This window comes from Enterobacter sp. 241F3 (assembly GCF_034106785.1).
GTDB classification, from domain to species: Bacteria; Pseudomonadota; Gammaproteobacteria; order Enterobacterales; family Enterobacteriaceae; genus Enterobacter; species Enterobacter vonholyi.
Genome location: NZ_JAWNDD010000003.1, coordinates 344036 through 458687 on the forward strand (window position 1 = coordinate 344036; position 114652 = coordinate 458687).

At 52.5% G+C, this 114652-nt stretch carries 113 protein-coding genes, 2 tRNA genes, 1 other RNA gene and 1 other annotated feature (2 of these 117 cut by a window edge); of the genes, 67 read left to right on the top strand and 49 right to left on the bottom strand.

Annotated elements, in window-relative coordinates; all coding sequences use genetic code 11:
- The 3 genes in view from narH to narI are tightly spaced (each overlapping or abutting the next) and all read left to right on the top strand, a layout consistent with a single transcriptional unit that may run on beyond the window.
- A protein-coding gene (narH, locus tag UR504_RS12020; RefSeq protein ID WP_115875464.1) for a nitrate reductase subunit beta crosses the window boundary here: on the top strand, positions 1-1211 show its 3' portion. The gene continues 325 nt to the left of window position 1, outside the view; the window shows 1211 of its 1536 coding nt (coding positions 326-1536); its start codon lies beyond the left edge, outside the window; its stop codon occupies positions 1209-1211.
- The gene (gene narJ, locus UR504_RS12025; protein ID WP_047741766.1) at positions 1208-1918 is read left to right on the top strand and encodes a nitrate reductase molybdenum cofactor assembly chaperone; all 711 of its coding nucleotides are present in this window, start codon (positions 1208-1210) and stop codon (positions 1916-1918) included. Before narH ends, narJ begins: the two co-directional genes overlap by 4 nt.
- Positions 1918-2595, top strand: a complete 678-nt coding sequence (gene narI / locus UR504_RS12030) for a respiratory nitrate reductase subunit gamma (RefSeq protein ID WP_302235321.1) — start codon at positions 1918-1920, stop codon at positions 2593-2595. The genes narJ and narI overlap by 1 nt, the downstream gene beginning before the upstream one ends.
- Here narI and UR504_RS12035 read toward each other — a convergent pair.
- Positions 2592-3488: a DMT family transporter gene (locus UR504_RS12035; protein ID WP_302235322.1), complete on the bottom strand. Its 897-nt coding sequence runs from the start codon at positions 3486-3488 to the stop codon at positions 2592-2594. The two genes, narI and UR504_RS12035, sit on opposite strands and share 4 nt — an antisense overlap.
- Before the next feature lie 107 nt (positions 3489-3595).
- On the opposite strand from UR504_RS12035, the gene UR504_RS12040 reads away from it, so the two are divergent.
- Positions 3596-4039, top strand: coding sequence for an Lrp/AsnC family transcriptional regulator (locus UR504_RS12040; RefSeq protein WP_127731317.1), 444 nt, complete (start codon positions 3596-3598; stop codon positions 4037-4039).
- Positions 4040-4138: 99 nt separating this feature from the next.
- Here the strand turns inward: UR504_RS12040 and UR504_RS12045 are convergent.
- From UR504_RS12045 to UR504_RS12065, 5 genes are all read right to left on the bottom strand, one after another.
- Positions 4139-4269, bottom strand: a non-coding RNA gene (locus tag UR504_RS12045) — RtT sRNA.
- Positions 4270-4313: 44 nt separating this feature from the next.
- A tRNA-Tyr gene (locus UR504_RS12050) sits at positions 4314-4398 on the bottom strand.
- A gap of 35 nt (positions 4399-4433) precedes the next feature.
- Positions 4434-4518, bottom strand: a tRNA-Tyr gene (locus UR504_RS12055).
- A gap of 158 nt (positions 4519-4676) precedes the next feature.
- Positions 4677-5519 (bottom strand): formyltetrahydrofolate deformylase, encoded by an 843-nt coding sequence (purU, locus tag UR504_RS12060; protein WP_023312104.1) that lies wholly within the window; start codon positions 5517-5519, stop codon positions 4677-4679.
- A 46-nt stretch (positions 5520-5565) separates the two neighbouring features.
- Complete coding sequence (locus tag UR504_RS12065; RefSeq protein WP_127731315.1) at positions 5566-6024, bottom strand: YchJ family protein; 459 nt, start codon at positions 6022-6024, stop codon at positions 5566-5568.
- 114 nt (positions 6025-6138) lie between these two features.
- Between UR504_RS12065 and rssA the strand changes: the two genes are divergently transcribed.
- The 3 genes from rssA (at position 6139) to galU (ending at position 9255) form a co-directional block, all read left to right on the top strand.
- Positions 6139-7041 carry a patatin-like phospholipase RssA gene (rssA, locus tag UR504_RS12070; RefSeq protein WP_274239850.1) on the top strand — a complete coding sequence of 301 codons (903 nt, stop codon included), beginning with the start codon at positions 6139-6141 and terminating at the stop codon, positions 7039-7041.
- Positions 7042-7132: 91 nt separating this feature from the next.
- Entirely contained in the window at positions 7133-8146 is a 1014-nt protein-coding gene (gene rssB, locus UR504_RS12075) for a two-component system response regulator RssB (protein WP_223579115.1), read from the top strand.
- Positions 8147-8346: 200 nt separating this feature from the next.
- Positions 8347-9255: a UTP--glucose-1-phosphate uridylyltransferase GalU gene (gene galU / locus UR504_RS12080; protein WP_008502780.1), complete on the top strand. Its 909-nt coding sequence runs from the start codon at positions 8347-8349 to the stop codon at positions 9253-9255.
- Between the two features lie 202 nt (positions 9256-9457).
- Here galU and hns read toward each other — a convergent pair whose 3' ends face one another.
- The gene (gene hns / locus UR504_RS12085) at positions 9458-9871 is read right to left on the bottom strand and encodes a histone-like nucleoid-structuring protein H-NS (RefSeq protein ID WP_320739724.1); all 414 of its coding nucleotides are present in this window, start codon (positions 9869-9871) and stop codon (positions 9458-9460) included.
- Positions 9872-10420: 549 nt separating this feature from the next.
- On the opposite strand from hns, the gene tdk reads away from it, so the two are divergent.
- Positions 10421-11035, top strand: coding sequence for a thymidine kinase (gene tdk / locus UR504_RS12090; protein ID WP_111965933.1), 615 nt, complete (start codon positions 10421-10423; stop codon positions 11033-11035).
- Positions 11036-11103: 68 nt separating this feature from the next.
- Here tdk and adhE read toward each other — a convergent pair whose 3' ends face one another.
- A complete protein-coding gene (gene adhE, locus UR504_RS12095; RefSeq protein WP_059446810.1) occupies positions 11104-13782 on the bottom strand; it encodes a bifunctional acetaldehyde-CoA/alcohol dehydrogenase in 2679 nt (892 codons plus the stop codon).
- Positions 13783-14260: 478 nt separating this feature from the next.
- Between adhE and UR504_RS12100 the strand changes: the two genes are divergently transcribed.
- The 7 genes from UR504_RS12100 (at position 14261) to UR504_RS12130 (ending at position 22145) form a co-directional block, all read left to right on the top strand.
- Positions 14261-14908 carry a YchE family NAAT transporter gene (locus UR504_RS12100; protein WP_008502784.1) on the top strand — a complete coding sequence of 216 codons (648 nt, stop codon included), beginning with the start codon at positions 14261-14263 and terminating at the stop codon, positions 14906-14908.
- A 770-nt stretch (positions 14909-15678) separates the two neighbouring features.
- Positions 15679-17310 (top strand): oligopeptide ABC transporter substrate-binding protein OppA, encoded by a 1632-nt coding sequence (gene oppA / locus UR504_RS12105; RefSeq protein WP_271368167.1) that lies wholly within the window; start codon positions 15679-15681, stop codon positions 17308-17310.
- A gap of 84 nt (positions 17311-17394) precedes the next feature.
- Complete coding sequence (gene oppB / locus UR504_RS12110; RefSeq protein WP_008502786.1) at positions 17395-18315, top strand: oligopeptide ABC transporter permease OppB; 921 nt, start codon at positions 17395-17397, stop codon at positions 18313-18315.
- A gap of 12 nt (positions 18316-18327) precedes the next feature.
- On the top strand, positions 18328-19236 hold the full coding sequence (gene oppC, locus UR504_RS12115; protein ID WP_302235323.1) for an oligopeptide ABC transporter permease OppC: 909 nt from the start codon (positions 18328-18330) through the stop codon (positions 19234-19236).
- 11 nt (positions 19237-19247) lie between these two features.
- Positions 19248-20261, top strand: a complete 1014-nt coding sequence (locus UR504_RS12120; protein WP_045404931.1) for an ABC transporter ATP-binding protein — start codon at positions 19248-19250, stop codon at positions 20259-20261.
- Positions 20258-21262 (top strand): murein tripeptide/oligopeptide ABC transporter ATP-binding protein OppF, encoded by a 1005-nt coding sequence (gene oppF, locus UR504_RS12125; protein ID WP_045404928.1) that lies wholly within the window; start codon positions 20258-20260, stop codon positions 21260-21262. The genes UR504_RS12120 and oppF overlap by 4 nt, the downstream gene beginning before the upstream one ends.
- A 46-nt stretch (positions 21263-21308) precedes the next feature.
- Positions 21309-22145, top strand: a complete 837-nt coding sequence (locus UR504_RS12130; protein WP_111965962.1) for an ion transporter — start codon at positions 21309-21311, stop codon at positions 22143-22145.
- Positions 22146-22175: 30 nt separating this feature from the next.
- Here the strand turns inward: UR504_RS12130 and UR504_RS12135 are convergent, their stop codons facing one another.
- Both UR504_RS12135 and cls read right to left on the bottom strand, forming a co-directional pair.
- Entirely contained in the window at positions 22176-22505 is a 330-nt protein-coding gene (locus UR504_RS12135; protein ID WP_006810881.1) for an HI1450 family dsDNA-mimic protein, read from the bottom strand.
- 33 nt (positions 22506-22538) lie between these two features.
- Positions 22539-23999 (bottom strand): cardiolipin synthase, encoded by a 1461-nt coding sequence (gene cls, locus UR504_RS12140; protein WP_008502791.1) that lies wholly within the window; start codon positions 23997-23999, stop codon positions 22539-22541.
- Positions 24000-24143: 144 nt separating this feature from the next.
- Between cls and UR504_RS12145 the strand changes: the two genes are divergently transcribed.
- A complete protein-coding gene (locus UR504_RS12145) occupies positions 24144-24317 on the top strand; it encodes a YciY family protein (RefSeq protein WP_086379783.1) in 174 nt (57 codons plus the stop codon).
- A 110-nt stretch (positions 24318-24427) separates the two neighbouring features.
- Positions 24428-25063, top strand: coding sequence for a leucine efflux protein LeuE (gene leuE / locus UR504_RS12150; RefSeq protein WP_045404924.1), 636 nt, complete (start codon positions 24428-24430; stop codon positions 25061-25063).
- 45 nt (positions 25064-25108) lie between these two features.
- On the opposite strand, the gene UR504_RS12155 is transcribed toward leuE, so the two are convergent.
- Together UR504_RS12155 and UR504_RS12160 are read right to left on the bottom strand one after the other, a co-directional pair.
- Entirely contained in the window at positions 25109-27325 is a 2217-nt protein-coding gene (locus tag UR504_RS12155; protein ID WP_302235348.1) for a phosphoglycerol transferase I, read from the bottom strand.
- A 108-nt stretch (positions 27326-27433) separates the two neighbouring features.
- Complete coding sequence (locus UR504_RS12160) at positions 27434-27730, bottom strand: YciI family protein (protein WP_023327637.1); 297 nt, start codon at positions 27728-27730, stop codon at positions 27434-27436.
- Positions 27731-27950: 220 nt separating this feature from the next.
- On the opposite strand from UR504_RS12160, the gene tonB reads away from it, so the two are divergent.
- Positions 27951-28673, top strand: a complete 723-nt coding sequence (tonB, locus tag UR504_RS12165; RefSeq protein ID WP_115875451.1) for a TonB system transport protein TonB — start codon at positions 27951-27953, stop codon at positions 28671-28673.
- A 38-nt stretch (positions 28674-28711) separates the two neighbouring features.
- Here the strand turns inward: tonB and yciA are convergent, their stop codons facing one another.
- From yciA to UR504_RS12185, 4 genes are all read right to left on the bottom strand, one after another.
- Positions 28712-29107: an acyl-CoA thioester hydrolase YciA gene (yciA, locus tag UR504_RS12170; protein WP_008502796.1), complete on the bottom strand. Its 396-nt coding sequence runs from the start codon at positions 29105-29107 to the stop codon at positions 28712-28714.
- 104 nt (positions 29108-29211) lie between these two features.
- Positions 29212-29751, bottom strand: a complete 540-nt coding sequence (locus UR504_RS12175; protein WP_025756566.1) for a septation protein A — start codon at positions 29749-29751, stop codon at positions 29212-29214.
- A gap of 56 nt (positions 29752-29807) precedes the next feature.
- Positions 29808-30551, bottom strand: a complete 744-nt coding sequence (locus tag UR504_RS12180; protein WP_033145752.1) for a YciC family protein — start codon at positions 30549-30551, stop codon at positions 29808-29810.
- 25 nt (positions 30552-30576) lie between these two features.
- Complete coding sequence (locus UR504_RS12185; RefSeq protein WP_021240310.1) at positions 30577-30981, bottom strand: YkgJ family cysteine cluster protein; 405 nt, start codon at positions 30979-30981, stop codon at positions 30577-30579.
- On the opposite strand from UR504_RS12185, the gene UR504_RS12190 reads away from it, so the two are divergent.
- From UR504_RS12190 to UR504_RS12200, 3 genes are all read left to right on the top strand, one after another.
- On the top strand, positions 30874-31149 hold the full coding sequence (locus UR504_RS12190; RefSeq protein WP_320739762.1) for a hypothetical protein: 276 nt from the start codon (positions 30874-30876) through the stop codon (positions 31147-31149). The two genes, UR504_RS12185 and UR504_RS12190, sit on opposite strands and share 108 nt — an antisense overlap.
- Positions 31150-31263: 114 nt before the next feature.
- Positions 31264-31896, top strand: coding sequence for an outer membrane protein OmpW (ompW, locus tag UR504_RS12195; protein ID WP_115875450.1), 633 nt, complete (start codon positions 31264-31266; stop codon positions 31894-31896).
- A gap of 145 nt (positions 31897-32041) precedes the next feature.
- On the top strand, positions 32042-32251 hold the full coding sequence (locus UR504_RS12200; protein WP_158285465.1) for a hypothetical protein: 210 nt from the start codon (positions 32042-32044) through the stop codon (positions 32249-32251).
- 156 nt (positions 32252-32407) lie between these two features.
- On the opposite strand, the gene yedF is transcribed toward UR504_RS12200, so the two are convergent.
- The 8 genes from yedF to trpL all read right to left on the bottom strand — a co-directional run bounded on the left by yedF (position 32408) and on the right by trpL (position 40702).
- Positions 32408-32641, bottom strand: coding sequence for a sulfurtransferase-like selenium metabolism protein YedF (gene yedF, locus UR504_RS12205; protein ID WP_003856774.1), 234 nt, complete (start codon positions 32639-32641; stop codon positions 32408-32410).
- Positions 32638-33849, bottom strand: a complete 1212-nt coding sequence (gene yedE, locus UR504_RS12210; RefSeq protein ID WP_115875447.1) for a selenium metabolism membrane protein YedE/FdhT — start codon at positions 33847-33849, stop codon at positions 32638-32640. The genes yedF and yedE overlap by 4 nt, the downstream gene beginning before the upstream one ends.
- A 181-nt stretch (positions 33850-34030) precedes the next feature.
- Positions 34031-34840 carry a tryptophan synthase subunit alpha gene (trpA, locus tag UR504_RS12215; RefSeq protein WP_252093087.1) on the bottom strand — a complete coding sequence of 270 codons (810 nt, stop codon included), beginning with the start codon at positions 34838-34840 and terminating at the stop codon, positions 34031-34033.
- Entirely contained in the window at positions 34840-36033 is a 1194-nt protein-coding gene (gene trpB / locus UR504_RS12220; RefSeq protein ID WP_045908896.1) for a tryptophan synthase subunit beta, read from the bottom strand. Before trpB ends, trpA begins: the two co-directional genes overlap by 1 nt.
- Positions 36034-36043: 10 nt before the next feature.
- Positions 36044-37402, bottom strand: a complete 1359-nt coding sequence (trpCF, locus tag UR504_RS12225) for a bifunctional indole-3-glycerol-phosphate synthase TrpC/phosphoribosylanthranilate isomerase TrpF (protein WP_302235351.1) — start codon at positions 37400-37402, stop codon at positions 36044-36046.
- A 3-nt stretch (positions 37403-37405) separates the two neighbouring features.
- Positions 37406-39001 (bottom strand): bifunctional anthranilate synthase glutamate amidotransferase component TrpG/anthranilate phosphoribosyltransferase TrpD, encoded by a 1596-nt coding sequence (gene trpD, locus UR504_RS12230; RefSeq protein ID WP_302235352.1) that lies wholly within the window; start codon positions 38999-39001, stop codon positions 37406-37408.
- Entirely contained in the window at positions 39001-40563 is a 1563-nt protein-coding gene (locus UR504_RS12235; RefSeq protein WP_302235353.1) for an anthranilate synthase component 1, read from the bottom strand. Before UR504_RS12235 ends, trpD begins: the two co-directional genes overlap by 1 nt.
- Before the next feature lie 23 nt (positions 40564-40586).
- Positions 40587-40681 (bottom strand) — a sequence feature (Trp leader region).
- Entirely contained in the window at positions 40658-40702 is a 45-nt protein-coding gene (gene trpL, locus UR504_RS21560) for a trp operon leader peptide (RefSeq protein ID WP_106993556.1), read from the bottom strand. Its footprint overlaps the feature before it by 24 nt.
- 139 nt (positions 40703-40841) lie before the next feature.
- On the opposite strand from trpL, the gene rnm reads away from it, so the two are divergent.
- Positions 40842-41723: an RNase RNM gene (rnm, locus tag UR504_RS12240; protein WP_115875441.1), complete on the top strand. Its 882-nt coding sequence runs from the start codon at positions 40842-40844 to the stop codon at positions 41721-41723.
- Positions 41720-42340, top strand: a complete 621-nt coding sequence (locus tag UR504_RS12245; protein WP_003856793.1) for an L-threonylcarbamoyladenylate synthase — start codon at positions 41720-41722, stop codon at positions 42338-42340. The genes rnm and UR504_RS12245 overlap by 4 nt, the downstream gene beginning before the upstream one ends.
- A 323-nt stretch (positions 42341-42663) precedes the next feature.
- On the opposite strand, the gene UR504_RS12250 is transcribed toward UR504_RS12245, so the two are convergent.
- Positions 42664-43800 carry a PAAR domain-containing protein gene (locus tag UR504_RS12250; protein WP_248174409.1) on the bottom strand — a complete coding sequence of 379 codons (1137 nt, stop codon included), beginning with the start codon at positions 43798-43800 and terminating at the stop codon, positions 42664-42666.
- Between the two features lie 10 nt (positions 43801-43810).
- Positions 43811-44272 (bottom strand): hypothetical protein, encoded by a 462-nt coding sequence (locus UR504_RS12255; RefSeq protein ID WP_248174407.1) that lies wholly within the window; start codon positions 44270-44272, stop codon positions 43811-43813.
- 339 nt (positions 44273-44611) lie between these two features.
- On the opposite strand from UR504_RS12255, the gene rluB reads away from it, so the two are divergent.
- Entirely contained in the window at positions 44612-45487 is an 876-nt protein-coding gene (gene rluB / locus UR504_RS12260) for a 23S rRNA pseudouridine(2605) synthase RluB (protein WP_023312076.1), read from the top strand.
- A 35-nt stretch (positions 45488-45522) separates the two neighbouring features.
- Here rluB and cobO read toward each other — a convergent pair whose 3' ends face one another.
- Both cobO and UR504_RS12270 read right to left on the bottom strand, forming a co-directional pair.
- The gene (cobO, locus tag UR504_RS12265; RefSeq protein WP_045908891.1) at positions 45523-46113 is read right to left on the bottom strand and encodes a cob(I)yrinic acid a,c-diamide adenosyltransferase; all 591 of its coding nucleotides are present in this window, start codon (positions 46111-46113) and stop codon (positions 45523-45525) included.
- A complete protein-coding gene (locus UR504_RS12270) occupies positions 46110-46871 on the bottom strand; it encodes a YciK family oxidoreductase (RefSeq protein WP_127731299.1) in 762 nt (253 codons plus the stop codon). The genes cobO and UR504_RS12270 overlap by 4 nt, the downstream gene beginning before the upstream one ends.
- Positions 46872-47122: 251 nt before the next feature.
- Between UR504_RS12270 and sohB the strand changes: the two genes are divergently transcribed.
- Positions 47123-48169, top strand: coding sequence for a protease SohB (sohB, locus tag UR504_RS12275; protein ID WP_302235354.1), 1047 nt, complete (start codon positions 47123-47125; stop codon positions 48167-48169).
- 34 nt (positions 48170-48203) lie between these two features.
- Here sohB and UR504_RS12280 read toward each other — a convergent pair whose 3' ends face one another.
- Positions 48204-48455 (bottom strand): YciN family protein, encoded by a 252-nt coding sequence (locus UR504_RS12280; RefSeq protein WP_003856804.1) that lies wholly within the window; start codon positions 48453-48455, stop codon positions 48204-48206.
- A 399-nt stretch (positions 48456-48854) separates the two neighbouring features.
- Between UR504_RS12280 and topA the strand changes: the two genes are divergently transcribed.
- The 5 genes from topA (at position 48855) to acnA (ending at position 56340) form a co-directional block, all read left to right on the top strand.
- Positions 48855-51452 carry a type I DNA topoisomerase gene (topA, locus tag UR504_RS12285; RefSeq protein ID WP_302235355.1) on the top strand — a complete coding sequence of 866 codons (2598 nt, stop codon included), beginning with the start codon at positions 48855-48857 and terminating at the stop codon, positions 51450-51452.
- 187 nt (positions 51453-51639) lie between these two features.
- Positions 51640-52614 carry an HTH-type transcriptional regulator CysB gene (gene cysB, locus UR504_RS12290; protein ID WP_008502814.1) on the top strand — a complete coding sequence of 325 codons (975 nt, stop codon included), beginning with the start codon at positions 51640-51642 and terminating at the stop codon, positions 52612-52614.
- 338 nt (positions 52615-52952) lie between these two features.
- Entirely contained in the window at positions 52953-53093 is a 141-nt protein-coding gene (locus tag UR504_RS12295) for a YmiA family putative membrane protein (RefSeq protein ID WP_213327741.1), read from the top strand.
- A gap of 311 nt (positions 53094-53404) precedes the next feature.
- Positions 53405-53503, top strand: a complete 99-nt coding sequence (gene ymiC / locus UR504_RS12305; RefSeq protein ID WP_032623144.1) for a small membrane protein YmiC — start codon at positions 53405-53407, stop codon at positions 53501-53503.
- Positions 53504-53664: 161 nt separating this feature from the next.
- Positions 53665-56340 carry an aconitate hydratase AcnA gene (gene acnA / locus UR504_RS12310; RefSeq protein ID WP_302235356.1) on the top strand — a complete coding sequence of 892 codons (2676 nt, stop codon included), beginning with the start codon at positions 53665-53667 and terminating at the stop codon, positions 56338-56340.
- Between the two features lie 37 nt (positions 56341-56377).
- Here the strand turns inward: acnA and ribA are convergent, their stop codons facing one another.
- A complete protein-coding gene (ribA, locus tag UR504_RS12315) occupies positions 56378-56968 on the bottom strand; it encodes a GTP cyclohydrolase II (protein WP_008501210.1) in 591 nt (196 codons plus the stop codon).
- 197 nt (positions 56969-57165) lie between these two features.
- Here ribA and pgpB point away from each other — a divergent pair, with 197 nt between their 5' ends.
- The 5 genes from pgpB (at position 57166) to yciH (ending at position 60815) form a co-directional block, all read left to right on the top strand.
- A complete protein-coding gene (pgpB, locus tag UR504_RS12320; RefSeq protein WP_115876076.1) occupies positions 57166-57933 on the top strand; it encodes a phosphatidylglycerophosphatase B in 768 nt (255 codons plus the stop codon).
- 148 nt (positions 57934-58081) lie between these two features.
- Positions 58082-58390 carry a LapA family protein gene (locus UR504_RS12325; RefSeq protein WP_302235357.1) on the top strand — a complete coding sequence of 103 codons (309 nt, stop codon included), beginning with the start codon at positions 58082-58084 and terminating at the stop codon, positions 58388-58390.
- A gap of 6 nt (positions 58391-58396) precedes the next feature.
- Positions 58397-59566, top strand: coding sequence for a lipopolysaccharide assembly protein LapB (lapB, locus tag UR504_RS12330; RefSeq protein ID WP_111965952.1), 1170 nt, complete (start codon positions 58397-58399; stop codon positions 59564-59566).
- Positions 59567-59751: 185 nt separating this feature from the next.
- Positions 59752-60489 (top strand): orotidine-5'-phosphate decarboxylase, encoded by a 738-nt coding sequence (pyrF, locus tag UR504_RS12335; RefSeq protein WP_302235358.1) that lies wholly within the window; start codon positions 59752-59754, stop codon positions 60487-60489.
- Complete coding sequence (yciH, locus tag UR504_RS12340) at positions 60489-60815, top strand: stress response translation initiation inhibitor YciH (RefSeq protein ID WP_115875427.1); 327 nt, start codon at positions 60489-60491, stop codon at positions 60813-60815. Before pyrF ends, yciH begins: the two co-directional genes overlap by 1 nt.
- Before the next feature lie 105 nt (positions 60816-60920).
- Here the strand turns inward: yciH and osmB are convergent, their stop codons facing one another.
- The 3 genes from osmB to UR504_RS12355 all read right to left on the bottom strand — a co-directional run bounded on the left by osmB (position 60921) and on the right by UR504_RS12355 (position 62381).
- Positions 60921-61139, bottom strand: a complete 219-nt coding sequence (gene osmB / locus UR504_RS12345) for an osmotically-inducible lipoprotein OsmB (protein ID WP_008501216.1) — start codon at positions 61137-61139, stop codon at positions 60921-60923.
- A 263-nt stretch (positions 61140-61402) separates the two neighbouring features.
- The gene (locus tag UR504_RS12350; RefSeq protein WP_115875425.1) at positions 61403-62155 is read right to left on the bottom strand and encodes a DNA-binding transcriptional regulator YciT; all 753 of its coding nucleotides are present in this window, start codon (positions 62153-62155) and stop codon (positions 61403-61405) included.
- Between the two features lie 43 nt (positions 62156-62198).
- On the bottom strand, positions 62199-62381 hold the full coding sequence (locus UR504_RS12355) for a hypothetical protein (RefSeq protein WP_111965955.1): 183 nt from the start codon (positions 62379-62381) through the stop codon (positions 62199-62201).
- A 193-nt stretch (positions 62382-62574) separates the two neighbouring features.
- Here UR504_RS12355 and UR504_RS12360 point away from each other — a divergent pair, with 193 nt between their 5' ends.
- Positions 62575-63444: a crotonase/enoyl-CoA hydratase family protein gene (locus tag UR504_RS12360; protein WP_302235359.1), complete on the top strand. Its 870-nt coding sequence runs from the start codon at positions 62575-62577 to the stop codon at positions 63442-63444.
- Here the strand turns inward: UR504_RS12360 and pdeR are convergent.
- From pdeR to fabI, 4 genes are all read right to left on the bottom strand, one after another.
- Complete coding sequence (gene pdeR, locus UR504_RS12365) at positions 63441-65432, bottom strand: cyclic di-GMP phosphodiesterase (RefSeq protein WP_115875422.1); 1992 nt, start codon at positions 65430-65432, stop codon at positions 63441-63443. The two genes, UR504_RS12360 and pdeR, sit on opposite strands and share 4 nt — an antisense overlap.
- 322 nt (positions 65433-65754) lie before the next feature.
- The gene (locus UR504_RS12370) at positions 65755-67689 is read right to left on the bottom strand and encodes an exoribonuclease II (RefSeq protein ID WP_302235360.1); all 1935 of its coding nucleotides are present in this window, start codon (positions 67687-67689) and stop codon (positions 65755-65757) included.
- A gap of 88 nt (positions 67690-67777) precedes the next feature.
- Positions 67778-68764, bottom strand: a complete 987-nt coding sequence (locus tag UR504_RS12375) for a CMD domain-containing protein (protein ID WP_127731289.1) — start codon at positions 68762-68764, stop codon at positions 67778-67780.
- A gap of 153 nt (positions 68765-68917) precedes the next feature.
- Complete coding sequence (gene fabI, locus UR504_RS12380) at positions 68918-69706, bottom strand: enoyl-ACP reductase FabI (RefSeq protein WP_003856831.1); 789 nt, start codon at positions 69704-69706, stop codon at positions 68918-68920.
- An 887-nt stretch (positions 69707-70593) separates the two neighbouring features.
- On the opposite strand from fabI, the gene UR504_RS12385 reads away from it, so the two are divergent.
- Positions 70594-71124, top strand: a complete 531-nt coding sequence (locus tag UR504_RS12385) for a helix-turn-helix transcriptional regulator (RefSeq protein ID WP_302235361.1) — start codon at positions 70594-70596, stop codon at positions 71122-71124.
- Between the two features lie 259 nt (positions 71125-71383).
- Positions 71384-73042, top strand: a complete 1659-nt coding sequence (locus UR504_RS12390; protein ID WP_302235362.1) for a PglL family O-oligosaccharyltransferase — start codon at positions 71384-71386, stop codon at positions 73040-73042.
- 31 nt (positions 73043-73073) lie between these two features.
- Here UR504_RS12390 and UR504_RS12395 read toward each other — a convergent pair whose 3' ends face one another.
- Positions 73074-73811 carry a helix-turn-helix domain-containing protein gene (locus UR504_RS12395; protein ID WP_274239746.1) on the bottom strand — a complete coding sequence of 246 codons (738 nt, stop codon included), beginning with the start codon at positions 73809-73811 and terminating at the stop codon, positions 73074-73076.
- Between the two features lie 410 nt (positions 73812-74221).
- Here UR504_RS12395 and UR504_RS12400 point away from each other — a divergent pair, with 410 nt between their 5' ends.
- The 9 genes from UR504_RS12400 (at position 74222) to UR504_RS12440 (ending at position 81749) form a co-directional block, all read left to right on the top strand.
- Positions 74222-74761 (top strand): fimbrial protein, encoded by a 540-nt coding sequence (locus tag UR504_RS12400; protein WP_274239745.1) that lies wholly within the window; start codon positions 74222-74224, stop codon positions 74759-74761.
- Positions 74762-74816: 55 nt separating this feature from the next.
- Positions 74817-75335, top strand: a complete 519-nt coding sequence (locus UR504_RS12405) for a fimbrial protein (RefSeq protein ID WP_274239744.1) — start codon at positions 74817-74819, stop codon at positions 75333-75335.
- Positions 75336-75348: 13 nt separating this feature from the next.
- Positions 75349-77874 carry an outer membrane usher protein gene (locus UR504_RS12410; RefSeq protein WP_414464879.1) on the top strand — a complete coding sequence of 842 codons (2526 nt, stop codon included), beginning with the start codon at positions 75349-75351 and terminating at the stop codon, positions 77872-77874.
- A gap of 26 nt (positions 77875-77900) precedes the next feature.
- Complete coding sequence (locus tag UR504_RS12415) at positions 77901-78653, top strand: fimbria/pilus periplasmic chaperone (protein ID WP_271368232.1); 753 nt, start codon at positions 77901-77903, stop codon at positions 78651-78653.
- Between the two features lie 4 nt (positions 78654-78657).
- On the top strand, positions 78658-79227 hold the full coding sequence (locus UR504_RS12420; protein WP_302235365.1) for a fimbrial protein: 570 nt from the start codon (positions 78658-78660) through the stop codon (positions 79225-79227).
- Positions 79227-79751 carry a fimbrial protein gene (locus tag UR504_RS12425; RefSeq protein WP_271368073.1) on the top strand — a complete coding sequence of 175 codons (525 nt, stop codon included), beginning with the start codon at positions 79227-79229 and terminating at the stop codon, positions 79749-79751. The genes UR504_RS12420 and UR504_RS12425 overlap by 1 nt, the downstream gene beginning before the upstream one ends.
- Before the next feature lie 11 nt (positions 79752-79762).
- A complete protein-coding gene (locus tag UR504_RS12430; protein WP_302235366.1) occupies positions 79763-80305 on the top strand; it encodes a fimbrial protein in 543 nt (180 codons plus the stop codon).
- A gap of 89 nt (positions 80306-80394) precedes the next feature.
- The gene (locus UR504_RS12435) at positions 80395-80811 is read left to right on the top strand and encodes a fimbrial protein (protein ID WP_302235367.1); all 417 of its coding nucleotides are present in this window, start codon (positions 80395-80397) and stop codon (positions 80809-80811) included.
- 11 nt (positions 80812-80822) lie between these two features.
- Complete coding sequence (locus UR504_RS12440) at positions 80823-81749, top strand: fimbrial protein (protein ID WP_302235368.1); 927 nt, start codon at positions 80823-80825, stop codon at positions 81747-81749.
- 31 nt (positions 81750-81780) lie between these two features.
- On the opposite strand, the gene UR504_RS12445 is transcribed toward UR504_RS12440, so the two are convergent.
- The 3 genes from UR504_RS12445 to UR504_RS12455 all read right to left on the bottom strand — a co-directional run bounded on the left by UR504_RS12445 (position 81781) and on the right by UR504_RS12455 (position 86304).
- A complete protein-coding gene (locus UR504_RS12445) occupies positions 81781-84876 on the bottom strand; it encodes a multidrug efflux RND transporter permease subunit (RefSeq protein WP_302235369.1) in 3096 nt (1031 codons plus the stop codon).
- A gap of 4 nt (positions 84877-84880) precedes the next feature.
- Complete coding sequence (locus UR504_RS12450; protein WP_164850629.1) at positions 84881-85792, bottom strand: ABC transporter six-transmembrane domain-containing protein; 912 nt, start codon at positions 85790-85792, stop codon at positions 84881-84883.
- A gap of 125 nt (positions 85793-85917) precedes the next feature.
- Positions 85918-86304: a transporter gene (locus UR504_RS12455; protein WP_164850628.1), complete on the bottom strand. Its 387-nt coding sequence runs from the start codon at positions 86302-86304 to the stop codon at positions 85918-85920.
- 271 nt (positions 86305-86575) lie between these two features.
- On the opposite strand from UR504_RS12455, the gene UR504_RS12460 reads away from it, so the two are divergent.
- Together UR504_RS12460 and UR504_RS12465 are read left to right on the top strand one after the other, a co-directional pair.
- Positions 86576-87280 (top strand): response regulator, encoded by a 705-nt coding sequence (locus tag UR504_RS12460; protein WP_133294565.1) that lies wholly within the window; start codon positions 86576-86578, stop codon positions 87278-87280.
- A complete protein-coding gene (locus UR504_RS12465) occupies positions 87277-88341 on the top strand; it encodes an ATP-binding protein (protein WP_302235370.1) in 1065 nt (354 codons plus the stop codon). The genes UR504_RS12460 and UR504_RS12465 overlap by 4 nt, the downstream gene beginning before the upstream one ends.
- Here UR504_RS12465 and UR504_RS12470 read toward each other — a convergent pair.
- The 7 genes from UR504_RS12470 to pspF all read right to left on the bottom strand — a co-directional run bounded on the left by UR504_RS12470 (position 88322) and on the right by pspF (position 95769).
- Positions 88322-89263: an ATP-grasp fold amidoligase family protein gene (locus UR504_RS12470; protein ID WP_302235371.1), complete on the bottom strand. Its 942-nt coding sequence runs from the start codon at positions 89261-89263 to the stop codon at positions 88322-88324. The genes UR504_RS12465 and UR504_RS12470 overlap by 20 nt on opposite strands.
- A 161-nt stretch (positions 89264-89424) precedes the next feature.
- On the bottom strand, positions 89425-90231 hold the full coding sequence (sapF, locus tag UR504_RS12475) for a putrescine export ABC transporter ATP-binding protein SapF (protein WP_302235372.1): 807 nt from the start codon (positions 90229-90231) through the stop codon (positions 89425-89427).
- A 1-nt stretch (position 90232) separates the two neighbouring features.
- Positions 90233-91225: a putrescine export ABC transporter ATP-binding protein SapD gene (gene sapD, locus UR504_RS12480; protein ID WP_248174393.1), complete on the bottom strand. Its 993-nt coding sequence runs from the start codon at positions 91223-91225 to the stop codon at positions 90233-90235.
- Entirely contained in the window at positions 91225-92115 is an 891-nt protein-coding gene (gene sapC / locus UR504_RS12485) for a putrescine export ABC transporter permease SapC (protein ID WP_045415694.1), read from the bottom strand. Before sapC ends, sapD begins: the two co-directional genes overlap by 1 nt.
- Positions 92102-93067 (bottom strand): putrescine export ABC transporter permease SapB, encoded by a 966-nt coding sequence (gene sapB / locus UR504_RS12490; protein WP_069719064.1) that lies wholly within the window; start codon positions 93065-93067, stop codon positions 92102-92104. Before sapB ends, sapC begins: the two co-directional genes overlap by 14 nt.
- Positions 93064-94704 (bottom strand): ABC transporter substrate-binding protein SapA, encoded by a 1641-nt coding sequence (gene sapA, locus UR504_RS12495; protein ID WP_115875366.1) that lies wholly within the window; start codon positions 94702-94704, stop codon positions 93064-93066. The genes sapB and sapA overlap by 4 nt, the downstream gene beginning before the upstream one ends.
- A gap of 87 nt (positions 94705-94791) precedes the next feature.
- The gene (gene pspF / locus UR504_RS12500) at positions 94792-95769 is read right to left on the bottom strand and encodes a phage shock protein operon transcriptional activator (protein ID WP_302235373.1); all 978 of its coding nucleotides are present in this window, start codon (positions 95767-95769) and stop codon (positions 94792-94794) included.
- A 166-nt stretch (positions 95770-95935) separates the two neighbouring features.
- Here pspF and pspA point away from each other — a divergent pair, with 166 nt between their 5' ends.
- From pspA to UR504_RS12575, 15 genes are all read left to right on the top strand, one after another.
- On the top strand, positions 95936-96604 hold the full coding sequence (gene pspA / locus UR504_RS12505; RefSeq protein WP_136194969.1) for a phage shock protein PspA: 669 nt from the start codon (positions 95936-95938) through the stop codon (positions 96602-96604).
- A 49-nt stretch (positions 96605-96653) separates the two neighbouring features.
- On the top strand, positions 96654-96878 hold the full coding sequence (gene pspB / locus UR504_RS12510) for an envelope stress response membrane protein PspB (RefSeq protein WP_023312045.1): 225 nt from the start codon (positions 96654-96656) through the stop codon (positions 96876-96878).
- Complete coding sequence (gene pspC / locus UR504_RS12515) at positions 96878-97237, top strand: envelope stress response membrane protein PspC (RefSeq protein ID WP_008501237.1); 360 nt, start codon at positions 96878-96880, stop codon at positions 97235-97237. The genes pspB and pspC overlap by 1 nt, the downstream gene beginning before the upstream one ends.
- 12 nt (positions 97238-97249) lie before the next feature.
- A complete protein-coding gene (gene pspD, locus UR504_RS12520) occupies positions 97250-97474 on the top strand; it encodes a phage shock protein PspD (RefSeq protein WP_111965095.1) in 225 nt (74 codons plus the stop codon).
- A gap of 196 nt (positions 97475-97670) precedes the next feature.
- Entirely contained in the window at positions 97671-99368 is a 1698-nt protein-coding gene (locus UR504_RS12525; RefSeq protein ID WP_302235374.1) for a sugar phosphorylase, read from the top strand.
- A gap of 14 nt (positions 99369-99382) precedes the next feature.
- On the top strand, positions 99383-100675 hold the full coding sequence (locus UR504_RS12530; RefSeq protein ID WP_320718027.1) for an ABC transporter substrate-binding protein: 1293 nt from the start codon (positions 99383-99385) through the stop codon (positions 100673-100675).
- A gap of 22 nt (positions 100676-100697) precedes the next feature.
- Complete coding sequence (locus tag UR504_RS12535; RefSeq protein ID WP_114977065.1) at positions 100698-101579, top strand: carbohydrate ABC transporter permease; 882 nt, start codon at positions 100698-100700, stop codon at positions 101577-101579.
- Positions 101566-102408, top strand: coding sequence for a carbohydrate ABC transporter permease (locus UR504_RS12540; protein WP_302235376.1), 843 nt, complete (start codon positions 101566-101568; stop codon positions 102406-102408). The genes UR504_RS12535 and UR504_RS12540 overlap by 14 nt, the downstream gene beginning before the upstream one ends.
- A gap of 28 nt (positions 102409-102436) precedes the next feature.
- Positions 102437-103489: a zinc-dependent alcohol dehydrogenase gene (locus UR504_RS12545; RefSeq protein WP_302235377.1), complete on the top strand. Its 1053-nt coding sequence runs from the start codon at positions 102437-102439 to the stop codon at positions 103487-103489.
- A gap of 17 nt (positions 103490-103506) precedes the next feature.
- Positions 103507-104295, top strand: coding sequence for a sugar phosphate isomerase/epimerase family protein (locus UR504_RS12550; RefSeq protein WP_271368043.1), 789 nt, complete (start codon positions 103507-103509; stop codon positions 104293-104295).
- 11 nt (positions 104296-104306) lie between these two features.
- A complete protein-coding gene (locus UR504_RS12555; protein ID WP_302235378.1) occupies positions 104307-105365 on the top strand; it encodes a Gfo/Idh/MocA family protein in 1059 nt (352 codons plus the stop codon).
- Positions 105359-107638: a glycoside hydrolase family 65 protein gene (locus UR504_RS12560; RefSeq protein WP_320739738.1), complete on the top strand. Its 2280-nt coding sequence runs from the start codon at positions 105359-105361 to the stop codon at positions 107636-107638. Before UR504_RS12555 ends, UR504_RS12560 begins: the two co-directional genes overlap by 7 nt.
- A complete protein-coding gene (pgmB, locus tag UR504_RS12565) occupies positions 107628-108293 on the top strand; it encodes a beta-phosphoglucomutase (RefSeq protein WP_302235380.1) in 666 nt (221 codons plus the stop codon). The genes UR504_RS12560 and pgmB overlap by 11 nt, the downstream gene beginning before the upstream one ends.
- A 13-nt stretch (positions 108294-108306) precedes the next feature.
- Positions 108307-109389: an ABC transporter ATP-binding protein gene (locus UR504_RS12570; protein ID WP_127731226.1), complete on the top strand. Its 1083-nt coding sequence runs from the start codon at positions 108307-108309 to the stop codon at positions 109387-109389.
- 66 nt (positions 109390-109455) lie between these two features.
- Positions 109456-110370, top strand: coding sequence for an OmpG family monomeric porin (locus UR504_RS12575; protein WP_302235381.1), 915 nt, complete (start codon positions 109456-109458; stop codon positions 110368-110370).
- Positions 110371-110404: 34 nt separating this feature from the next.
- Here UR504_RS12575 and UR504_RS12580 read toward each other — a convergent pair whose 3' ends face one another.
- The gene (locus UR504_RS12580) at positions 110405-111415 is read right to left on the bottom strand and encodes a LacI family DNA-binding transcriptional regulator (protein WP_302235382.1); all 1011 of its coding nucleotides are present in this window, start codon (positions 111413-111415) and stop codon (positions 110405-110407) included.
- 155 nt (positions 111416-111570) lie between these two features.
- Between UR504_RS12580 and UR504_RS12585 the strand changes: the two genes are divergently transcribed.
- From UR504_RS12585 to tyrR, 3 genes are all read left to right on the top strand, one after another.
- Positions 111571-112968 carry a YcjX family protein gene (locus tag UR504_RS12585; RefSeq protein ID WP_302235383.1) on the top strand — a complete coding sequence of 466 codons (1398 nt, stop codon included), beginning with the start codon at positions 111571-111573 and terminating at the stop codon, positions 112966-112968.
- On the top strand, positions 112965-114017 hold the full coding sequence (locus UR504_RS12590) for a YcjF family protein (protein WP_127731218.1): 1053 nt from the start codon (positions 112965-112967) through the stop codon (positions 114015-114017). Before UR504_RS12585 ends, UR504_RS12590 begins: the two co-directional genes overlap by 4 nt.
- 112 nt (positions 114018-114129) lie before the next feature.
- Positions 114130-114652, top strand: the 5' portion of a protein-coding gene (gene tyrR, locus UR504_RS12595; RefSeq protein WP_320739740.1) for a transcriptional regulator TyrR. 1019 nt of this gene lie beyond the right edge of the window; the window shows 523 of its 1542 coding nt (coding positions 1-523); it begins with the start codon at positions 114130-114132; the stop codon falls past the right edge of the window.

Sequence of the window (114652 nt, forward strand, 5' to 3'; positions counted from 1 at the left end):
AGAACCTGCACAACGCGCCGGAAAGCAAACACCAGCCGATTGCCCGTCCTCGCTCGCTGATCACCGGTCAGCGCATGGACAAGATCACCAGCGGTCCAAACTGGGAGGAGATTCTGGGCGGCGAGTTCGAGAAACGTGCCAAAGACCAGAACTTCGAGAATATGCAGAAGGCGATGTACGGCCAGTTCGAAAACACCTTCATGATGTATCTGCCGCGCCTGTGCGAGCACTGCCTCAACCCGGCGTGCGTGGCGACCTGCCCGAGCGGCGCGATCTACAAGCGTGAAGAAGACGGCATCGTGCTGATCGACCAGGACAAGTGCCGCGGCTGGCGTATGTGCATAACCGGTTGCCCGTACAAAAAGATCTACTTCAACTGGAAGAGTGGCAAGTCAGAGAAGTGCATCTTCTGCTACCCGCGTATTGAAGCTGGGATGCCAACCGTCTGTTCCGAAAGCTGCGTAGGCCGTATTCGCTACCTCGGCGTGCTGCTGTACGACGCGGACGCGATTGAAAACGCCGCGAGCACCGAGAACGAGAAAGATCTGTATCAGCGTCAGCTGGACGTGTTTCTCGATCCGAACGATCCGAAGGTCATTGAGCAGGCCCTGAAGGACGGCATTCCGCAGAGCGTGATTGACGCCGCGCAGCAGTCTCCGGTGTACAAAATGGCGATGGACTGGAAGCTGGCCCTGCCGCTGCATCCGGAATACCGCACGCTGCCGATGGTCTGGTACGTGCCGCCGCTGTCGCCGATTCAGTCTGCCGCTGACGCGGGTGAGCTGGGCAGCAACGGCATTCTGCCGGACGTGGAGAGTCTGCGTATCCCGGTTCAGTACCTGGCTAACCTGCTGACCGCAGGCGATACCCAGCCGGTACTGCTGGCGCTGAAGCGTATGCTGGCGATGCGCCACTTCAAGCGTGCCGAAACCGTTGATGGCGTAACCGATACCCGCGCGCTGGAAGAGGTCGGCCTGACCGAAGCGCAGGCGCAGGAGATGTACCGCTATCTGGCGATTGCCAACTACGAAGACCGGTTCGTGGTGCCGAGCAGCCACCGAGAGCTGGCCCGCGAAGCCTTCCCGGAAAAAAATGGCTGTGGCTTTACATTTGGCGACGGTTGCCACGGGTCAGACAGTAAATTCAACCTGTTCAACAGCCGCCGCATCGACGCCATGGATGTGACCAGTAAAACGGAGCCGCACTCATGATTGAACTTGTCATTGTTTCGCGTCTGCTCGAGTACCCGGATGCTGCGCTTGCGCAGCATCAGCAGGAGCTTTTTGACGCGCTCGCGTCATCTGAAAACCTGGATAAAGACGATGCCCAGCGGCTTGGCGTTTTCCTCCGCGATCTGCTGGCGCGCGACCTTCTGGATGCCCAGGCGGACTACAGCCAGCTGTTTGATCGGGGGCGCGCAACCTCGTTGCTGCTGTTTGAACACGTTCACGGTGAATCCCGCGACCGCGGTCAGGCGATGGTGGACCTGATGGCCCAGTACGAACAGCACGGCCTGCAGCTCGACAGCCGCGAGCTGCCGGACCATCTGCCGCTCTATCTGGAGTATCTGGCGCAGCTGCCGAAAGAGGAGGCGCTGGGTGGTCTGCAGGACATCGCGCCGATCCTGGCGCTGCTCGGCGCGCGCCTTCAGCAGCGCGAGAGCCGCTATGCGGTGCTGTTCGATCTGCTGGTGAAGCTGGCCAACGCCTCGGTCGACAGCGAAAAAGTGGCGGAGAAAATCGCGGATGAAGCCCGGGACGATACTCCACAAGCGCTGGATGCGGTCTGGGAAGAAGAGCAGGTGAAATTCTTTGCTGACCAGAACTGCGGCGAGTCTGAAATCTCTGCCCACCAGCGTCGTTTTGCCGGCGCGGTTGCCCCGCAATATTTGAATATCTCTAACGGAGGACGGCACTAATGCACTTCCTGAATATGTTCTTCTTTGACATTTACCCGTATATCGCGGGCACCGTGTTCCTGGTGGGAAGCTGGCTGCGCTACGACTACGGCCAGTACACCTGGCGTGCGGCCTCCAGCCAGATGCTGGATCGTAAAGGGATGCATGTGGGCTCTAACCTGTTCCACATCGGTATTCTGGGCATTTTTGCCGGTCACTTCCTGGGGATGCTGACGCCGCACTGGATGTATGAAGCGTGGCTACCGATTGAGGTGAAGCAGAAGATGGCGATGATCGCCGGCGGTGCCTGCGGGGTGATGACCTTAGTCGGTGGCCTGCTGCTGCTGAAACGTCGCCTGTTCAGCCCGCGCGTGCGTGCGACCACGACCGCAGCGGATATTCTGATCCTCTCCCTGCTGATGGTGCAGTGTGCGCTGGGCCTGCTGACCATTCCGTTCTCGGCACAGCATATGGACGGCAGCGAAATGATGAAGCTGGTCGGCTGGGCGCAGTCCGTGGTGACCTTCCACAGCGGAGCATCTGAGAACCTGGACGGCGTGGCGTTTATCTTCCGCGTTCACCTGGTGCTGGGGATGACGCTGTTTGTGCTGTTCCCGTTCTCTCGTCTGGTGCATATCTGGAGCGCGCCGGTAGAGTACCTGACGCGCAAATACCAGATTGTGCGCGCCCGTCGCTAATTCGCCGTTTTGATGCCAACCCCGCACTCGCGGGGTTTTTTTTCGCCCCAGCCCAGGTTGTTGCCTGCGGCAGCAAACAGGATCAGCGCGCCGCCCGCCAGCTGCGTCAGGTTAAGCGAGTGTCCGAACACCAGATTATCGACAACAATTGCCACCACCGGATAGATAAACGACAGGGAACCGGTAATCGGGGTAGGCAGCTTCTGAATCGCGCTATAGAGAAGCTGATACATAATGCCGGTATGGACGATGCCCAGCGTCAGCAGGGTAGGCCAGGGAAAATCTCCGGTAAATGACGGCATGCTGGCAAACGGCAAAAGCATCACGACGCCCGTCAGCACCTGGATAAAGGCAATATGCTGCGGCGCGATTGTTTTCAGCTTGCGTGCAATGATTGCCGTCAGCGCGTAGAAGAAGGCCGCGGCCATTGCCAGGCCGATTCCGGCGAGCCATTCACCGCCATGCGCGCCGGTCAGCTCGCTGGAGAGCAGGATCACCACGCCGCTAAAGGCGAGGAACAGCCAGCCCCATTTCACCAGGCTGACGCGCTCGCCTAAAAACATCCCCATCAGGACCAGCATAAACGGCTGGGTGTTATAGACCACGGTCGAAAGACCAATCGAGATCCGTTCATAGGCCGCGAAGAGCAGCAGCCAGTTCACCACGAGCGCTACGCCGCCGAGAATAGCCAGCATCAGCGTGGTGCGGGTGAGAGGGCTAAAGGGCTTTTGACTCACCCGGATAAAAATAAAAAGTGCCATTGCCCCGATAAGACAGCGCCAGAACACCACTTCCATTACCGGCAGACCGCTCAGCAAAACAAACGCACCGATAGAGCCGGAAATTAACATCGCCAGGCTCATTTGCCAGACGCCTGTATGTAAATCACGCATTATCCACCTCCTGATTAGTGACGTTATTGTCGAAAATCGCTGTCGGGTTTTACAGGGATGAGATAAGGTGAAATGCAGCAATGGCTTTTTAAAATTAGGTGAAAGCGATGGAATACCTTATCGATGATATCGACCGGCAAATTTTAGCCTGCCTGGTTGAGGATGCGCGCATGTCGTTGAAGGTGCTCAGCGGCCGCATCGGTCTGACGTCTCCCAGCACGGCAGAACGTCTTAAAAGGCTGGAAGAGCGCGGTGTGATTGAGGGTTATGGTGCACGGGTGAACCTGGCGGCGCTGGGGTATACGCTGCAGGCGCTGGTACGGGTTCGCCCCTTACCGGGTCTGTTGCATAAGGTGGATAAGTACATTCAGGCGATGCCGGAGTGTATTGAGAGCGACAAGGTGACCGGGGAAGATTGTTTTGTGATTAGGCTGGTGGTGAGGTCAATCGAACAGCTTGATGCGCTGCTGGATGGGCTGGCGGAACATGCCCAGTGTAATACGTCGATTGTGAAAAGTTCACCGGTCAGGCGTCGTTTGCCGCCGATGTAGCCATCTGTTGCCGGGTGGCGGCTGCGCCTTACCCGGCCTACAGAGGCGGATTCGGTTGAGTGTTTGGTTTAATATGACTTGGGATGTTGCTGGAAGTGATGGTGGTAGGGGAAGGATTACTCGGCGCGTTGCGCCTCGCCCTTCGGGTCGTTGCCTGCGGCAACGCTTTCTCGCTGCGCTCGAATCGAACCTTAGTCGAAGCTTCTCATCCTTCCCCTTGCGGAAATACATGATGCACGGTGCGAGCAGAATGTTAAGTGTCGTTTGGAAGTGATGGTGGTGGGGGAAGGATTCGAACCTTCGAAGTCGATGACGGCAGATTTACAGTCTGCTCCCTTTGGCCGCTCGGGAACCCCACCAGGGGTAATTCAAATTTTGAGGTCGTGCTGAGAGATGGTGGTGGGGGAAGGATTCGAACCTTCGAAGTCGATGACGGCAGATTTACAGTCTGCTCCCTTTGGCCGCTCGGGAACCCCACCACGGGGTAATGCTTTTTTACTGGCCTGCTTCCTGCTGGAAGCGGGGCGCATCATATCAAATGAGACGCCCCTGTAAAGCATTCCTTTAGGGAAATGAAGCTGTTTGCCTGCTTTTTATCCGTAAAGGCGCAAAGCTAATCAATTCATTTTCCGAAAGATTAAAGAATGATGGTTCTGTTGCCGTAAACGAAGACACGCTGTGCCAGCACCTGATACAGCGCGCGGCTTAACACATTCTTCTCAACGTCACGCCCTGCACGCATCATGTCCTCAGCGGTGTAAGTGTGATCCACATGAATCACGTCCTGCATGATGATGGGACCTTCGTCCAGGTTGTCATTCACGTAGTGGGCTGTCGCGCCAATAATCTTCACGCCACGCTCGTACGCCTGGTGGTATGGACGCGCACCAATAAAGGCCGGCAGGAACGAGTGGTGAATATTGATGATCTTGTTCGGGAAACGCGCCACGAAAGATGGCGTTAATACGCGCATGTATTTCGCCAGCACCACGTAGTCCGGGTTATGCGCTTCAATGGCCTGGGCCATCAAATCGTCGTGTTCTTCACGCGTATGGCCTTCGTGGCTGACCAGCTCGAACGGAATATCAAAGCGTTCGACCAGCGTGCGCAGCGTCTCGTGGTTGCCAATAACGGCAGCAATTTCGACGTCCAGACCGCCGTAGTTTGCTTTCATCAGCAGGTCGCCAAGACAGTGTGCTTCTTTGGTCACCAGGATCACGATGCGGCGTCGACCGGCTGGGGTCAGTTCGCGCACGGAACCCTCCGGAAGCGCGCTGTCCAGATCGGCCAGCAGAGTGGTGTCGTTGAAAATACCTTCCAGTTCGGTACGCATAAAGAAGCGGCCGGTACGGTGGTCAACGAACTCGTTGTTCTGCACGATATTCAGTTCATGTTTATAGCAAATGTTGGTAATTCGTGCGATCAGCCCTTTTTGATCGGGACAGATGGTGCGCAGAACTTTACGTTGTAATGATTGCATCGCCGGGAAATCCTGTTTGTATTTGCGAAGTCTGGGTTGTCAGGCATTACTGCCCGCAACACTTTTTAAATTTTTTACCTGAACCACACGGGCAGGGATCGTTACGACCAAACTGTGGGCGCGTTCCGTCAATATAATACCACTGCCCGCTTTCCTTTAAGAACCGGGAACGTTCGATAATGGCCCCCGGTTTATTATTCTCGTTAAAACGGGCTACAAAGCTGACGTAACCTTCATCAACATGACTGCCTGGAGAGGATTCATAGACGGTGAGGCCGAGCCACTGCGTGTTCGCGAAGCCGGCTTCGATGTCCTTTCTGAATTCGGCAGCGTGGCAGGAGGGATGCCAGGTTTTAATCAGGTAGTCTGCGTCTTTGATCACAAAAGCAGTGTAACGTGAACGCATGAGGTGTGACGGGTCTGGTGCAACCTGATCGCCAGACAGATATCGCTGGCAACATAGGCTATACTCCAGAGCGCTACCACAAGGGCAGAGTTGAGACACGATTCTCTTCCTGGAACAAAAAATAAAGGCGTAAAACGCTTCGGGTAGCACTATGTTAACTGAGCTGTTGCGTTGACGCTATGTCAGGAATCCAGGGGAAGTAAAACAGGGCTAATGAGAAAGGTTAAAATTGGACTGGCGCTGGGCTCAGGTGCAGCCCGGGGATGGTCACACATCGGCGTGATTAATGCCTTAAACAAGATGGGCATTGACGTAGATATTGTCGCAGGGTGTTCTATCGGGTCGCTTGTCGGATCCGCTTACGCGTGCGGAAAGCTTACGGAACTCGAGACCTGGGTGCGTTCCTTCAGCTACTGGGACGTGCTGCGTCTGATGGACCTCTCCTGGCAGCGTGGTGGACTGTTGCGCGGCGAACGCGTTTTTAACCAGTTCCGCCAGGTTATGCCTCTCGAAGACTTCACTGATTGTCAGATGCCTTTTGGCGCCGTCGCGACGAACCTCAGTACAGGACGCGAACTCTGGCTAACCGAAGGGGATATCCATCTTGCCGTACGCGCCTCCTGCAGTATGCCGGGACTCATGGCGCCTGTCCCACACAACGGTTACTGGCTTGTCGATGGTGGCGTCGTTAACCCGGTTCCCATCTCTCTGACCCGTGCAATGGGGGCGGATATCGTAATTGCCGTCGATCTGCAGCACGATGCCCACCTGATGCAACAGGATCTCATGCCGGTCAATCTGCAGAGCGAAGATGCTGAGGGCGAGAAACTTGCCTGGCACGAGCGCCTGCGCGGCAGAATCGGGCGTATGGCCGCGCGACGCTCGGTTACCGCGCCGACGGCGATAGAAATCATGACCACGTCAATACAGGTACTCGAGAATCGCCTTAAACGTAACCGTATGGCAGGCGACCCTCCGGATATCCTTATTCAGCCGTACTGTCCGCAAATCTCTACTCTTGATTTCCATCGGGCTGAGGCCGCCATCGCAGCGGGCTCGTTAGCCGTCGAAAAGAAAATGGACGAATTGTTGCCTTTTGTGCAGACCGCACGTTAAGCACCTTTTTTTGACTACTTCAGCAAAATCTGACAGGCGATAGTGCCGATCGCATGCCACTATTTAGTTACTGTCAGCCAGGGGAGGAACCATGACGCAGCCATTGGCCGGAAAACACATTTTGATTGTTGAAGACGAGCCCGTTTTCCGATCGCTACTGGATTCGTGGTTATCCTCGCTGGGCGCACTGACGTCACTGGCTGAAGATGGCATCGACGCCCTGGAAAAAATGATCGGCATTACGCCCGATTTGATGATTTGCGACATAGCGATGCCGCGCATGAATGGACTAAAGCTGGTTGAACATCTGCGTAACGAAGGTAACCAGACGCCGATTCTGGTGATCTCTGCCACAGAGAATATGGCGGATATTGCCAAAGCATTACGTCTTGGCGTCCAGGATATTCTGCTTAAACCGGTCAAGGATCTGAACCGGCTGCGTGAAACGGTCCTGGCGTGCCTTTATCCCAATATGTTTAATTCCCGAGTAGAGGAAGAGGAGCGTCTTTTCCAGGACTGGGATGCCCTGGTGAGTAATCCGCCTGCTGCGGCGAAACTATTGCAAGAGCTCCAGCCGCCCGTGCAGCAAACTATTTCACACTGTCGCGTAAATTATCGCCAGCTGGTAGCTGCTGACCAGCCCGGACTGGTGCTGGATATCGCACCTTTATCTGATACCGACCTTGCGTTTTATTCTCTGGATGTCACCCGGGCAGGGGATAACGGTGTATTAGCCGCGTTACTTCTTCGCGCGCTATTTAATGGTTTGTTGCAGGAACAGTTATCGCATCAGGGACAACGGCTACCGGAGTTAGGCAGTTTACTCAAACAAGTAAACCAGCTTTTTCGTCAGGCCAATTTACCCGGACAGTTCCCGCTGCTGGTCGGCTATTACCACAGCGGTTTAAAAAATCTGATCCTCGTCTCAGCAGGTCTCAACGCTTCACTGAATACCGGTGAACATCATATTCAGGTGAGTAACGGCGTGCCGCTTGGGACATTGGGAACGGCTTATCTTAATCAAATTAGCCACCGCTGTTCCTCCTGGCAGTGCCAAATTTGGGGCGCCGGGGGACGGCTACGCTTAATGTTGTCCACGGAATAAGCAATTGGATCTTAATTTTAAGATTGCTTTACCTGTGTTTTACGGGGAGTGCTACTATCGCTGCCCAGATTCATGCGTATTTGTCCTAATTGATCGGCAACGCGTTCTTTTCAGACCCGGACTGCGGGGCGAGGCTGATATACTCAACGCGTTATTTATTGCATAAAAGTTCAAAACTTGAACAGCTCAGGAGAATTTGAATGGCTGCCCTAAATTCGAAAGTCAGAAAGGCCGTTATCCCGGTAGCGGGATTGGGGACCAGGATGTTACCAGCAACTAAGGCGATTCCTAAAGAGATGCTGCCTCTGGTTGATAAGCCATTAATCCAGTATGTCGTTAATGAATGTATCGCAGCCGGCATCACTGAAATTGTGCTGGTTACGCATTCATCTAAAAACTCTATCGAAAACCATTTCGATACAAGCTTTGAACTTGAAGCCATGCTGGAAAAGCGTGTTAAGCGTCAGCTGTTAGAAGAAGTTCAATCTATTTGCCCTCCACACGTCACCATTATGCAGGTTCGTCAGGGCCTGGCTAAAGGTCTGGGCCACGCTGTTATGTGTGCGCATCCTGTTGTAGGTGATGAGCCTGTAGCGGTAATTCTGCCCGACGTAATTCTGGACGAATACGAATCCGATCTTTCTCAGGATAACCTGGCTGAAATGATCAAACGTTTCGACGAAACCGGCAGTAGCCAGATTATGGTTGAGCCTGTTGAAGACGTAACGGCATACGGTGTGGTTGACTGCAAAGGCGTTAACCTTGAGCCGGGCGAAAGTGTGCCAATGGTTGGTGTCGTAGAGAAGCCTAAAGCCGACGTAGCGCCTTCAAACCTTGCCGTTGTAGGTCGCTATGTCCTGAGTGCTGAAATCTGGCCTCTGCTGGCTAAAACGCCTCCAGGCGCGGGTGATGAGATCCAGCTGACGGATGCCATCGATATGCTGATCGAGAAAGAGACCGTTGAGGCCTACCATATGAAAGGTAAGAGCCATGACTGCGGTAATAAGCTCGGTTATATGCAGGCATTTGTTGAATATGGTATCCGCCACAATACCCTTGGTGAAGAATTTAAAACCTGGCTCAAAGAGAGCGTAGGTATTAAGAAATAAGCCACGGTTGTAAATGTTCGAAACCGGTGAGGCATTGCCCACCGGTTTTTTTATGCCCATAACACTCCCAAAAACCTGTCTGAAAGTACAGTCGATGAAATTGCTAAATAATGCTTTATGACAGAGTGTAAGAGGATGTATGCGACAAATTTAGGTTAAAAAAAATCCCGCAATATGCGGGATTTTTCTGAATATGGCTCGATTAATCCTTGATCAGGAAGTCGTCCAGCTGTTTACCCTGCTCATCCATCGCTTTCTTGATTACAGCAGGAGTACGACCCTGGCCAGTCCAGGTTTTAGTTTCGCCGTTATCGTCAACGTAGCTATATTTAGCAGGACGTGCCGCACGCTTGGCTTTAGTACCGGTTTTAGCGGCAGCCATGCTGTTCAGCAATTCATTTGGATCGATACCATCAGCAATCAGCATTTCACGATATTGCTGCAGTTTACGAGTACGTTCTTCGATTTCAGCCGCAGCAGCGCTTTCTTCTTCACGACGTTCATTAACTACAACTTCTAATTTTTCCAGCATTTCTTCAAGCGTTTCGAGGGTGCATTCTCTTGCCTGCGCACGAAGAGTACGGATGTTGTTCAGAATTTTAAGTGCTTCGCTCATTGTAGTAATCTCAAACTTATAATGGGGGGTGGTTTGTTGACCTAATAATAGAGCCATAAATTCAGTTGTGCAATAGCCAGGAATGTAAGGAATTCAAAAAATACTAAATAAAGGCGCTATTATTAATTACGCTAACTTAAATTTCACCACCCGGCAGTCTCGGTTGTTATCACCGGAAGCTGCTTAACCCGGTCGATTGTGTCTTTTTTTTGTGACATTTCCCGCAGGAATTATAGTTGCGGCGGAGAAATATCAGCCTTTTGTATTAGTTCCCCTCCGTGATGTTAAGACTGAAATAGTTAATAAATAGTGAATTTTAATGAACGGGGATTCCACTATAAAAAGCAGTGTTATGTTTTGCTGAACATATAACATATTGGCCGAGGAGAGGGCGTTTACTACATGTTTTAACGGGTTATTTTCATGAAAAGAAGGTTGTAAACTCCGCGCTGAAACGCTTCCCCTGTGTGCTACATCGCTGATGACCAGACAAAATATGGTACAATGACTCATCGGGAATATTACACATTGATTAGGGTTTTACGGCCAATGGCACAACTTTATTTCTACTATTCGGCAATGAATGCCGGGAAATCCACCGCGTTGCTGCAATCCTCGTACAATTACCAGGAGCGCGGGATGCGTACCGTTGTTTATACGGCTGAAATTGACGATCGCTTTGGCGCAGGTAAGGTGAGCTCAAGAATAGGACTCTCGTCGCCTGCGAGGCTTTTTAACCCGAAAACCGATCTGTTTGAAGACATTCATGCAGAACATGCTGCGCAGCCGATTCACTGTGTCCTGGTAGATGAGAGCCAGTTTCTGACGCGTGAACAGGTATATGCCCTGTCAGAAGTGGTCGATGAGCTTGATATCCCCGTTCTTTGTTACGGTCTGCGCACGGATTTTCGCGGTGAGCTCTTTGCCGGGAGTCAGTATTTGCTTGCCTGGTCGGATAAACTTGTTGAATTGAAAACAATCTGCTTCTGCGGTCGCAAAGCCAGTATGGTGCTTCGTCTTGACCAGGCCGGTAAACCTTATGCAGATGGTGAGCAGGTGGTGATAGGCGGTAATGAACGCTATGTTTCGGTCTGCCGTAAGCATTATAAAGAAGCGTTGTCTGTAGGCTCGCTGACGGCGATTCAGCACGACAACAGAAAATAATGTCAGTCTTGTTATTCAGACATAAAAAAACCCGCCAATAAGGCGGGTTTTTCATCTGCTGCTGTCAATTAAGCGCTTTTCTTCGCTTTCTTGTCAGCTTTGATGACAGGAACTTCTGTTTTCACAGCGGCAACATCACCTTCTTTGAACTCACGACCATAGTAGGTATCCAGCAGAATCTGTTTCAGCTCGGAGATCAGTGGGTAGCGCGGGTTAGCACCAGTACACTGGTCATCGAAGGCATCTTCAGACAGCTTATCTACATGAGCGAGGAAGTCAGCTTCCTGAACGCCTGCTTCACGGATAGATTTAGGAATACCCAGCTCAGCTTTCAGGCTTTCCAGCCATGCCAGCAGTTTCTCAATCTTCGCAGCAGTACGGTCGCCCGGTGCGCTCAGACCAAGGTGGTCAGCGATTTCAGCATAGCGACGACGTGCTTGTGGACGGTCGTACTGGCTGAAAGCAGTCTGTTTAGTTGGGTTGTCGTTAGCGTTATAACGGATAACGTTGCTGATCAACAGGGCGTTCGCCAGACCGTGAGGAATGTGGAACTGTGAGCCCAGTTTGTGCGCCATTGAGTGGCAAACACCCAGGAAGGCGTTGGCAAACGCGATACCGGCGATGGTTGCTGCGCTGTGAACGCGTTCACGTGCTACCGGGTTTTTAGACCCTTCATTGTAGGACGCTGGCAGGTTTTCTTTCAGCAGTTTCAGAGCCTGCAGAGCCTGACCGTCAGAGAACTCAGATGCCAGTACAGAAACGTAGGCTTCCAGGGCGTGAGTTACCGCATCCAGACCACCGAACGCACACAGTGACTTAGGCATTTCCATGACCAGGTTTGCATCAACGATAGCCATGTCTGGGGTCAGCGCGTAGTCAGCCAGCGGGTATTTCTGACCTGTCGCATCGTCTGTTACTACCGCAAATGGTGTAACTTCTGAACCGGTACCGGAAGTAGTGGTTACCGCGATCATTTTGGCTTTTACGCCCATTTTCGGGAACTTGTAGATACGTTTACGGATATCCATAAAGCGCAGCGCCAGTTCTTCGAAGTGGGTTTCAGGGTGCTCGTACATGACCCACATGATTTTCGCGGCATCCATTGGGGAACCACCGCCCAGTGCGATAATCACATCTGGTTTGAAGGAGTTAGCCAGCTCAGCACCTTTACGTACAACGCTCAGGGTAGGGTCAGCTTCAACTTCAAAGAACACTTCAGTTTCAACGCCAGCCGCTTTCAGCACAGAGGTAATCTGGTCAGCGTAGCCGTTGTTGAACAGGAAACGGTCAGTCACGATGAGCGCACGTTTGTGGCCATCAGTAATCACTTCATCCAGCGCGATTGGCAGTGAGCCACGGCGGAAGTAGATAGATTTCGGAAGTTTGTGCCACAACATGTTTTCAGCTCGCTTAGCAACGGTTTTCTTGTTGATCAGGTGTTTTGGACCAACGTTTTCAGAGATGGAGTTACCACCCCAGGAACCACAACCCAGAGTCAGGGAAGGTGCGAGTTTGAAGTTGTAAAGGTCACCGATACCACCCTGGGAAGCAGGGGTGTTGATCAGGATACGCGCAGTTTTCATCATCTGACCGAAGTGAGCGACGCGTTCTGGCTGGTTATCCTGGTCGGTGTACAGGCAAGACGTGTGACCGATACCGCCCATGGCAACCAGCTTCTCAGCTTTCTCTACCGCGTCTTCGAAATCTTTCGCACGGTACATGGCAAGCGTAGGAGACAGTTTTTCGTGTGCAAACGGCTCGCTCTCGTCGACAACTTTCACTTCACCGATCAGGATTTTGGTTGTAGCCGGGACGGTAAAGCCTGCAAGTTCAGCGATTTTGTACGCTGGCTGACCCACGATAGCGGCGTTCAGCGCGCCATTTTTCAGGATAATGTCCTGAACTGCTTTCAGCTCTTTGCCCTGCAGCAGGTAGCCGCCGTGGCTGGCGAAACGTTCACGAACGGCGTCGTAAACAGAGTCTACGACAACAACAGACTGTTCAGATGCACAGATAACGCCGTTATCGAAGGTTTTAGACATCAGTACAGACGCAACGGCACGTTTGATGTCAGCGGTTTCGTCGATAACAACAGGTGTGTTACCGGCGCCAACACCGATCGCTGGTTTACCGGAGCTGTATGCGGCTTTAACCATGCCAGGACCACCGGTCGCCAGGATCAGGTTAATGTCCGGGTGATGCATCAGCGCATTGGAGAGCTCAACGGAAGGTTGGTCGATCCAGCCAATCAGATCTTTTGGTGCACCAGCAGCGATCGCCGCCTGAAGGACGATATCCGCAGCTTTGTTAGTCGCATCTTTCGCACGTGGATGTGGAGAGAAGATGATTGCGTTACGGGTCTTCAGGCTAATCAGTGATTTGAAGATAGCAGTAGACGTTGGGTTAGTGGTCGGAACGATACCGCAGATGATGCCGATAGGTTCAGCGATGGTGATGGTACCGAAGGTGTCGTCTTCGGACAGCACGCCACAGGTTTTCTCATCTTTATAGGCGTTGTAGATATACTCGGAAGCGAAGTGGTTTTTAATCACTTTATCTTCCACGATACCCATGCCGGATTCGGCAACGGCCATTTTAGCGAGAGGGATTCGAGCATCTGCAGCAGCCAGTGCGGCCGCGCGGAAGATTTTATCAACCTGTTCTTGGGTGAAATTGGCATATTCACGCTGGGCTTTTTTAACGCGCTCGACGAGGGCGTTCAGTTCAGCGATATTAGTAACAGCCATAATGCTCTCCTGATAATGTTTAAACTCTTTTAGTAAACCAGCGCTCGATACGTCACACAGTATAGACAGAGCCGATACGACTTGCGTAACACAAAGTAAAACAAAGAGTTACTTTCTGCGTCAGCACACTAATTTACTAAAAGAGCCTTACCTTAGCATCATCCCTTTTTGTCAGGTGACCTCCCTGGGGGTGTAACCAAGATTACTCACTTCTGAGTACTGAAATCATGATCTGTGTCAATTTTTCCCCAAGCTGATACCTTTCAGCAGGGTTATTTCTTTGAGATTTTTCCAGTGTTAAATAATTAAGTAAGTATTGGAAGCGGCACTATCATTGATTATACATCTGTTTAACATCCTGAAATGATAACGTTTTGGTACAGATTTCAAGTGAAGTATGCTGATAAAAAGGGTATCTTCAGCGCGATTTCTCACGACAAATTGTCAGTCCCGGGCATGTGTATAAGCGGAGCAAAACGTGATCCAAACGCTCTTTGATTTTCCAACGTATTTTAAATTTTTTATTGGTTTGTTTGCCCTAGTCAACCCGGTGGGGATCATTCCAGTCTTCATTAGTATGACGAGTTACCAGACGGCGGCGGCCAGGAACAAGACCAACCTTACCGCTAACCTGTCGGTCGCTATCATATTGTTGACCTCCCTTTTTCTCGGAGACACGATTCTTCAGCTGTTCGGGATTTCAATTGATTCTTTCCGCATTGCTGGTGGGATCCTGGTCGTGACCATCGCTATGTCCATGATCAGCGGTAAGCTCGGCGAGGATAAACAGAACAAGCAGGAGAAGTCAGAAACCGCCATCCGCGAAAGTATTGGCGTGGTGCCACTGGCCTTACCGCTGATGGCCGGTCCTGGTGCCATCAGTTCAACCATTGTCTGGGGGACGCGATACCATAGCCTGATGCACCTCATCGGTTTTTCCGTCGCAATTGCTATTTTTGCGCTCTGCTGTTGGGGAGTGTTCCGCATGGCGCCCTGGCTTGTACGCCTGTTGGGGCAGACGGGAATTAACGTCATAACGCGTATCATGGGCCTGCTGTTGATGGCGTTAGGGATTGAATTTATCGTGACGGGAATTAAAAGCATTTTCCCCGGTTTGCTGCACTGATATTTCGTATGAAAGAACGGAGCAACGGCTCCGTTTTTTTACGTCATTATCAGTAAATCCTATAACTAAAGTTGAAATGCTCACATATCATAATAAATTCTACTAATAATGTTCATTACTTGTATTTCAATAAGTTATTAATCCCCCTAAAACCCGCCTGCACAGAAAATCTTCGATCGCTCTGTTATTTTACTCACATGATACTCTGGGGCTTGCTGAGAGATAACCGAAATGATATTAGTAATTTCAACATTCCCCTAGATGAATGTGCTAAATAATAACCAGTTGTTAAATTTTTGTACAAAATCACTCGATGATAGCGCAGCGACGCGCTTGTAGAGAAAATTTTCTCTATCCTATTGAATGTCATGTTTTTTTAGTGATGTTTGATGTCCGGCAAGGCTGCCCTCAACGATACGGCACTCACCGTAAAAGAGAATTGCTTAACAAATTTGCAAAATGTATTGGCGCACGTTTACGCCATTTGATACTTTCCGGCCTAATATTTTGCAGCATAAAACAAGCAGATGAGAATTATTTTCATATGGTTCTCATCTCAGATATCCAGCCCAGGCCTCAAACAGGGGAGGCCTGTAAAGAATCGACGCAAGACGGCCATACGAGCGGTCAGTAATAAAAAAGTCGGTGATAGCAAGCAGTAAAAGAAGAACCTGACAGCAGCAAAAAAAACTCCTGCGCTGTACAGGCCCCAACAGGGGATTACACAGCTGGCGAAGGCCAGTCATTATAATGAGTGGAGTACCAACACAATGTCCATCATCACAAAAAAAAATCTGGTAGCGGCGGGGATTTTAACTGCGCTAATCGCGGGCAACGCTGCAATGGCTGCGGACGTTCCTGCAGGTGTTCAACTGGCTGAGAAACAGACGCTGGTGCGTAACAACGGTGCGGAAGTTCAGTCTCTTGATCCGCACAAAATTGAAGGTGTTCCTGAGTCTAACGTTAACCGCGACCTGTTCGAAGGCCTGCTGGTGACAGACGTAGACGGCCACCCGGCACCGGGTGTCGCAGAAAAATGGGAAAACAAAGATTTCAAAGTCTGGACCTTCCATCTGCGTAAGGATGCGAAATGGTCCGACGGTACGCCGGTCACGGCTGAAGATTTCGTTTATAGCTGGCAGCGTCTGGCGAATCCTACAACCGCCTCTCCATATGCGAGCTACCTGCAATATGGCCACATCGCCAATATTGATGACATCATCGCGGGCAAAAAACCGATCACCGATCTGGGCGTAAAAGCGATCGATGCCAATACCTTCGAAGTGACGTTGAGCGAACCTGTTCCGTACTTCTATAAGCTGCTGGTTCACCCGTCCGTCTCCCCGGTACCAAAATCTGCCGTGGAAAAATTTGGTGAGAAATGGACCCAGCCTGCCAATATCGTGACCAACGGTGCCTATAAGCTGAAAGACTGGGTGGTCAACGAGCGTATGGTGCTTGAGCGTAACCCGCAATACTGGGACAACGCTAAAACCGTTATTAATCAGGTGACCTACCTGCCAATTTCGTCCGAAGTGACTGACGTTAACCGCTACCGCAGCGGTGAAATCGACATGACCTATAACAACATGCCGATTGAACTGTTCCAGAAACTGAAGAAAGAGATCCCTAAAGAAGTTCACGTCGATCCGTACCTGTGCACCTATTACTATGAAATCAACAACCAGAAAGCACCGTTTACCGACGTACGTGTTCGTACCGCGCTGAAGCTGGCACTGGATCGCGATATCATCGTCAACAAAGTGAAAAACCAGGGCGATCTGCCTGCGTACAGCTATACCCCTCCATACACCGATGGCGCAAAACTGACCGAGCCAGACTGGTTCAAACAGACTCAGGAACAGCGTAACGCAGAAGCGAAGAAACTGCTGGCCGAAGCGGGCTACACCGCAGATAAGCCGCTGACCTTCAGCCTGTTGTACAACACCTCCGATCTGCACAAAAAACTGGCTATCGCCGTCGCCTCGATCTGGAAAAAGAACCTGGGCGCGAACGTGAAGCTGGAGAACCAGGAGTGGAAGACCTTCCTCGACAGCCGTCATCAGGGCACCTTTGACGTGGCGCGTGCTGGCTGGTGTGCGGACTATAACGAACCGACCTCCTTCCTGAACACCATGCTGAGTGACAGCTCAAACAATACCGCGCACTATAAGAGCCCGGCATTCGACAAGCTGATTGGCGATACGCTGAAAACCACTGACGAAGCACAGCGTACTGAACTGTACTCTAAAGCCGAGCAGCAGCTGGATAAAGATTCCGCGATCGTTCCGGTTTACTACTATGTTAACGCCCGTCTGGTGAAACCGTGGGTAGGTGGGTATACCGGTAAAGACCCGATGGATAATATCTACGTTAAAAACTTGTATATTATCAAGCATTAATGGCAATGAGTGGGGCGGGTTCGCTCGCCCCACGGTGTCTAACCAACGTCACACTATATAGGCACACGCCAGAAGGTACGGGCAATGTTGAAATTTATCCTACGTCGCTGTCTTGAAGCGATTCCAACGCTATTTATTCTTATCACGATTTCCTTCTTCATGATGCGCCTCGCGCCGGGAAGTCCATTTACCGGTGAGCGTACGCTGCCGCCAGAAGTCATGGCGAATATCGAAGCGAAATACCACTTAAACGATCCTATCTCTACCCAGTACTTCAATTACCTGAAGCAACTGGCCCACGGTGATTTTGGACCGTCATTTAAATATAAAGACTATTCCGTTAACGACCTGGTGGCCTCCAGCTTCCCGGTTTCAGCGAAATTGGGTGCTGCGGCATTCATTCTGGCGATCGTTTTCGGGGTCACCGCAGGCGTTATCGCCGCGCTCAGACAAAATACCAAATGGGATTATGCCGTAATGGGGGTGGCGATGACCGGGGTAGTCATACCCAGCTTCGTTGTTGCGCCATTACTGGTGATGATATTTGCCATTACGCTGAAGTGGCTGCCTGGCGGCGGCTGGAACGGCGGGGCATTGAAGTTCATGATATTGCCGATGGTGGCATTATCTCTGGCGTACATCGCCAGTATCGCGCGTATCACCCGTGGTTCAATGATCGAAGTGCTGCACTCGAACTTCATTCGTACCGCGCGTGCTAAAGGGCTGCCGATGCGTCGGATTATCTTCCGCCACGCGCTTAAGCCGGCACTGTTGCCCGTGCTCTCCTACATGGGACCGGCATTCGTCGGGATCATTACCGGCTCGATGGTTATCGAAACAATTTACGGCCTGCCGGGCATCGGCCAGCTGTTTGTTAACGGCGCGCTTAACCGCGACTATTCGCTGGTACTGAGCCTGACTATTCTCGTCGGTGCGCTGACCATTCTCTTTAACGCTATCGTTGATGTCCTGTACGCCGTCATCGACCCGAAAATCCGTTACTAACTGGAGCACGCCATGATGTTGAGTAAGAAAAACAGCGAGGCGCTGGAAAACTTCAGTGAAAAACTAGAAGTGGAAGGTCGTAGCCTCTGGCAGGACGCGCGCCGTCGCTTTATGCACAACCGCGCGGCGGTTGCGAGTCTGGTGGTTCTGGTGATCATCGCGCTGTTTGTGACCCTGGCGCCGATGCTGTCGCAATTTACCTATTTCGACACCGACTGGGGCATGATGTCCAGCGCGCCGGATCTGGAATCAGGCCACTATTTTGGCACGGATTCATCCGGACGCGATCTGCTGGTGCGTGTCGCTATTGGTGGTCGTATCTCTCTTATGGTCGGTATTGCTGCCGCTCTGGTGGCGGTGATCGTGGGGACGCTCTACGGCTCTCTGTCCGGCTACCTTGGCGGCAAAGTGGACTCGGTGATGATGCGTCTGCTTGAAATCCTGAACTCCTTCCCGTTTATGTTCTTCGTCATCCTGCTGGTGACCTTCTTTGGTCAGAATATCCTGCTGATCTTCGTGGCCATCGGGATGGTGTCATGGCTGGATATGGCGCGTATCGTCCGCGGCCAGACGCTGAGCCTCAAACGCAAAGAGTTTATCGAAGCGGCGCAGGTAGGCGGTGTCTCTACCGGCAATATCGTGGTTCGCCATATCGTTCCTAACGTGCTGGGCGTGGTGGTGGTCTATGCCTCGCTGCTGGTGCCAAGCATGATCCTGTTTGAATCTTTCCTGAGCTTCCTGGGTCTCGGTACACAAGAGCCGCTGAGCAGCTGGGGCGCGCTGCTGAGCGATGGCGCAAACTCAATGGAAGTGTCTCCGTGGCTGCTGCTTTATCCGGCGGGTTTCCTGGTCGTTACCCTGTTTTGTTTTAACTTTATCGGCGATGGCCTGCGTGATGCCCTCGACCCGAAAGACCGTTAAGGAGCGCCGTCATGACAATTATTGAAACGGCAACCGCGCCACAGGCGCAGCAGCGGAGCGACCTTCTGCTGGACGTAAAAGATCTTCGCGTCACCTTTAAGACTCCGGACGGGGATGTCACCGCCGTGAACGATCTCAACTTCAACCTGCGCGCGGGTGAAACGCTCGGCATCGTCGGTGAATCCGGTTCCGGGAAATCTCAGACCGCCTTTGCGTTAATGGGCCTGCTGGCTGCTAACGGCGTGATTGGGGGCTCCGCGAAATTCAACGGGCGTGAAATCCTTAACCTGCCGGAGCACGAGCTGAACAAGCTGCGCGCCGAACAGATCTCCATGATTTTCCAGGATCCGATGACTTCGCTGAACCCGTACATGCGCGTTGGTGAGCAGCTGATGGAAGTCCTGATGCTGCACAAAGGTCTGGGCAAAGCCGAAGCCTTTGAAGAGTCGGTCAAAATGCTCGATGCGGTGAAAATGCCGGAGGCACGCAAGCGCATGCGCATGTTCCCGCACGAGTTCTCTGGCGGTATGCGTCAGCGCGTGATGATTGCGATGGCGCTGCTCTGCCGGCCTAAGCTGCTGATTGCCGACGAACCTACTACCGCGCTGGACGTTACCGTTCAGGCGCAAATCATGACCCTGTTGAACGAGCTGAAGCGTGAGTTCAACACGGCGATTATCATGATTACCCACGACCTGGGCGTGGTGGCGGGCATCTGTGACAAAGTGCTGGTAATGTACGCCGGGCGAACGATGGAATATGGCAAAGCGCGCGATGTCTTCTATCAGCCAGCTCACCCGTACTCCATTGGCCTGCTGAACGCGGTGCCGCGTCTTGATGCGGAAGGGGAATCCCTGCTCACCATTCCTGGCAACCCGCCAAACCTGCTGCGCCTGCCGAAAGGCTGTCCGTTCCAGCCGCGCTGCCCGCACGCGATGGAAATCTGCAACAGCGCTCCGCCGCTGGAAGAGTTTGCACCAGGCCGTCTGCGCGCCTGCTTTAAGCCGCAGGAGGAACTGGTATGAACGCATTAGATGAAAAACGCAACGTGCTGCTCGAAATTGCTGACCTTAAGGTGCATTTCGACATTAAAGACGGAAAACAGTGGTTCTGGCAGCCGTCGAAGACCCTGAAAGCGGTGGATGGCGTTACGCTGCGCCTGTACGAAGGGGAAACCCTGGGCGTGGTCGGAGAGTCCGGCTGCGGTAAATCGACCTTTGCGCGCGCCATTATCGGTCTGGTAAAAGCGACCGACGGCAAAGTGGCCTGGCTGGGTAAAGATCTGCTGGGCATGAAACCCGACGAGTGGCGCGAGGTGCGCAGCGATATCCAGATGATTTTCCAGGATCCGCTGGCATCCCTTAACCCGCGTATGACCATCGGTGAGATTATTGCCGAGCCGCTGCGGACCTATCATCCGAAGATGTCTCGTCAGGAAGTGCGCGATCGCGTTAAGGCGATGATGATGAAAGTCGGCCTGTTGCCTAACCTCATCAACCGCTACCCGCACGAATTCTCCGGCGGCCAGTGCCAGCGTATTGGTATCGCCCGTGCGCTGATCCTCGAACCGAAGCTGATTATCTGCGACGAGCCGGTTTCCGCGCTGGACGTGTCCATTCAGGCACAGGTGGTTAACCTGCTGCAGAAGCTGCAGCGTGAAATGGGGCTGTCGCTTATCTTCATCGCGCATGACCTGGCCGTAGTGAAACACATTTCAGACCGCGTGCTGGTGATGTATCTGGGTCACGCCGTGGAGCTGGGTACCTATGACGAGGTGTACCACAATCCGCTGCACCCTTACACCAAAGCGCTGATGTCGGCGGTACCGATCCCCGATCCGGATCTGGAAAAGAATAAGACCATCCAGCTGCTGGAAGGTGAATTGCCCTCACCGATTAACCCGCCGTCGGGCTGCGTCTTCCGCACGCGCTGCCCAATGGCCGGTCCGGAATGTGCGAAAACGCGTCCAGTTCTGGAAGGCAGTTTCCGACATGCGGTTTCCTGCCTGAAAGTAGACCCGTTATAATCGCAAGGGCTGACATGATGTCAGCCCTTATTTTTGCGAGGTAACTGTGTCGCGTTTATTAACGTCAGCCCGTCGGCGGCTTTATCATTTTTTATTCGATCCTGAAACGGTATCCGGACGTCGCTTCGAAGGTCTTTGCGGTTTATTTGCGCTTCTCAGCGTGGTCGTCATCTTTATTGAATCGGGTGCCGGGACGCAATATCACCTGACGTTTGACGAATGGCACATCTTTGTCTGGCTTGAGCTGGCGATTACCCTGGTTTTTACCGCTGAATATCTCCTCCGGGTAATAGCCTGGCCCAACCCGGCCCGATATGTTTTCAGCTTCTGGGGATTTATTGATTTAGCCACCATTCTGCCGCTCTACGTCATGTGGTTGTGGCCGGAAATCAGCCTGAGCTATGTCTTTGCCTGGCGAGCGATGCGCGTTATTCGCGTATTACGTATTCTGAAATTACTGCGTTTTATGCCCTCATTGCGCGTGTTCTGGAGTGCAATCGTCAGCGCACGGCATCAGCTCATTCTGTTCTACTCGTTTATTGCCATCGTCATGATTGTTTTCGGCGCGCTGATGTATTTAATAGAAGGTCCCAAATATGGCTTTACGACGCTCAATGCCTCCGTCTACTGGGCGATTGTGACCGTCACGACCGTGGGTTATGGTGATATTACGCCCCACACGCCGCTGGGCCGCATTGTGGCGTCAGTGCTGATTTTGATTGGCTATTCGGTGATTGCCATTCCGACTGGACTTATTACCACACACATGAGCAGCGCGTTTCAGAGCCGCAAGCAGCAGCGCAAGTGTCCTCATTGCCAGCAGGGTGAACATGATCACGACGCGCGGTTTTGTCATCGCTGTGGCAATAAATTGCCGGAGTAAATAAAAAGGCTGCAATCGCAGCCTTTTTTATTATTCGCGCCAGAGTATATGGCACAGCTTATGGTCTTTCTCTCGACACAGCAGGACGCGAGCGAAAATATCGTTAATTTCGCCACCGTCTTCATCTGCCAGCCCAATCACCACTTCGGCAAAAAAGTCAGGGTTCAGGTCGAAATCCACATGCTCAGCCCAGTCTTCTGAAGGGTCAAACAGCTCGGCACCGCCGCGCTCTTCGAACTGCAGATTAAAAAGGATCACGTCTGCGGGATCGAGGTTATCAACCGCCAGTTCGAGAAAAATGTCATAGGCCTGCTCGAGCGTTTCGTCTTCGGTCAGGCGATTGTTCAGATCCATTTCCATGATGACTACCTGTTTAACATCGTTGGGCACGTTTTACAGCAACGGACTAAAGAAGTAAAACAGTCGTTCGGCAATTCTCTGCCACAGCGGACGTTTTACCCACAGTCTGGCATCCAGCAGACGCGAGCGGGAGATATAATCATCCTGCACCGCCGCGAGATCGCCGCCAAAGCCGGCATCATCAATGACCAGCGTGATTTCAAAGTTGAGCCACAGGCTGCGCATATCCAGGTTGACCGTGCCCACCAGGCTCAGCTCACCGTCGACGAGCACGCTCTTGGTGTGGAGCAATCCGCCTTCAAACTGGTAAATTTTCACCCCGGCGGCCAGCAGTTCGCTGAAGAATGCCCGGCTGGCCCAGCCCACCAGGAGAGAGTCATTTTTGCGCGGCAAAATGATGCTCACATCGACACCGCGCTGCGCGGCTGTACAGATGGCGTGCAGGAGGTCGTCGCTGGGGACAAAGTAGGGCGTCGTCATGATCAGATATTCACGCGCCGAGTAGGTCGCCGTCAGCAGCGCCTGATGAATCAAATCCTCCGGGAAGCCCGGCCCGGAAGCAATGGTATGAATAGTGTGACCGCTGGCCTCTTCAAACGGCATAATATTGCCGTCCGGCGGCGGCGGCAGGATACGCTTGCCAGTTTCAATCTCCCAGTCGCAGGAATAAACGATGCCCATCGAGGTGGCAATCGGCCCCTCCATTCGCGCCATCAAATCAACCCATTGACCTACTCCTGAGTCCTGTTTGAAGAAGCGCGGGTCGACCATGTTCATGCTGCCGGTGTAGGCAATATAGTTATCGATCATGATCATTTTGCGATGCTGGCGGAGATCCATCCGGCGCAGAAACACGCGAAGGAGATTGACCTTCAGCGCTTCAACCACTTCGATCCCGGCATTACGCATCATGCCTGCCCAGGGGCTGCGGAAAAATGCCACGCTACCCGCGGAGTCAAGCATCAGGCGGCAATGAATGCCGCGCCGCGCGGCGGCCATCAGCGACTCAGCGACCTGGTCAGCCATCCCGCCGGGCTGCCAGATATAAAAAACCATCTCGATATTATGACGAGCCAGCTGAATATCGCGGATTAACGCCTGCATGACGTCGTCAGACGAGGTCAGCAGCTGCAGTTGATTGCCCTTAACGCCGCCAATCCCCTGGCGGCGCTCGCACAGCTTAAACAGTGAGGAGGCGACGCTGCTGTTCTCCTCGGCAAAAATATGTTTGCAGGCTTTAAGATCGTTCAGCCACTTCGCGGTGGAGGGCCACATGGCACGGGCGCGCTCGGCACGGCGTTTACCAAGATGAAGCTCACCAAAAGAGAGATAGGCAATAATTCCTACCAGCGGGAGGATGTAAATGATCAGAAGCCAGGCCATGGCAGAGGGTACGGCTCTGCGCTTCATCAGGATGCGTAATGTCACACCCGCGATTAACAGCCAGTATCCCAAAATGACCAGCCAACTCACCACGGTGTAGAAGGTTGTCATAGGTAAAAAAATCCTTTTGAAAGCGTATTGTTATGAGTGTACGCATCAGGATTCATCTGGCAAATAAAAACGCCAGGTAAAAGCGCTGGTTTGCTGCCGGGTTGGGTTTATAATGGCGGCTCAGTTAGTTTAAGAGTTGTAGACATGAAGCGCAGTAGAACAGAAGTAGGGCGCTGGCGCATGTTGCGACAGGTGAGTCGTCGCAAGGCTCGTTGGCTGGAAGCACAATCCCGCCGCAATATGCGTATTCACGCCATCAGAAAATGTGGATTGACGCGGCACCGCAATGCGTTGCTGTTCGCAGTCCAGGATATCTGAGAACCATGAGGGCACCGTAACTGGTGCCCGCTGATTTTATAGCGTCTGATTTTTTGGGGATAGCGTATTTGCAGCGTTGTTCCTGTTGTGTTTAGCAAAAGGAGGGAGAAGTGTTTGCGGAGTTTGGCGTACTGAATTTCTGGACGTATGTTGTTGGCGCATTTTTTATCGTTCTGGTGCCAGGACCGAATACCCTGTTCGTGCTAAAAACCGGGATCGGTCACGGTGTTAAAAAAGGGTATCTCGCCGCTACGGGCGTATTTATTGGCGATGCGGTGCTGATGTTTCTCGCCTGGGCGGGCGTCGCGGCATTAATCCAGACCACGCCGGTACTGTTTAATATCGTGCGCTATCTCGGGGCTTTCTATCTGCTCTGGCTGGGGGGCAAAATGCTCTGGTCGGTGGTAAACCGTCAAAAAAACGCGCATGAGAGCGGCCCCGAACCTGCCAGTATGATCATGAAACGTTCCCTGGTGTTAAGCCTGACCAACCCCAAAGCGATTCTGTTCTACGTATCGTTCTTCGTTCAGTTCATTGACGTGAATGCGAAGAGTACCGGCACTTCTTTCCTGATCCTTGCGACGACGCTGGAGTTGATAAGCTTTATGTACATGAGCTTCCTGATCTTCTCCGGCGCGTTTGTCACACGTTATCTGAAAACAAAAAAGAAACTGGCAAAGCTGGGGAACGGGCTGATAGGGCTGCTATTTGTCGGATTTGCGGCGAGGTTAGCGTCGCTGCATTGATGGTTTGAAAGGCTCCTGAAGGAGCCTTTCAACAGATTATAAAAATTAGCTACAGTCTTTGAAAATGGTACATAACTCGTTGAGTTTATAATTTGTTTTGTTTATAAACACATCTAATGGGATATCAGGGTTCCCTAAAATGAACTTAGTATCGCTTTTAGTATAAGTTCCTATTATTTGCTGTCTGGGGGCCAGGTCAGTAGCCGCATTCGCGCGCAATAATTCATTAACTGATGGTCTGGTTTCATAAGGGATACAAAAAACAGACTCATTTGAAGCAATGATGAGAGTCGAACTATCTTTACCAATCAAGTTTTTTACTGCATTCACATCAACTGGAACGTTATTGCATGTGTTAAAATTGGCCAGGAATTTTATTTTTTTATTTTCTCCTTCCAGTTTGTAAAAATTAACACCATATGGCATGGTTTGCTCTTGAATATTATCATTAATGCCTGTCTGGACATTAAGTGGCCCAGACGAAATGCCGATAAGTTCCTCAGAAAATAAAGGAGATGCAGCGTTAAGCTCTCTTCTATTGAAAATACCTTTTTCATTTATTTGGTACTGTGTCGTACTATTATGTGTTAGTTCATAACCACATAAGCCTTGTTTACTTTTCGATGTTACTGAACAATTGTTTATATAAAAAAGAATATTATCTTCGGCAGTAATTCTTTGCGCGTTTAAGGCAAAGGCTTCAAAATAAATGCTGTTGATGTTTTTATTCTTATCAGCGGTTCCGAAGAGAGGCCATTTGTATTCTTGTTGGCCAATTGTCAATTTGCCATCTTTAAATGAGAATTTATCATTTAGGGAAGGGTAATTCCATAGTGAAGACGAAAACCCTAGATAATCACTAATGTTTTTAGATTTTTCCCATGATTGTAAAATCTGGCTTTTTTCATTCCGAAGTAAACTGTGACCAAATCCAAAATCAGGTTTATCAGCCGAAGAGATATCAAGTATAGTCGGCCAGACATCCAGCAATGTTCCTGGTTTGGCGATTTTAGTGGGTTTAATTCCTTTTTTTATAATAATAAAATTGTTCCTACGCTTGTCCTGAATGCTGTCAAGCTCTTTACTAGCAGCGTTAGCCATCATCAAATGATCTGAAACAAGAACAATGATTGTATTGTCAAAATGGTCTGAGTCGATGATTTTTTTAATAAATGTACCAATAAGATAATCAGAACAACTTGCTGATTTAAACATAGGGTTAGTGATGGCAGCATTAATATGTCCATCACAAGCAGATAAATAGGTACCTGCTGGCGGATGAGTATTGACGGTTAAGAATGAGAGGAGAAAATTATCTTTTGAGGTCGATAACTTTTCAAATTCATTATATACATGGTCAATGAGCGAATCATCATGAACACCCCATCCGCTAATGTCATTTTGATTTACTACGTGATGATTAAGCAAATATTGTTTATCATGTTGATAAATCCAGCCATGCTGAGAAAAGAACTTATCCCCTCCAGCAAATTCTTTATCACTCCCACGTATAAATTCCGTAGTGTATCCACTTTTTTTCAAATGTGTTGCAATGCAATCAGCCCCACCCAAGAAATGTGACATATTATTCGCTGAATTACCTTGAGGGAGGACTAATGGAATAGCACATTGGGTATTGACCATACCTGCCATTGTCCACCCCATACCCGGAATTTGACGTATGTCAGTGAATTCAAGATATTGATCTGCAAGTTTACTTACTTGTGGTATATAATTGATGCCATCAATGTTTCTCAGTGAACGTTCAAGGCTCTCAGCATAAATAAAAACATAGTTGTACTTTTTATTCATTTCGTAATCAACGCTGTTATACTGCCTGGCCACTTTTACACCATTCCCATAGGATAAGTTCTGAAGCGAGTTGTATATATTTTGGGTTGCATTAGATTGAAAAACGAAAAATAAAAGGGATGAAATAAATAAAACATTATAGAATGTGGCATTGCGCCGTGGCAATTTTTTTCGAAATTTGAATGACGCAAATATTATCGCTATAGAAATCAAAATAAATATGCTGGCTGCAAAAACTTTAGGCAATATATCATCAATAGACGTCCCGTGAACATTACTTCTCAGATGATAATAAACTGCATCATTTACACCATTTCCGGTAAACATATTTGATATAAACCAGAAAGCAAATATCAGTAATGCAATAACCACCGCAATCGATTTGATTCTGATAAATGTAGCATTAGCAAAACAAACGGCCAATAATAATACTAATAAGATATAATCCATAACAAACTTTTCTAAGTAAAAGAGATGAATGGATTATATCTTTTTTCATTCAAAAAGGTAGTAGGGCAATGCAACGTTAGTTTGCTGCCCTACATTTACACGATTGATTTAAAACACTTTCTTATACGGTCTCACCGTCACTTTTGCATACACACCCGCTGCAACGTACGGGTCTGCGTCAGCCCAGGCCTGAGCGGCTTCCTGGGATTCAAATTCAGCAATAACCGTGGAGCCGGCAAAACCGGCAGCACCCGGATCGTTGCTGTCTACTGCGGGCATGGGGCCAGCGGTCAGTAATCGGCCTTCATCCTGGAGCAGCTGCAAACGTGCCAGATGCGCAGGGCGCACAGACTGGCGTTTTTCGAGCGAATCAGCAACATCTTCAGAGTAAATTACGTAAAACACGGCGAAGCTCCTTAACCGGTAAAAGTGTCAGTTACGTTATGTGAAAGGGCAAACGACTGCAATGTAAAATAAAAACAATGTTAATACCCTGATCTGACTGCGTCTTTTTTGGCCTCTCAGGCGCTAAAGTTGCGCCAGAGCATAGTGTCTTATTGAATATGATTGCTATTTGCATTTAAAATCATAGTTCGGTTTTTTAACGTTGATGAATATGACTTCGATGACCCTTGATTTACCTCGCCGCTTTCCCTGGCCGACGCTGCTTTCTGTCGTGATTCACGGTGCCGTTGTGGCGGGTTTGCTGTATACCTCGGTTCATCAGGTTATTGAAATGCCCGCCCCCGCGCAGCCGATTTCGGTAACGATGGTCTCGCCAGCGGACCTCGAACCGCCGCAGGTTGCCCCTCCGCCACCGCAGCCGGTGGCTGAACCTGAGCCAGAACCCGAGCCCGTTCCGGAGCCACCGAAGGAAGCCCCGGTGGTGATCCACAAGCCTGAACCGAAGCCAAAACCTAAGCCGAAGCCAAAGCCGGTGAAGAAGGTGGAGGAGCGTCCGAAACGTGAGGAACGTCCGGTTGAACCGCGTGCGACCCAGCCGGTTGAAAATGCAGCGCCTTCACGTCCGGTGATGAACAATACGGCAACGACATCAAAGCCAACGGTTAGTGCGCCAGCGGGCCCGCGTGCCGTAAGCCGCAACCAGCCTCAGTATCCGGCGCGAGCTCAGGCTTTGCGTATTGAAGGCCGCGTGAGGGTGAAATTTGACGTGACTGCGGATGGCCGAGTGGATAACGTGGAAATCTTGTCCGCTCAGCCTTCTAATATGTTTGAGCGCGAAGTGAAATCTGCAATGCGCAGATGGCGTTATGAGCCAGGCAAGCCGGGCAGCGGATTGATTGTGAATATCGTTTTCCGCCTGAACGGCGGGGCGCAGATGGAATAAAAAAAGCCTCCGAAAGGAGGCTTTTTTTTACCTGTCGATCAGGCCTGAGGAAGTTGACGAGGTTTACCCTCGCTGTCCACTGCGACATAAATAAACAGCGCCTCAGTGGCCTTATAACGCTGCCCAATCGGCTCAGAAGAGACTTTCTTAACCCACACTTCGATGTTAATTGAAATAGAGGTATTGCCGCGTTTGACGCAGCGCGCGTAGCAGCAAACCACATCACCTACCGCAACCGGGCGCAGGAAGGTCATGCCGTCCACTCGCACAGTCACCACGCGCCCGTGGGCGATCTCTTTTGCCAGAATTGCGCCGCCCATATCCATCTGCGACATCAGCCAGCCGCCAAAAATATCGCCATTGGCATTGGTGTCAGCGGGCATTGCCAGTGTGCGTAAAACCAGTTCGCCCTGCGGGGCGTTAGTTGTTGTCATTGTTTTAACTCGTAACGGAAGACTTCAGGCGGGATGCTACTATGATTTTACAGCGGAGAGAATAGACCAGAACGCCTGTCTCTGACGTTCTGGTCAGTCGTTAATCAGTGCTTGTCGTCCTGCGGCATGTGGCGATAAATGTATACGCCGCTTAACAGCGTGAAGATAAGGGTCAGCGCGGTCAGGCCGAAGACCTTAAAGTTGACCCAAATATTCTGCGGCAGCCAGAAAGCAATATAGATGTTAGCGAGACCGCAGAGAATAAAGAAGACCGCCCACGCGATATTCAGACGGGACCAGACTTCCTGAGGCAGCGTCAGCTCTTTGCCCAGCATGCGTTGGATCAGCGGTTTTTTCATCACCCACTGGCTGATTAATAATGCGCCCGCAAACAGGGCGTAAATCACGGTCACTTTCCACTTGATAAATTCATCGTTATGGAAGAACAGAGTCAGTCCGCCGAATACGGCGACCAGCACGAAGGTGACCAGCGCCATTTTTTCGACTTTACGATAGCGAACCCAGCTGTAGATCAGAACAACTGCCGTTGCAACGATCAGCGCAGTGGTCGCGGCATAAATATCGTACAGCTTATAAAAAGCAAAAAAGACCACGAGCGGTAAAAAATCAAGAAACTGCTTCATTCTGTGATTCCATCTTCTGAGCGGGGCGGGAGGCAGCGATGCCTCCCGCCTCTGGATTACTGACGAATTAACATATACAGGCGGAACAGATAGACCAGCAGTACCGCTGAAATCAGGTTGCTCAGCGTATTCGCCACTACCGCGCCAACATTTGGCGTTAATACCGCAAAATTCGGCGCAAACAACAGCAGGAGCGTTTTGGCGAGCAGCCAGCCGATCACGGCAGGCGCCACCAGACGCATATTAGCCCATGCCAGTCGGATGCTGCTGCGCATCGCGGTAAAAATACCCATCTTATCCTGCACGACCATCACAGGCGCAAACGAGAGCACGATAGCCAGCAGTACGCCCGGCACCACGACCAGCATTATCCCCATCTGCACCAGCAGGGTGGTCAAAAAGATCAGGATAAACAGCTTAGGTAAGACCGGCGCGCTGGCACCAATCGCCCGTAAGGCGCTGACCCGGTGACCCGCCGATACCAGCTGAATCATCAGCAAAACGCCGCCCGCCAGAACTGCATTACCAATCAGGCCCGAGAAGGTGGACGCGGCAGAGGCGCGCAGCAGGATTTGCTGCTGTTCTGGCGTCATGTTTTGCACCAGCTCAAACAACCCCACGCTACCCGCAAGATGGTCGCCCTGGCTCAGGCTGGCAATCTGTTCTTCACTCGGTGAAAACGCATGACCCAGCACCACCGTGATAAAGGCGCAAAGCAACGCGATCAGTAAAAAGGTTATGAACTGATTGCGGAAAAAGTTTCCCGTGTCACGGTAGACAGACTTCGCCGTGATAGACATGCACTCTCCTTGAGTATTGCAGGTGTTAATTAGCCGGCAATTGTACACCGGATGCACCTGCTGTGGCAGCATCAAGGCTTGTATGGAAAAGCATATCTTTGTAAAGCGGCGGTAATCCCACGCGTGCGCGTGCGCGATTGCAGGCTTCGTTGACCTGGCCATCTTCCCCCGACATGGCAAATTCCCGGCACGGGCTGGGGCGATCCTCATAGATGGAACATCGGGTAGAGACCCCAGGCTCACCCTGTAGCGCCACACAGCGAGCCTGCTTTTGGTTCGTGCCGCTCATGCAGCGCAGAAAGGGGGTTAACGGCTCGGTGAGATGAACCGGAACGGTACCGCCGCCATCGCTGGCTTCGGCCCAGTAGAAAGAGACTCGAAAATACGCACAACAGGCTCCGCACGTCATGCACGGGTTAATATCACTCATGGCACACCTGCAAAAGAAGAACGCATCAAATCAATTTGTGAGAGCGATAAATTATCCAGCCGCCAGAGGAAGAGCAAGAGGGGGAAAAGGGAAAATTATGTAACCGTGAAATGCCAAAAATTGACATGGAAACAACTTATCGCTTTTGAACGCGCCACAAAAAATTAACCCAGATCAATGAATGTTAAGTTACTGGTTTTAATGTGATCTGTGGCAGATCACTTATTACCCTTTTGTGAGTATATTCTCATCCGCGATTAAAACCACAACGATGGAGCGGATATGAAAAAATTAGCGGTGGCAGCCCTTGTATTAAGCAGTCTCTCTGGCGGCGCGTACGCGCATGAAGCAGGCGAATTCTTTATTCGTGCCGGTTCGGCTACGGTTCGCCCAACTGAAGGATCGGATAACGTGCTGGGTATGGGCGGTTTTAACGTCAGTAATAACACCCAGTTAGGGTTAACGTTCACCTATATGGCGACGGAAAACGTTGGTGTTGAGCTTCTTGCTGCAACGCCGTTCCGTCATCGCGTGGGTCTGGGCGCAACCGGTGATATTGCAACGGTTCACCATTTACCGCCAACGCTGATGGCGCAATGGTACTTTGGCGACTCAAGCAGCAAGGTGCGCCCTTATATTGGCGCTGGTTTGAACTACACCACCTTCTTTGACGAGAAGTTTAACGATACCGGTAAAGAGGCCGGTCTGACTGACCTCAGCCTGAAAGATTCGTGGGGCATGGCGGGGCAGGTCGGTCTGGATTACCTGATTAACCGCGACTGGTTAATTAACGCCTCCGTCTGGTATATGGATATTGATACGGACGTACGCTTCAAGGCGGGCGGTCAGCAGCAAAGCATCAACACGCGACTGGATCCGTGGGTGTTTATGTTCTCTGCGGGTTATCGTTTCTGATCCCCCGTCAAACTGGCCACAGGGTGGCCAGTTTGCTTTGCTCACTTCAAAACGACGGATAAACCGGCCGCTCATCAAGCTTTACGCAGTGCCTCAGGATCGTTTCCCCATCATATAAATAGCTGAAAGCGTCGCTGGACAGGGAATGGAAGAGAATATCGCCATTGGCAAACGGGATAATTTCGGTATCACCCGCACGTTTATGTCCCGCGCCGGTTTCAAAATGGCCGCGCCACCGTTCCTGGGTATGGTCATAGACGTGCAGAATAACCTCGACAAGTCCTCTTTGCGGACAATCAAGGCGCAGGAAGGTGGAAGAGAAATTCAGGGACAGCGCATGGAAGGGAATCAATAAGGCGAAAACCAGTAAAGCTCGTAAATACATCAAATCGCGAAAACCTCCTTCAAAAGGGAAATGAGATTTTACTTAAGTCAAAAATCGCGTTTTTGCCGTGGATCAAGATGTCTTATAATTCAATACGATAAAGGCCCCGGGCGAGGCCCTTAGGGATCATTTTTGAATCAGATAGCGAATGGTTGGGCCATCCTGCTGGATATCCAGCACCGTATAACCGTGGTTTTTTGCATCCAGCGGTATGTTGTTGATGGACTGCGGGCAGTCGCTCACCACCTCCAGAATTTCCCCTTTCTTTAGCTGCGGTAGCGCTTCAAGCGTAGCCACCGCCGGATATGGACAGGGCTCGCCAACCATATCCAGACGATAATCAGGCACGATCTCTTTCATGCAGCATTCTCCTGCGTTTCTGTTTTAACGCCCGCACGGCGGAAGAAACGTTTCTCCTGTGCGACGACCAGTAAAAAAGCAACCAACAGCAGGGCGTAGGTGACCAGCAGGCCGCCGAGAGGGCCGAAGGTGCTCAGCAGGTTGACCTTGTCCCAACTTGTGGCAAGCGCCGGGGACAAATCGTCCCAGAAGTACGCCAGGACCGTCGAGCCAATCACATTTCCAAGACCCACCCACCAGTAGTGCACCTGTCCTTCGACGGCGCGATACATCCAGCCGGTTTCACACCCGCCGGCCAGCACGATCCCGAAGCCGAACAGCAGGCCGCCAATGACCGCGTTAGGGCCGGCCCACATGATTTTCGGTTCGACGCCCAGTTGAACATAGCTGAAGATGCCGATGGCGCTGACCGCCATCCCGGCGATAATCGCCTTCGCCATCATCGTGCGGCCGGTGATCCACATATCGCGAAACGCGGAGGTGAAGCAGATCTGCGCGCGTTCAATGAGCAGACCAAAACCCACGCCGAACAGCATCGCCAGACCGAGTTTGGGCTGGTTCAGAGCCGTACACAGCGCCCATGCCACCATAGCGAAAAAGACCAGCATTCCGAGACGGAAACGGCGGCGTGCCTGAGAGGGCTTCTGGGTTAACGGAGACGCTGCGCTGACTTTGGTCATTTTCACTGGAATGCGAAACAGCGGCAGCAGGGTAAATTTTGCGCCAAAGTAAGAGCCGATGGCCGTGGCGACGGCAAAGAACCAGGCGTGAAGCGAAAACTGAGGAATCCCCGTAAAGAAAGCGGCCAGGTTACAGCCCATCGCCAGACGGGCGCCAAACCCGGCAATGATACCGCCGACAACTGCCTGAAGAATGCGGATCCGGCTTTTGGGCATACGCAACTTAACGTTGTTTGCCCACAGCGCCGCCGCGAAGCAGCCGCCGAACATGCCGATGATCATCATCCCGTCGATGCGGGTAAGCGGCGTGCCGTCCAGATGGATGAGTTTAAAGTAACCCCACTCTTCGGTATGCACGCCAGCGAGCTGCAGCAATTGACCACCCCAGCGGGTGAACTCGCCGGTCACGGCCCAGAAGGTGCCGGTAATGCCGAAATAGTAGGTAGAGAGAATGCCAGCCGCGATAACAGCCGGAACGGGTGACCAGAACTTAACCAGGTAAGTCTGTTTGAAGGATTGCCATGACATGAATAAGCCTCTGAACTCAGAAGGATTAAAGATAAAAAAGAGTCCAGATCATACGCTTACATAACAGTTTGAAAAGCCATTCACACCGAAAATATCGAAAGGATCAATTTTGACGTAATCCTTTGTTGATGGCGGGGAAGAAAGGGTAACCGTCTGGCAGGGGTGCCAGACGGTGGAGGGGTCAGGCTTTAAGCGTCGCCGCCTTCATGGCCGTCACAAACGCTTTCAGCTCGGCCAGCATCTGCTCGGGTTTGTCCACGTTCTTCTCGATGATCTTCACAATCGCAGAGCCGGAGATGGCACCCGCAGCCTTCGCGTCAATCGCCGCGGTGACCTGATCCGGAGAGGAGATCCCGAAGCCCTGCAGCGGCGGCGCGGCATGGTACTCGGCCAGCTTTTCCACCAGATGATGCAGCGGCAGGGCGGCTTTATTCTCGGCACCGGTTACGCCTGCGCGGGAGAGCAGGTAGGTGTAGCCGCGCCCGTAAGAGGCTATCTGGCGCAGCAGTGTGTCATCCGCGTTCGGCGGGCAGATGAAAATCGGGGCGACGTTGTGACGCATCGCAGCCTGGCGGAACGGCGCGGACTCCTCGACCGGCACGTCGGCGACCAGAACGGAGTCGACGCCTACGCGTGCGCACTCGGCGTAAAACTCATCGATACCGCGGTTGAACACCAGGTTGGCGTACATCAGCAGGCCAATGGGAATGGTCGGATGCTTCTGGCGAATTGCCGCCAGCATCTCGAAGCACTGGGTCGGCGTAACGCCTGAGGCAAATGCGCGCAGCGTCGCATTCTGGATGGTCGGGCCATCCGCCAGCGGGTCAGAGAACGGGATCCCCAGCTCCAGCGCGTCGGCACCGGCTTCAATCAGGGTGTCGATGATCTTCAGCGACTGTTCAGGGCCCGGATCGCCCAGGGTGACGAAGGGAACGAACGCGCCTTCCTGGCGGGATTTCAGTTCTGCAAATACGTTATCGTAGCGTTCCATCAGATTTCCCCTCGTGCTTTCAGAATATCGTGAACGGTGAAGATATCTTTGTCACCGCGTCCGGAAAGGTTTACCACCAGCAGCTGTTCTTTTTCCGGATTGTCTTTCATCAATTTCAGCGCATGGGCCAGAGCGTGTGAAGACTCCAGCGCCGGGATGATCCCTTCGCTGCGGCACAGCGTTTTGAACGCTTCCAGCGCTTCGTCATCGGTAATGGAGACATAGTCCGCACGACCGGTGCTGTTCAGATAGGCGTGCTGCGGCCCGACGGATGGGAAGTCGAGGCCGGCAGAGATAGAGTAAGACTCTTCAATCTGGCCTTCATCGGTCTGCATCATCGGGGATTTCATGCCGAAGTAGATCCCCACGCGGCCATGTTTCAGCGGCGCGCCGTGTTCACCCGATTCAATGCCGTGACCCGCAGGCTCGACGCCAATCAGACCCACGCTGGTGTCGTCGATAAAGTCTGCGAACATACCGATGGCGTTAGATCCGCCGCCGACGCAGGCGATGACCGCATCCGGCAGACGACCCTCTTTTTCGAGGATCTGCGCTTTGGTCTCTTCCCCGATCATGCGCTGGAATTCGCGCACGATGGTCGGGAACGGGTGCGGGCCCGCCGCGGTACCGAGCATATAGTGCGCGGTTTCGTAGCTGCCAGACCAGTCGCGCAGCGCTTCGTTACAGGCATCCTTCAGCGTCGCGGAGCCGCTGTGCACCGGGATCACTTCTGCACCCATCAGACGCATACGGAAAACGTTTGGAGACTGACGCTCAACGTCTTTCGCCCCCATATAGATGCGGCATTTCAGACCGAGCAGGGCGCTGGCGAGCGCCGAAGCCACGCCATGCTGGCCTGCGCCGGTTTCGGCGATGATTTCGGTTTTGCCCATACGCTTCGCAAGCAGCGCCTGGCCCAGCACCTGGTTAGTCTTGTGTGCGCCGCCGTGCAGCAGGTCTTCACGCTTAAGATACAGCGTGGTTTTCGTGCCTTCCGTCAGATTGCGGCATTTGGTCAGGGCCGTTGGGCGGCCTGCATAGTTTTTCAGCAGGTCGGTAAATTCGGCCTGAAACGCCGGATCCTTCTGCGCGCTGACAAACGCTTCTTCCAGCTGGCGCAGCGCGGGCATCAGGATTTGCGGGACGTACATCCCGCCGAACTCACCAAAATACGGGTTAAGTAATGTCGTCATCTTCTCTTCCTTAATATGCACGCAGAGTTTTAAAAACCGAGGCCAGTTTGCTGGCATCTTTAATACCCGGCTGGGACTCTACGCCTGAATTGAAATCGAGGCCTGCACAGCCGGTTTTCGCGGCTTCTACGCAGTTATCCGGGCTTAATCCGCCCGCCAGCAGGACGTTGTCCAGCTTTTCGCCGTTCAGCAGAGACCAGTCAAAACGCTGGCCGGTTCCGCCCTGGCCGTTATCAAGGACGTATTTATCCACGTGGTTCAGGTTACGCGGGGGCAAAGTATCGCCAACGCTTTGCGCTTTCCAGATCTGTACCTGCGGCGCCAGCGTGGCGCGCAGGGCATCGATATAGGCCTGATCCTCATCGCCGTGCAGCTGCACCGCGCTCAGGGATAACGCGTCGGCTTTTACAACCACCTCTGCGATATCCGCATTGCGGAACACGCCAACATAGCTGAGCGGTGCCGCGGCGATGATCTTACGCGCCTGCTCTTCGCTCACCGCGCGAGGAGAGGAATCCACAAAAATCAGCCCGCCATAAATCGCTCCGGCTTCATACGCGGCCTGGGCGTCCTGTTCGCGGGTTAAGCCGCAGACTTTGTTTTCACCCAGCAGCACGCGACGCACTGCCGCATTGAGATCGTCATGTTCCATCATAGCGGAGCCAATCAGGAAACCGTTGGCGAAGTGGCTCAGCTCGCGCACCTGGGCGTAGCTGTTTATGCCGGATTCGCTGATCACCGTGACGCCAGCGCCCAGACGCGGCGCCAGCTGGCGCGTGCGGTTCAGGTCGATTGACAGATCGCGCAGATCGCGGTTGTTGATGCCAACCACTTTGGCTTCCAGCGCAATCGCGCGCTCCAGCTCCTCTTCATTACTCACTTCGGTCAGTACGCCCATTTTCAGGCTGTGCGCGACGGCAGAGAGCTGGCGATACTGCTCGTCGTCAAGCACCGAGAGCATCAGCAGGCAGGCGTCAGCCTGGTAAAAGCGCGCCAGCCAGATCTGATAAGGGTCGATAATAAAGTCTTTGCACAGGATCGGCTGCGGCGCGATGCCGCTGACGATCGGCAGAAAATCGAAGCTGCCCTGAAAATATTTCTCATCCGTCAGCACGGAGATGGCTGAGGCATGATGCTTATAAATACCGGCAATGCGCGCCGGGTCGAAATCGTCACGGATAACGCCTTTGGACGGGGACGCTTTTTTGCACTCAAGAATAAACGCGGTGCGCGCACCCTGCAGGGCGTCATAGAAACGACGGCTGCTCGGGACGACGTCATTCTGGAAACTGGCAAGCGGCTGCTGTTGCTTGCGGGCTTCCACCCAGATGGCCTTATCGGCAACGATTTTCGCTAAAACGGTCTGCATTCTTTACCCTCTTGCCGCAAGTGCGGTAACGCGATCGTAAGCTGCACCGGAGCGCAGTACATCCAGAACTTTTTGAACGTTGGCCTTAAGGTCTTCCTCACCGTGCAAACGCATCAGCATGGCGACGTTGGCGGCAACGGCGGCCTCATGGGCGACCTCTCCCTTACCTTGTAATAAGCGCGTCAGAATGTCACGGTTTTCTTCCGGGGTACCGCCTGCCAGCGCTTCCTGGTGATACGGAGTTAAACCAAAGTCAGCGGCTTCGAGCTGGTAGCTCAGGATTTCACCGTCGCGCAGTTCGGCTACCAGCGTCGGGGCATGCAGAGACACTTCATCCATTCCGCCGCTGTGCACCACGGCGGCACGCTGGTAACCCAGCACGCGCAGCGTCTCGGCAATCGGCAGGACCAGTTCCGGGCTGTAGACACCGATCAGCGCCAGCGGCGGATGGGCCGGGTTGATCAGCGGGCCGAGCACGTTAAACAGCGTGCGGGTTTTCAGCTGCTGACGAACCGGCATTGCGTGGCGGAAACCGGTGTGATACTTCGGCGCAAACAGGAAGCAGACGCCCAGGTCATCCAGCGCTTCACGGGAACGTTCGGCGTTCATATCGAGATTAATGCCGAATGCGGCGAGCAGATCGGAAGAACCTGACCGGCTGGACACGCTGCGGTTACCGTGCTTCGCGACCTTTAAACCACACGCTGCCGCTACGAAGGCGCTGGCGGTCGAAATATTGATACTGTTGCTGCCATCACCGCCGGTACCGACGATATCGGCAAACTGATAGTCCGGGCGCGGGAACGGGGCGGCATTTTCCAGCAGGGCCGTAGCGGCACCGGCGATCTCCTGCGGGCTTTCGCCGCGGACCTTCATGCTCACCAGCGCGGCCGCCAGCTGTTCCGGCTTCAGCTCACCGCGAACCACGGCGGAGAAGAGCTGGTGGCTCTCCTGCTGGCTCAGGGTTTGCGCCTGGTACAGTTTTTCCAGAATCGGCTGCAGGGTGTTGGTCTGCTCCAGCTTCTGTAACGCCCAGTCGAGCGTCTGCTCCAGCAGGCGGGCACCGTGAGAGGTCAGGATGGATTCCGGATGGAACTGCATCCCGCAGACGCGATCCGCGTCGTGACGCACCGCCATCACCATCCCTTCAAACGAGGCGTTAATGGTCAGCACGGCGGGAATGTTGCTGCCGACCAGCGAGTGGTAGCGCGCGACCGGGAGCGGATTCGGCAGCCCGGCAAACATCGCCTGGCCGTCATGTTCGATGCTGGACGCTTTACCGTGCAGGATCTCTCCCGCCTGGCCAACGTAGCCGCCGTAGGCTTCCACAATCGCCTGATGGCCGAGGCAGATGCCGATAATCGGCAGCTTGCCGCGCATACGGGTCAGTAGCTCCGGCATACAGCCCGCTTCGCTCGGCGCGCCTGGCCCCGGAGAGAGCATCAGCACCGGGTTTTGCATGGTGGCCAGACGGTCAATCAAGGTCTGGGCCGGCACGTGGTTGCGATAGATAACGACGTTATGGCCATTCGCACGCAGCTGATCTGCCAGGTTGTAGGTAAAGGAATCGATATTATCGAGCAGCAGAATGTCAGCCATCAGAAAATCTCCTGTGCATGGTGTGCGGTAGCAATGGCGCGAAGGACCGCTCGGGCTTTACTGCGCGTTTCGTCAGCTTCAGACTGCGGAACGGAATCAAGAACAATCCCGGCTCCCGCCTGGACGGTGGCAATGCCGTCTTCTACATAGGCGGAGCGGATCACGATGCAGGTATCGAGGTCGCCGTGGGCGGTGAAGTAACCCACCGCGCCGCCGTAGCTGCCGCGACGACGCCCTTCGGCGGCGGCAATCAGCTGCATGGCGCGCACTTTCGGCGCGCCGCTCAGGGTGCCCATATTCATGCAGGCGCGGTAGGCGTGCAGCACGTCGAGGTCGTGGCGCAGCTCACCGACCACGCGAGAGACCAGGTGCATCACGAACGAATAGCGGTCAACTTTGGTCAGATCCGCCACGTAGCGGCTGCCCGGGGTGCAAATGCGTGCCAGGTCGTTACGCGCCAGGTCAACCAGCATAAGATGCTCGGAGAGCTCTTTGTGGTCGGTGCGCATTTCCAGCTCGATGCGGCTGTCGAGATCGCGATCCAGCGAGCCGTCAGCGCGACGTCCGCGCGGACGGGTTCCGGCGATCGGGTAAATTTCAATCTGGCGGCTGGTGGCGTCGTACTTCAGCGAGCTTTCCGGCGAGGCGCCGAACAGCGTGAAGTCGTTGTCCTGCATGAAAAACATGTACGGGCTCGGGTTGCTCTTTTTCAGCACGTCGTAGGCCGCCAGCGGAGACGGGCAGGGCAGCGAGAAGCGACGGGACGGTACAACCTGGAAAATTTCCCCGGAGCGAATCGCTTTTTGCATCTGGCGAACCACTGCGCCGTACTGATCGTCGGTCTGGTTCACATCGCAGGTCATTTTTTCCACTCGCTGCACCGGAAGCGCTGGAGGCGCTTCCGTCATCTGCTGCTGAAGCTGCGCGATGCGATGCTCAAGACGGTTTTTCTCAGCGGTCGAAGGCGTGAACAGGCTGGCCTGAATGCGGGTGTATTGTTTCTGATGGTCGATCACCAGCAGGGTTTCGGCCAGATAGAAACAATAGTCCGGGCAGCGATTGCCCTGCTCGGTTTCCGGTAAATCTTCAAAGCCGGCGACCAGATCGTAGGCAAACAGCCCGCCAAAGAACATCGCTTCACGCTCATCGTGCGGAACGGTGACCAGGTTCTGCAGCAGGCGGAAGGCATCAAAGACGGACAGGGAGCAGAGGCGCGCGTCTTCATCCAGCAGCTGGCTAACCGGCGGGAAATGCAGAATGCGCATTTCTGGATGACGTTCGTTTTCAATGCCTGAAGGCAGGGCGGCATCTAGCAGTGGCAGCAGTGATGCGCCGTTGTCTGATAAGGCCTTAATTGTGACAGTGTCACCTAGAGCGGTAATGCGCAACGCGCTGTCGACCAGCAGCAGGCTCTTGAGATCGTCCTTGCTGTCGATGTCCGCAGATTCCAGCAGCAGCGTTGCCGGGCGTGCCCCGCAGACCTGATGAAACAGCGCGGTCGGGTTGTGGCGGTAGGCCGCCTCGCAGGTCAGCAGTTCGAGATGAGGTTTGGCTGTTTGCATTATATTGTTCTCATTTTCTGTTCAAAAAAAAGCCCGCTTGGAAGCGGGCTGGGTATCTGTTTGCATTTCGCAGACGCGTGACACTGCCCGAAGATCAGGAAGTACGCCACCAACCGTGCAGAGTGAAATGCGCTGTCATTTTCAGATACCTTTCTCGTGTGAACTTGCGTACTAGTTAACTAGTTCGATGGCGTATTGTCAACCCTTGATTTCAGAATTTCGATATAAGTCGGTATCATGATGGTTTCGGATGTCTCCAACCTGTTATGGGAAGTGCTTTGAGCGATACCACCTATGCTATTATTTATGATTTACACAGCCATACTCAGGCCTCTGATGGCCTGCTGACACCCGAAGCCCTGGTTCATCGTGCCGTTGAAATGCGCGTCGGTACGCTGGCGATAACCGATCACGATACGACGGATGCAATACCGGCGGCGCGCGCCGAGATCGCCCGCAGCGGGCTGGCGCTCAATCTGGTGTCCGGCGTCGAAATTTCGACCGTCTGGGAAAACCATGAGATTCATATCGTTGGCCTGAACATCGATATAGACCATCCGGCACTTACTGCCTTTTTGCAAGAACAAAAAACGCGCCGCAACCAGCGCGCAGAGATGATCGGCGAGCGTCTGGAAAAGGCACATATTCCGGGCGCGCTGGAAGGTGCCCAAAAGCTGGCGAACGGCGGGGCGGTCACGCGCGGTCATTTCGCCCGTTTTCTGGTAGAGGCGGGTAAAGCCACGACGATGGCGGATGTCTTTAAAAAATATCTGGCGCGCGGGAAAACCGGATACGTTCCGCCACAGTGGTGTACAATAAAACAAGCTATTGATGTGATTCATCATTCTGGCGGTAAGGCCGTGCTGGCCCATCCGGGCCGGTATAATCTTTCTGCTAAATGGCTGAAAAGGCTGCTGGCACACTTTGCCGAATGCGGTGGCGAGGCGATGGAGGTCGCCCAGTGTCAGCAGGCGCCCAACGAGCGCGCCCAGCTCGCGACCTATGCCCGCCAGTTCGGCCTGCTTGGGTCACAGGGCTCTGATTTTCATCAGCCCTGCGCGTGGATCGAACTGGGGCGCAAGCTCTGGCTGCCCGCTGGCGTTGAGCCGGTCTGGCAGCTCTGGGAACAGCCGCAGCAAATTGAAGAGAGGGAAGTATGAGTCAGTTTTTCTATATCCATCCGGATAACCCGCAGCCACGTTTGATTAACCAGGCGGTGGAGATCGTCCGCAAAGGCGGCGTGATTGTCTACCCGACCGATTCAGGCTACGCGCTGGGCTGCAAAATTGAAGACAAAGGGGCAATGGAGCGTATTTGCCGTATTCGCCAGCTGCCGGACGGCCATAACTTTACCCTGATGTGCCGCGATCTTTCTGAGCTGTCGACCTATGCTTACGTCGATAACGTGGCGTTTCGCCTGATCAAGAACAATACGCCGGGTAACTACACCTTCATCCTGAAAGGGACGAAAGAGGTGCCGCGCCGCCTGCTGCAGGAAAAGCGTAAGACTATCGGTATGCGCGTGCCGTCGAACCCGATAGCGCAGGCGCTGCTGGAAACCCTCGGCGAACCGATGCTGTCTACCTCGCTGATGCTGCCCGGCAGCGAGTTTACCGAGTCCGATCCGGAAGAGATCAAAGATCGTCTGGAGAAGGTGGTCGAGCTGATTATTCACGGCGGTTATCTCGGCCAGCAGCCGACCACCGTGGTCGACTTAACCGAAGATGCACCGGAAGTGATTCGTGAAGGGGTGGGTGACGTAAAGCCTTTCTTGTAATGAAGGTTTTTAATGCCTCAAATTAAGGGAAGAGCGGAGGCTGGATCTCTCCAGCCTTTGGCGGTCATCTCACCTTTTTGAAGATGAGTAGGATCAGCGGGACACAAATCACAAATCCGTAAATTGCTGCATCAAAAACTACGCCTGTAGCTTGAAGGATAGAATCAATCGAAGCATGGTATTCATTCAACGGTACAGGGTCAGAAAATTGCATACTTTCATTCTCGCTGAAAGCAGAAAATGAGAATGTCGCTAGCGCCAACCCGATAAAGTAGCAAAGCGATACAATGCAGATTCCGCCCCATCGGAGAATAGTTTTAGTTCTACTTGTCATCGTCATACGAACCACCTAATACGCCGCCTACAGTGCCGCCTGAATATGGAGAAAATGAATCTCCAATAGCCGCACCATTAGTAAGAATATGCTGGAATTTCCCACCGGGAGTTTCCTGGAATGGCTGCAAAAAGCCTGAATTAGGGTATTGCTCTTTAAATGTATTTGTCATCTCAACGACAAGCATTGAGGACATGTCTGCACATTTTGCGATGAGAAATCTTTGCAGTGATACAGGAATGGTAAAATCCTCCTCTGCATCTATAGGCATCTGTGTCGTCGTCGATGTGTAACCGTTCTCGAATACCTTTGAGCCCGAAAACTTGATCCCTTCGACTGAGTGTGTGGTGCAGTTTCTGCCTGTCACATCATACCCGTCAATGGTGCGGCCTCTTCTCCGGGTGGTTGCTTTCATGTTTGACGTTTGGAACGATGGTTTACTGCTGTTCCATAGGTCTTCGAAGAATTTTCTTATCCGTTCTGGATTAGCATCATCTATTCGGAAGACACGAGCATCCATTTCATACAGTTCAGAACGATAGTACACACTCGCATCTTCATCTTGCAGAAAGTTGAGAATGCCATCGCCCGTAAACCCTCCAGGATTGGTTCTACCGTAGCGTCCGTATGTGTAAAGGTAGACATGGTTATTCTCATGCACAGAAACGAAAGCGTGGCCTGCCTTTTTGGTTTCAGTCCATATGTAAACACCGTTCAATAACAGGTTATCTTCTGGCTTGCAGGTGTCAGCAAAGCTGTTTTTTTTCTTCGCTACCTGTGCGTGCTGCACTGGCTCTACTGGCGCTATAGCCCAGGAAGGGGTATTAACCTCAATGGTACCAGGCGCGATAAGAAAATTAGTACCCTGTGGACAACCGCAGTGGATTTCTGCACCATCCACGGCGACTGCGGCGCTATTGGAACAGCGAGGATCGCCGCTCACAATTACCCCCACTTTCCCGCATTTCGGGCAAGGAGTGGTCTTATCGCCGATGTAGAGTTTCCACAAGCCCATAACAGACATACCGGGGCGGGCGGCAATACATTGTGCGCCTGTAGAGGTTTTATCTCCGTGTAGACCAACGTTCTTACCGTGAACTGTGCAGCCTCTGTTAACCGATGCCATAGTGACCGCCTTATTTCAGAAAGTTTTCTGGCAACGATTCCCCGGCTCGGACTACTCTTCTTCCGGCATTTTGTGGGCAGCTAATAATTTCATCGCCGTTATCCAGCGAGCTACCAACAAGGGCAATAGATTCGCCTGGTGTGTTTCCCGCACCATTGGAGATCTTCGCGGACGTTCCATCTGGGTAACGCACTTTATCGCCAACTCGAGACACGTTTAGCATTGTGCCGTCATCAAGTTTGATCTGCCGTTCGTTATATTCACTGAAAACTTTCCCACCATTACGTGTCAAGCTGCCCTCTGTAGCGATCAGATAAGCTGCCGTAACTGGATGAGCGAGATTGTAGGCGTTTTGTTTTTCGATGAGAGAACGGGTTTCGTCGTTCATTGCGGCGAGTTGTTCGGTTGTAAATGGTGACTTGTCAAAGGCTGCCAGCATCTCTGGTGTAAGGTTGTTGGTGTACTGCTTCATAAATCCCTCTACTTATTATGGATATAATCGTAGCGGTCATTTTACAAGCAATGGTTACAAGCGCAACAAGTATGAGACATAAGCAAAACTGCGTTTCGTAATGGAAGGTTATCAGTACAGAGAGTCAGACGAACAAAACTTGTTGAATCATTTAGTCTAAAGTTAGTGTAGTATGTGCGCCCACGAATCATTGTGTGTGACAGCCTTTGTGACATATTGTTTGCCATGCTGTGTACCATGAAATAGTTACATATCAGTGAGTTAAGTTGTTATTGGTGCTAACTCGTTGTTTTAAAATGCACACCAGACGCCTGTGAAGGCGACACCTGAGGAAGCTCAATGAGCGAGAAGTTACAGAAAGTGCTGGCGCGTGCCGGCCACGGTTCACGCCGTGAAATCGAAGCCATTATTGAAGCGGGCCGCGTGAGTGTGGACGGTAAAATCGCCACGCTGGGTGACCGCGTAGAAATCGTACCGGGGCTGAAGATCCGTATCGACGGTCATCTTATCTCCGTGAAAGAGTCCGCTGAACAAATCTGCCGCGTGCTGGCTTACTACAAGCCGGAAGGCGAGCTGTGTACCCGCAATGACCCGGAAGGTCGCCCGACGGTGTTTGACCGTCTGCCTAAACTGCGTGGCGCTCGCTGGATTGCCGTTGGTCGTCTGGACGTGAATACCTGCGGTCTGCTGCTGTTTACCACCGATGGTGAACTGGCAAACCGTCTGATGCATCCAAGCCGTGAAGTGGAACGTGAATACGCGGTGCGCGTGTTCGGCCAGGTTGATGAGAATAAACTGCGCGATCTCTCGCGTGGCGTTCAGCTGGAAGACGGTCCTGCGGCGTTCAAAACCATCAAGTTTACCGGTGGGGAAGGCATTAACCAGTGGTACAACGTGACCCTGACCGAAGGCCGCAACCGCGAAGTGCGTCGTCTCTGGGAAGCGGTAGGCGTGCAGGTTAGCCGCCTGATCCGCGTCCGCTACGGCGACATCCTGCTGCCGAAAGGTTTGCCGCGTGGGGGTTATACCGAACTGGATCTGACCCAAACCAACTACCTGCGCGAGCTGGTCGGCCTGACGCCGGAAACCACCTCTAAAGTGGCGGTGGAAAAAGATCGTCGTCGTATGAAGGCGAATCAGATCCGTCGCGCCGTGAAGCGCCACAGCCAGGTGAGCAGCAGTCGCCGCTCCGGCAGCCGTAATAACAACGGTTAACGTAAAAGCCCGGTGAAGTCACCGGGCTTTTTTCTTTAGTAATCAATCCCAATTTGCGCTTTGATGCCCGCATCAAACGCATGTTTAACCGGACGCAGCTCGCTGACGGTATCTGCCAGCTCCAGAATATCCCGATGACACCCGCGGCCCGTGATGATGACCGTCTGATGGGCGGGACGGTCTTTCAGTGCATTAAGCACGTCTTCCAGCGGCAAATAGTCGTAGGCGACCATATAGGTGATCTCATCCAGCAGAACCATATTGAGTGAAGGATCGGCCAGCATTCTTTTAGCGTGCTCCCAGACGGCCAGACAGGCGGCGGTGTCGGTTTCACGATTCTGGGTGTCCCACGTAAATCCGGTCGCCATCACCTGAAACTCAACCCCGTGGGGCTCAAGCAGATTACGCTCGCCGTTAGGCCACTCACCTTTAATAAACTGGATAACGCCGACCTTCTGCCCGTGGCCGACGGCGCGGGTAGCGGTGCCAAACGCGGCGGTGGTTTTGCCTTTGCCGTTGCCGGTAAAGACGATGACAATCCCTCGCTCGTCCTGTGCTGCCGCGACGCGCGCATCGACCTGTTCTTTCAGACGCTGCTGGCGCTGCTGATGACGTTCTTCACTCATTGCGAAATTCCTGGTTTACGGCCCGGCTGGGCGTCGAAGGTCATCCCGGTTTTGCGGCGGCTGTCGTCGCCCATCAGCCAGAGATAGAGCGGCATAATGTCTGCCGGGGTTTTCAGCTTCTGCGGATCTTCGCTCGGGAACGCGCTGGCGCGCATTTTGGTGCGCGTACCGCCCGGGTTAATGCAGTTTACGCGCAGATGGCGGCTTTGATACTCCTCCGCCAGTACCTGCATCATGCCTTCGGTCGCGAATTTGGATACGGCATAGGCTCCCCAGTTTGCGCGGCCCTCCCGGCCAACGCTGGAAGAGGTAAAGACCAGAGACCCTGACTCGGATTTGAGTAATAAAGGAAGCAATGCCTGCGTAAGGAAAAACGTGCCGTTGACGTTGACCTGCATCACCTGCTGCCAGATATCAGGATCCTGTTCATCCATCGGACGCACTTCACCTAACAAGCCGGCGTTATGAAGTACGCCGTCGAGTCTCGGATAGTGAGCGCTAATGCGCTGGGCTAATTCCTGGCACACTGCGGGCGTGCAGGTCAGTAAATCGAGGGTATACCACGGGGCTGGCGTACCAGATACCGACTCAATCTCCTGAGCGACGCTTTTCAGTTTTTCTTCGTTGCGCCCAATCAGAATGACGTTCGCACCATATTCGGCGTATGTCAGGGCCGCCTCGCGACCAATCCCGTCGCTGGCACCGGTGACAAGAATAATCCGGTTTTGCAGCAGATTTTTTTGCGGTTGATAATGCACGGTGACTCCTCAGGCGACCGGTAACGCAATGGCGCCTTTATGATGACTTTTCGGCTTTATGCCCGAATTCGCCTGATAATTCAATCAGTCTACAGGACGCATTACAGTAAAATTAACAATTTGCAAATATTTAAAGACCAGCCCGGGGATTCCTGAAGGCGGCTCGCAGAGGTAATGTCACGAGCGAGACGCATGGGCAGGGCTGTTGTACACTGCCGTGAAAGATTCGTGGTTAAATCAAGGTGGAACGCGTGGAATTACTTTCTCAATATGGGTTGTTTTTGGCCAAAATCGCGACGGTGGTGGTTGCCATTGCGGTAGTTGCCGTTCTGATTGTCAACCTGACGCAGCGCAAGCGTCAGCGTGGGGAGTTACGCATCACCCGCCTGAGCGAGCAGTATAAAGAGATGCAGGATGATATGTCTCTGGCGCTGCTTGATAGTCATCAACGGAAACTGTGGCTGAAAGCGCAGAAGAAAAAGCATAAACAGGAAGCTAAAGCGGCAAAAGCAAAAGCAAAACTCAATGCGCCGCAGGATAAGGCCACGCCACGGGTCTATGTGCTCGATTTTAAAGGCAGCATGGATGCGCATGAGGTTTCTTCTCTGCGGGAGGAGGTGACTGCCGTTCTGGCCGTGGCGACACCGCAGGATCAGGTTGTCGTGCGCCTTGAAAGCCCGGGCGGGGTGGTTCACGGTTACGGGCTGGCTGCCTCACAGCTGCAGCGCCTGCGTGAAAAACAGATCCCGCTGACCGTGGCCGTGGATAAAGTGGCAGCGAGCGGTGGCTACATGATGGCCTGCGTGGCGGACAAAATTGTTGCCGCGCCGTTCTCAATTATTGGCTCGATCGGCGTGGTTGCGCAGATCCCGAACTTTAACCGCTTCCTGAAAAATAAAGAGATTGATATCGAACTTCACACGGCGGGTCAGTACAAACGCACCCTGACGCTGCTAGGGGAAAACACGGAGGAAGGGCGTCAAAAATTCCGTGAGGATCTCAACGAAACGCATCATCTCTTTAAAGATTTTGTGCACCGTATGCGCCCGACGCTGGACATTGAGCTGGTCGCGACGGGTGAGCACTGGTACGGCGTTCAGGCGCAGGAGAAAGGGCTGGTAGATGAAGTCGGAACCAGCGACGATCTGCTGCTCAACCTGATGGAAGGTAGGGAACTGGTAGGCGTCCGCTTTGCTCAGCGCAAGCGACTGATGGACCGCTTTACCAACAGTGCGGCAGAAAGTGCTGACCGCCTGCTGCTGCGCTGGCTACAGCGCGGACAAAAACCGCTGTTGTAAACAAAAACGCGAGGCACATGCCTCGCGTTTTGCGTTAATCGACCAGGTGATATTTCTCTGAAAGCGTATGCGCCAGATATTTAAACATGTTAAACACGGCGGTGCTTTTCGGGGTCGGCAACCCCTGTTCGTCAAGGAAGTATTCGCCGCTGAAAACCAGCACCCCATTGCGCTGTTCTACGCCGGTGGCTTCAATACCCGCCAGGGTATCTTCATGGTCACGGATAAGCTTGTTTGCTTCGATAAGCAGAGAGGCTCGGTCAATAGGTTGGGTCGTATTCTGCATAATCCACTCCTTAAACAGTGACAATAGTCTACGCCGGGGGCGCTTTGGGGGCAAATTTTCCCTGTAATGTGAGGGGATAAGCTGCAGGGGCCTGGCTGGCGGGATTTGCTTTTGCATGCTAATAAAGTTGCGTAACGAATTTTATCAGGTAGAGTGTGCGCTTTCGTCATTCTGGCAACAGAATTGCTTGACATTCAACCGGGAATTCGTCACGAATTACACGAGATGTGAGAAAAATACCCGAGAACTCAATCACCTGGGCGTCTTTTCTTTAACGCCCGGTAAGACAAAGGGGTTGATATCTCCTGACGCAGTCGCAATATCATTGGCTCGTCGTCAGCGGAAGGGAAATCAACGTGCGGCGTATTCCTGGAAGAATTAAATTAGGTAAAGGTGAATATGGGTAAAGCTCTCGTCATCGTTGAGTCCCCGGCAAAAGCCAAAACGATCAATAAGTATCTGGGTAATGACTACGTGGTTAAGTCCAGCGTGGGTCATATCCGCGATTTGCCGACCAGTGGCTCAGCCAGCAAAAAGAGCGCAGACTCTACCTCCACCAAAGGGGCTAAAAAGCCTAAAAAGGATGAACGTAGCGCGCTTGTCAACCGCATGGGTGTTAACCCATGGCATAACTGGGATGCACAATATGAAGTGCTTCCAGGGAAAGAAAAAGTCGTTAACGAGCTGAAGCAGCTTGCTGAAAAAGCTGACCACATCTATCTCGCAACCGACCTTGACCGCGAAGGGGAAGCCATTGCGTGGCACCTGCGGGAAGTGATTGGTGGTGATGACAAACGCTACAGCCGTGTAGTGTTTAACGAAATTACGAAGAATGCGATTCGTCAGGCGTTTGAGAAGCCGGGCGAACTGAATATTGACCGTGTAAACGCCCAGCAGGCACGTCGCTTTATGGACCGCGTTGTGGGCTACATGGTTTCTCCACTGCTGTGGAAGAAGATTGCCCGTGGCCTGTCCGCAGGGCGTGTGCAATCCGTCGCCGTGCGTCTGGTCGTTGAGCGTGAGCGCGAGATTAAAGCCTTCGTCCCGGAAGAGTTCTGGGAAGTTGACGCCAATGTGACCACGCCGGGCGGTGACGCTCTGCCGCTGCAGGTCAGCCATCAGAACGATAAGCCTTTCCGTCCAGAAAACCGCGACCAGACCATGGCCGCCGTGGCGCTGCTTGAAAAGGCACGCTATCAGGTGCTGGAACGTGAAGACAAACCGACCAGCAGTAAGCCTGGTGCGCCGTTTATCACCTCCACCCTGCAACAGGCTGCAAGCACGCGTCTGGGCTACGGTGTGAAGAAGACCATGATGATGGCCCAGCGTCTGTATGAAGCGGGCTACATCACCTACATGCGTACCGACTCAACCAACCTGAGCCAGGACGCCGTCAATATGGTGCGTGGCTACATCAGCGACAACTTCGGTAAGAAATACCTGCCGGAAAGCGCTAACCAGTTTGCCAGCAAAGAGAACTCTCAGGAAGCGCACGAAGCGATTCGTCCTTCTGACGTCTCGGTGTTAGCGGAATCGCTGAAAGATATGGAAGCCGACGCGCAGAAGCTGTATCAGCTGATCTGGCGCCAGTTCGTGGCGTGCCAGATGACGCCAGCGCAGTACGACTCCACCACGCTGACCGTCGGCGCGGGTGAATTCCGTCTTAAAGCTCGCGGTCGTATCCTGCGTTTCGACGGCTGGACGAAAGTGATGCCTGCGCTGCGTAAAGGAGATGAAGACCGTACGCTGCCGGCAGTGAACAAAGGGGATGCACTCTCGCTGGTTGACCTCGTGCCTGCCCAGCACTTCACCAAGCCGCCTGCGCGCTTCAGTGAAGCGTCCCTGGTGAAAGAGCTGGAAAAACGCGGTATTGGTCGTCCTTCGACCTACGCGTCCATCATCTCGACGATTCAGGACCGTGGCTACGTGCGCGTTGAAAACCGCCGTTTCTATGCGGAAAAAATGGGTGAGATCGTCACCGACCGTCTGGAAGCTAACTTCCGCGAGTTGATGAACTACGATTTCACCGCGCAAATGGAAGACAGCCTCGACCAGGTTGCCAGCCATCAGGCGGAATGGAAAAAGGTACTCGACAGCTTCTTCAGCGACTTTACCGACCAGCTTGAAAAAGCGGAGAAAGATCCTGAAGAGGGCGGCATGCTGCCTAACCAGATGGTTCTGACCAGCATCGACTGTCCTACCTGCGGCCGCAAGATGGGGATCCGCACCGCAACCACGGGCGTCTTCCTTGGCTGCTCCGGCTACGCGCTGTCGCCAAAAGAGCGCTGCAAAACCACCATCAACCTGGTGCCAGAGAACGAAGTTCTCAACGTGCTGGAAGGTGACGATGCGGAAACTAACGCGCTGCGTGCCAAACGCCGCTGCAAAAAATGCGGCACGGCAATGGACAGCTACCTGATCGATCCAAAACGTAAGCTGCACGTCTGCGGTAATAACCCAACGTGTGACGGGTATGAGATCGAAGAGGGTGAGTTCCGCATTAAGGGCTATGACGGCCCGATTGTGGAATGCGAGAAGTGCGGTTCTGAAATGCACCTGAAAATGGGGCGTTTCGGTAAGTACATGGCGTGTACTAACGACGAGTGTAAAAACACGCGCAAAATTCTGCGTAACGGTGAAGTGGCTCCGCCGAAGGAAGATCCGGTTCCGCTGCCAGAGCTGCCGTGCGAGAAATCCGACGCGTACTTCGTGCTGCGTGACGGCGCTGCGGGTGTCTTCCTCGCCGCCAACACCTTCCCGAAATCGCGTGAAACGCGCGCGCCGCTGGTGGAAGAGCTGCATCGCTTCCGCGATCGTCTGCCTGAGAAACTGCGTTATCTGGCCGATGCGCCACAGCAGGATCCGGAAGGCAACAAAACCGTGGTGCGCTTTAGCCGTAAAACAAAGCAGCAGTATGTTGCGGCAGAGAAAGAGGGTAAAGCGACCGGATGGTCAGCCTTCTTTGTCGATGGCAAATGGGTTGAAGGCAAGAAATAATCTTCCCTAACCGTAACTTACCTGTGAAAGGGCCGGATTTCCGGCCCTTTTTTATTGCCTTGTTATTATTTTTTGTTCCGTACTATACAGTCAGGCTATAAATGATATAGTGGTTATAGTTAACCTGTTTCTTATTATTAAATCGTCTTAAGCGATTGACCGCATGCGCTAAATCGGATGGTCTGGCATGAAATTACAGCAGCTTCGTTATATCGTTGAGGTGGTGAATCATAACCTTAACGTCTCTTCTACCGCCGAGGGGTTGTATACCTCGCAACCGGGCATCAGCAAACAAGTTCGTATGCTGGAGGATGAACTAGGTATCCAGATATTTGCCCGCAGCGGTAAGCATCTCACTCAGGTGACGCCCGCTGGGCAGGAAATCATCCGCATTGCGCGGGAAGTCCTCTCTAAAGTCGATGCGATTAAGTCTGTGGCGGGGGAGCATACCTGGCCTGATAAAGGCTCGCTGTATATTGCCACGACGCATACGCAGGCGCGCTATGCGTTACCCGGCGTCATCAAAGGCTTTATAGAGCGTTATCCTCGCGTCTCTTTGCATATGCACCAGGGGTCGCCAACACAAATCGCTGAAGCCGTTTCCAAGGGGAATGCAGACTTTGCCATCGCCACCGAAGCGCTTCACCTCTATGACGATCTGGTGATGCTCCCGTGCTACCACTGGAACCGTTCTATCGTGGTGACCCCCGATCACCCCCTGGCAGGTAAAGGGTCGGTCACTATCGAAGAGCTGGCTCAATATCCCCTGGTGACGTATACGTTTGGCTTTACCGGACGCTCCGAGCTTGATACGGCCTTTAACCGGGCAGGGTTAACGCCGCGCATTGTCTTTACCGCGACGGATGCCGACGTGATTAAGACCTACGTGCGGCTTGGTCTGGGGGTGGGTGTTATTGCCAGCATGGCGGTGGACCCGGTGTCAGACCCTGACCTGGTGCGTCTTGATGCGCACGATGTTTTCAGTCATAGCACCACTAAGATTGGCTTCCGTCGTAGCACCTTCCTGCGCAGCTATATGTATGATTTTATTCAGCGCTTTGCCCCTCATTTAACGCGTGACGTTGTTGATACCGCCGTTGCATTACGCTCAAATGAAGATATTGAAGAGATGTTTAAAGACATCAAACTCCCCGAAAAATAATCACACCCGGTATCTTTCCCTAAGGGAAAGATACCGAAATAACGCCTCAAAGCTAAATTAGAATTATCATCATCTACGTATCCCCTGTCATATAATGTCATTATCCATTTGGTCAGTAAGGTTATAATGTCGTGAATTGGCGACAAAAGTAGAAACTAATTTACGCCTTCGCAAATTTTTCTTTTCAATTATTTATTTCTGGTCAAAAGAATGAATATTTCATACCTTCCGGTGCGTAAATTCACTGGCTTTTCGGCTAAAGTTTCTTTAGGATTTATCTCAACAGATGATTAATTGTACCAATTGTTTGGTCCTAAATGATAAGCGATGTCGATTGTATGAGGTTAGCAATGCCTTCAGGAAGTGAAGAACCGCAAAGGGATCCTGCGCTCAAGCGTAAAGCCTGGCTGGCGGTCTTTCTCGTCTCTACCCTGTTTTGGGTGGTGGTTGCTCTCCTGGCCTGGAAATATTGGGGTTGAATATGGCAGTGACGGTACGTACAGAAACGGTAAAACAGATGTGTCAGCATCGTGACAACGGCCACAGAGGGCGTAAAGCACCTGCGACTGTTGTACCCGCGTCCTGGAAACTGACGCCGCAGCAGCAAGCGTTTATTGATGTGTTCGCAGAAGACGAACCCAAAAAACAATAATTTAGTTAATTGCGTAATGATGCAAATAGTCTGAATATCGACTCTGCATTTTTGTACTCTTTAATAAATACACATCAGCAATATAGCACTGAGGACAAACCTCGGAACTTTTTATAAATAATGCCTGGTGTCCCTATGATGAATAACATGACGTCTCACAAATACTGGTCATGGATCGGCGTTTTTACCGTGTCGATTCTGTTCTGGAGTCAGCTCATCTGGTTGGCCCTCCACTAAATTGTAAAACCTCGCTACGGCGGGGTTTTTTGTTTTCCCGTTCGGGACCAATCCTAAATTTATCAATTTGGGTTGTTATCAAAACGTTACGACATCTTTGTGTTATCTTTAATTACGGCCCTGATGATTGTCGGGGCATCTCTGTGATTAAGGAGGAGCTTATGTCGTTAACCCTACGCGAAGCCAGTAAGGACACATTACAGGCAGAAAATAAAACCTGGCATTACTACAGCCTGCCGCTGGCTGCCAGAACGCTTGGGGACATTTCGCGTTTACCCAAGTCATTGAAAGTTTTACTGGAAAATCTTTTGCGCTGGCAGGACGGTGACTCTGTCACCCTCGATGATATCAAGGCGCTGGCAGGGTGGCTTGAAAATGCCCATGCCGACAGAGAAATTGCCTATCGCCCGGCCAGGGTGCTGATGCAGGACTTTACCGGTGTCCCTGCCGTCGTTGATTTAGCCGCGATGCGCGAGGCCGTTAAGCGTCTCGGCGGAGATACGGCAAAAGTGAATCCGCTTTCACCTGTTGACCTTGTCATTGACCACTCCGTAACCGTTGACCGCTTTGGCGATGATGACGCCTTTGGCGAGAACGTGCGTCTCGAGATGGAACGTAACCACGAGCGGTATGTATTCCTGAAGTGGGGACAGCAGGCGTTCAGCCGGTTCAGCGTGGTCCCGCCGGGTACCGGGATTTGTCACCAGGTTAACCTTGAATATCTGGGGAAAGCCGTCTGGAGTGAGTTGCAGGATAAAGAGTGGGTCGCCTATCCGGACACGCTGGTGGGCACGGACTCCCATACCACTATGATTAACGGTCTGGGCGTGTTGGGCTGGGGCGTCGGCGGTATCGAAGCAGAAGCGGCCATGCTCGGCCAGCCGGTGTCCATGCTTATTCCTGACGTGGTGGGCTTCAAGCTTACCGGTAAGCTGTCTGAAGGCATTACTGCCACCGATCTGGTGCTCACCGTCACTCAGATGCTGCGTAAGCATGGTGTGGTGGGCAAGTTTGTAGAATTCTACGGTGATGGTCTGGATTCGCTGCCGCTGGCCGACCGTGCCACCATTGCCAATATGGCGCCGGAATACGGTGCAACCTGTGGCTTTTTCCCCATTGATGATGTCACGCTGGAATACATGCGCCTTAGCGGGCGCAGCGAAGAGCAGGTCGCGCTGGTGGAGGCCTATACCAAAGCGCAGGGCATGTGGCGAAACCCGGGTGATGAACCGGTCTTCACCAGTACGCTAGAACTCGATATGGGAAGCGTCGAGGCGAGCCTCGCCGGGCCGAAACGTCCGCAGGATCGGGTTGCGCTGAGTGACGTGCCAAAAGCCTTTGCCGCCAGCAATGCGCTGGAGGTGAACGTGGCGCAGAAAGACCATCGCCCCGTAGACTATGTTCTGAACGGACATCAGTATCAGCTCCCGGATGGCGCGGTAGTTATTGCAGCCATTACCTCCTGCACCAACACTTCGAACCCCAGCGTGTTAATGGCGGCTGGTTTGTTGGCTAAAAAGGCGGTAGAGCTTGGGCTAAAACCTCAGCCATGGGTCAAGGCCTCGCTGGCACCGGGTTCCAAAGTGGTATCGGATTACCTGGCGCAGGCCAAACTGACGCCGTACCTTGACGAACTGGGCTTTAACCTCGTGGGCTACGGCTGTACGACCTGTATTGGTAACTCCGGCCCGCTGCCTGAACCCATTGAAACGGCGATTAAGCAGGGTGACCTGACGGTAGGCGCCGTTCTATCCGGTAACCGAAACTTTGAAGGGCGTATTCACCCGCTGGTGAAAACCAACTGGCTCGCCTCACCGCCGCTGGTTGTGGCATATGCCCTGGCAGGGAACATGAATATCAACCTTGCGACCGATCCGATTGGTCACGATCGCAAGAATGACCCTGTCTACCTGAAAGATATCTGGCCATCATCGCGTGAAATCGCGCTGGCCGTTGAGAAGGTTTCTACCGAGATGTTCCGTAAAGAATACGCGGAAGTCTTTGAAGGTACGCCGGAATGGAAAGCCATCAACGTTGCAGGTTCGGATACCTATGGCTGGCAGGATGACTCGACCTATATTCGTCTGTCGCCATTCTTTGATGAGATGCTGGCCGAGCCGGCACCGCTTAAGGATATCCACGGCGCGCGCATCCTGGCGATGCTGGGAGATTCCGTCACGACGGACCATATCTCTCCGGCGGGGAGTATCAAAGCCGATAGCCCGGCGGGCCGTTACCTGCAGAGCCGGGGCGTCGAGCGTCGCGATTTTAACTCCTACGGATCGCGTCGCGGCAACCATGAGGTCATGATGCGCGGGACCTTTGCCAACATCCGCATTCGTAACGAAATGGTACCGGGCGTGGAAGGGGGCATGACCCGTCATCTGCCGGGGACGGAAGTCGTGTCGATTTATGATGCGGCGGTCAAATATCAGCAGGAAGGTACGCCGCTGGCGGTGATCGCCGGGAAAGAGTACGGTTCCGGCTCCAGCCGCGACTGGGCGGCGAAAGGTCCGCGTTTGCTTGGCGTTCGCGTGGTCATCGCCGAATCGTTCGAACGTATTCACCGTTCGAATCTGATCGGTATGGGGATCCTGCCGCTTGAGTTCCCGCAGGGCGTGACGCGTAAAACGATGGGCCTGACCGGGGAAGAGCTGATTGAGATTAGCGGTCTGCAAAGCCTGCAGCCGGGTAAAACGGTGCCGGTGAAGTTAACCCGTGCAGACGGGAAAACCGAGGTGCTGGATTGCCGGTGCCGTATAGATACGGCAACCGAGCTGACCTATTACCAGAACGACGGCATTTTACATTATGTGATTCGTAAGATGCTGGATTGATGATACGAGCCCGGCACGCGTGCCGGGCTTTTTAGCATCACTCTTTCAGCAGATGGCCCATTTTGGCTGCTTTGGTATCAAGGTAGTGGGCGTTTTTCGGGTTACGGCCGACAATCAGCGGTACACGCTCGACGATGTTGATCCCCGCTTCGGTCAGGATCTCCACTTTTTTCGGGTTATTGGTCAGCAGGCGAACTTCGTCCACACCCAGCAGCTTGAACATATCGGCGCACAAGGTGAAGTCGCGTTCGTCAGCGGCAAAGCCGAGCTGATGGTTTGCTTCAACCGTATCGTAGCCCTGATCCTGAAGCGCGTAGGCGCGAATTTTATTTAGCAGGCCAATATTACGACCTTCCTGACGGTGATAAAGCAGCACGCCGCGGCCTTCTTCAGCAATATGAGACAGGGCGGCTTCCAGCTGGAAACCACAATCACAGCGCAGGCTGAACAGCGCGTCGCCGGTGAGACACTCTGAATGGACGCGGGACAGCACCGGCGTCTGCCCTGAAATGTCGCCATACACCAGCGCGACATGATCCTGTCCGGTTGCCAGTTCTTCAAAACCCACCATCAGGAAATCGCCCCATGGGGTTGGCAGTTTGGCTTCTGCCACACGTTTAAGCTGCATGTGATTCTCCAGAGTAGGCTGACACGTTTCGTGCCTTTGCCCTGTTTTGCTTTCTGTATCAGTTCATTTTGCCACAAGCTCAGCAGGTTCGCCTAATGGGCACCATGCTATATGAACGTTAAACGCACGATCCGACATATCCACCCAAAGGATTAATTTCAGTTATGATTGTGACGCTTAGCGAAAAAGGAGAAGACATGCTTTCAATCGCCAGACGTACGGCAGCAGGTGCGGCCATTTTACTGATTATGCCTCTGACCGTATGGCTTTCAGGCTGGATGTGGCAGCCCGGGCATAATGCCATGTGGCTGAAAACCTTATACTGGATAACGGAAACGGTCACCCAGCCATGGGGAATAATTACCCACGTACTCCTGTGCGCCTGGTTTCTGTGGTGCCTGCGCTTTCGCCTGCGTGCGGCACTGATGCTCTTTGCTATCCTCGGTGGCGCTATCATTGTCGGTCAGGGGGTGAAGTCCTGGGTGAAAGATCGCGTTCAGGAGCCGCGTCCTTTTGTCGTCTGGCTGGAAAAAACCCATCATGTTCCGGTGGATGAGTTCTACAATTTAAAGCGTAAAGATCGTGGCGCGCTGGTAAAAGAACAGCTTGCGGAACAGCAGGATATCCCGAAATTCTTGCGTAAACACTGGCAGAAAGAGACGGGGTTCGCGTTTCCTTCGGGTCACACCATGTTTGCGGCCAGCTGGGCGTTACTGGGGGTTGGGCTGCTTTGGCCAAGGCGTCGAACGATTACGATTGCGATTTTACTGGTCTGGGCGACGGGGGTTATGGGAAGCCGCTTGCTGCTGGGGATGCACTGGCCGCGCGACCTGGTCGTCGCCACGCTCATCTCATGGCTGCTGATCGTGCTGGCGACCTGGCTCACTGAACGATTCTGCGGCCCGCTAACGCCACCGCCAGAAGAGAAAGAAGAAATAGCCGAAAGGGACCAAACCGACGCCTGACGGTTGATATTCCGTATTTTGCCCATAGATCCATGACCTGCGCGTCACTTTTTCCGTTTCGCGCTCGTCGCTAAAATGGTAGTTTATAAGGCTGATTGCGGTAAATTGAACACACTTTATTCGCTTGAACCACATAACGGGAAGTAATGTGAAATATTTACTCATTTTCTTACTGGTATTGGCGATTTTTGTCATTTCAGTCACGTTGGGTGCACAAAACGATCAGCAGGTGACGTTTAACTATCTGCTGGCTCAGGGTGAGTATCGCGTATCGAGCCTGCTGGCGGTCTTATTTGCTGCCGGCTTTGCCATTGGCTGGCTGGTTTGCGGTCTGTTCTGGCTGAAAGTCCGTGTTTCGCTTGCGCGCGCTGAACGTAAAATTAGGCGACTTGAAAATAACATTGCCCCTGCGTCTGACATCCCGGAAAGCTCTGGCGTGCCGGTCGTGAAGGAATAATCGACTATGCTGGAGTTGTTGTTTCTGCTTTTGCCTGTAGCCGCAGCCTATGGCTGGTATATGGGCCGCAGAAGTGCGCAACAAACAAAACAGGATGAGGCCAATCGACTCTCCCGCGACTACGTTGCGGGGGTAAACTTCCTCCTGAGCAATCAGCAGGACAAAGCGGTAGACCTGTTCCTCGATATGCTGAAAGAGGATACCGGGACGGTTGAAGCGCATCTCACCCTGGGAAACCTGTTCCGCTCGCGCGGCGAGGTTGACCGCGCCATTCGTATTCACCAGACGCTGATGGAAAGCGCCTCTCTGACCTACGATCAACGTCTACTTGCAGTGCAACAGCTGGGGCGGGATTACATGGCCGCGGGGTTGTACGATCGTGCTGAAGATATGTTCTCCCAACTGGTGGATGAAACAGATTTCCGCATCGGCGCGCTGCAGCAGCTCCTGCAGATTTATCAGGCCACCAGCGACTGGCAGAAAGCCATTGATACGGCTGAACGTCTGGTGAAGCTGGGGAAAGATAAGCAGCGCGTTGAGATAGCCCATTTCTACTGTGAGCTTGCGCTTCAGCAGATGGGCAATGACGACATGGACAAAGCCATGGCGTTACTGAAGAAAGGTGCCGCCGCGGATCGAAACAGCGCGCGAATCTCCATCATGATGGGGCGCGTGTTTATGGCGAATGGCGACTACGCCAAAGCCGTTGAAAGCCTGCTGCGGGTGATCGACCAGGACAAAGAGCTGGTCAGTGAAACGCTGGAAATGCTGCAAACCTGCTATCAGCAGCTGGATAAGCAGGAAGAGTGGGTAGCATTCCTGCGTCGCTGCGTGGAAGAGAACACCGGTGCCACCGCTGAACTGATGCTCTCAGACGTCGTTGAACAGTATGAAGGAAGCGACACCGCGCAGGTTTACATTACGCGTCAGCTGCAGCGTCATCCGACCATGCGGGTCTTCCATAAGCTGATGGATTACCACCTTAACGACGCGGAAGAAGGGCGCGCCAAAGAGAGCCTGATGGTGCTGCGCGATATGGTTGGCGAGCAGGTGCGCAGCAAGCCACGCTATCGTTGTCAGAAGTGTGGTTTTACCGCGTATACGCTCTACTGGCACTGTCCTTCCTGCCGCGCCTGGTCCACTATCAAGCCAATCCGTGGCCTGGACGGGCAGTAATTTTTTAAAAGCCTTTATTTTAGTTACAACATACTAATGGCTTTTAACGCTTTCTCAACACCGTGCGGTTTGCTGGCCTGTCAGGGAAATAAATGGATTCTGTCAATTTGCGACGACGGCAGGTAGAATGCTGGCCGTTTATCTGTTCCGCGCCGCTGCGCGCCCATAGACGAAAAGGGCTGGTCATGACGTCTGTTACATCCTCCACTTCCCGAGTAATTACGGATTCTCCTGTTGTTGTTGCGCTTGATTACAATAAGCGTGACGCTGCACTGGCGTTTGTCGACGGCATTGACCCTCGCGACTGCCGTCTGAAAGTTGGCAAAGAGATGTTCACGCTGTTTGGACCGCAAATCGTTCGCGATCTGCAGCAGCGCGGCTTTGACGTTTTCCTCGATCTGAAATTCCATGATATCCCGAATACCACGGCGCACGCCGTTGCCGCAGCCGCAGAGTTGGGCGTATGGATGGTTAATGTCCACGCGTCGGGTGGGGCAAGAATGATGACCGCTGCCCGTGAGGCGCTCCTGCCGTTCGGTAAAGATGCACCGTTGCTGATTGCGGTCACCGTGCTGACCAGTATGGACGAAAGCGATTTACACGACCTGGGTGTGACGTTGTCACCAGCAGAGCACGCTGAGCGCCTCGCGCGTCTGACCCAGCATTGCGGCCTGGATGGCGTCGTCTGCTCCGCGCAGGAAGCGGTACGTTTCAAATCAGCGCTGGGCAAGGATTTTAAACTCGTCACGCCGGGTATCCGTCCTGCAGGCAGCGACGTGGGCGATCAGCGCCGCATTATGACGCCTGAGCAGGCGCTGGCTGCAGGCGTTGACTACATGGTCATTGGGCGTCCGGTGACGCAGTCTGCAAACCCGGCTGAGACGCTTAAGGCTATTAACGCATCGCTGAAGAAGGGGGCGTAATGACCGATTCCAACAGCCGCCTGGTCTATTCAACCGATAGCGGGCGTATTGACGAACCGAAAGCGAAAGTGGAACGTCCAAAGGGGGACGGCATTGTTCGGATCCAGCGCCAGACCAGTGGACGAAAAGGAAAAGGGGTTTGTCTTATCTCCGGCATTGACCTTGATGATGCTGAACTGACAGCGCTGGCAGCCGAACTGAAAAAGAAATGTGGCTGCGGCGGTGCCGTGAAAGACGGCATTATTGAAATCCAGGGTGATAAACGTGATTTAATTAAATCTCTGCTGGAAGCCAAAGGTATGAAAGTCAAACTGGCAGGCGGCTAAAATAAATGAGCCACGGCAAATGCCGTGGCTCGTGTTATATACGTGCGTATGTCAGACCTGAAATGCGTTTAAATATCGCATTACCGGGGAAGGCTTGGATAATTATTATTTGCCAACCTGGTGACCGATAATACCACCGACAGCAGCGCCACCTAATGTACCCAGCGTACTACCATCCGTTAATACTGCACCACCGAGAGCACCGGCACCGGCACCAATAGCGGTGTTACGGTCGCGTTTAGACCAGTTAGAGCACGCGCTCAGGGACATTGCTACAGTGATTGCCAGAACAGCGGCGGCTAATTTTTTGCTGGTTAAGGTCATAATACTTTCTCCTGAATTATCGATTCACGGAAAGATGTACGCATTAAGTATAGACGAATCGAATACTTAATTCTTTCTCCCGTGAAAGCTGGTCGCGCAGGCGTTACTTCATCACGCAGGTGATAGTCACTTCCTGTTATATCGCTAACAGTAATTTTACGACTTTAATGCAGGTTAAACAGGTAAAAACTCTTAAAGCAGGGTTAAGAATCATCTCAGAGAAAGAAGGGCGTATGCGCCCGAAGTTCGGGCGCGGAGGGGAGTCAGGCGCTGGTTTTAATAATATTGACGATCAGACCACTGTCTTCCAGTTTATTACGGTGTGCGTCGCTCAACCGCTCGTCGGTAATTACGCGGCTAAAGCGTGAAACGGGGCCCATCGTGTAAGGGTGAACGGCGCCAAATTTAGAGCTGTCTGTGAGCACAATGGCTTCACACTCTTTTTCCAGCACGGCATTCACTACGTCAGAGCGCATCATATCCCGGCCGGTAAAACCTGTCTCCGGCTGCCAGCCGTCAATCCCAATAAAGGCCTTGCTGAAATGAACCTGCTGGACGTACTGACGGGTCAGCGGGCCTACCATGCTTTCGCTTTTTTTCTGGTAAATTCCGCCGAGCAGTATCACCTCGCAGCGCGTCTCTTTGAGCAAATGCGCGATATAGCTGCTGACGGTGATGATGGTCACGTCTTTTTGATCGGCAAGCGTGCGCGCCAGAAGGGCATTACTACTGCCGTTTTCAATAAAGACGGTCTCGCCGTTGTTCACCAGGGACGCGGCAAATTCAGCCAGTTCACGTTTGAGCGCGTAGTTGTTCATCATGCGCGTCTCAACGTCATCACTGTCCAGAGGGACAGCATATCCGTGCGCACGACGCAGATAGCTCTGTTTTTCCAGCAGATTAAGATCCTGACGGATGGTAACTTCAGAAACGCCAGTGGTTTTAGCGAGATCGACTACGCTTACGCGTCCCTGATCGATGACCATCTGCAAAATGAGTTGTTGTCGGGAATTCATAGCATCCATTTAATAAAGCGAAACGAGGTCGGAGACAGTGGGGTTAAACTTCCCACGGCGCTTTTGGCTGTCCGTTTTCAGGCGTATTGTCAGCGCCATTCTGAGCGAGAAGTTCAGACTTCAGGATCTCGAGATTACGGATAGCAGAGTGGTAATCGCCTGCCACCAGGATATCCAGCACGGTATCAATACGTTGTGCTACAGCTTGTGCGTCAATAGTCGACATAATCTCACTCCAGGCGCGAAAAGTTAATATTTTCAATGATGCAGAAATTAGGGTCAAAAGAGAAGGGAAAAAATGCAATAACTAAATTACATAAACGTAAGTGATAAATTTATTCCCCCTCATGCAGCAGGCTTAATGAGTGGATTAGTCTAAAACTGCGCGCAAGGCGCTTTTTTATAAGAGGAATTAGACTATGACAGTTATCAATCAGCCTACCTGTACACTGTTTACCGACACTGAACGGTTCACGCAGCTGTCGGGTTATTACGAGGCGGAGCGTCACACCGTCTGGATGATGCTGCGGGCTCAGCCGCGACCTTGCTTTAACCATGCGTTAATTGAGGAGATCATGAACTTTTCATGGCTGGTTCGCCAGTCTGGCTTTGCGGTTGATTTTTGGGTAACCGGATCGCTGGTTCCGGAGATGTACAATGTGGGCGGTGACTTACAGTTCTTCGTCGAGTGCATTCAGAACGGACGTCGGGAAGCGTTGCGGGCGTACGCGCGCGCCTGCGTTGATTGCGTCCATGCGGCCTCACGAGGGTTTGATACGGGAGCCATCACTCTGGCAATGGTCGAGGGCAGTGCGTTAGGAGGTGGTTTTGAGGCCGCTCTGGCGCACCATTTCGTCCTGGCTCAGCGCGATGCCCGTTTAGGTTTCCCGGAGATAGCCTTCAACCTGTTTCCGGGTATGGGAGGATATTCCCTGGTTGCACGCCGTTCAGGCATGAAGCTGGCGGAGGAACTCATCTACAAAGGGGAATCCCATACGGCTGAATGGTACGAGCAGCACGGGCTGGTGGAAGTCCTGTTTGAACCCGGACAAAGCTATGTCTCCACCCGAACCTTCATCGATACGCTCCGGCCAAAACTGAACGGCGTAAAGGCGATGCTGCGCGCCCGTACCCGCGTTCTGCAATTGCCCCGCAGTGAACTGATGGACATCACGGAAGACTGGGTGGATGCTGCTTTCTGCCTGGAGCAGAAAGATATCGCCTACATGGAGCGCCTGGTCACGCTGCAAAACCGCCATCACGCGGCGGGTCTGCGTAAAGCCAGTTAACGTTGATTTCGCGCTTGATATCGTTTTAGCCACCGCTCGAATGCGGCAGCGGGCATCGGCTTAGCAAACAGAAAACCCTGCCGCTCGTTGACGCCGTTCTTGGTCAGAAAGGCGTCTTCTTTTGCATTTTCCACACCTTCGGCAATTACCTGCAGATTTAACGCCTGCGCCACGGCGACAATAGCGCGCACCAGTGACTGGGAAATAGACTGCTTATGAATGTCCCTGACAAAGGATTGATCGAGTTTAATGGCGTCGATAGGGAAGCGGGCGAGCTGCGAAAGAGAAGAGTAGCCGGTGCCAAAATCATCCAGATGAATTTGCGCCCCGAGTCTGCTGAACTGCTGGATCACGGAGAGCGCCAGCTCTTCGTTCTCGATAAGACAGCTTTCGGTCAACTCGACGTCGACCGGGCAGTATTCAAAATTCAGATCCTTCAGCGCCTGCTTTAAGTCGCTGAAGATAGTCTGGTCGGCCAGCTGTCGTGCAGAGACGTTCACCGCCACGCGCAGGTTAATTCCCTTATCGCGCCATTTTGCCACCTGGCGAACCACATCGAGCATCACCCAGCGCCCCAGCGGCACAATCAGCCCCGACTCCTCGGCATAAGAGATAAATTCCAGCGGCGGGATCAGACCGCGTTCTGGTGATTGCCAGCGGACCAGTGCTTCAAGACTTCTGACTTCCCCACGCCAGGTTATTTTGGGCTGATAGTGGATTAGAAGCTGATCGTTATCCAGTGCTTTACGCAGGTTGGTATCCAACCAGAGATACTCAAATACGCGCTGGTTCATCTCGGGTGAGAAGACGCAGAACTTGCCCCGGCCGTTCTCTTTGGCGGTGTACATGGCGGTATCGGCGTTACGAATGACGCTTTCCCGGTCGCTACCATGCTGCGGGGCGAGGGCGATACCCAGAGAGCAGCCGGTATAAATCTCAATCAGACCGATTCGGAACGGCTGGCGCAGACGGGTTAAAATGCGCGACGCCATCGCCTCCAGAGAGCCCTGTGAGGTATTGGTGGCCATGACGATAAACTCATCACCGCCCAGTCGCGCCAGCACCTGTTCCTCATCCAGACAGCTCAAAATGGCGAGGGCGACAGCCTGTAACAGCTGATCGCCAAACATATGCCCGTAAGCGTCGTTGACCTTTTTAAAGTTATCCAGATCGAGATACACCACGCCTACCTGCGTGTCGCCGCGGTTGGCGATGGCGTCAGAAATCAGATCGTGGATCGCATTGCGGTTTGGCAAGCCGGTGATGGTATCGGTATTGGCCAGCACGCGCAGCCGCTCCTGAGCGCGGCGCTCCTCGGTAATATCGGTCCCGGAACAGATAAGGAAAATTTCATTTTTACCGCTGCCGCTGTGAACGAATTTGTTTCTGAACAGAAACAGCCGCTGCCCTTTACGCGTTTTGATCCAGCGTTCGACTTCGTAGGAGCTGCCGTTGCGAAAAAAACCGGTAATATTGCGCTTTGAAGCGGCCGCTTCGCTGCGGCTCATAAACAGCTTAAATACGTTCTGGCCAATCACTTCCTGCTCTTTCAGGCCGGTATACTCTTCGCTAAGCCGGTTAAAACGCTGGATGTTGCCGTGCCGATCGAGAATAACAATCACGGAGTTGGCCTCAGAGACAACCTGTTCCGCAAAAGAGAGCCCTTGAGCCAGATCGCGCGCCACGGAGGGCGTATCGTTCCAGGCGGAAGCGGTTCCGGCCCACTCGTTACGGGTAATTTTGCGGCCCACAAGATGCACCGGGACATCTTCTCCGTACAGGGAGAGCGACATGGAAATGCTGGAGGTAATAACGGTTAAATGACGGATGAGATCGGCCTGTTCATCGTCCAGCGCCACGACCTGAGTGACATCGGCATTTTCGCTGGTGGAAAGGTGCAGAGCGTTGCTGTCAGCTGACAAGCGCCACCACGGGCTGTGAGTCCCCATGTAGCGAAACAGCAAATTCTGCTCCAGATCGTCCATCATGTTTTCTCCCGCAGCTGTTCATTAGCGCACAAATTATTCATTTGTTGTCGACTTTTCCGTTGAGAAACAGCGGCAAAACCGAAGTGAACCTATTGTTTTTCCCTGCTTTCTTATAATAAAACGAGTCAGATTAAAAAGGATACTGAGCGTATAAAAATTCACGCAACCGAATATAACAACACTCTTTTACTGTAGATAATTCTGGCGGTTTTGGGCGAAGGGATACTGAAAATAGTAAGGAAAAATAATGATTTTGTGGCGGGGGTAAAAATAAAAATTGTCGGCCCTTCCGAAACGAAAAGACCGACAATTGAAGCGGTTATCAGGCGACAGGACGCGCGATAATACTGCGGGTTTCCATGCGGACTTCGGCGATATTAACGTCAATCACGTCGGTGACTTTGTAAACTGTTTCACCTTTGATTTGCACGGTACCGTTTTCCTGACTACAGACCATTTCGTCGCGAACCGCATGCAGGAACGGCGCAGGAATAAACGCGACAGCACCGTTATCGACCAGGCGGACGCGCATGCCCCCGCGGCTGATATCGATGATCTCTGCGGCGAAACGGGTATCCGTACCGGCTTTATCCTGCATGAAGCGTGCGTACAGCCAGTCCCCAACGTCACGTTCCGCCATGCGGTTCAGACGGCGACGATCGGCCATTTGCTGCGTGGTGTCCTCCTGAGGACGGGCAATGGTTTCACCTTTGATAATTGCTTTCAGCAGACGGTGGTTAACCATATCGCCATACTTACGGATCGGCGATGTCCAGGTGGCGTAAGCTTCGAGGCCAAGACCAAAGTGCGGCCCAGGCTCGGTGCTGATTTCAGCGAATGACTGGAAGCGACGAATGCGGCTGTCCAGGAAGCCTGACGGTTGCGCGTCCAGTTCGCGGCGAAGCTTGCAGAAGCCCGGCAGCGTCAGCACTTCTTCCGGATCAACGTGCACATCGTGATTCTTCAGCAGGGCCGCCAGCGCTTCGGTATTTGCCGGGTCAAACCCGGTGTGAACGTTGTAAATGCCAAAGCCCAGTTTGTCGCGCAGCACGCGTGCGGCACAGATGTTGGCGGAAATCATCGCCTCTTCAACGATGCGGTTTGCAATGCGTCGCGGTTCGGCCACGATGTCCAGCACTTCGCCTTTCTCGCCCAGAACAAAGCGATAATCCGGGCGGTCCTTGAACACCAGCGCGTGAGTTTTACGCCACTCGCCGCGGTTCAGGCAGATGCGATGCAGGAGACGGATCTGCGCGGCAATGGCGTCGGAATCAGGTTTCCAGCTACCGGTATTTTCCAGCCAGTCGGAGACGTTATCGTAGGCCAGCTTGGCTTTCGACTCGATAGTGGCGGCGAAGAACTCGATATCGTCTTCAATCGCGCCATCTGCGGCGATAGTCATGCGGCAGGCAAGGACCGGGCGCACTTCATTTGGACGCAGCGAGCAGAGATCGTCTGACAATTCGCGCGGCAGCATCGGAATATTGAAGCCCGGCAGGTAGTTGGTGAACGCACGGATTTTCGCCGCGTCATCCAGCTTGCTGCCCTCGGCAATCCATGCGGTGGGATCGGCAATGGCAACGGTCAGATGCATTTTGCCGTCGGCGCTCTCTTCAGCGTACAGCGCGTCATCCATATCTTCTGTGCTCGCGCTGTCGATGGTGACAAACTCCAGCGCGGTGAGATCGCGACGGGTCAGACCCTCATCCTGCATCTCGGTCGCTACGCCGTTCGGCGCTTCTTTTTCAAGATTATGGCGTGCCAGCGTGACCCACCATGGCACGAAATGGTCGGCGCCAAAGGTGATGAACTGGGTCAGTTCAGCATAAAAACCGCGATCGCCTTTCAGAGGATGACGGCGCATTTCTGCTACGGCCCAGTCACCTTCTTTAAAATCATGCTCAACGCCACGGGCGGCGCGGCAGGGAATAGCATCTTTCAGCAGGGGATGATCCGGCACGATAGAAAGACGATCGTCTTTTCTCTGTACCTTACCCACAAAACGGGTCAGGAACGGTTCGATCAGTTCTTCCGGCTCGGCAGACTCGCGGTCCTTCTCGGTATGAATGACGGCCATGACGCGATCGCCATGCATCACTTTCTTCATCTGCGGAGGCGGAATGAAGTAGCTTTTCTGCGCGTCAACCTCAAGGAAGCCAAAGCCCTTTTCCGTGGCTTTTACGACCCCTTCTGCACGCGGCGTCTGGGAATGCAGTTGCTGTTTAAGCTGCGCTAGCAGCGGGTTGTCCTGAAACATAATGTTCTATTTTCGTAGCCATTGAGCGGCTGACAGTTTTACGCGATTCTCACTGTCTCAGCAAGCGGTCTTTGGGTAATGAGTGTGGTTATTCCTCTTTACCAAACGCGACTTTCAGACGATTAAGCCAGCCATCAAACGCACTCCGGGTAAGCAGCGTGATGGCTTGTTCGCCCGTGAGCCCTTGATCCGTGATCGGGGTAAACTGCGCGGCGCTGAAGCGGTCCGGAGAGCGTGTCAGCAGTTCGAGCGCCGCTGAAAGTGCGGGAGACGTCAGTGGGATCTCTTCGCGAGTGTTTAACAGGATTTCGCCGGTCAGATCGAGCAGCGTCGGTTCATGACAAAGAACTGGCGTCAACGCCTCAAGCGCGGGTTCAGCCTGCCAGCGGGACAGGGACTCAAGCTGATGCGCATTCGCATAGCGCAGCTCAACGACAGGTAAAAGCGGCGTCCACGCATCGTGGCTCGCGGGGAGCGTGTGCGGCTGAATATGATGTCCCGGCAACCAGCGAACAGGATGTCCCAGCAGGGCCTGGAAAATTGCGACCACGCGCGCCTGAAAACCGATAAAGCCGATAATCTGGTTAATTACCACGATGTCGTACGTGGACAGGCCCACCTCGTCAAGCTGGTTGCGGGCTTTATCATCGATCACATCTGGAGAGCTGGAAAGCTGGCGGGCATACTGCGTAATTTGCGCCAGACGTCGGTTGCTTTCGCGCGAGGAGTCCGGGCCGGGAAGCGGGGCGAGGAGGGCGGCATAGTGGTTACAGAGCCGCTGAACGCCGCAGGCCTGTGCGACGGTTAGCGCGGTACTGAGCCGATCGTAGGCGCTGAGCGTATGCAGGCGGTTCACGGGAATCGAGAGCGGAAACAGCTGGTGGCATAAGGCTCTGGCAGGAGCAAGCCAGCCAGAACAGGCGGCGACAATCTCATCAGGCAAGGCTAAATCGAGCAAAAAACGATCGTCGACGTTAGCGGCTTCGGGCACCAGGGGCAGAACATCCGTCTGCGCGTGGTTTGACTGGGTCTCGTGATACCAGTGGCCTTTGCCGGAAAAACGGCGTTGTTCCATGTGCGTTCCTTGATCTCAAAATGGCGATCAATATCCTGGCGTAAGGCAGATAAAGGGAAAAATATTGTTAGGTGATAACAAATAGCAGAACGGAATAACGAAGGGATAGGGCGGGGGGAAACCTCTCTTCCCGTGCGGGAAGAGAGTCACAGCTTATTTAATTTCCAGCTCGTTCATTGCAGCGATGTTGAAGCCGCCGTCAACGTGAACCACTTCGCCGGAAATACCCGCGGAAAGGTCAGAGCACAGGAATGCTGCAGAGTTACCCACATCTTCAATGGTAACGGTACGACGAATCGGGGTAACCGCTTCGCAGTGAGCCAGCATTTTACGGAAATCTTTAATACCGGAAGCTGCCAGGGTGCGGATAGGACCTGCAGAGATGGCGTTAACGCGCACGCCTTCAGGACCCATTGCGTTCGCCATGTAGCGTACGTTGGCTTCCAGAGAGGCTTTCGCCAGGCCCATAACGTTGTAGTTAGGGATAGCACGTTCAGCGCCAAGGTAGGACAGGGTCAGCAGAGCTGCGCCCGGGTTCAGCATCGCGCGGCAGGATTTTGCCATCGCAACGAAGCTGTAGGAGCTGATGTCGTGAGCGATTTTAAAGCCATCACGGGTAACCGCGTTTACGTAGTCGCCGTCCAGCTGGTCGCCAGGAGCGAAGCCGATGGAGTGAACGAAACCGTCGAATTTCGGCCATGCTTTTGCCAGTTCAGCAAACATCCCGTCGATGCTTTCGTCTTGTGCAACGTCGCATTCCAGAACGATGCTGGAACCCAGCTGCGCGGCAAACTCTTCAACACGGCCTTTCAGCTTGTCGTTCTGATAGGTGAACGCCAGCTCAGCGCCTTCGCGATGCATTGCCTGTGCGATGCCGTATGCGATGGACAGTTTGCTGGCAACGCCAGTCACCAGAATGCGCTTACCGGAAAGAAAACCCATAGCTTTAATCCTTATATTCATTGCTTATTTTGCCTTGTAATTCATAGCGTTACAGGCAGTATTTCAAAATCATTCGAAATTAGCTCGAAATTATAGCCCACTCACAGCCCCTTGTGTCACGATATTTCTCGCACTTCTCGCGAGAGATATGCCTCAGATGGTGCCGGGCGAACTCAATCAGGTTGTTTCGCATCTGGCCGGGCAGACTAACGCGAAGCTCCTGAAAGGACGGTGAGGCATTTCCCGGACCAGCCCTGTAGCTTTGCGCGCAGTGGCAAAGTGAGTCGTAACATTCACTGCCGGAAACCTCGCCTGCGAGAGTGAGAAAGGCTGTAAGCACCTTTGATATTTTCCAGCATCCGTCCAGTATATCATTGAGCCTTTGATTCGCCTCATCCAACCAGAGGGGAAGAGTAACCACTCCTGGTGTGTTTCACGAAAAGCAGACCATCCTTTATAGAATCCCATCGAATTAATATCGCTCACTCGTTGACCGTTCATGAAACCTGGATCCAGACTCAAGCCAACCCAGCTCTTCATTTACGTGGCAGCTTCCCCGATCGAGACTTTCTTCGAAAGTTAGCCTGTGTTGCGGAACATCGCCCTGCATTTGTTAACTATTTGTTTTGATGTTGAGTCGGCGAATAACATAATGTCTATTTATAAACAAATTTCGCCCTGTTATTAACGTTTATGTACGTATATTCTCGGCGGGTCTATGAGGAAACCTGGCGGTAAAAACAGCGTAAAGAATAAATTCTTATACCTGATATGTTGCGCGGCGCAAAGACTTTTTATAAATGAAAAGGGCTCTTTTTTATTTTGAATCGCTTACTTTTACAAGTTTCCGAAATTTTTTTTGTGCTGGTCGGGTGTTGAGAGGCTTTATGTCATTGGTTGTACTTACGAAAAATAATTTCCTGCGGCTTGCGCTCCACTCTATTTGCGATGAGCTTGATTTAAAAGAAAATACCTGCGTGATTGATACTGAATCTTTCAGTGCACTTATAGATATTTTATACGAAATATATACCAGGGATTTAGTATCTTTTCGCCGAGTTATTCTGCTGGGAGGTGATGATATTGGTTCAAAGATACTATTTCCCTTAAATGTCATTTCACTTGATTCACCTCTCACGGTGCTGAAAAATCAAATGTATACTGGGTATAGCCTGAAAACCGTGCTGGAACGTATTCACGAGTGTAGAAGACTGGTTGCACTGACTGATGGCGAGCGCTTGTTTGCTCAATACTACAGCTCGAGAAACTCGATTAAAAACATAGCGCGTAGAATCGGTTTAAGTGAAAAAACGGTGTATCATCAAACGGCGAGTGCAGCTGCAAAACTTAACCTGCGTTCGGGAAAGGAGTTTCTGCTTTTCCTGGACCGAGAGTTTAGTAATAATCCTGGTCGTTAAACCTATAAAAATGCAGTTCGCAAGCTAATCGAGGTCATTGAGCACTGGCCGGGTACCGCCGGCTCAAAATGGCGCTGAAAGGGGGTACTTGCGAACGGGGCAGAACAAAATTCGCGGAGCACTCTGCGTCTGGCATTTTTATTTTACAAAACAATATCCATAGGTATATTTTCCATTTTTGGACGATATAGTAGATGTAAGAGTGCTGGGTGCAAGTGTAAAATATAAAAACAGTTTAATAAAAATTTGGCCATGCTAAATGAAGCCCTTTTATCGTCAATATATTAATCCATCATTTTTTCTATTTTTTATTCTGGCTGTATATTTCCTTGCAGCGCTGTTAGTTTATGTTCCTAACATGGGCGGAGATGGCCTCAGATTACCGCATAATATAATTTGCTGGGGAGTGATGTTATTTATAATTCTGGCATCTGGTTATTGCATATTGTTGCGTAAAAAAATAAAGACAAATGAGGCTTTAGCCTTTTTCATTATCGGTGCGTGTTTAATGTCGCTTCCATTATTGTGGAGTGATAAAGATGTGATGATATTCGCGTTGCCGAGATTTGCTGGTCTCTGGGGTGGTGTGCTTTTTTACCTGGCGCTACTGCAAATTCCAATCCGATTCTCGATGAAAATCCGATTGATTATCGTATTTGTCATAAGTGCACTGATTCAGGCGTATCTTGGTTTTTGGCAGTTACTGGTCGCCTCACCAGATAATTTCATGGAGTTCATACCGGGTACACGGCCTTACGGTATCTTTCAACAAGTTAATGTGTTGGCGAGTTTTGTTGCCACGGGTTATGCGTGTACCTTGTGGCTATTGTTTCAGGCAAAAACAAAGCGGTCTTGCTTTTTACTTCTGTTCGCAACGGTTGTTTTTACGGCAATTTTAGAGATCTTACAATCCAGAGCTGGAATGTATGGCATCATTCTTTATTTAGCCTTGATTTTGCTAGCCCGTCATCGCCCAAAGGTAAAAGGTGTCTTTATTGTCTATATCATGTTAGTAATAGGGACGTTATTAACCATTCATATATTAAAGAATTTAGGGTTCGCTGAGCACTTTTTACGGTTTGTTGGCTCGGTTGACAAAATGGGGTCGAACGCTGAACGGTGGAGAATAATTACTATAACCTTATCGATGATTCAGCGGCATCCTTTGAGTGGCTGGGGGTATGGAGGTTATGAGTTTCATCTTTCGAGGTTCGCACTCCACCATTTTGATTATCTTTTTGACGGAGTCGATAATGCCCACAATGAATTTTTATTTGAATGGGCAGAGGGTGGGGTGCTGGCTATTACAGGGATGGTTTTTATAATTGTGGGCTATTTCTATCTTTTACGCAGATACTCGCCATCACGAATTGCGCTGTGGGGGTTAGCTTTACCGATAACGTTTCATATGATGGTCGAGTATCCATTACTGCTTTCTACACCGCACTGGATGCTTTTATTGCTGATTTGCCGTCTGGTAACATCAGAAAAATGTAGCAAACGGAAGAAAAATAGTAATCGATATGGAATAGCATTGCTATTAGTTGGCGTTATGGGTGTCCTCTTTATGCTAACTGGGTTTCGTACGGGCATGGCGCTTACGGAATTTGAGCGTAACAAAATGCAGGATTTTACAGCAGCATCCACGGTATTGAATCCATGGGCTCAATGGGACCGCTGGCAATACGACTCGCATACATCCATGCTACTCAAATACTATCAGACGCATCAACCTGAACTATTAATAAGTTACGTTGAATGGGGTAAAAAGTATCTTATGCACAGGAATGATTTAAGAGTGTTTAAAAATATGGTGCAGATAAATAAAGTGTATCCTCAACAAGCAACAACAACATGGTTGCAGCAGCAATGGTACGATTACTACCAGTCAGTCGAGAGTGCTCATAAAGTAAATTGAATCATGAAGGGCCATTGTGGCCCTTCTTTTGTTAGAAACTTTTGGGGAGTTGCTTTGTGATTTCGACGAGTTTACCGTTTCTGGTCTTGATGTATCCACCCTCAGCCAGTTGCGAAATGATGTTATAAATCAAACTGCGCGACAGGTGCGTCGTTTCCTGAATATAGGCCACAATACCGGTTCGACTTAAATCACTTACCTCTTGTTTTTTCATGTACTCAAGCAGTTTGGCTCGAATTATGGAGTAAGAAGTTTTACTCACCAAATGTTCGTCCCGGTAGACCATCATATGAACTGTAAAGGCGAGTACTTCTGCGACATCCTGCCAGAGTTGCTGCTCGGTAATAATTGATTTGGCATATTCACTTGGCATGCATGAAACCTTCGAACTCCGCGAAGCTCGAAAGTAGTAACGGCCAAGGGGTTCAAATAAGTCTCCAAGGCCTGCAACAATGGGGCCTGCTGTTACTGATACTTTCAGGTCATCATAGGATCTGTGAATGGATACAGAACCATTGCTCACGAGCCAAAGTGTGTTCGTAGTTTTTTGCGACTTAATCCTGGTCCGGTTGGATGTTGATTCATAAGGTGTTGAAAACGGCAGTAATGCATCATGAATTTTGCGTAATGCCCCGCCTGGAAATGTGATCGCATCTAATGCCATATAACTTTGTAAGGGGAGGGCATCAGGCGAAATCACCGGTGATATGCTCCCTTCTGTTGCGATGGTTTTTGTATGCTCATTTATTGATTTTGGTTTCGTTGACATTGTGTCACCCTTCGGTATCGAAGCAGTACTAACGATAGCAGTAAGAATCAGTACTTATGATAGCAGCAAATGGCTCAGGCATTCATGACAACGCTGAAGGCCGAGGGTTTGCTGCAAGATGGTACTTTTTTAGGGGGGGAATTATGGCTGAATATAAACGGACGTCAACAATGATATTTTAATTGTTTATTTTTAACAATCCAACAACAACGATTCCAAAAGTGTACGCTTTATCTTCTTCAGACAATCCACGCTTTTTTATAGAATGATTTCCGTCTGATGACGTTAGTCATTTGAAGGTATCAGTATCAATGTTGTGAAGTTTATTTAGACGTGTTGTTAATGTGAATTTGTTCAACTTGATACTCATCATAATTGGAAAATATAAATTTTAAAACAGGATTTATGTAATGAACGCAAAAAAAATACTGCTGGCAATGGCACTCTCTTCCTTAATGGCCGCAGGTGCTCATGCGGCGTCAACCGATCAGGGACACGGTAAAATTACATTCCTTGGTTCTGTTATTGATGCGCCATGTTCTATCGATGCAAAAAGCCTCGATCAGACAATTCAGCTGGGTGCAATTTCTAAAAATCAGCTCTCTGAAGGTGGTAAATCTACGCCGGTAAGCTTTGATATCCAACTTCATGACTGTGATTCCGCAACGGCGAATAAAGCGTCCATCACTTTCAACGGCCTGGCTGGGGATAAAACTGATGGTCTGGACGGTGCTTTTGCTGTTACCGGTCAGGCAGCTGGTGTGGGTGTAGTGATTGCCGATATGGGTGGCAAAGTGATTAAGCCGAGTACCAAATCAGCTCTCGCAGCCATGAATGATGGTGACAATGATCTGCAATTCCTGGCCTACGTACAGGGGTCAACTGCTTCTGACGCCGTCGTCCCAGGAAACTTTGGCGCTATCGCTAACTTCATGATGACCTACGAGTAAGTAAATACTGTCTACCCGAAAGGGTAGACATCTATTCATGGAATTGTGAGGGCCTATGTTGACAGCCGTAGTTCTTCGCCAGTGCTTTGCTGTTGGTGTGCTTTTTTTGTTTTCTTTCGTATGTCACGCTTCCGAACTCGGGCGTGTTAGCGTGTCAGGCAGTATTTATGAGAGCTCTTGCTCAATAGATATGGCATCGACGAAACAGATAATCGTGATGAAAACCGTGTCTGTAGGCCAATTAATGCAGAATGGTGAAGCCGGAAACACGTTGCTCAGAATTCATCTGGTGGGATGCTCAACACAATTAGATGATCACCGTTTTTACATAACTTTTAATGGTCCCAATGACGATCGTGAAACATTCCATGTTCTGGGAAATACGCAAGGTGTAGGCATACGTATTAAAGATGAAAACGGGGTGCGTATTAAACCGGGTGAACCATCTTATATTAATCAGTCGATGGCTAAAATAAATACCCTGGACTACACCCTTACATTAACGGGTAATGGGGAAATACTGCATCCTGGCTTTTATGCCACCGTTGTGCGCATGAACCTTGATTATTTTTGACTGATTTAAGGTGATGTTAGTGTATAAAATACAGATATCTCGTCGGTCAATTATCGCCAGCGTGTTAATTACCGTATTTGCCAGATACGCATATGCTGAAGAAAAAACCATTCAGTTTAATACTGACGTTCTGGATGTGCAGGATCGTGGCCATATCGATTTAAGCCAGTTCTCGCGAGCGGGTTACGTTATGCCCGGCACATACGCATTATCAATTCAAATTAATAAAAGCTCATTGCCCGAACAGCAAATCACATTTTTGGTTCCAGACAATGATAAAAATGGAAGCGAAGCGTGCCTGACTAATGACATTGTTACTCAGTTTGGGCTAACCACGGCAGCAAGTAAAAACTTATCCTGGTGGCATAACGGTGAATGTCTCGACCCGACTTCACTTCAGGGGATGGTTATGCGGACTGACATGGCCAGCAATACGCTTTTTATTAACCTACCTCAGGCCTACCTTGATTACGTGGCCGAGAACTGGGACCCACCTTCACGCTGGGATGAAGGGGTTGCAGGCATTCTGTTTGACTATAATTTGAACGGCCAGTCTATACGTCAGAAAGAAAGTGGCAATACTGAAGAAAGCAAGACTCTCAGCGGTAATGGAACCACTGGGATGAACGTTGGCGCATGGCGTTTTCGCGCAGACTGGCAAGGTCAGATGGATAAACATTCAGGGAACGTAGCAAGCAATACGCAAAATTTTGAATGGAACCGCTATTACTTATACCGGGCGGTGCCCTCTATGCGGGCAAAAATGACATTGGGTGAAGACTACCTCACCTCCGATATGTTTGACAGCTTCCGTTTTACCGGCGTGAGCCTGGTGTCCAGCGACAATATGTTGCCGCCGAACCTGCGTGGCTACGCTCCCGAGGTTACGGGGCTGGCGAAAACAAACGCCAAAGTGACGATCAGCCAACAGGGGCGTGTGCTCAATGAAACTACGGTGGCAGCAGGCCCTTTTCGTATCCAGGATCTGAATAATGCTGTGTCCGGCACGCTTGACGTCAAAATTACTGAACAGGATGGCTCTGTACAGACCTATCAGATTAATACGTCGACGATTCCCTATCTGACTCGCCCTGGGATGGTTCGATACAAATTAGCAGCAGGGAAACCTTCAGATTTTGATCATCACAGTGATGGTCCGATATTCGGTACAGGAGAATTCTCCTGGGGGGTCAACAACGGTTGGTCACTTTATGGCGGCGCGCTGGTTGCCGGTGACTACAACGCGATGTCGATAGGGATCGGGCGAGATTTATTGGCTCTCGGGGCAATATCTATTGATGCAACTGAATCTCGAGCTCGTCTGCCGCAGCAGGAGTCCCGGCAGGGTGGGTCGTACAAAGTAAGCTACTCCAAGCGATTTGACAGCACTGATAGCCAGGTGACCTTTGCCGGCTATCGCTTCTCTGAGCGCGGTTTTATGAGCATGACGGACTACCTGGATGCGCGTTATCACGATAACGACAACGGTGGCAGCGGCAAAGAAATGTATACGGTGACGTTTAACCAACAAATAAAGCCGTTGAACATGAGTATTTATTTGGACTACAGCCGTCAAACCTATTGGGATCATCCCTCTAGCACAACGTATAACGTGTCGCTTTCGCACTATTTTGATATTGCTAGTTTTAAAAATCTTAGTCTGAGTATATCTGCGTTTCGCACTACGAATAACAACACCGACGATCGTGGTGCCTACATGAGTCTGTCTGTTCCATGGGGCGAATCGGGTTATTTCAATTATGGCAATCAAATCAGCCAGGATGGGACCAGTCATTCCTTATCTTACAGCGATCGCATCGACAAGGATAACTCGTACCAGATAAGCCTCAACTCCGATCAAAACGGGGTTATAGGGGGGAGCGGCTATCTTACGCATGATGGTGATGCAGCTGAAGTAACGGCCACAGCGACGCAGCAGGGCAATAAGTACAGTTCGATGGGATTATCAGTACGCGGTGGCATGACGGCAACAGCGCGCGGTGCGGCTCTGCACCGTATGTCGGTCGCAGGTGGCACGCGCATGATGGTGGACGCCGATGGTGTAAGTGGCGTGCCCGTTAAAACAGGTGGGAACAACACCCATACCAATGCTTTTGGTAAGGCAGTGGTCGGAGATGTGAGTAGCTATTACCGCAACAGCATGAATATCGATATGGATGAACTGGGTGATGATGTGGACGCCAGCCGTTCAGTGGTGCAGGGCACGCTGACGGAAGGCGCGATCGGCTATCGCAAGTTCGGCATTATTGCCGGTCAAAAGGCTATGGCGATATTGCGCCTGACGAATAATAGCGTGCCGCCATTCGGCGCCATGGTGACTAACAAGGATAAGGAACAGACCGGGCTGGTCAGCGAAGACGGTATCGTTTGGCTGACGGGAATAAAGCCTGGTGAGGTGATGAGCGTGAGTTGGGATGGTTCAGAAAAGTGTCACATTAACCTCCCGGCAGTACTGCCCCCGGACCTGGAGAGTCAAAAATTGCTGTTGCCGTGCACTACGGCAGACAGCATCAAATAATCCTATTTGTTGAAGAGAAAAGAGTCATGATTCGCAATACGTTAAAACGTAATAGTTGTTTGCTTGCATTGGCATTCACTACCTTGATCGCGCAACAGGCGAATGCTGCACTTGCGCTGGATCGCACCCGCGCGGTCGTTAATGGTGGCGATAAATCGGTGAGCCTGGGGGTGACTAACCAAAACCGTGAGCTGCCGTATCTGGCACAAGCGTGGGTAGAGGATGCTCAGGGTAACAAGATAAGTGATCCATTGGTGGCACTTCCGCCGGTACAGCGTATTGAACCTAACAGCAAAAGCCAGATAAAAATTCAGATTACGCCTGCAATGAATCTGTTAGCGCAGGATAAAGAAACGCTTTTCTTCTTTAACCTGCGTGAAATCCCGCCGAAGACGGACAAACCGAATACCTTGCAGATTGCGCTGCAAACCCGCATCAAGCTGTTCTATCGTCCGGCATCCCTGGCGGTGGAGCAGAACAGCAAACCCTGGCAGGAGCAAATGACGCTTACGCGCCAGGGAGAAGGTTACACGGTGAATAATCCGACTCCGTATTACATTTCCGTGGTTGAGGTTGCCCCATCGCTGAAGGGTGAGCCGCTTAAAAGCGTGAAGCCGTTGCTGGTCGCCCCTAAAAGTAGCGCCCGGTTAGAAGGTGATACTCACAATCTGGGAAACAACCCGGTTATTACCTACATAAATGATTACGGCGGACGCCCGAAGCTGGTCTTCAGCTGCAGTGGCAGTAGTTGCAATCTTACATCTGCGCATGCGGGCTAAACAGATGAAAAAAGTATGCATGTCGTTATCTCTGCTGTTGATCGTAAGCTCCACGACGCTGGCTGGTGAAAAAAGTGTGAGCGGGGATGTTCCTTTTATTGTTGGAGGAATGATGGTTGAGGGGGCATGCATACTAGAAATGCAGTCAGCATCACAGGAGATTTCACTCAGTACTGTGTCTGCATCGCTGCTGAAAAAAGTCGGTAACCGTGGAGCACCTGTACCTGTAGTCCTCCACCTCAAATATTGCGTAAGAATGCAGGGCTCAATTACGGACAGACGCACCGGCAGTCGCTCCTGGGATGCTATCCAACCCATCGCCACCTTAACGTTTTTGGCTCCTGCTGATAGCTATAACCCTGAACTGGTGCAGGTAACCGGGGCTCGAGGCATTGGTCTACGTATCACAGATGCCAGGCAGAATGACATTCATTTAGGGGAACGCAGTAAGCCACATTTTCTCACTCCGGGTAGTAGCGACCTCGTGTTTTACGTCACGCCTGAGAGAACCCCTGAACAGTTGATTTTGGGTCCCTATAAGGCAGTGGTGAATTTTTCTCTGGAGTACGATTGATGACGCGTTTTTTATGGCTGTTAGGTTTTCTTATTTTCATACCTCATGCATTTGCCGGGGATAATAATGTCAAAATCAGTGGTGCGCTGGTTTCAGAGCCCTGCACGCTATCTGAAGCATCATCAGATATTCAACTTGATTTTGGTAACCTGGTGAGCACCTTTTTCTATAACAGCAACCGCACGCCGGGTGAACCGTTCAGTATTACGCTGGTTAACTGTGATACGACATTGGGCAGCAGTGCCACTGTGACCTTTAAGGGGAGCGAGAGCGTGGCCTTGCCGGGTTTATTAACGCCAGATGCGGGTGATACTCAGGGTATCGCCATCGGTATCGAAACCAATAGCGCAGACCCGCAGCAGCTGGCGCTGAATAAGCCAAGCCCCGTATTCAGTTTGACGAGCGGTAACAATGTCATCGCGCTGAAGGGATATGTCCAGGCCGAGCCGGCCGCTATTGCCGCTCACAGCATCACTGCCGGGGCCTTTACGGCAACAGCTACATTCGAAATAGCGTATCCATGAGAGGCAATACAATGAAATTTTGGCTACACATCATGGTGGCTTCGGTATTGTTCGCATTTACATTTTTTGCGAAGGCGGATGATCCTGTAAGGCTAAACATCAATATCACTGGGACGGTGGTAGCAAATGGCTCCTGTACTTTTAACAAAGGTGAGATGCTGACGGTAGATTTTGGTGACGTAGACATTACTACCGTTAACGGAAGTTCCAAAATTGATGGATCCTATCAAAAAACTTTGTCATCCATGATGACCTGTTCTGGTGACATTGCAGGTAGTGCTCAAATGACCCTGAAATCGGTGGCTGGAGGGACAGTGGAATACCAGGGGCATAAACTGTTACCCGTAAGTATTAATGCCAAGAATCCCGGGCAGGAATTAGGAATAAAGCTTCTGGTGGATGGCGTGGAGCAGGATATTGATGCTGCATTCCCGGTGGACGCTTTCGAACAACCAGGACTGCAGGTCGAGTTGGTGCAAATAGGTGATGGAAGCGGCCTGGTTGGTGGGGCACCTATTACGGCCAGTGCAACACTGATAATGGAGTTCGTATGAGGGGTATTAAGTTGCTTTTATTTTCACTTGCGTCTGTGTTGTTTTTTTTGCATGTGAACGTCGCGCTCGCATCACAAACTGGAGATACCATGTCCATTGATTTTACTGGCAGGCTTATTAACCGAAAACCCTGTACGATTAACAACGGAGAAGTGATTAATATCACTTTTGGTAACGTGAGTATTAACAAGGTGGCAACGGGACACATAACTCAGCCGTTAAATTACAATCTTGACTGCCCAGGGGCGACGAGCAGCAATACCATTCAGATGACCATCAAGGCAACCCCAGTTTTGGGGGACTCGGCCGCAATGGAATCAAGTTCGACGGGGTTGTGGTTGAAATTTATGAATAATGGTGAGCCTCAGAATTTAAATGTTCCATTTAGTATTGAGGATGTTAATGCTCTTCCGAAGCTCGATATAGAGCTTGAAAAAAATCCTGCTTCTGAACTGCACGCTGATGCGTTTACAGGAACAGCAACGTTAATGGCCGAGTTTTTTTGAAGGGCATCAATATGTATCTCAGGCAATTGAGTGGTTACTCTAAGTTAGTATCTTTTACTATCATATTGTTCATGGGGCTATGGTCCCAGCCTAGCCTTGCAACATGGACGGGAGGATATGGTTATCAATGGTATTCACAAACTTTTTGTGCAGAATCAGCAACTGATAACATGATGAGCAAAGGGATTCATGAAAATATGACCGCTGCACCTATTTGTTCTTTTGATGTTGGCGAAGGAAATGCAGTCCCTGAATCTGGCCAGTATTCTCTTGTTGGCTTTTTTTCCCCTATAATTGGCGATGGCACTGGTTTAGGATGGGTGAATAACCCGCAGTATATAAATGCCGGTGTGCAGCTGAAAGATTTACAGCTAGCCTGGACCGGAACTCTTTACGGGGCGGGCACTCCATATGCTTATATCTGTTACGCGCTAAGAAACACTAGCACTCAAAAAATGTACAAGTTTAATTCGACTCCCATGGGTTGTACTAACGTAACAGATAGTTCGGATTTACCACCCGGACCCGGTATGCTTAAGTGTTCATTTAATAATGGAAATGCACTAAACGTTTCTTTAGGGGATGTAGCACGTAGTGAAATGGGTACTGCGCCAGGCTCAACACCTGCTGTTGAGAAACAACTTGACGTGACGTGTACAGGGGCTGGAACTGCTACTTACTCAATTAATTTCCAGTATACTGCGATTGATATTTCAGGTGATGAACTTGTTACGACATCAGCTAATGGATTAGCAGTGGCGATGTCCTTCAATGATGAGTTAATTAATACAACGGGCACATACACACGAACTTATGGCGTTGGTTCGCAATCAGAGTCACTGAAGTTTGAGCCAGTGCGCAATCCAACGGTAAACGTTAGTGATATTCCCACAGGTGCCTTTTCAGCAAGCGCAGTGATGGTATTAACTCTTCAATAGTTTGAAGATAAGCGCGATCCCTCAAAGGGATTCACGCTTTCCTGATGTTGTCGATGAAACGCACAATAACGATAAAGAAAACAGGTACGAAGAAGATCGCGAGAAGCGTGCCGCTAATCATGCCGCCAAAGACTCCGGTACCGATGGCATGCTGCGTACTGTCGCTCGCACCGCTGGCCAGCATCAACGGAACAACCCCCAGAGTGAAGGCTAACGATGTCATCAGAATGGGGCGCAGGCGCTGGCTGGCGGCATGAACGGTTGCCGCCAGCAGGGGCTGCCCCTGACGGTGGAGCTGCCTGGCAAATTCGACAATCAGAATGGCGTTCTTGGCCGACAGGCCGATGAGCGTAATCAGGCCCACCTTGAAGAAAACGTCATTCGTCATGCCGGCGACAGACACCGCTACTACCGCGCCGATAAGACCCAGTGGAACGACCAGCATGACCGCGAATGGGATAGACCAGCTCTCATACAGCGCGGCGAGCACCATAAATACGACCAGTATCGACAGGACGATAAGGCCCGGAAGCTGAGATTCCGATTTTCTCTCCTGCAACGAACTCCCGGCCCACTCGCCAGCCATACCCTGAGGCAGGCTCCTGGATAAACCCTCCATGACCTTCATTGCGGTGCCGCTGGACTCTCCCGACGCCGCATTGCCGGTAATGCGAATAGCAGAATATCCCTGATAACGCGTCAACTGCTGCGGCGCAACGTTCCAGGCAAGCGTGGCAAATGTAGATACCGGCACCATCTGACCCATCCGGTTTTTTACTGATAATTTCAGTATCTGCTCAGGCTGCATTCGGTAGGGCGCATCGGCCTGAATAATCACCTGCTGAACGCGGCCGTTGTTCGTATAGTCATTGACGTAATTTGAGCCCAGGGTGACGGAGAGCGTCTGGTTGATTTCATCAAATGAAACGCCCATCGCTTCAGCCTTTTCTCTGTCCACCTGTAGCGCAAGGCTTGTTCCTTCCGGAAGACCGTCTATATACACGTCACTCAGTTCAGGACGCTGATTGGCCTGCAGGACCAGCGCGTCGGCAGCTCGCTTTAAAGCCTCGTAGCCGAGTCCAGCTCTGTCCTGCACGTACCAGGTAAAGCCCGATGAGGTGCCCATATCCGAAATGGCCGGCGGGAGCAGGCTCATCGTGACGGCATCAGAGACGTTCGCCATGCTGGCCTGTATATGGTCGGCTTCATCCTGGGCCGTCGAACCCTGCCGATATTTCCAGTCCTTCAGCGTGGTGAAGGCCATAGCCGAATTCGGTCCTGAACCTGAAAATCCAAACCCCAGGATCATAATGTTGCTTTCAATATCCGGCCGGGCCGCAATTTCCCCTTCAAATTTTTTAACCACTTTCAGGGTACGCTGCATGGTGGCATCAGAAGGCAGCTGGATTGAAGACATAAAATAGCCCTGATCTTCGTCCGGCAGAAAGGACGACGGTAAGGAAGACATCCCCAAAAACAGCGCAGCACATAGCGCAACGTACAGGAGCAGCATACGTCCGGTTCGCTTCAGAACGGCACCCAGCCCGGCTTCGTAACAGGCGGTAAGCGAGCGGAAGCGCGCGTTAAACCCGACTGCGAACCGTCCGCCTCCGCTCTTTCCTGCCTTATGCGGCTTGAGTAACGTTGCGCACAGGGCAGGCGTCAGCGTCAGGGCAAGAAACGCGGACAGCAGTATAGAGACCGCCATGGAAATACAAAATTGTCGGTAGATAATCCCGACGGATCCTTCAGCAAACCCCATGGGTATAAACACGGCAGTGAGCACCAGCGTGATCCCGATAATCGCCGGGGTGATTTCCTGCATGGCTTGCCGCGTAGCGTCACGCGGGGAAAGGCTTTTTTCCTCCATCAGTCGTTCAACGTTTTCTACAACCACAATGGCATCATCAACAATAATCCCTATCGCCAGCACCATGCCGAACATCGTCAGAATATTGATGGAGTATCCGCTCAGAAGCATTACCGTGAAGGTGCCAAGAAGTGCAACGGGGGCAACAATCGCCGGGATAAGCGTGCAGCGTATCTTGTGCAGAAACAGCAGCATAACTAGGAAGACGAGGACCATCGCTTCCACAAATGTCTGAACAACCTTCATGATAGAAAGTTTCACAAACGGGGCGGTATCGAAGGGAACCGTAAATGCCATACCTTCGGGTAACACCTGGGAAAGTTCGTCGATGCGCGCGCGTACGCCTGAAGCCGTGCTCATTGCGTTGGCGCCAGGCGAGAGCTGGATAGCCGCCGCCGTTGCAGGAACCCCATTTTCGCGGATACCGAAAGCGTAGCTTTGCAGGCCAGATTCAATGCGTGCAATGTCGGACAATTTCAGGCGGGCGCCGGATGCGTCAGACTTCAGAGTAATATTCCTGAACGCCTCTACCGAGGAGAGTTGTCCCTTCACCGTGATGGGATACGTTACCCCTTGTCCTTCAGATGCTGGCTCATCTCCCGTTTTACCGGGCGAAACGAGGGCATTCTGCTGGCCAACAGCGGTAAGCACATCGCTCACCGAAAGGCCGTAGGTGTGGAGCTTCATCGGATCCAACCAGATTCGTAGCGCTTTTTCGCCGCCAAACAGCTGAACTTTCCCTACGCCGGGTACGCGACGAAGCTCGTCACTGACGTTTCGGGCAAAATAGTCGCTTAAGTCGGCTTCCTCAAATTGTCCTGTCGTGGACTTAAGCCCCACCATCATCAGAAACCCGGAATTAGCGGCCTCGACGTTAATGCCGTTTTGTCTTACCGCCTGAGGGAGACGAGGCTCGACAATCTTAATCTGATTCTGCAGGTCCATCTGCGCCAGCTTGATGTCCGTACCCGGTTTAAACGTGACGGTAATCGATGCCGAACCGGTTGTGTCGCTGGATGATTCGAAATAGAGCAAATTATCGACTCCAGAGATTTCGCGCTCGATTAACGATACCACCGACGTATTCATGATATCGGGGCTCGCCCCCGGGTAACTGACGGAAATAATGATCCCCGGCGGTGCCACGGCCGGATATTGCGCAACAGGCAAGCGGGGAATAGACAGGAGTCCTGCCAGCACGATAAACAGCGCCACTACCCAGGCGAAAACGGGGCGTTCAATAAAAAAATGAGGCATTAAATTAACGTCCAGTTACGTGAATTTCTTCATCAGTGGATACGCGTTTACCAATATCCCTGAGCTGAGAAAACTTCTCTAGAAGCTGCGGTGCGTCATCGAGGCTCGTCGCGAACATCCACATGTAGGTCATCACGGAATAAATATGTCCGGCGGTGATGCCGGTTGAGCGCGTCATCCAGACGATGGTCAGCGTAAAAAGCGCGGCAACAAGTACGCCGACCCACAAATAGCCCCACGCCTCGCGGTCAGATAACGCGATACGTAAACGGGCAAGCGTGGAGTAATGTCGGTGAAGAGTGGCCGTTCCCGCCTTATGAACATAATCCACTTCTTTTTCCAGACGATTATTCAGGCGCATGAATAGCCATTCATTTTTACGGGCATATCCGGAGACAAATCCGAGCAGGACAAATACAATCGCAAAGCACATGACGCCGGCCCAAAATTCAATAAACAGCAACATGATTGCGGCGCCAAACAGTGAACTCAGCGACGTAATCAGCAGGGGAAGGTGCATTTCAAAGAAATCCACGTACTCGCGCGAGAGCGTTACCCTGGCGGCGATTGCCGAATGGTTTAGCTGATACTTGCGCTGTGCCAGAACGACGGATACCGCGAGGCCGGCATAAATGCGTGCAAACGTGCGGGTATCGACGCTTCGTCTGGCCGCGCCGATGAACCACATACAAAGCACCATCAGGCCATATAGCGCGGCGTTAAGCGTCTTCCCTGCGAGGATGGCATTTATCGCGATGCCTGCCAGAACGGGGTAAAGTAGAAACGTTACGTTTTCGGCCACCACCAGGAAGAAAGTGACAACCAGTTTTTTTCGGTGCCGGATCGCGAGTTTTTTAAGCGAGTGCATCACTCCGGCAGGCTCAGAAGGACTAAGATTATTATTACGGTTCATCATTATGGGCAAATCGTGTCAGACTTTTTTTAGTGAATTATTTTTGTGCAAAATAGTGTGATGGAGAGCCTACCGCGCGCCTGTTTAGCGGAAATGTGCGGTTTGTGGAGGATGTGTGGAGCGGTGACTCAAATCATTCTCATAATGAGGTACAGCGGGGCTCCACCAAAAAAAATGATTAAATAACACTCGTAGTAAAAGACCAGATCCTCGATGTCGGGCATTGTGTTTAACAACACGGTGAACGTAATAATGAGATAAAGAAAAATTACTATTAGCCAGAAGGCGATGACAAGCAGCTCAGTCAACGCACCGGCTTTATTTTGGATTATCAGAGAGACAACCGACAATGCTATACAGCCATAGATGATGGGTGACGAGGGTAGCGTCGAGGCGACTTTCTCATCCATTCTGTGTACCAGCACCAGCCAGGTATAAAGTAATCCCCACGACAGCAGCAGAAACAGGGAGTATATGCCCAGTTTTTTCGGGGAGAAATATTTTGAAAGTTCCATGTTCATTATTTCAGCCAACTTCATAAAGTCTTTAAGAAACAGTGGTAATTTGCAACGCTCAATGCACAAAGGCTTATGCCTCAATAGCGATTTTGAACGGACATTGTCGAGTCTTTATTGACTGAATGTGTAGGTTGTGTGGAGAAATAACCGGGCATTTAAATCAACCGGGAAATTCTCGTGACCATGGCACTTTTTCGCGGAGGCTGTGTCTTATTGTGCTAAAGATATCTGATAGCGTGCTTAAAGGGATTTCACCCGCGGAGATAATATGAACAAAAATACGCTGATCCTTGTTGTTGAAGATGAAGACGAAATCGCCGAGATACTGATGAGTTACTTAGAGCGTTCGGGAATGAAAACGCTCAGGGCCAGGCAGGGCGAGCAGGCGATAACCCTCAATCGCCTGCATAAACCGGATCTCATCTTGCTGGATATTCATCTGCCCGTATGTGACGGCTGGAGCGTACTTACCACGCTCCGTCAGGAAAGTTCTGTGCCCGTCATTATGGTTTCCGCTCTCGATCAGGATGTCGATAAGCTCATGGGGCTGAGACTGGGCGCGGATGATTACGTGATCAAACCCTTCAACCCCTCTGAAGTTGTCGCACGGGTTGAGGCGGTGCTGCGCAGGACAAAACCCGCGCTTCAGCAGGCGGGTTCCCTGCCGCTCAGAACGCCCTTTATTACGGTCTATCCGGATGACTTCTACGTGGAAGTCACCGTGGGCGAAGAGGTTATCTCCCCGGTATTAACGACGACCGAATTTAAATTGCTCACCTGGCTGGTACGATATCCGCGAAAGGTCTGTTCCCGCGAAGAGTTGCTCAACGCGTGCCTGCCGGAAGGTGATACGCTCGACAGAACAGTCGACAGCCATATGAGCAAGTTGCGTAAAAAACTGGAACTTGCTGGCCTTTACGGCGTTCCCGAGAGCATAAGAGGCTTGGGTTACCGGCTTGGGGAAAAGAAATGAACAAAGAGTCTGTCCTGAGTCGTCAGATCTTAACGTATATGCTGTTGCTGACGTTTACGATAATTGCCATCGCCATACTGGGCTCCTGGTTTTTTTACTCCTTTATTCTGGATCACCTCCCGGGCGGTCCTGCTGCGGGCGATGACGAGCAGATGACGATGTGGGACTGGGTGTGGATTGGGACCGCGACGACGATCAGCCTGATTATCGCACTCTTTTTCACGGTCAAACTTTCATCGCGAATACTCACCCCGCTAAACGCGGTAGCATCCAGCCTGAAAAAGATTTCACAGGGCGATCTTGACGCACGGGCATTCTGCGCCAGCTCCCGGCTGGGTGAGATCAATCACCTGGTGACGGATTTCAATGAAATGGCGGAAAAATTACAGACGCTGGATATACAGAGGAAATCCTGGAATGCTGCGATTGCGCACGAGCTGAGAACCCCGGTCACGATCTTACGTGGACGGCTTCAGGGGCTGGTTGACGGTGTTTTTACCCCGGACCCGGTTCTGTTTAATAATCTTCTCAAACAGACGGAAGGGTTAACCCGTCTGATTGAAGATCTCCGGGTTATCAGTTCGGATGGCGGGGCGGGATACTCGTTATGCCTGTCCAGAACGGATCTTAAAGGGGCAATACAGAATGCGCTCGATACCTTCATGCCCGAGTTCAACCGTAAGGCATTTACCATCAAAACAGAACTGAGGGATCAGCAATGCGTATTCGATCCATTACGCATCAATCAGTGTCTGACCGTTTTGTTTGATAATGCCTTACACTATTCAACCTCGCGCACACTCATCGTGAAAAATGGCGTTTCTGATAAAGGCAATTATATCCTTATTCAGGACGGGGGACCTGGTATTCCAGGGGAGTTTCATGATTTCTTATTTCAGCCCTTTCAGCGCGATAATGGTGCCAGAGAGTTGAACCCGGAAGGCTGTGGTTTGGGCTTGTCGGTGGTAAAAGCCATCATGCTGGCGCATGGTGGCGATGTTACCTATACCTTATCGAAGCAAAACCACTCGATATTTAAACTCACCTGGCCCGACTCGTGAGCGTGAGCGGCAGGTCAAATGTGCCTGCCGGCGATAAATGCCATATTTTTCCTAGCTTAGCATCCCATTCCTGCGGGGTAATCAACAGTTTACCGCGTCTCGGGCTTAAGGTTATTTCACTGAAATAGATTTCATCTTTTTTTAGCATAAGGTCAACGCGGCAGTAGTCAATGCCATCCGCCAGCTCCTGGGATGCCAGCAACGCCTCTCGGAACAAGACCGGTTCGCCCGGCACTAACGGTGTATTCGGATATTCCATCTGGAAGGGTTGTAAGTTCCAGTGCCTGTCGTAAACGTTGATAAAACCCTGGCCGTTATTATCCGTAAAATCCGCTTCAACATAGTGCGCAACGCCATGAAAGCAATGGATCCTCAGCATTTCCGGCGTTGTGTTTCTGTCAGCATCATCAAAGAGATCGACAAACGGCTCGCAGAGTATACTGGGCGTAATATTTTTGTACTGCCATTCGCGCGTGGTGTAGTAGAGATTTTTCTTTAACGCGAGACTCAGCTTTTTACACGCTTCTTTTTCATTAAATTGCGCTTTGTTTGAACATATTATTGTGCTGCCGCTGTCATGATTGCACTTAAGGACGAATTTGTCAGGGAGTAATGAAAAATCAATCTGCGACGCCCGGGTATAAACGCCAATTAATGGCACCGTTTTCACGCGCGTTGTTCTGGAGGAAACGTAGGCCCGAACGGCGAGTTTATCGGCAAGCATCGTGTAGAGGTTATTATGGTCATAGACCAGACGATGGCATATTTTTTCACTCAGCGTAGTGGGGGATTTAATGTCGGGGCATTTCCCGGATATTTTCTTTAGCCTGATAGTATGAAAGTGCAGGTCCGACATTAAAAAAGAACGGCATTTTCTGATGAGATACTCTGTGTATTTTAGAACATAGGTAGTGGTGTTCATTTCTTCTCCTCCGTAATGTCCCGGTATTCTGGAGAAGAACTGTTGATTGATATTGCATAAAATATGGAGCAGGGATGGAGACGAAAGAGTTAAGGATTAAATAGCGAATGAAGTCTATTTAATCCCTAATTTAGTGGGGCGATTTTTGTTTGCCGTCGCGCTTAGCGGTCCTTTCTCCATGCATCGGCGGTCAATGCTTCACCAAAGTGACCCGCAATCAGTCGTTTTGTCAGCTCATGAAGCGGGGAGGCCATCACATCCGCGGTGCTGCCGCGCTCGACCACTTTACCCTGGTGCATGACCATCACCTGATCGCTAATGTGCTTCATCATTCCCAGATGCTGGGTAACGTAGATATACGAGATCCCCTGTTTTTCCTGCAATTCCAGCATCAGGTTAATCAGCTGCGAGCGCATCGACATATCCAGCGAGGCAAGCGCTTCATCCGCAACGATCACTTTTGGCCGCAAAATCAGCGCACGCGCCAGACCCAGGCGCTGTTTCTGACCGGGGGCCAGCATGTGCGGGTAGTAGCTTTCGTGGTCCGGTAACAGCCCAACCATACGCAGGGTTTCGAATACGCGCTTACGGCGCGCCTCCGGCTCCAGGTCGGTGTTCAGACGCAGCGGAAAATCGAGGATCTGCGAAATGCGCTGGCGCGGATTGAGCGAGGTAGACGGATCCTGAAAGATCATGCGGATGCGCTGGCTGCGGAAAGAGTAATCGCCGAACGTCAGAGGATGATCGTCAATCAATACTTCGCCTGCCGTGGGCTCAACCATGCCGGCAAGCATTTTCGCCAGGGTGGATTTTCCGGAACCGTTCTCGCCGATGATCGCCAGGGTCTGTTTTTCACGCAGCGTAAAGCTCAGCGGCTTCACCGCGTCGACGGTTTGACGATGAAACAGCCCCGTGCGGTAGCGAAAGGTCTTACTCAGGTTACGCACTTCCAGTAAGGTTTCGACCATTTCACTCTTTCTCCATGTTCAGCGGGAAATGACAGGCGTAAAGATGATTTTTTGCCCCGGTCAGGCGTGGCGTCTCGATACATTTACGCTGTGCATAAGGGCAACGCGGCCCCAGACGACAGCCTATCGGCAAAGATTCCAGCAGTGGAATCGCCCCGGGCAGGGTATTCAGGCGGCTTTTATGCGGCATGGCGCTGCCAAAATCCGGAATGGCGCGGATAAGCGCCTGCGTATACGGGTGGTGCGGCGCGGTGATCAGATCTTCACTCGGCGCGGTTTCAACCGTTTGCCCGCAGTACATCACGTCAATTTTATCCGCCCATTTGCTGAGCATTTGCAGGTCATGGCTGATCAGCAAAATGGTGGTGTTGTTGTTCTGGTTGAGACGCGACAGCAGGCGGAAAATTTGTGCCTGCGTGGTGGGTTCCATCGCGTTCGTTGGTTCATCCGCAATCAGCAGGCGCGGCTGATTGGCCAGCGCGATGGCAATCATCACTTTCTGACATTCGCCGTCGGTCAGCTCGTAAGGGAAGCTGCGCATCGCATCTTTGTGGTCTTTGATCCCGACGCGGTGTAAAAGCTCGATGGCGCGACGCTTGCGCCAGCCAACGCGTTGCCACCAGCGGCCTTTGTAGGTCCAGCCGGGAATGTTCTGCATCAGCTGTTTACCCACGCGTTCGGAAGGGTCGAGACAGGACTGCGGCTCCTGGAAAATCATCGAGACGTTGTGCCCGACCAACTTACGCCGCTCGCGGGGGGAGAGGCGCAGCAGGTCGATATCATCAAACCGCATACGGTCTGCGGTCACGCGCCAGTTGTCTTTCGCCACGCCGCAGATAGCTTTTGCAATCAGGCTTTTTCCTGAGCCGGATTCCCCCACCAGCCCGCGAATTTCACCCTCCGCGAGGGTGATACTGATGCGATCGACGGCTTTAACCCAGCCTTCACCGGTTTTGAATTCAATGGTGAGGTTGCGGATATCAAGAAGCGGCATTATTGCACCCCCGCGTTAATTGCACGGCGAATACCGTCGCCCAGCAGGTTGATCAGCAGCACGCTCACCATGATGGCCGCACCCGGCAGCATAACCGTCCACGGCGCCACGTAAATTAACTCCAGCGCGTCGCCAAGCATCGCCCCCCATTCGGGCGACGGCAGCTGCGCGCCGAGGTCAAGGAAGCCGAGCGCCGCGATGTCCAGGATCGCCATTGACAGGGCGCGGGTGATCTCAGTGACCAGCCCGGCGGCGATGTTGGGCAGTACGGCAAACCACAGAATGTTGAAGGTTGTCGCGCCGTCCAGACGCGCGGCGACGACATACTCTTTTTCCAGCTCGTCATGCACCATGCTGTAAACCGAGCGCACGATGCGGGGCAGGATAGCCAGCCAGACGGCGAACATGGCATGCGACAGGTGCGGACCGGCAAAGGCAACCACAACGATCGCCAGCAGCAGGGACGGAATTGACAGCAGCGTATCCAGAATATGGTTAAGCACCGCCGAGCGCAGGCCATGCGTGGAGCCCGCAAAAATACCGAGCGCCAGTCCGCAGATCGTTGCCGCGAGCGTCACCACAAACGCGCCGCCCACCGTCGGGGCCGCACCGCTCAGCAGGCGGCTCAACACGTCACGTCCGAGATCGTCCGTTCCCAGGAAGAAAGATACTTCGCCGTAGCGCGACCAGGACGGCGGCAGCAGCTGATAGCCGAGGAACTGCTGGTCAATGCCATACGGCGCAAACCACGAGCCAAAGACGCACAGCAATACCAGACCGGCGCAGCCATAAAGGCCGATCATTGCCGTGGTGTCACCATAGAATTTACGCCACACGGTACGCAGCACGCCGGGCGTGCGCTTTTCACTGTATACGTTATCGTAAGGCATACCATTCCTTATGCTTCAATGGGTTAGCCATGGCACCCAGAATATCGGACAACACGTTAACAATAATGACCAGCGAACCAATCACCATCACACCCGCAGAAATAGCGGCATAATCCTGCTGGCGAATGGCGTTAATCAGCCATCGCCCCAGGCCTGGCCAGCTAAAGACCATCTCGGTGATCATGGCCAGCGTCAGCATGGTGGAAAACTGTAATCCCAGGCGCGGAATAACCGGCGGCAGCGCGTTGTGCAGGACGTTGCGGCGCAGTATGGTCAGGCGCGACAGTCCGCGCGTGGCGGCGGCTTTGACATAGTTCTGGTCAAACACCTCGATGGTGCTCAGGCGCATCAGGCGGATCACTTCGGTGGTTGGCGCAACCGCCAGCGTCAGCACCGGCAATACCATATGGCGCAGGGCGCTGACGATCATCTCGTGGCGCCATACGGAATCGGACAGCCACGCATCGATGATGGCAAAGCCCGTCACCGTTTTAACCGTATAGAGCAGATCAAAACGGCCAGAAACCGGAAGCCAGCCCATCGTCAGCGAGAAGAAAAGCGTCAGCAGCAGCGCCAGCCAAAAGACCGGGATGGAGAAGCCGAGCAGGGCGAGGGCGCTGATAAACTTATCCTGCCATTTGTTGCGATAAATCCCGGCCAGCATGCCTACGGGGATCCCGACCATCAGGGCAAAACCGAAGGCCAGAATGCACAGCTCCATCGTGGCCGGGAAAACCTCTTTCAGCTGATCGGAAATAAGCTGCCCGTTAATGCTGGATACGCCGAAATCCCAGTGCAGCAGCCCGTTAAACCAGAACAGCCAGGCATCCCACAGCGACGACCCCTGGAGCGGGGCGTGGGGCGTGAAATAGCTCAGGCTGAAGCCGACAAAGTTCAGGAAAAAGAGCGTCACCAGCAGCAAAAGGAGACGACGCAAGGTAAAAATAATCATGGTTTTTTCACCTCTTGGTCTTTTTCACGCGATACGCCGGCGAACGAGGCGTTGCCGAACGGGCTCAGCACCAGGCCCTTAATATCGTAACGATAGGCCTGAAGACGCAGGGAAGAGGCCAGCGGCAGCACCGGCAGCTCCTGGGCCAGGATCTTCTGCGCTTCATCATAGGCGTCGATGCGCGAGGCCAGCTGTTGGGAAGACAGCGCTTTTTGCAGCACGGCGTCAAACTCCCGGTTACACCAGTGGGCGTAGTTGGTCTGCGAGTTTATCGCCGCACAGCTTAGCAGCGGCCGGAAGAAGCTGTCCGGGTCGTTACTGTCGGTAGCCCAGCCGGTCAGGGTTAAATCATGATTCATGTCCATCAGGCGCGCCTCCTGAAAACGGCCTTCAACCGGTACGATGATCACTTTGACGCCCACCTGCGCCATATCCGCCTGCAGCAGTTCGGCGGTCTTGAGCGGGCTCGGGTTCCACGCCTGGGAACTGGTTGGCACCCAAAGCTGCAGCGTCAGGTTTTCCGCCCCCAGCGCTTTCAGCTGTTCACGCGCTTTTGCCGGATTGTATTCCGTAATTTTAGCCTCACCGTCGTAGGCCCACGAGGCGCGCGGTAAAATTGAGGCGGCGGTTTCCGCCGTGCCGTAGTAGATCGACTGCATCAGGCGCTGGTTGTTAATCGCCAGCGCCAGAGCGTGTCGAACTGCAGGGTTATTCAACGGTGGCTTATCGGTGTTAAAGGCCAGATACGCGATGTTCATCCCCGGGCGTAACGTCAGGCGCAGGCGCGGATCGTCGCGCAAAATCGTGAGCTGGCTGGCCGCGGGCCAGGCAAGCACGTCGCATTCCCCGGTGAGCAGTTTCGACAGACGCCCGGTCCCGCCAGAACCCAAATCGACCACCACCTGCGGCATCAGCGGCGTACCGCGCCAGAAGTGTTCATGGCGTTGCAGACGAATATACTGTCCGGCGCGATATTCGGCCAGCTGGAACGGACCGGTGCCGACCGGCTGGCGATCGAGCAGTTCCTGACGATCTTTCTTCGTCAGCTGAGCCGCGTATTCGGCCGACATGACGGATGCATAGTGGGTCGCCAGGTGCCAGAGGAAGGAGGCATCCGGGCGCGTCAGCGTGAACTCAACCGTACGGTTGTCCAGCTTACGCACGCTTTTCACGGTGTCGGCAAACTGCAGGCTGTCGAAATAAGGGAAGTTGCTGCCGTTAACGTTATGCCACGGGTGGTTGCGGTTGAAGATACGCTGGAAGGTAAAGACCACGTCATCCGCATTCAGCTTGCGCGAGGGGGTAAACCACGGCGTGCGCTGGAACGCGACATCATCGCGCAGGTGAAAACGGTAGGTTGCCCCGTTATCCAGCACTTCCCAGCTTTCCGCAAGCTCGGGCACCAGACGGTAGGTGTACGGGTCGACGTCAAGCAGACGATCGTAAAGCTGCGCGGCAAGGGTATCCACAATCAGGCCGCTGCCCGCTTTTTGCGGGTTGAAGGTATCCACCTGGCCGCTTACGCAATAGACGAAGCCGCTGTCACGAATGTCAGGCTGCGGCGTTTGCCCGGGCGCGGCAAAGGCCAGGCTGCTAAACAGACCAAGTGCAAAAAAGGACGATAAAACCAGACGCATAATTTTTAAGGTTTTTAGGTTCGATCTGCAAAGTGTATCGCACTTACGCCTGCTTCGTAAAAATGTCTATGGTAAGTGCTGATATTGTCAGCGCATTTGATGCTTTTTAAGCAACGCTCTTAACTGATGGTAGGTCAGACCCAGCAGTTCAGCCGCCCGTTTCTGGTTATATTTCGCCGTCTTAAGGCTGTGCTCCAGCAGCTGTTTCTCCTGGTCGTGCTGGAACTGGCGTAAATCGAGAGGCAGAGAGGGGAGATCGCCTGAAGACGCTGGTGCCGGCAGCGGCGTCGCGCTGCGCTGAAAAGGATCGATAATGATGTTGTCCAGCTCGGTCTCGCTGCTGCCGTGGCGATAGACGGAACGCTCCACGACGTTTTTTAGCTCGCGGATATTTCCCGGCCAGTGGTAAGCCAGCAGCGTCTCCCGAGCATAATCGCTGAAGCCGGGGAAGAGCGGCAGTCCGAGCTCGCGGCACATCTGAATCGCAAACTGGTCTGCCAGCAGCATGATGTCGCTTTTGCGATCGCGCAGCGGAGGAAGCTGAACGACGTCAAAGGCCAGGCGGTCGAGCAGGTCGGCGCGGAATTTCTCCTCCGCCACCATCTCCGGCAGGTTGGCGTTAGTGGCGCACACCAGGCGCACGTTCACCTGCAGCGGCTGGCTACCGCCGACGCGCTCCAGCTCGCCGTACTCAATCACGCGCAGTAGTTTTTCCTGCACCAGCATGGGCGCGGTGGCCAGTTCATCCAGAAACAGCGTACCGCCGTCGGCGCGCTCAAATCGTCCTGGATGGCGTTTCTGGGCACCGGTAAATGCACCCGCTTCATGGCCGAAGAGCTCGGTGTCGAGCAGGTTTTCATTCAGCGCCGCGCAGTTCAGGGAAATGAAGGGGCCGTCCCAGCGCCCGGATAAATAGTGCAGACGGTTGGCGATGAGTTCCTTACCCGTACCGCGCTCGCCGATGATTAGCACAGGTTTGTTAAGCGGCGCAAGGCGAGAGACCTGTTCCAGCACTTCGAGAAAGCTGTTTGCTTCGCCGAGTAAATTGTCTTTGTATCCAGGCATGATGAAATTAACCACTCCTTAGCGATATTCACCAGGAAAGAGTAATCCTTCATTGCATAAAAATCAATCAGGCTCAGTGAAATCAATAAGATAAAAAGTTGGCATGATGTTTGTATTATCAGTACAGCAGGGCATAGCCCGATAACAGAACTATGAGGATTAGATTATGGGTATTTTTTCTCGTTTTGCCGACATCGTGAACGCCAACATCAACTCACTGCTTGAGAAAGCGGAAGATCCGCAGAAGCTGGTGCGTCTGATGATTCAGGAGATGGAAGACACGCTGGTTGAAGTGCGTTCAACCTCCGCCCGCGCGCTGGCGGAGAAAAAACAGCTTACGCGTCGCATTGAACAGGCTACCGCTCAGCTGAACGAATGGCAGGAAAAAGCGGAACTGGCGCTGCGCAAAGACAAAGAAGAGCTGGCCCGTGCGGCGCTGATCGAAAAACAGAAGCTGGCTGATATGGTCGCGACGCTTGAGCATGAAGTGACGCTGGTGGACGACACGCTCACCCGTATGAAGAAAGAGATTGGCGAGCTGGAAAACAAGCTGAGCGAGACCCGTGCGCGTCAGCAGGCGCTGACCCTGCGTCACCAGGCTGCGAGCTCCTCCCGCGACGTGCGTCGTCAGCTGGACAGCGGTAAGCTGGATGAAGCGATGGCCCGTTTTGAATCGTTTGAACGTCGTATCGATCAGATGGAAGCTGAAGCCGAAAGCCACGGCATCGGTAAGCAGAAGTCGCTGGATCAACAGTTCGCCGACCTGAAGGCTGATGATGAAATCAGCGAGCAGCTGGCGGCACTGAAAGCCAAAATGAAGCAAGACAACCAATAATAATTCCTGCGGCACCTGAACGTGCCGCATCGTAAGACAAGGAGTACACATGAGCGCGCTTTTTCTGGCCATTCCCCTGACAATTTTCGTGCTGTTCGTTTTGCCGATTTGGCTGTGGCTGCACTATAGCAACCGTTCTTCACGGGGCGAACTTTCCCAGAGTGAACAACAGCGTCTGGTACAGCTCTCCGATGAGGCGAACAAAATGCGCGAACGCATTCAGGCGCTGGAAGCCATCCTGGATGCTGAACATCCAAACTGGAGGGACCGTTAATGTCTGGACTGAATCTGAACAAAAAGCTGTGGCGAATTCCACAGCAGGGCATGGTGCGCGGCGTCTGTGCCGGGCTGGCTCATTATCTTGACGTCCCGGTTAAGCTGGTACGCGTGGTGACGGTGCTGTCGATCTTCTTTGGTCTGGCATTTATCACCCTGGTAGCTTATATCGTGCTGTCGTTTGTTCTTGACCCGATGCCGGAAGGAGAGCTGGCTGCGGAGGGTGCCCCAACCAGCAGCGATCTTCTCAATGCGGTTGATGCGCAACTCGCCGCCGGTGAGAAGCGGTTACGGGAAATGGAGCGCTATGTCACGTCGGATACCTTTACGCTGAGAAGTCGTTTTCGTCAGCTTTAAGAGAGAGATGAGATGAAACAACACTGGCAACAGGCCGGTCAGAAGGTAAAACCCGGCCTGAAAATCGCAGGTAAACTGGTCCTGCTGACCGCGTTACGGTTCGGCCCGGCAGGCGTGGCGGGCTGGGCGATCAAATCCGTTGCCCGCAAGCCGATCAGAATGGTGCTGGCCGTGGCGCTCGAACCGCTGTTGCAAAAGGTGGCAAAACGGCTTTCTCGCCGCTACTTATCCCAATAATTCCCGCTGGCGCTAGTCCTTTCCCTGACGGGCGAGGGACTGGCGATAGCTCACCGCATTTCCTCTTTACCCGTTCTTTCTTTGCGGCAGCTCACAATATTGTGCTGAGCTGCTTTGCAATCACCTTTTTCACCTCCCCGGTCCGTTGACAGATATTTTTCATGGGAGTAGATTGCCACTTCGTGGGACCGCTACCATGGAAAATGAAATGAATCCAAAAATTAAAGAACTCATTAATCTTGTTTACGGGGGAACGTTTTCTGAAGCCCATTTAAATGTGCTGCTGGAAAATATCGGAAAGGCCGCCTCTGTTATTACAGAAAAACGTAAAATGGGCTGGGATGAAAAAGATGTCGTTCTGATAACCTATGCCGACCAGTTTTCAGCGAAAGGGGAGAAAGCACTCCCTGTTTTTACACGTTTTTATAACAAATGGCTTTCTCGTTCTTTTTCTCATGTCCATCTTTTGCCTTTTTATCCATGGTCTTCTGACGACGGATTTTCTGTTATTGATTATCATGAGGTTGCACCTGAAACCGGAACATGGCGAGACGTTGCCGAATTAAAACAGTCAGCCAGTTTAATGTTTGATTTCGTATGCAACCATATGTCAGCCAAAAGCAAATGGTTCGCTAATTACCTGAAGCAAACGCCAGGGTATGACGATTTCTTTATTTCTGTCGATCCTGATACAGATTTATCCGCGGTGACGCGTCCGCGTGCCTTACCGCTTCTTACGCCTTTCACACTGCATGATGGCAGCGTGCGATACCTGTGGACTACCTTCAGCGAGGACCAGGTTGATCTCAACTTCGCCTGCCCGCAGGTACTGATTGCGATGGTCGACGTGCTGCTGCATTACCTGATTGAAGGGGCGCGATACATTCGTCTGGATGCTGTGGGCTTCATGTGGAAAATACCCGGAACAACCTGCATTCATCTTAAGCAAACCCATCAGCTCATCCAGCTTTTCCGCGCCATTACCGAGGCTGTCGCCCCGGGCACGGTGATTATCACCGAGACGAATGTTCCGCATAAAGATAACGTTGCTTACTTCGGTGACGGTGAAAATGAAGCGCAGATGGTTTATCAATTCTCTTTGCCGCCGCTGGTGCTGCACGCGGTGCATTCTCAGGACGTCCGTACGCTGAGCCAGTGGGCGACGTCGCTGACGTTGCCTTCCACGAAAACGACCTGGTTTAACTTCCTGGCCTCGCATGACGGGATTGGTCTGAATCCGTTACGCGGAATTTTACCCGAGTCGGAAATCCTCTCGCTTGTGGAAAAACTTCAGGCTGAAGGTGCGTTGGTTAACTGGAAAAATAACCCGGATGGCACACGAAGCCCGTATGAAATTAATGTGACCTATCTGGATGCTTTGAGTACGCGAGAAAGTCATGATAGCGAACGCATTGCCCGGTTTATTCTGGCGCATGCCGTCCTCTTAAGCTTCCCCGGCGTGCCAGCTGTTTATATCCAGAGTATTCTCGGCTCCCGTAATGATTATGCAGGTGTTAAACGCCTGGGATATAACCGTGCGATAAATCGCGAGAAATATACCGCGGGACAAATTGATGGTGCGCTTGAAGATAAAAGCAGTCTGCGTTATCAGGTCTATTGTGCGTTAAGCCAGTTAATCGCGCTGCGTCGTGCGGAAAAAGCATTCCACCCTGACAGCCAGGCTTATTTTAGTGCGTCAGGAGAACATGTTTTAAAAATCGTTCGTGTGGCGGATTGTGGCGAGAAAATAACGGCGCTGTTTAATTTCAGTGATGGCATTCAAACGGTAGAGTCCGATATGCAATCCGGAACGGATTTGATTTCAGGAGAAGTTATTACAGATAAAACGCTGACCCTACATCCATGGCAGGTGTTGTGGATTAAAGAAAACTAAAAAGGACCTTAAAAATGAAAATGCCCAGAATTGTGCTGATTTCAGCACTGGTTTCGTGCGCTTTGTTATCAGGCTGTAAGGATGACAAAAAGTCCGCTGTCACTATTGAGTTTATGCACTCATCAGTCGAGCAGGAGCGTCAGGCGGTTATCACGAAGCTGATCGAAAAGTTCGAGAAAGAGAATCCTGGCATCACGGTAAAACAGGTACCGGTGGAAGAGGATGCCTACAACACCAAGGTGATTACGCTGGCGAGAACCGGCGCGCTGCCTGAAGTGATCGAGGTCAGCCATGACTACGCAAAAGTAATGGACAAGGAACAGCTGCTGGATCGCAAAGCTATCGGCGAAGCCATTAACGCGGTAGGCGAAAACACTTTCTATGACGGCATCTTGCGTGTTGTTCGTACGGAAGACGGTTCAGCCTGGACGGGCGTGCCGGTCAGCGCCTGGCTTTCCGGCGTCTGGTATCACAAAGATGTGCTGGCCGCGGCGGGCATTCAGGAGCCACATAACTGGGAACAGCTACTGCAAGCCAGCCAGCGCCTTAACGACCCGGCTAAAAAGCATTACGGCATCGCGCTGCCGACAGCTGAAAGCGTGATGACCGAGCAGTCGTTCTCTCAGTTTGCGCTTTCCGGCGGCGCAAACGTGTTTGATGCCAAAGGGAACGTCGATATCGATACCCCGGAAATGGCAAAAGCGCTGGCGTTTTATAAAGCGCTGGCCGCGACCACCATGCCGGGTTCAAACGATGTCATGGAGATCAAAGACGCCTTCATGAACGGTTCAGCGCCTATGGCGGTTTACTCCACCTACATCCTGCCTGCCGTCTACAAGGACGGAAACCCCTCTAACCTGGGCTTCGTTGTCCCGACTGAAAAGTCATCGGCGGTGTACGGCATGATCACCTCCCTGACGATCACCACCGGACAAACTGAAGAGGAGACCGAAGCGGCCGAGAAGTTTGTGACCTGGATGGAACAGGCTCAAAACGCGACGGACTGGGTCATGATGTCGCCTGGCGCGGCACTGCCGGTGAACAAGCTAGTGGTGGGCACCGATGCCTGGAAAAACAACGACGTGATTAAAGCGTTTGGGCAACTGCCTTATGAATTGATTGCGCAGTTCCCGAACGTGCAGGTATTTGGCGCGGTTGGGGATAAAAACTTCACCCGCATGGGCGATGTAACGGGCTCCGGCATTATCAGTTCCATGGTGCATAACGTCACTGTGGGGCAGAAGGACCTTAATACAACGTTAAGCAGCAGCCAGAAGCGACTGACTGATCTTATTTCACAACGATAGGAGCGCTCTGCGGAAGGAAATTATGAAGACGTTGTTTTCTGGTCGTTCAGATATGCCTTTCGCCATGCTGCTGTTGGCCCCCAGCCTGATTTTGCTGGGGGGCCTGGTGGCCTGGCCAATGATTTCCAATATTGAAATCAGTTTCTTACGACTGCCGCTTAACCCGCGCATTAGCGCTGTGTTTGTCGGGCTGGATAATTACATTCGCATCCTCAGCGATGCCGCCTTCTGGCACTCGCTGTGGATGACGTTCTGGTACACCGCGCTGGTCGTGCTCGGCAGTACCGGGCTGGGGCTTGCCGTCGCCATCTTCTTTAACCGGGAGTTTCGTCTGCGGAAAACGGCACGTTCACTGGTGATTTTATCCTACGTCACCCCGTCCATTTCGCTGGTGTTTGCATGGAAATACATGTTCAACAACGGCTACGGCATCGTGAACTATCTGGGCGTTGACCTGCTGCATCTGTATGACCAGGCGCCCCTGTGGTTCGACAATCCCGGCAGCAGTTTTGTACTGGTGGTGCTGTTCGCCATCTGGCGTTACTTCCCGTACGCGTTTATCTCATTCCTGGCGATTTTACAGACCATTGATAAATCCCTGTATGAAGCGGCGGAAATGGACGGCGCGAATGCCTGGCAGCGTTTTCGAATCGTTACGCTGCCCGCGATTATGCCGGTGCTGGCAACGGTAGTGACGCTCCGCACTATCTGGATGTTCTACATGTTTGCGGATGTCTACCTGTTGACTACTAAGGTCGATATTTTGGGCGTCTACCTCTACAAAACCGCATTCGCTTTCAATGACCTGGGTAAAGCTGCGGCGATCTCCGTCGTGCTGTTCGTGATCATCTTCGCGGTGATTCTGCTGACCAGAAAAAGGGTAAACCTCAATGGCAACAAATAAACGCGTACTGAGCCGTATTGGTTTTTATCTGGGGCTGGCGGTGTTTCTGGTTATCACGCTGTTCCCGTTCTTCGTGATGCTAATGACGTCGTTTAAGAGTGCGAAAGAGGCAATCTCGCTCCATGCGACCATTCTGCCCCAGGAGTGGACGCTGCAGCATTACATCGACATCTTTAACCCGCTGATCTTCCCGTTTGTGGATTACTTCAAAAACAGCATGGTGGTATCGCTGACCTCCTCGGTGATTGCCCTATTTCTCGGCACGCTGGGTGCTTATGCCTTGTCCAAACTGCGTTTTAAAGGACGCACGACGATCAATGCAAGCTTCTACACCGTATATATGTTCTCAGGGATCTTGCTGGTGGTGCCGCTGTTCAAAATCATCACCGCCCTCGGGATCTACGACACCGAGCTGGCGCTGATCGTCACCATGGTGACCCAGACATTGCCGACAGCGGTGTTCATGCTGCGCAGCTATTTCGACACCATCCCGGACGAAATCGAAGAAGCCGCGATGATGGACGGCCTCAACCGCCTGCAAATCATCTTTCGCATCACCGTCCCGCTTGCGATCTCAGGACTCGTATCGGTGTTTGTCTACTGCTTTATGGTGGCGTGGAACGACTACCTGTTTGCGTCAATTTTCCTGTCCAGCTCTGGCAATTTCACCTTGCCGGTCGGGCTGAACACGCTCTTTAGCACGCCAGATTATATCTGGGGTCGCATGATGGCGGCATCGCTGGTGACGGCGCTTCCGGTGGTCATCATGTACGCCCTGTCTGAACGGTTTATTAAAAGTGGTTTGACCGCCGGTGGCGTGAAGGGCTGAGGCGGCCAATATTAACAAGGAGTCAGTCATGAAAAAATTAGTTGCGACAGCGCCACGCGTGGCGGCGCTGGTGGAATATGAAGATCGTCCGGTTGCAGTCCATGAAGTAAAAATTCGCGCCCTTTTTGGCGCGCCAAAACACGGTACAGAAGTGGTGGATTTCCGCGCCGCCAGCCCGTTTATTGATGAAGAATTCAACGCGGAGTGGCAGATGTTCACGCCGCGTGAAGAGGGCGCAGCGCGCGGTATTGAGTTCGGTAAGTTCCAGCTGGGTAACATGGTTGTTGGCGACATTATTGAATGCGGTGCGGACGTGACGGATTACCAGATCGGCGATCTTGTCTGCTGCTACGGCCCGTTGCAGGAAACGGTCATCGTCAACGCGGTGAACAACTATAAGCTGCGTAAAATGCCGCAGGGCGCGTCCTGGAAGAACGCCGTCTGCTACGATCCGGCGCAGTTCGCCATGAGCGGCGTGCGTGATGCCAACGTCCGCGTGGGCGACTTTGTCGTCGTGGTCGGTCTGGGAGCAATCGGGCAGATTGCGATTCAGCTGGCTAAAAAAGCCGGTGCGTCAGTGGTTATCGGCGTTGATCCAATCGAACACCGCTGCGAGATCGCCCGTCGTCACGGCGCGGACCACTGCCTGAACCCAATCGGCACCGATGTCGGCCTGGAAATCAAAAAGCTGACCGGCAAGCAGGGCGCGGACGTGATCATCGAAACCAGTGGTTTTGCCGATGCGCTGCAGTCCGCGCTGCGCGGGCTCGCCTACGGCGGCACCATCTCCTACGTAGCCTTCGCGAAACCGTTCGCTGAAGGCTTTAACCTCGGCCGCGAGGCGCATTTCAATAACGCGAAGATTGTCTTCTCCCGCGCCTGCAGCGAACCAAACCCGGACTATCCGCGCTGGAGCCGCAAGCGTATCGAAGAGACCTGCTGGGAACTGCTGATGAACGGTTATATCAATTGTGAAGATCTGATCGACCCGGTTGTGACCTTCACCACCAGCGCTGAAAGCTACATGAAATATGTGGACCAGCATCCGGAACTGAGCATCAAAATGGGCGTCACTTTTTAAGCTAAGGAGAGCAAATCATGAAAATCGCAACACAGAACCAGGCTTTTTTCCCGGTCAATATCATGGAGAAATTCGAGTACATCAAAGCGATGGGGTTTGATGGCTACGAAATTGACGGCAAGCTGCTGGTGGAAAACCTCGCCGAGGTGAAAGCGGCCATCAAAGCCACTGGTCTGCCAGTGACGACGGCCTGCGGTGGATACGATGGCTGGATCGGCGACTTCATCGAAGAGCGCCGTCTGAACGGATTACAGCAGATTGAACGCATTCTGGAAGCGCTGGCTGAGGTGGGCGGTAAGGGCATTATCGTGCCTGCCGCGTGGGGGATGTTTACCTTTCGACTGCCGCCAATGACCTCTCCACGCAGCCTTGAAGGCGACCGCAAAGCGGTGAGTGCTTCGCTGCGCTGGCTGGATGAGGTGGCAGCGCGCACCGGAACCACCGTCTATCTGGAGCCGCTGAACCGCTATCAGGATCATATGATTAATACCCTGGCAGACGCGCGTCGATACATCGAAGAGAACGGCCTGAAGCATATGCAGATCATCGGCGATTTCTATCATATGAACATCGAAGAAGACTCGCTGACGGATGCGCTGCATCGGAACCGCGATCTGCTTGGCCATGTGCACATCGCCGATAATCACCGCTACCAGCCGGGCAGCGGCAGCATCGATTTTGCCAGCCTGTTCGATCAGCTGCGTGCGGATAACTACCAGGGTTACGTGGTATATGAGTGCCGTGTTCGCGCCGATGATCCGGCTCAGGCATACCGGGATTCGCTCACTTATCTGCGTAAATGCTAAGGATGACGAGCGTGATGAGTGCTTCTACACCTTCGCCTCTGCGCGTCGCCATCATTGGCGCCGGGCAGGTCGCGGATAAAGTGCACGCCTCGTATTACGCCACGCGCAGTGATGTTCAGATGGTGGCTGTCATGGACAGCCACCCTGAACAGGCTCGGGCGTTTGCGGAACGTCATGGTATTCCCTCGGCATGGAAGGATGCGCGAGAAATGCTCGAGGCGGTAAAGCCGGATGCGGTGAGCGTCTGTTCGCCTAACCGGTTTCATTTCGAGCACGTCATGGCAGCGCTGGAAGCAGGCTGCCATGTGATGTGTGAAAAACCGCCTGCTATGACGCCGCAGGAGGCCGATCGGATGCGCCTGGCTGCGCGCAAGGCGGGAAAAGTGCTGGCGTATAATTTTCACCATCGTTTTGCCCTGGATACTCAGCTGCTGCGCGATGCGGTAATGAACGGAACGCTCGGAGAAATTTACTTCACGTCAGCGCAGGCGCTGCGTCGCTGCGGTGTGCCAGGGTGGGGCGTTTTTACCAATAAATCGCTACAGGGCGGTGGTCCGCTGATTGATATCGGCATCCATATGCTTGATGCAGCAATGTATGTTCTGGGGTTCCCGGCGGTAAAACGGGTGACCGCGCATAGCTATCAGAGGCTGGGCAACCGTAAAAGCAGCGGTCAGTTTGGCACGTGGGATCCCACGCAGTTTACCGTGGAAGATGCTCTGTTTGGCACGATTGAATTTTGCAACGGCGGCATTCTGCGTCTGGACACGTCGTTTGCGCTCAATATCCGCGAGCAATCGATCATGAACGTCGCATTCTGCGGTGAAAAGGCGGGCGCCACGCTGTTCCCGGCGCACATCTACAACGACGAAGCTGGTGTTTTACACACTCTTACCCAGCGCGAAGAGGCTGACGACCAACGCCACCTGCGCAGTATGGATGCCTTCGTGCGCCATGTGCAGGGAGAGCCCGTTATGATCGCTGATGCGGAGCAGGGGCTGATTATCCAGCAGCTTGTCGCCGCGCTGTATGAATCAGCAGAAACAGGGGGAAGCGTGACGTTATGCTAAACGTGTCTGTATTAACCGACCCGGGCTTTTGTCCGCACAGTCTGAATAAATACGCCTCCATCATGGCCTGCGGTAATGGCTACATGGGGATCCGCGCTGCGCATGAAGAGGATTACACCCAGCAAACCCGAGGCATGTATCTTGCGGGTCTGTATCATCGTGCTGGTCGCAACGAGACCACTGAGCTGGTCAATTTGCCCGATATCACCGGTATTGAGGTTGAGCTGGACGGGGTGAATTTTACCCTTCTGTCGGGGGACATTCTCGAGTGGCAGCGCGAGCTGGCGTTTGCTAATGGCGAACTTCGTCGCAGCGTCATCTGGCGCTCGCCCGACGGGAAACGCTATCGACTGGAGAGTCGCCGTTTTGTCTCTCTGGATCAGCTGCCGCTGGTGGCCATGCAGCTTGCGATCACCCCGCTTGATGCTGCCTCACAGGTGGTGATGAAAACCGGCATTGATGCGACACAAACCAATACCGGCCGGCAGCATCTGGATGAAATTTCCGTCAGGGTGTTCGACCAGCACTATATGCAGGGTGTGTATGAAACGCAGAACCGGGCGTCAGAAGTTGTTGTTTCGGCGTTTTGTCAGCTCTCTGCGAAGAGCGACAGCTGCTTCACCGCCAAAAATCGTCGGGTCTCTGCGCACTATTGCCTGACGATACCGCAAGGTGACACTGTCACTCTGAATAAGATTGTCTGGGTTGCCCATCGCAGCGATAAAGCCCTTTCGCAGGAGTCGTTCGCGCGAAGGGCGCTGGCGGATCTCAAGGTTTGTGCGGCAAGGGGGTATGCCTCGCTGCTGGAGAGTTCATCCTGCGCATGGGAAGACGTATGGCGTAACGCCCGGGTGGAAGTGGCTTCTGCTGCTCCTGACGATCAGATGGCGCTGGACTATGCCGTCTGGCATCTGACCACCATGACGCCCGCCCATGATGATCGAAGCAGCATTGCCGCTAAGGGATTGACCGGCGAGGGGTATAAAGGACACGTCTTCTGGGATACCGAAATATTCCTGCTGCCTTTCCATCTTTTCACCCGTCCTCAGGTGGCCCGCAATCTTCTGCGCTATCGCTGGCTTAACCTGGCCGGGGCCCGGGAAAAAGCCCGCCGCAACGGCTGGCCGGGCGCACTTTTCCCGTGGGAGAGCGCCTCGAGCGGCAAAGAGGAAACGCCGGAGTTCGCGGCTATCAACATCCGAACCGGCATGCGCCAGAAGGTGGCCTCCGCGCTGGCTGAACACCACATCGTGGCGGATATTGCCTGGGCCGTCGTCGCTTACTGGCAGGCGACACACGATGATGCCTTTATGCGAAATGAAGGCCTGACGCTGCTGATGGAAACTTCTGCGTTCTGGATGGGCCGCGCCACGGAAATCAATGGTCGCCTCGAAATCCATGACGTCATAGGACCTGACGAATATACCGAGCATGTGAATAACAACGCGTATACCAACTATCTGGCCTGGCACAACGTCGCCTGCGCTCGCCGGTTTATGGCGATGTTTGGGCGCGAGGATGACGGTTTTACGCAGAAAGCGACACGGTTCCTGACGCGCTTATGGCTGCCGGAGGCCAATTCAGACGGTGTGATCCCGCAGGATGATACCTTCATGGCGAAACCAGCCATTGACCTGAGCCGCTATAAAGCAAAAGCAGGGAAGCAGACCATTCTGCTCGATTACTCCCGCGCGGAAGTCAACGACATGCAGATCCTGAAGCAGGCTGATGTGGTAATGCTTACCTACCTCTTGCCGGAGCGGTTTACCCCACAGCAATGTGCCGCCAATCTGGCTTTCTACGAGCCCCGCACGATCCATGACTCTTCGCTGAGCAAGGCCATACACGGCATTGTGACCGCCCGCTGTGGTGACACCGAAGGTGCATACGCCTTCTGGCGTGATGGCGTCGCCATTGACCTTGGGGACGATCCACACAGCTGCGATGACGGTATTCATGCCGCAGCGACCGGCGCTATCTGGTCCGGCGTCATTCAGGGATTTGCAGGTATGCAGATTGTGGAAGGGGAGCTATACCTTGCGCCCAGCCTGCCTGCTCACTGGCGAAGGCTTGCTTTCCCCCTGCGCTGGCGGAACGCAACGCTGCACTTCACCTATGAAAATGAGGTGTTAACCATTGAAACGACGACACCTGTCACGCTGACGCTGTGGGGCAAGACGCTACGCGTAGCGGGGCGCAAGGTATGCGCTTATAAGGATTTTCTTGCACCTGTAAATGGGACCGCTACCACGGAGGGGCGCCATGACGCTTAAGGCTGTTGTATTCGATCTGGACGGTGTTATCACCGATACCGCACACCTCCATTTTCTGGCCTGGCGTGCAGTGGCTGACGAAATCGGCATCACCTTCGACGAAGTGTTTAATGAACAGCTGAAGGGAATTAGCCGCATGGATTCCCTTCAGCGCATCCTGAAGCATGGCGGGAAAGAGGGGATGTTTAGTGAAGAGCAGTGCCTCGCGCTGGCGACGAAAAAAAACGCGCTTTATGTCCAGTCTCTGGCGTCGCTGACGGAAGATTCACTGCTTCCGGGTATTCGTGACGTGCTGACGGATATACGTAAAGCGAACGTCAAAACTGGACTCGCCTCCGTTTCCCTGAATGCCCCTGGGATCCTGCACGCGCTGGGCATTTATCAGGCCTTCGATTATTGCGCCGATGCTTCCCGTATTCGCCGCTCAAAGCCAGATCCGGAGATCTTCCTTGCAGCCTGTGCTGGCCTGAATGTGCGTCCTGAAGAGGCCATGGGCATCGAAGATGCACCTGCAGGCGTAGCGGCGATCAACGCGGCGGGCATGCTGTCGGTTGGTGTGGGTTCTGGCCTGAACCATGCGGGACTACAGCTTCATTCAACGCGGGAACTGACCTGGAAATGCCTTACCGAGTTTTGGGCATCCCGGACGTATTGATAAGGAATTAACAATGGCTCAACTGTCTCTGAAAAACATTCAGAAAATCTATGATAACCAGGTCCACGTGGTTAAGGATTTCAATCTCGAAATCGAAGACAAGGAGTTCATCGTCTTCGTCGGGCCTTCAGGCTGCGGTAAATCCACGACGCTGCGCATGATCGCCGGTCTGGAGGAGATCTCCGCTGGCGAACTGGTGATTGACGGCGTTTGTATGAACGATGTGCCCGCCAAGTCACGCGATATCGCCATGGTATTCCAGAACTATGCGCTTTATCCGCATATGACGGTCTACGACAACATGGCGTTCGGCCTGAAGATGCAAAAAATTGCGCCTGCGGTTATCGAAGAGCGCGTTAACTGGGCGGCACAGATCCTCGGATTACGTGAATACCTAAAGCGTAAACCCGGCGCGCTGTCCGGCGGCCAGCGCCAGCGCGTGGCGTTAGGCAGGGCGATCGTACGTGAGGCGGGCGTGTTCCTGATGGATGAACCGCTCTCAAACCTCGATGCCAAGCTTCGCGTGCAGATGCGGGCTGAAATCAGCAAGCTGCATCAGAAGCTTAACACCACCATGATTTACGTGACCCACGATCAGACGGAAGCCATGACGATGGCGACCCGCATCGTGATCTTAAAAGACGGCATTATTCAGCAGGTCGGTGCACCTAAGCAGGTTTACAACGAACCGGCAAACATGTTTGTCGCAGGGTTTATTGGATCGCCAGCCATGAACTTCATTCGCGGTGCTATCGACGACCGCTATTTCGTTACGGAAACGCTGCGTCTGGCGATTCCGGAAGACAAGCTCGCTTCACTGAATGCCGCAGGGTATCAGCGCAAAGCCGTGGTCTTTGGGATCCGCCCGGAAGATATTCTCACTCTGCAGAGCAGCGGTAAAAATATCGAGGCGAAAGTCAGCGTAGCCGAACTGACCGGCGCGGAGTTCATGCTTTACGCCACCGTTGGCGGTCATGAGCTGGTTGTTCGTGCTGGCGCTGCGAATGATTATGCCGCTGGGGATAATATCGACATCCAGTTCGATATGAATAAGTGCCATTTCTTCGACGCTGAAACCGAAGCGGCTATTAGATAAAAAAGGTGTTCGCTGGAAATACCCATTTCCGGTTTTTTTGTTTGTTATTTATAAAGGGAATATTTGATGAGTACTCTACTAAAAAGTGCTGCGCTCGTGCTGTGCGCAGGGGTTAGCTGCGCACATGCAACAGAAAGCGCTAAAAAGTGGGAATTTAATATTGGCGCGATGTATGAAATAGAAAACGTCGAAGGCCAGGGGGAGGATAAAGACGGGTTATATGAACCTTCCGTGTGGTTTAATGCGACCTGGGATGCCTGGACTATTTCGCTGGCGATGTATCAGGAGGGGTCGGTTGATTATAGCAGCATGACCCGTGGCACCTATTTCGATCGTCCTGAATTTGAATTACGCTATCGCTTTATCGGAACAGATGATTTTACGTTCGGTCTGACCGGAGGCTTCCGTAATTACGGCTATCACTTTAAGGATGAACACGGCGCCAGAGACGGCAGCGCTAATATGCAGCGCTACAAAATTCAGCCTGACTGGGATATAAAATTAACCGACGACTGGCGTTTTGGCGGCTGGTTTGCCATGTATCAGTTTGCTAACGATCTGGAAAAAACCGGCTATTCAGACAGCCGCGTCGAAACCGAAACGGGCTTTACCTGGACCATTAACGACACCTTTGCCGCTAAAGTGAATTACTATTTAGAACGCGGGTTCAACATGGACGGTTCCCGTAATAACGGAGAATTCTCCACCCAGGAAATTCGTGCCTATCTGCCTATTTCGTTAGGCCAGACCACCTTAACGCCTTACACGCGGCTGGGCCTCGACCGCTGGTCTAACTGGGACTGGCAGGACGATCCCGAGCGTGAAGGACATAATTTCAACCGCCTGGGTATGCAGTACGCCTATGACTTCAATAACGGTTTATCCATGACGCTTGAATACGCCTATGAATGGGAAAACCATGACGAGGGTAAAAACGACCGCTTCCACTATGCGGGCGTTGGGGTAAATTACGCTTTCTGATCGTGTGTATTCCAGGGGCTAACTGCCCCTGGTTTTAGCGCAGCGAGGCCGCCAGTATAAAATGGGTATCAACCAGCACTTTTTGCGGGGCGGGATGACCTGCAATACGCCTGAAAAGTAGATCGCAGCTCTCTTCCCCCAGCTTTCGGGTGGGGATATCAAACCCGCCAGGTGCGGGTGTTAAAATGAGAGACAGCATCGGGTCACTGTATCCGGCTATCACCACCTGCTCTGGAACCATCAGATTCAACTCATCCGCCGCACGATAGAGGCTGAGCAACTTCATGCTGTCGGTAGCAAATACCGCATCGGGCGGCGTGGATGAAGACAACAGCTCCAGAGCCGCAGTAAGCGCGCTCTCATGGGTATAACCGCCATCCCTGATCCAGTCCGGGTTAATGGCAATGTGGTGCTTTTCCAGACTGGCTTTATAGCCCGCAAGACGATCGATCGAAACATGATAATCAAGCGGGGCATGCAGACAGGCAATTTTACGGCGTCCATTTTTAATAAAGGTTTCGGTCAGCGTGGCGCTGTCATGGAAATTATCTGTGTCGACGGAATAGATATTTTGATACTCACCTTCCACTTTGCCGATAACCACTACCGGTACGCCATACCCATCCAGCGTGGTGAAAAAGGATTCATTTGCCGGTGAGCTCAGCATAATGATCCCTTTGATCATCTTTTGTTTAATTTTACTCACGCATTTCAGCAGATCGTCCTCGCTGCTTTTTGACGTTTGTAAAATAACGTCAAATCCTTCTTCTTCCGCTTTTGCCGTAATGGCATGAAGGATATCGGAGAAAAAGGGATTACCGGCAGTGGTTTTGGTTGAACGGGTCGAAATAACCATGATGGCATCAAAGCCTGAAGAGGTCAGGGCGCGAGCCAGTTTGTTGGGCTGATAATTTAATTCGTCAATCGCCTTCAGCACTTTTTCACGCGCTTCGGGAGAAATATTCGTTTGTTTATTCAGAACGCGGGAAACGGTTGATTTCGATACGCCCGCAACCCGTGCGATATCATAGATGGTGGGTGACATACACCTTACTCACTCCGGACTGACAGCAATGCCGTTCATCTTACTGGAGAGAAAACGGCAATAGCAATAAATAAGAATTGATAATCAACGATCTGCCCCCATTTATTGTATTCTGAAGCCATGCATTCAAGGCTTCCGGGCAACGAAGGACGGCGATGAAGCGACTTAAAAACGAAATTAATTCACTGGTTAACCGTGGCGTTGACCGTCATCTGCGACTGGCGGTAACAGGATTGAGCCGCAGCGGTAAGACGGCGTTTATCACCGCGATGGTAAACCAGCTCCTGAACCTGCATGCCGGGGCGCGTCTGCCGTTGCTCAGCGCGGTGCGGGAAGAACGTCTGCTGGGCGTGAAGCGCGTCCCTCAGCGCGATTTTGGTATTCCTCGTTTTACCTATGACGAAGGGCTGGCGCAGCTGTATGGCGATCCGCCCGCGTGGCCGACCCCGACGCGAGGGGTCAGTGAAATTCGTCTTGCGCTGCGTTTTCGCTCGAATGAATCCCTGATGCGCCACTTCAAGGATACCTCCACGTTGTACCTTGAAATCGTCGATTACCCCGGCGAATGGCTGCTCGACCTGCCGATGCTGGCGCAGGATTACCTCAGCTGGTCCCGCCAGATGACGGGCTTGTTGCAGGGGCAACGCGCAGGGTGGTCGGCCAAATGGCGACAGCTTTGCGAAGGACTGGACCCGCTTGCGCCAGCAGATGAAAACCGTCTTGCGGCCATTGCCGACGCATGGACGGCGTATTTGCACCAGTGTAAACAGGAAGGATTGCACTTCATTCAGCCGGGTCGCTTTGTTCTGCCGGGTGATTTAGCGGGCGCACCTGCGCTTCAGTTCTTCCCCTGGCCGGATGTGGATGGGGTGGGTGAGTCGACGCTGGCGCAGGCTGATAAGCACACGAACGCCGGGATGCTCCGCGAGCGTTACAATTACTACTGTGAAAAAGTGGTCAAGGGATTCTATAAAAACCACTTCTTGCGATTTGATCGTCAGATTGTGCTGGTGGATTGCCTGCAGCCTCTCAACAGCGGGCCGCAGGCCTTCAACGATATGCGCCTGGCGCTGACGCAGCTGATGCAAAGTTTTCACTACGGGCAGCGGACGCTGTTCCGTCGTCTTTTCTCACCGGTGATCGACAAACTGCTCTTTGCGGCCACGAAGGCCGATCACGTCACGGTCGACCAGCATGCCAATATGGTATCGCTGCTGCAGCAGCTGGTGCAGGACGCCTGGCAAAACGCCGCCTTCGAAGGGATCGGCATGGATTGCCTTGGGCTCGCGTCAGTGCAGGCGACACAAAGCGGGCTGATTGATCTTAACGGCGAGAAAATACCGGCATTACGCGGGAACCGGCTCAGCGACGGTGAGCCGCTTACCGTCTATCCGGGCGAAGTGCCTGCGCGGCTGCCGGGTCAGGCCTTCTGGCATAACCAGGGCTTCCAGTTTGAAGCCTTCCGCCCGCAGGCAATGAGTGTCGACAGGCCTTTACCACACATCCGTCTGGATGCGGCGCTGGAGTTTTTGATTGGAGATAAATTGCGATGACGGAACCGTTAAAACCGCGCATAGACTTTACCGGAACGCTTGAGCACGACTCTCAGGAGGCGTTCAAAACCGCGCAGACGTTCAGCGGCACGCAGGCCGATAACTTTTCTCCGGCCCTGACAGAGGAGCCCGCCGTTGAGGAAGGTCCGGCAGAGGCGGTTGTGGAAGCCGCTCTGCGTCCAAAACGAAGCCTGTGGCGCAGGATGGTCACCGCCGGTCTGGCGCTGTTTGGCGTAAGCGTGGTTGGGCAGGGCGTGCAGTGGACGATGAATGCCTGGCAAACTCAGGACTGGGTCGCGCTGGGCGGATGTGCCGCGGGCGCGCTGATTGTGGGGGCGGGCATCGGGTCGGTTACCACCGAGTGGCGTCGGCTCTGGCGTTTGCGCCAGCGCGCGCACGAGCGTGATGAAGCGCGGGATCTGCTCCACAGTCACGGCACCGGCAAAGGTCGTGCCTTCTGTGAAAAGCTGGCCAGCCAGGCCGGAATCGATCAGTCGCACCCGGCGCTTCAGCGCTGGTACGCCGCCATCCATGAAACCCAGAACGATCGGGAAGTGGTGACGCTATATTCCCACATGGTTCAGCCGGTGCTGGATGCCCAGGCGCGGCGCGAGATTAGCCGTTCTGCGGCGGAATCCACCCTGATGATTGCCGTCAGCCCGCTGGCGCTGGTCGATATGGCCTTTATCGCCTGGCGTAATCTGCGCCTGATCAACCGTATCGCGAACCTTTACGGCATAGAGCTGGGTTACTACAGTCGGCTCAGGCTGTTTAAGCTGGTCCTGCTCAATATCGCGTTTGCCGGGGCGAGTGAACTGGTGCGCGAAGTGGGAATGGACTGGATGTCGCAGGATCTGGCGGCGCGTCTTTCTGCTCGTGCCGCCCAGGGTATTGGCGCAGGGTTATTGACGGCGCGTTTGGGGATTAAAGCGATGGAGGTCTGCCGTCCGCTGCCCTGGATTGACGGCGATAAGCCGCGACTGGGGGATTTCAGGCGCGAGCTGATCGGCCAGCTCAAAGAGACGCTCAATAAAAAACCGGCTCCGTGAGGTTTTGTTCACTTATCGTGCTGGCTGTCAATATTTGTTGACAGCCATCTTCCCGATCACCGTGTTCTGACATATCATTTTACTGTTACTGGCTTAAAACGGTGAATTTCCCATGCGTCTTGAAGTCTTCTGTGAAGACCGTCTCGGTCTGACCCGCGAATTACTCGATCTTCTTGTTTTACGTAGCATTGATTTACGTGGCATTGAGATCGATCCTGTCGGGCGAATTTACCTCAATTTTGCCGAAATTGAATTTAATACATTCAGCAGCCTGATGGCGGAAATCCGCCGTATCGCTGGCGTTACGGATGTGCGCACCATTCCCTGGATGCCTTCTGAACGTGAACACCTGGCGCTGAGCGCGCTGCTGGAGGCCATGCCTGAACCTTTCCTCTCCCTGGATTTGAAAAGCAAAGTTGAGCGCGTTAACCACGCAAGCTGCCAGCTTTTCGCGCAGAGCCAGGAGAAGCTCAGCAATCATAACGCCGCGCAGCTGATCCCCGGCTTTAACTTCCAGCGCTGGCTGGACAGCAATCCGCAGAACACGCTTAGCGAGCATGTGGTGATTAACGGGCAGAATTTCCTGATGGAAATCACGCCGTTCTATCTGAAAGGGGAAGGGAATACTCGCGTGT

What these genes read in the sequence shown, in the direction of transcription:
- UR504_RS12435 (WP_302235367.1), top strand. Translation starts at nt 80,395, where the DNA reads ATGTCCATTGATTTTACTGGCAGGCTTATTAACCGAAAACCCTGTACG.
- yciA (WP_008502796.1), bottom strand. Translation starts at nt 29,107, where the DNA reads ATGACAACAACTAACGCCCCGCAGGGCGAACTGGTTTTACGCACACTG.
- UR504_RS12445 (WP_302235369.1), bottom strand. Translation starts at nt 84,876, where the DNA reads ATGCCTCATTTTTTTATTGAACGCCCCGTTTTCGCCTGGGTAGTGGCG.
- yciH (WP_115875427.1), top strand. Translation starts at nt 60,489, where the DNA reads ATGACCGATTCCAACAGCCGCCTGGTCTATTCAACCGATAGCGGGCGT.
- UR504_RS12575 (WP_302235381.1), top strand. Translation starts at nt 109,456, where the DNA reads ATGAGTACTCTACTAAAAAGTGCTGCGCTCGTGCTGTGCGCAGGGGTT.
- cls (WP_008502791.1), bottom strand. Translation starts at nt 23,999, where the DNA reads ATGACAACCTTCTACACCGTGGTGAGTTGGCTGGTCATTTTGGGATAC.
- UR504_RS12245 (WP_003856793.1), top strand. Translation starts at nt 41,720, where the DNA reads ATGAGTCAGTTTTTCTATATCCATCCGGATAACCCGCAGCCACGTTTG.
- UR504_RS12470 (WP_302235371.1), bottom strand. Translation starts at nt 89,263, where the DNA reads ATGAACACCACTACCTATGTTCTAAAATACACAGAGTATCTCATCAGA.
- rssA (WP_274239850.1), top strand. Translation starts at nt 6,139, where the DNA reads ATGAGAAAGGTTAAAATTGGACTGGCGCTGGGCTCAGGTGCAGCCCGG.
- UR504_RS12450 (WP_164850629.1), bottom strand. Translation starts at nt 85,792, where the DNA reads ATGATGAACCGTAATAATAATCTTAGTCCTTCTGAGCCTGCCGGAGTG.
- sapD (WP_248174393.1), bottom strand. Translation starts at nt 91,225, where the DNA reads ATGCCGCTTCTTGATATCCGCAACCTCACCATTGAATTCAAAACCGGT.
- UR504_RS12035 (WP_302235322.1), bottom strand. Translation starts at nt 3,488, where the DNA reads ATGCGTGATTTACATACAGGCGTCTGGCAAATGAGCCTGGCGATGTTA.
- trpB (WP_045908896.1), bottom strand. Translation starts at nt 36,033, where the DNA reads ATGACGACATTACTTAACCCGTATTTTGGTGAGTTCGGCGGGATGTAC.
- osmB (WP_008501216.1), bottom strand. Translation starts at nt 61,139, where the DNA reads ATGACCTTAACCAGCAAAAAATTAGCCGCCGCTGTTCTGGCAATCACT.
- oppA (WP_271368167.1), top strand. Translation starts at nt 15,679, where the DNA reads ATGTCCATCATCACAAAAAAAAATCTGGTAGCGGCGGGGATTTTAACT.
- UR504_RS12250 (WP_248174409.1), bottom strand. Translation starts at nt 43,800, where the DNA reads ATGGCATCGGTTAACAGAGGCTGCACAGTTCACGGTAAGAACGTTGGT.
- oppC (WP_302235323.1), top strand. Translation starts at nt 18,328, where the DNA reads ATGATGTTGAGTAAGAAAAACAGCGAGGCGCTGGAAAACTTCAGTGAA.
- acnA (WP_302235356.1), top strand. Translation starts at nt 53,665, where the DNA reads ATGTCGTTAACCCTACGCGAAGCCAGTAAGGACACATTACAGGCAGAA.
- pgpB (WP_115876076.1), top strand. Translation starts at nt 57,166, where the DNA reads ATGCTTTCAATCGCCAGACGTACGGCAGCAGGTGCGGCCATTTTACTG.
- UR504_RS12465 (WP_302235370.1), top strand. Translation starts at nt 87,277, where the DNA reads ATGAACAAAGAGTCTGTCCTGAGTCGTCAGATCTTAACGTATATGCTG.
- galU (WP_008502780.1), top strand. Translation starts at nt 8,347, where the DNA reads ATGGCTGCCCTAAATTCGAAAGTCAGAAAGGCCGTTATCCCGGTAGCG.
- ymiC (WP_032623144.1), top strand. Translation starts at nt 53,405, where the DNA reads ATGAATAACATGACGTCTCACAAATACTGGTCATGGATCGGCGTTTTT.
- pyrF (WP_302235358.1), top strand. Translation starts at nt 59,752, where the DNA reads ATGACGTCTGTTACATCCTCCACTTCCCGAGTAATTACGGATTCTCCT.
- UR504_RS12425 (WP_271368073.1), top strand. Translation starts at nt 79,227, where the DNA reads ATGACGCGTTTTTTATGGCTGTTAGGTTTTCTTATTTTCATACCTCAT.
- UR504_RS12385 (WP_302235361.1), top strand. Translation starts at nt 70,594, where the DNA reads ATGTCATTGGTTGTACTTACGAAAAATAATTTCCTGCGGCTTGCGCTC.
- UR504_RS12175 (WP_025756566.1), bottom strand. Translation starts at nt 29,751, where the DNA reads ATGAAGCAGTTTCTTGATTTTTTACCGCTCGTGGTCTTTTTTGCTTTT.
- oppF (WP_045404928.1), top strand. Translation starts at nt 20,258, where the DNA reads ATGAACGCATTAGATGAAAAACGCAACGTGCTGCTCGAAATTGCTGAC.
- trpA (WP_252093087.1), bottom strand. Translation starts at nt 34,840, where the DNA reads ATGGAACGCTACGATAACGTATTTGCAGAACTGAAATCCCGCCAGGAA.
- yedE (WP_115875447.1), bottom strand. Translation starts at nt 33,849, where the DNA reads ATGTCATGGCAATCCTTCAAACAGACTTACCTGGTTAAGTTCTGGTCA.
- UR504_RS12590 (WP_127731218.1), top strand. Translation starts at nt 112,965, where the DNA reads ATGACGGAACCGTTAAAACCGCGCATAGACTTTACCGGAACGCTTGAG.
- UR504_RS12570 (WP_127731226.1), top strand. Translation starts at nt 108,307, where the DNA reads ATGGCTCAACTGTCTCTGAAAAACATTCAGAAAATCTATGATAACCAG.
- UR504_RS12390 (WP_302235362.1), top strand. Translation starts at nt 71,384, where the DNA reads ATGAAGCCCTTTTATCGTCAATATATTAATCCATCATTTTTTCTATTT.
- yedF (WP_003856774.1), bottom strand. Translation starts at nt 32,641, where the DNA reads ATGAAAGAGATCGTGCCTGATTATCGTCTGGATATGGTTGGCGAGCCC.
- sapC (WP_045415694.1), bottom strand. Translation starts at nt 92,115, where the DNA reads ATGCCTTACGATAACGTATACAGTGAAAAGCGCACGCCCGGCGTGCTG.
- UR504_RS12540 (WP_302235376.1), top strand. Translation starts at nt 101,566, where the DNA reads ATGGCAACAAATAAACGCGTACTGAGCCGTATTGGTTTTTATCTGGGG.
- lapB (WP_111965952.1), top strand. Translation starts at nt 58,397, where the DNA reads ATGCTGGAGTTGTTGTTTCTGCTTTTGCCTGTAGCCGCAGCCTATGGC.
- trpD (WP_302235352.1), bottom strand. Translation starts at nt 39,001, where the DNA reads ATGGCTGACATTCTGCTGCTCGATAATATCGATTCCTTTACCTACAAC.
- narI (WP_302235321.1), top strand. Translation starts at nt 1,918, where the DNA reads ATGCACTTCCTGAATATGTTCTTCTTTGACATTTACCCGTATATCGCG.
- UR504_RS12455 (WP_164850628.1), bottom strand. Translation starts at nt 86,304, where the DNA reads ATGGAACTTTCAAAATATTTCTCCCCGAAAAAACTGGGCATATACTCC.
- UR504_RS12370 (WP_302235360.1), bottom strand. Translation starts at nt 67,689, where the DNA reads ATGTTTCAGGACAACCCGCTGCTAGCGCAGCTTAAACAGCAACTGCAT.
- UR504_RS12545 (WP_302235377.1), top strand. Translation starts at nt 102,437, where the DNA reads ATGAAAAAATTAGTTGCGACAGCGCCACGCGTGGCGGCGCTGGTGGAA.
- pspF (WP_302235373.1), bottom strand. Translation starts at nt 95,769, where the DNA reads ATGCCTGGATACAAAGACAATTTACTCGGCGAAGCAAACAGCTTTCTC.
- UR504_RS12295 (WP_213327741.1), top strand. Translation starts at nt 52,953, where the DNA reads ATGAGGTTAGCAATGCCTTCAGGAAGTGAAGAACCGCAAAGGGATCCT.
- pspA (WP_136194969.1), top strand. Translation starts at nt 95,936, where the DNA reads ATGGGTATTTTTTCTCGTTTTGCCGACATCGTGAACGCCAACATCAAC.
- pspB (WP_023312045.1), top strand. Translation starts at nt 96,654, where the DNA reads ATGAGCGCGCTTTTTCTGGCCATTCCCCTGACAATTTTCGTGCTGTTC.
- UR504_RS12355 (WP_111965955.1), bottom strand. Translation starts at nt 62,381, where the DNA reads ATGTCGACTATTGACGCACAAGCTGTAGCACAACGTATTGATACCGTG.
- pgmB (WP_302235380.1), top strand. Translation starts at nt 107,628, where the DNA reads ATGACGCTTAAGGCTGTTGTATTCGATCTGGACGGTGTTATCACCGAT.
- UR504_RS12395 (WP_274239746.1), bottom strand. Translation starts at nt 73,811, where the DNA reads ATGTCAACGAAACCAAAATCAATAAATGAGCATACAAAAACCATCGCA.
- UR504_RS12415 (WP_271368232.1), top strand. Translation starts at nt 77,901, where the DNA reads ATGATTCGCAATACGTTAAAACGTAATAGTTGTTTGCTTGCATTGGCA.
- UR504_RS12190 (WP_320739762.1), top strand. Translation starts at nt 30,874, where the DNA reads ATGAACCGGAACGGTACCGCCGCCATCGCTGGCTTCGGCCCAGTAGAA.
- pdeR (WP_115875422.1), bottom strand. Translation starts at nt 65,432, where the DNA reads ATGATGGACGATCTGGAGCAGAATTTGCTGTTTCGCTACATGGGGACT.
- UR504_RS12580 (WP_302235382.1), bottom strand. Translation starts at nt 111,415, where the DNA reads ATGTCACCCACCATCTATGATATCGCACGGGTTGCGGGCGTATCGAAA.
- UR504_RS12185 (WP_021240310.1), bottom strand. Translation starts at nt 30,981, where the DNA reads ATGAGTGATATTAACCCGTGCATGACGTGCGGAGCCTGTTGTGCGTAT.
- tdk (WP_111965933.1), top strand. Translation starts at nt 10,421, where the DNA reads ATGGCACAACTTTATTTCTACTATTCGGCAATGAATGCCGGGAAATCC.
- cysB (WP_008502814.1), top strand. Translation starts at nt 51,640, where the DNA reads ATGAAATTACAGCAGCTTCGTTATATCGTTGAGGTGGTGAATCATAAC.
- UR504_RS12120 (WP_045404931.1), top strand. Translation starts at nt 19,248, where the DNA reads ATGACAATTATTGAAACGGCAACCGCGCCACAGGCGCAGCAGCGGAGC.
- rssB (WP_223579115.1), top strand. Translation starts at nt 7,133, where the DNA reads ATGACGCAGCCATTGGCCGGAAAACACATTTTGATTGTTGAAGACGAG.
- UR504_RS12405 (WP_274239744.1), top strand. Translation starts at nt 74,817, where the DNA reads ATGTTGACAGCCGTAGTTCTTCGCCAGTGCTTTGCTGTTGGTGTGCTT.
- UR504_RS12255 (WP_248174407.1), bottom strand. Translation starts at nt 44,272, where the DNA reads ATGAAGCAGTACACCAACAACCTTACACCAGAGATGCTGGCAGCCTTT.
- topA (WP_302235355.1), top strand. Translation starts at nt 48,855, where the DNA reads ATGGGTAAAGCTCTCGTCATCGTTGAGTCCCCGGCAAAAGCCAAAACG.
- UR504_RS12420 (WP_302235365.1), top strand. Translation starts at nt 78,658, where the DNA reads ATGAAAAAAGTATGCATGTCGTTATCTCTGCTGTTGATCGTAAGCTCC.
- UR504_RS12530 (WP_320718027.1), top strand. Translation starts at nt 99,383, where the DNA reads ATGAAAATGCCCAGAATTGTGCTGATTTCAGCACTGGTTTCGTGCGCT.
- UR504_RS12460 (WP_133294565.1), top strand. Translation starts at nt 86,576, where the DNA reads ATGAACAAAAATACGCTGATCCTTGTTGTTGAAGATGAAGACGAAATC.
- UR504_RS12350 (WP_115875425.1), bottom strand. Translation starts at nt 62,155, where the DNA reads ATGAATTCCCGACAACAACTCATTTTGCAGATGGTCATCGATCAGGGA.
- trpCF (WP_302235351.1), bottom strand. Translation starts at nt 37,402, where the DNA reads ATGCAGACCGTTTTAGCGAAAATCGTTGCCGATAAGGCCATCTGGGTG.
- UR504_RS12135 (WP_006810881.1), bottom strand. Translation starts at nt 22,505, where the DNA reads ATGGAAATGGATCTGAACAATCGCCTGACCGAAGACGAAACGCTCGAG.
- UR504_RS12585 (WP_302235383.1), top strand. Translation starts at nt 111,571, where the DNA reads ATGAAGCGACTTAAAAACGAAATTAATTCACTGGTTAACCGTGGCGTT.
- ompW (WP_115875450.1), top strand. Translation starts at nt 31,264, where the DNA reads ATGAAAAAATTAGCGGTGGCAGCCCTTGTATTAAGCAGTCTCTCTGGC.
- UR504_RS12280 (WP_003856804.1), bottom strand. Translation starts at nt 48,455, where the DNA reads ATGCAGAATACGACCCAACCTATTGACCGAGCCTCTCTGCTTATCGAA.
- ribA (WP_008501210.1), bottom strand. Translation starts at nt 56,968, where the DNA reads ATGCAGCTTAAACGTGTGGCAGAAGCCAAACTGCCAACCCCATGGGGC.
- hns (WP_320739724.1), bottom strand. Translation starts at nt 9,871, where the DNA reads ATGAGCGAAGCACTTAAAATTCTGAACAACATCCGTACTCTTCGTGCG.
- UR504_RS12235 (WP_302235353.1), bottom strand. Translation starts at nt 40,563, where the DNA reads ATGCAAACAGCCAAACCTCATCTCGAACTGCTGACCTGCGAGGCGGCC.
- UR504_RS12145 (WP_086379783.1), top strand. Translation starts at nt 24,144, where the DNA reads ATGAAGCGCAGTAGAACAGAAGTAGGGCGCTGGCGCATGTTGCGACAG.
- sapF (WP_302235372.1), bottom strand. Translation starts at nt 90,231, where the DNA reads ATGGTCGAAACCTTACTGGAAGTGCGTAACCTGAGTAAGACCTTTCGC.
- oppB (WP_008502786.1), top strand. Translation starts at nt 17,395, where the DNA reads ATGTTGAAATTTATCCTACGTCGCTGTCTTGAAGCGATTCCAACGCTA.
- sapB (WP_069719064.1), bottom strand. Translation starts at nt 93,067, where the DNA reads ATGATTATTTTTACCTTGCGTCGTCTCCTTTTGCTGCTGGTGACGCTC.
- purU (WP_023312104.1), bottom strand. Translation starts at nt 5,519, where the DNA reads ATGCAATCATTACAACGTAAAGTTCTGCGCACCATCTGTCCCGATCAA.
- UR504_RS12535 (WP_114977065.1), top strand. Translation starts at nt 100,698, where the DNA reads ATGAAGACGTTGTTTTCTGGTCGTTCAGATATGCCTTTCGCCATGCTG.
- UR504_RS12155 (WP_302235348.1), bottom strand. Translation starts at nt 27,325, where the DNA reads ATGGATTATATCTTATTAGTATTATTATTGGCCGTTTGTTTTGCTAAT.
- UR504_RS12400 (WP_274239745.1), top strand. Translation starts at nt 74,222, where the DNA reads ATGAACGCAAAAAAAATACTGCTGGCAATGGCACTCTCTTCCTTAATG.
- fabI (WP_003856831.1), bottom strand. Translation starts at nt 69,706, where the DNA reads ATGGGTTTTCTTTCCGGTAAGCGCATTCTGGTGACTGGCGTTGCCAGC.
- UR504_RS12360 (WP_302235359.1), top strand. Translation starts at nt 62,575, where the DNA reads ATGACAGTTATCAATCAGCCTACCTGTACACTGTTTACCGACACTGAA.
- UR504_RS12040 (WP_127731317.1), top strand. Translation starts at nt 3,596, where the DNA reads ATGGAATACCTTATCGATGATATCGACCGGCAAATTTTAGCCTGCCTG.
- UR504_RS12525 (WP_302235374.1), top strand. Translation starts at nt 97,671, where the DNA reads ATGGAAAATGAAATGAATCCAAAAATTAAAGAACTCATTAATCTTGTT.
- cobO (WP_045908891.1), bottom strand. Translation starts at nt 46,113, where the DNA reads ATGAGTGAAGAACGTCATCAGCAGCGCCAGCAGCGTCTGAAAGAACAG.
- adhE (WP_059446810.1), bottom strand. Translation starts at nt 13,782, where the DNA reads ATGGCTGTTACTAATATCGCTGAACTGAACGCCCTCGTCGAGCGCGTT.
- narJ (WP_047741766.1), top strand. Translation starts at nt 1,208, where the DNA reads ATGATTGAACTTGTCATTGTTTCGCGTCTGCTCGAGTACCCGGATGCT.
- sapA (WP_115875366.1), bottom strand. Translation starts at nt 94,704, where the DNA reads ATGCGTCTGGTTTTATCGTCCTTTTTTGCACTTGGTCTGTTTAGCAGC.
- UR504_RS12200 (WP_158285465.1), top strand. Translation starts at nt 32,042, where the DNA reads ATGGAAGAGAATATCGCCATTGGCAAACGGGATAATTTCGGTATCACC.
- pspC (WP_008501237.1), top strand. Translation starts at nt 96,878, where the DNA reads ATGTCTGGACTGAATCTGAACAAAAAGCTGTGGCGAATTCCACAGCAG.
- UR504_RS12560 (WP_320739738.1), top strand. Translation starts at nt 105,359, where the DNA reads ATGCTAAACGTGTCTGTATTAACCGACCCGGGCTTTTGTCCGCACAGT.
- tonB (WP_115875451.1), top strand. Translation starts at nt 27,951, where the DNA reads ATGACCCTTGATTTACCTCGCCGCTTTCCCTGGCCGACGCTGCTTTCT.
- UR504_RS12440 (WP_302235368.1), top strand. Translation starts at nt 80,823, where the DNA reads ATGTATCTCAGGCAATTGAGTGGTTACTCTAAGTTAGTATCTTTTACT.
- UR504_RS12410 (WP_414464879.1), top strand. Translation starts at nt 75,349, where the DNA reads ATGTTAGTGTATAAAATACAGATATCTCGTCGGTCAATTATCGCCAGC.
- UR504_RS12430 (WP_302235366.1), top strand. Translation starts at nt 79,763, where the DNA reads ATGAAATTTTGGCTACACATCATGGTGGCTTCGGTATTGTTCGCATTT.
- pspD (WP_111965095.1), top strand. Translation starts at nt 97,250, where the DNA reads ATGAAACAACACTGGCAACAGGCCGGTCAGAAGGTAAAACCCGGCCTG.
- UR504_RS12550 (WP_271368043.1), top strand. Translation starts at nt 103,507, where the DNA reads ATGAAAATCGCAACACAGAACCAGGCTTTTTTCCCGGTCAATATCATG.
- UR504_RS12375 (WP_127731289.1), bottom strand. Translation starts at nt 68,764, where the DNA reads ATGGAACAACGCCGTTTTTCCGGCAAAGGCCACTGGTATCACGAGACC.
- UR504_RS12180 (WP_033145752.1), bottom strand. Translation starts at nt 30,551, where the DNA reads ATGTCTATCACGGCGAAGTCTGTCTACCGTGACACGGGAAACTTTTTC.
- rluB (WP_023312076.1), top strand. Translation starts at nt 44,612, where the DNA reads ATGAGCGAGAAGTTACAGAAAGTGCTGGCGCGTGCCGGCCACGGTTCA.